This window comes from Caballeronia sp. LZ003 (genome assembly GCF_031451465.1).
In the GTDB taxonomy this organism is placed as follows: domain Bacteria; phylum Pseudomonadota; class Gammaproteobacteria; order Burkholderiales; family Burkholderiaceae; genus Caballeronia.
The window spans coordinates 971,994-1,087,336 of record NZ_JARUXJ010000003.1 but is presented as its reverse complement, the minus strand read 5'-3'; the positions used below and the strand labels follow the sequence as shown (position 1 = coordinate 1,087,336).

Genomic DNA, 115,343 nt, shown 5'->3' with positions numbered 1-115,343 from the left:
CGTCAGTATTCGCCGATCTACATTCCGTTCAAGGGACAACTCGACGCCTTCGGTGCCGGGACGATCGCATCGGGTCTCAACAACCTGTCGAAGATCACGCCTTATACGGACAACGGCATCACGTATCTATCGCCGGACATTCACGGCTTCACGACGACCATCATGTTCGCCTTGCGCGATGCCGGCGCGGGCAATGGCTTGTCGGGCAATTACGAAACCTTCGCGTATCGCAACGGGCCGTTCCGTATTGCTTACGCGCATCAGGACACGCAGGGCAGCACGGGGCTACGTTCGAATCTGGGTGGCGTGTCGTATCGCTTCGGTAAGACGACGGCGTTTCTCAACTTCTTCAATGGCGATGGCGGATCGCCGCGTTATCACGACGACGGCATGTCCGTCTCGATGCGCTACGCGTTCTCGCCGGCTCTGCGCGCATCGCTTGGTTATGCTTATGCGCGCGATCGATCGGGCGGCGACAATAACGCGGACCAGTTCAGCATTGCGTGCGAATACGATCTTTCGAAGACATTGATGTTCTACGCGACAGGCGCGATGCTGCGTAATCGCGGCGATGCCACCTTCACCTTGCGCGGTGTAAATGTGACGGGGCTTCCGGCCGCGTATCCGGGTGCGCCGATTCGCGGCGTGCAGATCGGCGCAATCGAGCGATTTTGAGCGGCTCCAGGCGGCTTTAAGCGACGCTAAGCGGCTTTATCGAAGTGTGCCGATCAAACCGCGCAACGCGACGCGCAACAGATCGTCCGATGTCGGCTTGCCGACGAACCTCATCGCGGGCGCAGATCAAGTCAGGCATCGAAATTCAGCAAAATTTGATCTATCCGAAATAAGAAGTCGAACAGAATCCATGTACAAAAAAGGCGCGGCACTCGAATTGCAGTTTGCTCCGGCTCGTTTGAATAGCGGCGCTGGCGATCCCTACTGGATCGATCTGACCGTGGGAGAAGCGCGACGTCTTCATGCCGAACTCGACGCTTACCTCGCCGCCGATCGCGAGCGGGGCGCAGACCCGCTGGTGGTCACGCTCGACCGTGGCGCAGAGGACGAGACGCTCAAGGACGAGCAGCCGCCAGCGGCACGCTCCCGCGTCGAATCCGAATTCAAGCAATGGGTCTGCGTGATCTGCGGATGGATCTACGACGAAGCCACGGGTGATCCTGAACACGGCGTTGCAGCCGGCACGCGCTGGAGCGACATTCCGGACGACTGGCGCTGCCCGCTGTGCGATGTCGGCAAGGAAGACTTCGCGCTGGTCGAGTTCTGAAAGACCTTCGTTCGTTTCATCGAGTTGCCGAGTTGCCGAGTTGCCGAGTCGGGGGCAACCTTGCATCGGCGCTTGTCCGTGGTCTGTCGCGGCGGAAGGTATCTGCGATAATCGGCGCATTGCATCGAGACCCCACCGCCATGCATCCATTGCTCGACGCCGCAGCACTCGCAGAACTCGCGCAAGCCGCCGAAGATCGCGCGCGGGGTGTCGCATGCGACTGCACGAAGACGGCCCTCGATGGCTGGCAATCGCAGCCTTTATCGCTAGACGAAGCGGCGCTCGTTCAGGTCGGCACGCTCATGCCGCCGGATGATCCCGAGCCGACTTACGCGGAGTATCCGCCGGGGAATTCGCAATACTGGTCGGCGGAGGCACCTATCGCGCCGCGCTACTTTCCGTATAACCGCTGCGACGTGTGGGAATGCTCGAAGTGCGGCAGGCTCTATTTGCGTTATACGGAAGGCGGCGGTTATTTTGTCGATCGTCGCATTCGCGCGCTCAAGGCGCGTCTCGTGGAAGACGCCGCGCTTGAATAAAGCGCGCGGCGCGACTCATCCATTGCCGCGCGCGGGAGCGCTTTCCCCCTCGGGCGCAGGCGTTCCCTTCGATGTCCCTCGCGCCGCGCTGACGAGATCGCGCAGCGTCCGCACGACACGGTAGCCGATCAATCCCCAAGTCGTATTGGCAATCTGCATCGTCCATGCATGGCTGCCGTTGTTGCGGCTCCAGTAGGTCTTGAAGCGCTCGGAACCCACCCCGAAGTCGATGTCATAGCGCTGCTCGAAGGCCCACTTCACGCTGTGTTCCCATGCAATGGAGCCCGGCCCGAACCGGCCGTATTCCGCATTGAATCCCGCGATAACGGCGTTCGCCATCGGATTGCCGTGACTCATGATGACCGCGGCCATTGGCTGGTCGTCGAGTGTCACCATCATGAGTCGCGCGGGCGGTTCCTTGTCGGACGTCTCGCCGCGATAGGTGAGCGTGGAGATGAGAAAGCGTTCATAGTACGGCGAAAACAGCCATTTTCCGCGCTTGCCGACACGGTCGCTCCAGCCACGCTTGGATTCGAGCATCCAGCGCACGTAGCGCGCGATTGCTTCGGTATCCGATGTATTGACCATACGAATACTCAGTGCGCCTTCCTTGGCCAAGCGGCGTTCGAGCTGACCGGGCTTCTTGCCGAACATCGTGCCGAGCGAACCGGAGAACGTCTTCCAGTCGCTTTCGTCGCGCAATTTCGCTATCCACGATTCATGCCGCGACCGGCCGAGAATATGCCGCTCCGCCGACGCAATGCGATGCAAGTCCGACCCTTCGTTCATGTAGGGCAGGTGGATGAAATCCGTCTTGAAGCGTTCACACGCAATACGCCATGCGCGCTCGATCAGCGCCCGTGCGTCCTGACGGTCCTCGACGAGCACGCTGGTGTAATCGCCGGCATCGGGGCTAAGGGGCAGCAAATACGTCCACAGTGCGCGTCGATAAGTAACGAGCGGCCACACCAGCCGAAGCTCGCCGTTCTCGCGCAAGACGATGCAGCGCAACTTGCGGCGTCGCGGTTTGGCAACGTGCAGCCACGCAAGCAGACACACATCGAAACGCTGGAAGTAGCGGCCCTGTGCTTTCAGCCAAAGCGTCTCCCATTCGTCCTTGAGCGCACGCAAGCCAGGCTCGTCGCAGACGAGTTCGATTCGTATCTCGGAGTCGCGCATCGGGTCGCTCTTGACTGACTGTCCATCCTTGAATATCCCACGACTTCAGAGCGACTTAGGTTCGGGATCGCTCATAGGTTTTCATGATTTGCGCGCCGTCGCGCAGACCGTAAGGTTAGAGTAATTTAGGTGTCAGATTGTCGATGCTTTGCCGAAGCAATGGCGCATGTATCGCACGACATGCGAGCGCTCGACGATGAATCGCATGTAAGCGTTTGCGCACCGCAACGTGCATGTGCAAGGCGGAAGCCTGACGCGCGAGGCGTATATGATGGCAGCGTCTTACTTCCGGGAGCGACCATGCAGCCGACTACCTTGCTTGTCCCCACTTTCACGCAAATGCTGAAAGGACTTGCCGCCTGGCTCGACAAGGCCGACGCGCATGAGAAAGCGCGTGGCATGACCGCCGATGCATTGCTGCCGTTGCGTCTCGCGCCCGACATGTTTCCGCTCGCGGCACAGGTGCGCTTCGCCTGCTTTCAGGCGCAGGAGCCGGTGCATCGTCTGCTTGGCGCGGCGCTGCCCGATGCGCTGATAGCGCTGCGCGCGGAAGGCGCTCATTCGAACGAGCAACCCGGCACTTTCACGGATGCAAAAGCCTGCATAGCGGATGCCATCGGCTTTCTGTCGAACGTCGCCCCGAACGCATTCGATGAAGTAGGCAGCCGGCCCGTCGCGCTCGATCTTCCCAACGGCGTCGTCTTCGATATGACTGGCGAGCAATACGCGCGCGACTGGGCGCTGCCGCAGTTTTATTTCCATATCATGACGGCCTACGCGATCCTTCGTCATCATGGCGTGCCGCTTGGCAAACCCGATTACGTGGCGCACATGCACGCGTACATCAGGCCAGGAACGCTACCGGGCGCGAATTCATGACGCAGGGTTGCCATATGCCGTCGAACGAATTGCTGCGCCGAGCGTGCGCAGCGTTTCGCGCGCTTGCCGGTCGGTGAGACTGGAGTACATGACGACATCGCGTGCGGGCAGCGGCGGCAACTCGAAGCGCGATCCGACATCGATCGTTCCCTTCGGCGTGACGCGTCGTCCGAGCGCGGCAGCTGCCAGTCCCGCCGATACCGCCGCGCCTATCGTGCCCAATCCGCCGCCCACGAACACTTCCGTCCACGCGATGCCGGCTGTATCGAGTGCATCGATTGCCATGCTGCGCACGCTGCACGGCGGAGGCTGAGTCGCAAGCCGCAGCGGCTCGCCATCGCAATGCTGAAAGTCGGGCGCGGCCATCCAGCCGAACGCTTCCTCATGAATGGTCTCGCCGTCCAGACGCCGGCTGTCGTGGCGCAGAACGACGGCGGCATCAAGCAGGCCTGCGTCGAAATCCTCGAGCAAGTCGCGCGATGACGCGATTCGCATCTGCAGCACGACGCCCGGTTCCGCCTCGCTCACGCGCCGCAGCAAGAGCGGCAGTTCCGTACCGACGATATGGTGGCCGATGCCGATCGCCATGCGGCGAGTACCGGCGCCGAATGAACCGAGCGCGCCCTGATGCGCGGCAAGCAGCGCACGCGCCGGTTCGAGAAACGCGCTGCCTTCCGCCGACAGACGCACGAGCCGTGGCGTGCGTTCCAGCAGCCGGCGCGCGAGGCTGTCTTCCAGACGCTTGATCTTCAGGCTGATAGCGGATTGCGTGGAATCCATCGCCTCGGCCGCGCGGGTAAAGCTTTTGAGGTCCGCGGTGAGCACGAATGCCTGCACGGCCTCGATATCGAGAGTCTTCATGGTCATTCTATTTTCGAATCATTGAAATATCGATTCATATCGTTTTCAAATGATAGAGCGATGGGTATTCTGAATGCAAGCTTCTTCCACGCTCGTTCACTCTCGAAAGGATCGATCATGCTGCTCGCTCAATATGCTCATCGTCTCCCGGCCGATTACGACACCGGCATCATTCGCGCGCGCGCTAAAGAACGCGGACCCTTGTGGGACGACTTGCCCGATCTGCACTTCAAGGCGTTCCTGCTGCGCGAGAGCGGCCGTCATGGCGTGCTCGAAAACACTTATTCGTCGCTTTATCTGTGGCGTCGTGACGAGGCCTTCGGATCCTTTCTCGTCGATGGCCGCTTCAAGACGGTGACGGACAGTTTCGGACGGCCGCGAATCGAAACGCGCTTCGCGCTCGATGCCGCGAGAGGCCCGGCACGCATCGCGCGCTTCGTGTACAAGGAAGAATTGGCTGTCTCACCGGACATGGATTTGCAAACGGTGTTCAAGGCGGAGATCGAGCGCAACCGGCAGACGGCCGCCGAGTCGCATGTGGTCAGCGCGGCGGTCGGTGTGGACGCACAGCAGTGGAAGTTGACGCGCGTAGTGGTGAGCGAACGCGAGCCCGATGCAACGGGCAAGGCGATCGCCTACGAAGTGCTGCATTTCGCGACGCCGTTGCTGCATGAGCTGGAATCGGCGAGCCGTTGAAGATGCGCGAACCGGCGTATGGGCCCTGGCTCATCTTCGCGGTCCATATGCCGGTTTGTATCGATGGAAGCCGGACTATGAGTAGAACGATGGCGTCGGCATGCGTCCGTTGAGCGCCCACTCGCCAAGCTCGCGCACCTTGTAGTCGATCGGATCGTGCAGCGTATGCACGCGCACGTTGCGCCAGAAGCGGTCGAGTCGTAACGCGGCGGCGGTCGATCGCGCGCCGGTCACGTCGAACATGCGATGCGCTACATCGAGACCCGCACGCGCCGCCGCCACACGTGATGCCGCCACCGCGACGGCCACTTCACCGCGTTCGTCTTCGGTGAGCGCAAGGCCGCGTTGCCATGCGGTATCGAACTTATGCATGGCGTGTTCGACAAGGAGCCGCGCGCTTTCGAGCGCGAGCCAGAAGTCGCCGTAATGCGCGAGCACGTATGAGTCTTCGCTCGGGCGCGCCGCCGGCGATGCGATCCACGGACGCGTCTGCGCAAGCGTCGACTCGCGCGCCGCCTGCAGCGCGCCTTCGCCGATGCCGAGATAAATGTGGCTCAGGATCGATTGCGCGAGCAGCGGCCTTAAGCACGCGAACGGGCTCGAGAGCGGGCCGGGATCGTCGAGCAGTTCGTTGGCTGCGACTTTCACCTGATCGAAGCGCACCGTGCCGCTATCGGTCTGGCGCTGTCCCATGTTGTCCCAATCGTCGAAGATGGTGATGCCTGCGCGCTTAGTAGGCACCACGCCGATCAGAAGACGTCCATCGGACTTGAATGCGGAAGCGAGAAGCCGGTCGGAGTCGGCGGCGCCGGAGCAAAAGCTCTTGCGGCCGTCGAAGATATAGCCGTTCGAGCCGTCCGCTTCGGCCCGCGTGCCCTGATCCAGCGGGTTGAGCGCGTTGCCCCAGAACCATCCTTCCTCGACGGTTTGGCCGAGCCACTGGCGAATCTGCGCGTCGCGGCCGAAGAGGCGGATAGTCGCGAGTTGCAGATGATGGAACGCGAAGAGATGCGCGAGCGAGCTATCGACTTGCGCCATGCGTCGGACGACATCGAGCGTCGTGGACCAGTTCGCGCCACCGCCGCCGTATTGTTCGGGCACGCTCAAGCGCAGCAGGCCGCTTTCACGCAGGAGACGGCGCTCGTGCAGAGCGGTGCCGCCGGCTTTGTCGCGTGCAGCGGCGGTTTGCGCCCATTCGCGCAGCAAGGCTTCGAGGGTTGCGCTCAAGGCATCGTCGATGTGGGTCATGCCGGTGTCTCCCGATAGCGTTTCGCCATATGCGGGGACACGAGCGTATCCCGGCGCCTCGCAAGGTAACGCACGATAGCGCGCCGGGCAAGTTATCGCTTGATAAGAGCCTGTCTTGCGGATGACTTCTCGCGCGAGCCAGGTGCCGCACTACGCAGCCAATGCCTCCACCACCTCATCGACTTCGGCCAAGGCAGCCGCATGCTCGCGAATCAGCCGATAAACCGTATCACCCGGCACCGTCTCATCCTCCAGCAACTGCGCGGCAATCGCGCGCAGCACGGGCTCGTTCGCGCGCAGCAGCGCGTAGCAGGCATCGTTCAGATCGTGCAGAAGCCGATTCGCGTGTTCGATCGCGTTCTTGAGCTGCAAGCCCGCATACTGCTGCGGCAGCGACGCAAGACTGAAGAGATCGCCGTCCGCGTTGAAGCCTTGCTTCGACACCATGTCGAGACCGATGCGCGATGCTTCCTGAAGATCGTGCGCCGCGCCGCTCGATGCTTCGCGGAACATCAGCAGTTCCGCATTGCGCCCGCCGAGCAGCACCTGAATCTCGTTGCGCAGTTCGGTTTCGCGGTACAGGTGCTTGTCCTGCATCTTCGTGATCAGCGCCACGCCCAGCGCGCCGCCGCGTGGCAGGATGGTGACTTCTTCCAGCACGCCCGTGCCGAGCAGCGCGGCGACGAGACCGTGTCCGGCTTCGTGAACCGCGATACGCTTGCGCTCGCTCTCCGACAACGCACGTTCCGCACCGTTGATGTCGCCGATGCGCGCAATCTTCACCGCTTCCACGAAATGCTTCGCGCCGACTTCCCGTTCGCCCGCCTTGCGCGCGACGAGACCCGCCTGATTGACGATCATCGACAGCGTGGCCGGCGACACGCCGGTAGTCAGACGCGCGAGCTGATCGAAGTCGATATCGTCTGGCTTCGTCTTCAGCTTGGCCGCATAGAAACGCAGGATCTCGGCGCGATCCGCAAGATCGGGCAGCCGCACCTGAATGGTCCGGTCGAAGCGGCCCGGGCGTCGCAACGCTTCGTCGAGACTGTCCGGATGATTGGTCGCCGCGACCACGATCACGCCTTCGTTCGAAGCGAAGCCGTCCATTTCCGCGAGCAACTGATTGATGATGCGGTTGCTTTCGGCTTCCACCGGACCGCCGCCGCTATCCGTGCGCTTGCCGAGCCCGTCCGCCTCGTCGATGAAGATGACCGTCGGCGCGTTCTTGCGCGCCAGTTCGAACAGATGCTTGACCTTCTGAATGCCCACTCCGTAATACTTCGCGCTGAAGTAGCTGCCCGTGATCGCGATGAAGTTGGCGCCGCATTCGCCAGCGAGCGCTTGCGCGAGACGCGTCTTGCCGACGCCGGGGCCGCCCGTCATGAGGACGCCGCACGGCGCGCGCACGCCCATGCCGGTGAATTGCGCGGGTTCGGTGAGCCACGCCTGCACATCGGCGAGCGCCGCCTTGGCTTCACCCGCGCCGATGACGTCGGCGAAACGCAGTGTCGGCGATTTGGCGAGCAGACGCGCGCCGCCTCGCATTTCGCGGCGCATGAACCAGATCAGACCGCCCATCATCAGCATCGGCAAGAGCAAGCTCAAGGCGTCGCGCACGAGGTCGAACCGGTCGGTCCAGCGCGCCATGCCCGTGCGCACGTTGACATCGGGGAGCCAGACCAATTGGTAGGGCGACGCGTTGCCTGATTTCAGGTCGCCGAGCAGCAGGGCGTTGGAGAAGGCGCCGTTATGATCGGCAACGAAGTATTTGTCGGCATGAAGCGTCGAGACGAGGATGGCGTCGCGGCTGACGCCGATCGCGGCGACGTCGTGTTCGCGGATATCGCGCATCATCTCCGAGACGTCTTTTTCCCGATGCGTCCACGGCGACGCATCGCGGCGCATCTGACTCGCGACGCCTGCCACCGTCGGCGTGGTCTGCGTAGCGGCCGGTTCGTCGCGCGAAAGCAGCACGCTCACGGCTGCCACGAGCATGGCTGCGGTCATGCCACACGCGATGAAGCGGCCGATGCGCGACCGTAGCAGTTTTCTAGCCTATCCATTAAACATGTCCTGAGGGGCGCGGCGAGGCGGCCGTTGTAGCTGTCGTGATTCGATCTGACGAGGCGCTTGCAATGGAGCGCGTTACGCACTGTGCGAGCGCTCGAGTGACGCGTGTCGTACTCAAATTTAATGACGGCAGAGGGCGCGCCAATCTTTAGTGGCGGCTTGAGGCGGGACGCTGAAGCGCGAGGGCGGCTTCGGTAAAAATGGGGAGTTGCGGGCTGCCGGGCAGCTTGCGTCGTGACGTCACGGCGTTAAGTCGCTGACCACTCAGAACGGCTCGGTCTGCCACCGCAACACAGGATGCGTCGCTCCCGCAGGCATCGCCCAGACGCCGTTCGTGCCGAAGTTATATGTCGGACCAAAACTCGCCGTCTGGCTCATCTGGGCCGTGGTGCGTCCTTGCGAGGCGGGAACGGTATTGCCCACGGTGACGCCCGCTGGCGCGCCCGTCGTCTGCTTGTTCCAGTACACGTCCTTGCCGATCACACCATCGTTCTCGAAGGCGATTCCGCCGGGCGGTGGCCCTTCGGTTACCGTCAGATCGTCGACTAGCATGCCTGTTGCGAACGACTGCGTAATCTTGCCTGTTTCGGTGTTGATCCGCACAAGCGCACCCGGCGCCGTTGCGCAGAGCGTGCCTCCACCGAAGCCGCAATAGTTCGGGCTGAATGAGGCGCTGCCCGTGGCGTACGACTGCGTAATCGTTCCAGCGTTTCCGTCGACCAGTCCACCGGAGCCATCCGTATGTGCGTAACCTTCCACGTCGCCCGTCGCATAGGATTGACTGATTACACCGGTGATATCGTTGACCGCAACGAGCCCGCCTGCATTCCCATCCGAACGAGCGCTCGCGCTGCTCGACGAACGTATGATAAGTCCGGCATTCTCTCCCACGAGACCGCCCGAACTGATCAGCGTGCCGCTTGCGTAGCCGCTAGAATGCGCGTTCACTATCGTGCCCTGATTAAGGCCCGCGAGCACGCCGACCGCGCCGTTGAAACCACCGCCACTGCTCGCAGCGCTGCCATCCACGTTGACGTTGCGCACGACGCCCGTTGGGCCTATCACGCGGAACATTCCGCTTGCGGCGTAGCCTTCCGGTCCGCAGCATTCGCCCCGCTCGACGCTGTTCAGATTCGTGACGGTCCGACCCATGCCGTCGAATTGTCCGGTGAAGGGCGTGGCGACGCTGCCGATCTGCGTGCTGTAGCCGAAGGCCGAACGGTTCGCCGCAATGTCCTTCCCGAGCGCATAGTTACCGGCCAGATCGAGCACGACGTTATCCAGATCGGCAGGCGTATTGACGAGCTTGTATGCCGTCACCTGACCGACGAGCCCACTGTAGACGGGCGCCTTCCACGCCCCGTTCGCGCGGATGGTTCCTCGCGTGAAGCTGCCGGTCATGTCGTAGAACGCGCTGACGGTCCCGGTGCTTTTCGACCAGTCGATGGTGCCGCCGTTCTTCACGCTGCCGCCGTTATCGATAGCCGATGCATCCGCGCGCAGCACGACGCTGCCCGAGCCCGCGTTGCGCAGTGTCGTATGAGGCGCAATCGAGACGTTGCGATACCCCGCGAGCGTGAGATCGGCGGCGCCTTTCCACCGCATATCCGCCGATACGGCCAGGTCACCGTTCGTCCCCTGTCCGCCCGTCGTGGTCAGCGCAACCGAGGTTCCCGCGCCGAGGCTATCTTGCAGCGCGTGCGCCGTGGCTGACCGTACCGTGATCGATGGCGTCGCGATGTTCCACTGCGCGGCGTGCACTTCGGCGTTGTCGCCGAACGCGAGTTGCGCCGCTTGCGTATCGACCGTGCCGCCGCTGCCATCCGCGTTCTTCGCCGTGATGACCCCACGTTGCGTGACCTTGCCGTCGCCTGCGACCAGCCAGACGTGGCCATCGCGCGTGGCCGTGCCCGTCGCACGCACGCGCGTGCCTTCGCCCGCGAGCGCGTAGACGTTGCCATCGGCGGCTTGCAGGTCGATCTGCGCGGCGTCGATGCGCCCCTTGTTCACGATCACGCCGTCGCTGCCCGTCTGCACGAACACCTGCTTGCTGCTCTTCGAGTCCCGCAGCAAGACCTTTTCGCCGACAGCCAATTCCGCCGTGCCTTTGGGCGCCTTCACGCTGCCGGCATTGATCACTGCGCGTTGCGCGATCAGGAACACGTCACCGCCGCTCGAACTAATGCTTCCGAGATTGATGACGAAGTCATCGGTCTTGCCCGCGAGCGTGAGCGCGCCGCTGTTTTTCATGAAAGCGTCGTTGGCGACGTCCAGCGTCGAGGCGACGAAGCGCCCGCCCGTAGTGACGACACCCGAAGGCCCCACGACGATGCCCTGCGGATTGATTACGTAAAGGCCGCCCGTGGCGCTCAGGCGTCCGAGGATCTCCGAAGGCGAGCCGCCGGTCACGCGGTTGAGTGTCGCGCCCGTGCCGTTGTTGAACACGACCGCATTGCTTGTGCCGATGGAAAAGCTCTTCCAGTCGATGACGCCGCGCGTCGAGCCTGGCTGCGTGATGACGAGTTGACCGTTCTGCCCCGCGATGTTTCCCGCGCCCGCCGCATAGTGGCCTCCCTGCGGCAGAACACCGGCCGCTATCGCCGTTTGACCGACGATCGTCGCAGCGACCGATACACCGAGCACAGGCGGCACGAGTCTCGAAGAAGCACGGAGGCATTGCAGCAAAGGCGTAATCATGGACGTTCCTTTCCACATGTGGCGCATCTTCACGACGAACGACGCTTCGCCGTTGTTACTTCGACAACCGGTTCCCTGTGAAAGACGACGGGCGCGGTTCGTTCGCCGCGTCAGCGGGCGGGGCGGTCGCCGGCATGAATCGTGACCGTGCCGTGACGATTAACTGCACCAGGGAAGTGGGTCGAAAGCAGGCATCGGGAATACATCGGAATGCTAGGTATTCCAGGTCTGATCGGAATGCCCGAACGTTCGTCGAGCGTGGCAGATGTTGCCTTTGAATATAGTTTGGATCACGAGATTATTCAACTTGGCGGATACCCGCCATGAGGCTCGATGTTCGATGAATGTCGTGTCGTGTTGGCCTTGAACGCAGCATTGCCGACACGCCGCTGTCGCTCCGAGCCGCCTTCGCTCTAACCACGCATCGTGATGCCGACATCGTCGATTTCGAACGCAAGCCGCGTTTGCGCTTGAGGGGCGGACTCACCGCGCGCAGGGCCTACGAGCGCTCGGCCTCTTGCGAACCGATGAGCCGACTTGCGGCCATCGCGTCGAATGAAGTCCATTCCTCATACCAAGTCGATGCCCGATTTGCCCGTTCTGTGGTTTTTATTGACAAATAGTTTGCTTTATTTTGGCTTCGTACACTTGAACCGGGCAGATCACACACATCTCGCATGCGGAGCGGACAGATGACAATGGAATCCGGATCACGTCGTAAAGCGTTGAAGTTCGGTGCGGCGGCAGCCGTCGGCGCGCTGGTCGGGCCTTACGTGACCCGTAGCGCACAGGCGGCCGAACCGATCAAGCTCGGCAGCCTGCTCGACGGAACCGGTGCGCTCGGCCTCGAAGGCCGTCGCATGATTCAGGCAACCGAATTCGCCGTCAATCAGATCAACGACAAGGGCGGCCTGCTTGGGCGTCCCATCAAGCTGATTGCCTACGACACACAGAGCAGCATCCAGCTTTACACGCAGTACGCGCAGCAACTCGTCTTGCAAGACAAGGTGGACGTGATTCAGGGCGGGATTACCTCGGCGTCGCGCGAAGCCATCCGGCCGATCTTCGATCGCAGCAAGACGCTTTATTTCTACAACACGCAGTACGAAGGCGGCGTGTGCGACCGCAACGTGTTCTGTACCGGCACGACGCCCGCGCAGACGGTGAATCATATCGTCGACTACGCGATGAAGAACTGGGGCAAGAAGGTCTATATCATCGCCGCCGACTACAACTACGGTCATATCACCGCAAGCTGGATGACCAAGTTCGTGAAGGCCGCAGGCGGCTCGGTGGTCGCTACGGACTTCTTTCCGCTCGATGTCACCAATTTTTCATCGACGATCAGCCGCATTCAGGAAGCCAAGCCGGACATGGTGCTCTCGGCGCTCGTCGGCGCGAACCACGTCGGCTTCTATAGGCAATGGGCGGCGGCCGGCATGAAGTCGAAGATTCCGATCGGCGCGACCGTGTTCGGTCTCGGCGACGAACTCACCACCATGGATGCCGCGACGACCGACGGCATCATCACCTGCTTCGGGTTCTACAACAACCTCGGCACGCCCGCCGCCGATGCCTTCGTCAAAGGCATGCAGGCGAAATACGGCCCGAGTCTGACCGACCTCGGCGAACTCGATACCGCGACGTACGAGGGCATCATGCTTTGGGCGGAAGCGGTGAAGAAGGCCGGTTCCGTGGAGCAGGCGAAGGTCGTGGCGGCGCTCGAAACGGGCATCACCATCGACGGGCCTTCGGGCAAGGTCAAGATGGACCCGGCCACGCATCACACCATTCGCAACGCTTATCTCGCGCGTCCGAAGAACCAGAAGTGGGAGATCCTGCAGACTTTCAACGACCAGTTCCCGTCCGATACCGGCGGTGCGTGCGATCTCATCAAGTCGCCGCGCACCAACAAGCAGTTCACGCCGCAAGTCTGAGCGGAGTCGAAGCGATGGCAACGGATCTCGTGGGATTGCTCGCCTTCAACGTGCTGACGGGCATCGCCACGCTCGCGTTGATCACGATCGGGCTGGGCGTCATCTACGGCATGATGCGCATCATCAATCTCGCGCACGGCGAGTTCATGATGCTCGGCGCATACACGGCGGTGACGGCCAGCACGGCCGGGATCAACATCTGGATCTCGATGCTGATCCTGCCGCCCATCGTGGTCGGACTGTTCGGGCTGCTGTTCGAGCGCGTCATCATCCGCTTTCTCTATGGCCGGATGATGGACACCATGCTCGCGACCTGGGGTATCAGTCTCGGGCTGATCGGGCTCATTACGTCGATCTTCGGCAACGTCATCAAGTCGGTGCCCATGCCCGTGGGCAGTTTCTCGATCGGGCAGTATCACGTGAGCGCCTATAGCCTCGTGCTGATAGGCGTCTGCGTGGTCGTGATGGTCGCGATGCTGCTGCTCCTGCGCAAGACGCGCTTCGGCCTGATCCTGCGCGCCACCATGCAGAATCCGGCGATGGCCGCGTCGCTCGGCGTGCGGCCGTCGGCGGTATACATGGCGACGTTCTCGCTGGGCGCGGCGCTCGCGGGACTCGCGGGCGGCGTGCTCTCGCCGATCTCGGGTGTATCGCCGGGCATGGGTGCCGCGTATATCGCGAAGGCATTCATCACCGTGCTGGGCGGCGGTCCGGCGATCATCGCGGGCACCGGGCTCGCGGCGGGTCTCTTCGGCTTCATCAACGAGATCGTGTCGTTTCTGTCGACGCCGGTCATCGGCGACATCGCGCTGCTTGCTTCCGCGGTGCTCCTGATCCGCATCCTGCCGCAAGGCATCACTGGTCGATTCCTGAGGCGCAGTTCATGAAATCGCTTCGTCTGGGCGGCGCGGGCGCCGTCATCATCGTCGCGCTCGTCGTCATGTTCGCGTTGCCGAAAACCATCAGTGCGTTCGGCGTGATGCAGGCTACGCTCTTCGCGGCCATGGCGGTCTACGGCCTGAGCCAGGGCTTCGTGTGGGGCTACGCCGGCATCCTCTCGTTCGGGCAGGCGGCGTTCCTCGGCATCGGCGGCTATACCTATGCCATTGCCGCCATCAATCTCGGCGACACCACCGTTTCCGCCGCGCTCGCGATCGTCGCGCCCATGCTGTTCGCGGCCTTGCTCGGCTACTTCATGTTCTTCGGGCGTATCAGCGATGCGTATATCGGCGTGATCACGCTCACCGTGTCCGTGATCCTGTTCGAGTTGATGAACTCGACTTCGGGCAGCCAGTATCACATCGGCGAAGCGGTGCTCGGCGGCTTTAACGGTATTCCCGCCATACCCGTGCTCGCGCCGCCCGGCGCGCCCGACGAGCCGCTCGATCAGATCGGCGTGTGGTATGTCGCAATGGGCACGCTCATCGTGGCGTATGCGCTCCTCAAGTGGATACTCGCGTCGCGCTTCGGCCGCGTCGTCGTGGCGATCCGCGAGAACGAAACGCGCGCCATGCTGATCGGCTACGACCCGCGCGTCTTCAAGCTGCTCGCGTTCGTGACGGGTGCGGGCATCGCGGGGGCTGCGGGCTGTCTCTTCGCCAACTGGGGCGGCTTCATCAGCCCGACCGTGTTCGCGCTCACGATGTCCGCGCAGGTCATTATCTCCGTGCTGATCGGCGGGCTCGGCACGCTCATCGGGCCGATTCTCGGCGCGGTCGCGATCCAGTATCTGATCAACGTGGCGGGCACGCAGCATGTAATCGACCCGAGCCTCGGGCTCGGCATCGTGCTCGTGGCCTTCGTGCTGCTCGTGCCGCAGGGCGTGGTGCCGGTCGTGCGCTCGGCGATGTTGCGCGTGTTCAGCTCATCGAAAGAAGTCAAGGCCGTGGCGCCCAACGCGGCGGCCAACCCGGAATCACGCCCATGAACGCGCTTCCTCCGCTTCTTCAGGCCAAGGGCGTCACCATGCGTTTCGGTGGCGTGACCGCCGTGCGCGAGGTGGACTTCTCCTTGCGCGAAGTCGAACTGCGCTGCCTGATCGGACCGAACGGCGCCGGCAAGAGCACCTTCTTCAAGATGCTCACCGGGCAGCTCAAGCCGACCGAAGGCAGCATCCACTTTCGTAACAACGACGTGACCGGCAGCAATCCGCATCAGATCGCGCGGCTGGGCGTGGGCATCAAGACGCAGGTGCCTAATGTCTTCAACGGGCTTTCGGTGCGCGAGAACGTGTTCATCGGCGCGGGACGCAGGAAGTCGATAGCGCAGGCGCGGCGCATCGTCGATGAAACCCTCACGCGGCTCAAGCTCGACAGCATTGCGGACCGTATCGTGGGCCAGCTCGCGCACGGTCAGCGTCAGTGGGTGGAGATTGCAACGGTTCTCGCGCAGCAACCCGAACTCATCCTGCTCGACGAACCCGCCGCCGGCATGAACCACGACGAAGTGCATCGCACGGCGGAGCTGATCCAGGAAATCAACCGCACGCAGGCGCTCGTGGTGGTGGAGCACGACATGCAGTTCATCCGCATGATCGCGCGCACGGTCACGGTGTTCTCGCAGGGCGCGGTGTTGGTGGAGGGTTCCGTGGATACGGTGCTCGCCGATCAGCGCGTCAAGGACGTTTATCTCGGGAGGCGCGCGGCATGAGCGACACGATTCTCTTCGAAGTCTCGCAACTCTGTTCGGGCTACGGGCGCATTCCCATTCTGAATCAGGTCAATTTCACGGTGAGGGAAGGCGAGCGCGTCGGCATTCTCGGGCATAACGGCATGGGCAAGACCACGCTTTTGCGCACGCTCACCGGCCATTTGCCGACCACGGCCGGACACGTGCGCTTCAACGGCGCGGACATCACGCATCTGTCGGCGACGGCGCGGGCGAAAGCAGGCATCGGCTATGTGCCGCAAGGGCGCGAGATCTTCCCGCAGCTTTCGGTGATGGAGAACCTGCGTGTCGGATGCTTGTTGTCGAAGCGCGCGGAAGGCGAAACCATCGAGGACATTCTCGGGCTCTTTCCGCGGCTCAAGGCTTATCTCGACCGGCCGGGCGGCGCGCTGTCGGGCGGCGAACAGCAATTGCTCGCGCTCGCGCGATGCCTGTGCGGCGGCCCGAAGATCATCTTGCTCGACGAGCCGACCGAAGGCATCCAGCCATCGATCATCGATGAAATCATCGACACGTTGAAGAGCGTGGCCGAAGCACGCAGCCTGACCGTGCTGCTGGTCGAACAGAACCTCAACTTCATCGCGTCGCTGTCCGAGCGCATTCTGATCCTGCAGAAAGGCACGGTCACGCGCGAGATTCCGCCCGAGATCGTCACCGATCCCGCCATGCTCGACGAGTTCGCGGGCATTGCCTGACGCGCCTTCCTTCCGCCAATCCATAAGCAAGCGATCAAACATCATGACGAAAACTATCGATGTAACCGAGCTGACGGTCGAACAAGTCCAGGCCGGCTTTGCGAGCGGCGCGTTCACGTCGGAGACGCTGACGGCCGCGTTCCTCGATCGCATCGCGACCTACAACCCGCGCTACGTGGCGCTCAACTTCCTGAACCCCGCCGCGCTCGACGATGCCCGCGAGATCGACCGCCGCCGCGCCGCTGGCGAGGCTCTCGGGCCGCTCGCTGGCGTGCCGGTCGTGGTCAAGGACACGATGGACATGGCAGGCTTTCCGACGACCGGCGGCTGGACGCTGCTCTACAGCAAGACGGGCGGCGTGGACCTGATGCCATCGACGGATTCGCCGGTCGTCGCCCGCATGCGCGCGGCGGGCTGCGTGATCCTCGGCAAGACCAACGTGCCGGTGCTGAGTGCCACCGGCTCGCACGCCAACGATAGCTGGGCGGGTCCGACGCTCAATGCCGTCGATACCGCGTTCATGCCGGGCGGCAGCAGCGCCGGCACGGCCACCGCCGTGGCGGGCAGCATGGCGGTGCTCGGTCTCGCGGAAGAAACGGGCGGTTCGATCCAGAATCCGGCGTCGGCGCAGGCGCTCGTCGGCATCAAGCCGACCTTCGCGCTCGTGCCGAATGCCGGCGTGATGCCGCTTGCGGGCAGCACGCGCGATGTCGTCGGTCCGATCGCCCGATGCGTACGCGATGCCGCGCTCACGCTCGATGTGCTGGCCGGATTCTCGGCGGAAGATTTGAAGACGGTGGCGGGCGTCGGCATGAAGCCCGCTGGCGGCTATGCCGCGGGACTGCGTGAAGATGCGCTCAAGGGCAAGCGTCTAGGCTTGTACGGACCGGGATGGCGGGATCGCGCGTTGTCGGAAGAGACGCATCACTTGTACGAGCGCGCGCAGGCGGAACTCGAAGCGCGCGGTGCGGTGCTCGTCGACGATCCCTTCGCCGGCAGCGGCTTCGCGGCACTCGGCATGCCCGCGCCGGGCTCCGATTACTTCGACGCGCGCGGCATGGAAAGCCTGCCCTACGACATGCAGAAGTACCTCGAACGCCTGGGAACCGGCAACGCCATCACGACATGGACGCAATTCGTCGAAGCGACGCGCGCCGAAGATCCGTTCGGCGCAACGGGCGTGCTGACCTATATGTCGAGCCTGCCCGACATGGCCGCCAATCTGCGCGATGCAGCCGCGCCGCCTGTCATCGATGCCTTCTATGCGTTGCGCGAAACCTATCTCGCCATCTTCGAAGACGTGATGACGAAGCACGCGCTCGACGGCCTCGTATTCCCGCAATTGCGCGACGCCTTGCCGCCGCGCGAGGGAACCGAGACGCTGCACGAGACCACGGTCTGCGAAATCAACATCGCCGGATTGCCCGGCGTGACCATTCCCGCCGGCTATTACGAATCGGGTTCGCCGTTCAACCTGATCTTCGTGGGACGGCGCTTCAGCGAGCCGGCGCTGCTCGCCATGGCTTACGATTACGAGGTCGCCGGACGTCATCGGCGCGTCCCCGAACTGACCGCTTGAGGAGCGCGCGAGAGACGAGGCAGTTTCCAGTAACGAGACCATGTCCGAGCACCGCTACCAAGAAATTCTCACCCGCCTTCGCGACGAGGGCCGCGTTTCGGTTACGCCGCTCGCGAAGATACTGGACGTCGCCGAGGAAACCATCCGGCGCGATCTGAAGGAACTGGAGCAAAGCGGCTTGCTGCGCCGCATCTACGGCGGCGCCGTGTTGCCACGGCTCGATGTCGAGCGGCCCGTGACCGAACGCGGCAAGGTCAATGTAAAGGGGAAGGCGCGCGTGGCGGAACTTGCGGAACCGCTCATCGAAGACGGCATGTCGGTGTTCATCGACTCGGGCACGACGACCATTGCGTTCGCGCGGCGGCTGATCGGCCGTAACGTGACGGTGACGACCAACTCCATCAACATCGCGCTCTTGCTCGGCACGAGCGTGAGCCGCGTCAACCTCACGCCGGGCATGTTGCGCGGCAAGGACAACGCACTCGTGGGTTACGAGACGCTCGCCTATGCAAGACGCTTTTTCTACGATGCCGCGTTCATGGGCATCGCGGCGTGCGACCTGAAGCACGGCTGGATGGACTACGAGGAACACGAGTCCAATTTGCGCGGCGTGCTCAAGTCGCAGACACGTCATTCGGTGATTCTCGCGGATATCGACAAGTTCGGGCGCGAAGCTTATCTCAACACCTTTCCCATTTCCCAACCTGTCACGGTGGTGTGCGACCGCGCGCCGCCCAAGCCTTTCATGGATAAATTCGCCGAGCATGACATCACAATCATTCATGCCTGAGGCGCTCGGCGCGGGTGAACCGGGTACGCTTGCGGCCTTGCTGACGCGCTTTGCCACGTTCGGCGGCTTGAAGACGGGCGGCGTCACGCGCCTCTGTGCGAGCGCGGCAGACGGCGCGGCGCGCGATGCCTTCGCCACGCTGCTTCGCGATGCCGGCGCGCATGTCGTCACCGATGCGGTGGGCAACCAGTTCGGCGTTTTCACCCTGACCGACGCGGCCGATGCGCCGCTCGTCATGATGGGTTCGCATCTCGACAGCCAGCCGCGCGGCGGACGCTTCGACGGTGTGCTGGGCGTGCTTGCCGCGTTCGAGGCGGGCCGCCGGCTGATGCTGGCCAAGCGCGCGGGCGCATCCTTCAACGCCAACTTCTGCGCGGTGAACTGGACGAACGAGGAGGGCGCGCGCTTTCGTCCGAGCCTGCTTGGCAGCGGCACGTTCACCGGCAAGATCGCCGTGGCCGATGCCCTCGCCAGTATCGACGACGACGGCGTGACGCTCGGCGCAGCGCTTGCCGCCATCGGTCATGACGGCGTGGATGCGCCGCCGCCCGTGCCCGCGTGCTATGTCGAAATGCATGTGGAGCAAGGCGGTTTGCTCGAAGCCGAATCGGTGCCTGTCGGTGTGGTGACGCGCAACTGGGGCGCCGCGAAAATGGACGTGCGCTTCACGGGCGAGCAGGCGCACACGGGGCCCGCCAAGATGCACGCGCGGCGCGACGCGCTCTTCGCCGCGTCACAGTTGATCTGCGACGTGCGCGCCATCGCGGACGAATGGCCGGAGCGCATCCATACGTCTGTCGGCAGGCTCGTCGTGCAGCCGAACTCGCCGAACGTGGTGCCGGCGCAAACCGACTTGTCCGTGGAACTGCGCGCCGTGGATAACGCCATTCTTCGCGAAGCCGAAGCGCGCATTCTCGCGTGCATCGACGCAGCCGCGAAGCGTGCGAACGTGGGCGTGCAAATCCTGAGCCGCACGAGCCGGCCGATCCGAGAACTGCCGCCCGCAGTGGGCAATCTCGTGCGGACTTGCGCGCGGGCGGCGGGCGTGCAGAGCCGCGACATCGACACCATTTCGGGCCACGACGCGTTGAGCCTGCTCGATGTCTGCCCGACCGGGCTCATGTTCGTGCCGAGCGTGGGCGGCATCGCGCATAACGAGAACGAAGAGACGCATGGCGAGGACCTCGACACGGGCATGACCGTGCTCATGGGCGCGGCGTATCGCTTGTGTGTATCGCGCGGCGACCCGGTCGCGGCGGCCGCCTGGGAGCCTCGGCGATGAACACGACCGCGCGCGAGCGCAACCCCGCCGAAGTGGCGGCCAGAGCGGCCGCAGCGGCAATCGCCTCGATCGATGCATGGCGCGGTGTCGACGTACGCCACGAACCCGCGTTTGCGCCGGTCATGTCGCCGATGCATCGCGGCGTGTCGCATAGCGCCTGGCGCGTGCGCGTGGACGACAGCGCGACGTTCTTCATGAAAGTGGCGCACGGCGATCTGACGGAATCCATCGATACCGGCGCGTCGTTTCTTGCAACGCGAGCGGCGGCATCGCTGGGTATCGCGCCGGCGGCGCACTACGTGAGCGAAGCGCACGGCGCGACCGTCTTCGACTTTCTCGATGACGGCTGGCGCACCGCGCATCTCGACGATCTCGCACGACCCGCCACGCTCGACGCGCTCCTGCAAGCGAAGCGCGCCATCCATTCGCTGCCCGCGTTTGCGCGCACGACGAACGTTTTCGAGCGTATCGAACATCTTGCCGAAGGCATGCCGTTGACGCCGGATCAGGTGTCATGGGTCGATCTCGCGGGCGACTTGCGCGCGGCAATCGACGCGGCCGGTGCCGACGTTCGCCCTTGCCACGCGGATGGCGTGACATCGAACGTCATGCTGCACGACGATGGCGCGCTCATGCTGGTGGACTTCGACGAAGCCGCGAACACCGATCCCGCGTTCGACCTGGCCGTCACGTTGAATGAAGTGCTTGGCTTCGGACACGACTGGATGCAGGCCATCGAAATGTCGATGGGCGCCGCCTCGGAACGCATGCTCGCGCGCTGCCGCGCCTACGCGTTCGGCGACGACTTGCGCTGGGGCTTGTGGGGCATGCGCATGGACCGCGACTCGCCGCGCCGCAACGTCGAATTCCTCAAGTATGCGCAATGGCGGTTGCTGCGTTGCTCCATGGCGCTGCCGCGCTGGAACCTCGACGCCGCGCCGGCATCGATTTGAGAGGTCATGCTCATGCAGATCAAGACGATTGGCGCCGCCGCGTGCGACGCCGAGCGCGAGGTGGAAGCGGTGCTTGCAAGGATCGAACCGTGGTCGGGCCGCGCGTTGCGCTATGCGCCCGTGTTGGGCGGCATCAGCAACACGAACTGGCGCGTGTGGGTCGACGGCGAAGCGCAAAGCTATTTCGTCAAGGTGCCGGGCCGGGGCACGGAGCAGTTCATCGACCGCAAGGCTGCGTTTGCCGCAAGCCGGCTCGCGGAGCAGATCGGCATTGGTCCGCGTCTTTACGACTATGCTTTCGAGCAGGGCGTGGAGATCAACGATTTCGTCGAAGGCCGCGCGACCTGCTCGAACCGCGACTTTCTGGAGCGCAACGTGCGCGCTTCGGTCATGCACGCGTATCGCACGCTGCACGGCGCGCCGCCATTGCCGCTCACGAAGACCATTTTCGATCTGATCGATGAACACGTCGCGCAAGTGCATGAAGTAGGCGGCACGCTGCCCGCCGACTTCGCGCTGATTCACGCGCGCTATCGCGAGGCGCGCGCGGCGCTGGAGGCATCGGGACTGGATATCGTGCCGTGCTTCAACGATCCCATGCCGGGCAATTTTCTGCGCGACGACGCGGGTACAATCTTGCTTATCGACTACGAATACGCATCGAATAACGACCGCTGTTATGACATCGGCGCGCTCTCCGGCGAGATGTTCTTCACGGCCGACGTGGAAGCGGAACTGGTCGAGACATACTTCGGCCGCGTGAGCAACGACGTCATGGCACGCGTCACCGTGCACAAGGCGCTCGCCGATATCAAGTGGGCCACTTGGTCCATGTTGCAGAACGAAATCTCCACGCTCGATTTCGACTACGCCAAATACGGCGCGTGGAAGTTCATGCGCGCGCGCTCGGTGATCGAGGCGCCGCATTGGCAAGACTGGTTGCGCAGCCTTTGAAGAAAGTCATCGAGCGTTACGACCGTCCAAAAGAAAGGGCGTGCTCTCGCACGCCCTTCAAGTCGCCACGCAGCGAATCAGACTTTTGACAACCCCCTGGGACTGCAGCGCTTTATGTGATTGACGATCGCCTGAATCAGCGGCAGTCTCTTGCACAATCAATCCGTGACCAGATTAACGACCGAAAGGTCGCGGACTTGAGAAAACTTGCGAACGCCGGTTCGAAATTCAACGCTCAAGTTTCACGCATGGCGTGACGATAGCGCCACGCCCTTGAGCAACATGTCCAGATCGTCCGCGTTGAACGGCTTCGACAGCACGGCGACACCGAGCCGTCGCGCCTGTTCGAGATGCTCCGCATAACCCGTCATCAGCGTCACGGCCTGCTTGGGGCGTTGCCGCTTGATCCATTCGACGAGGCCGATGCCATCGCAAGTTCCGGGCATCTGGATGTCGGACAGAACGAGGTCGAATTCGAGGCCTTCTTCCAGCACCTTGAGCGCGGCATCGCCGGAAGGCTCGTGGCGCGCGCTCCAGCCGAGCACATCGAGAACGGCGACGAGCCCCGCCGCCACTTCCTCGTTGTCTTCGACGAGCAGGATGGTGGACTTCGCGCCGCCCGGTTCGATGGCACCCTCGCGCTCCGCCGGCGATGCTTCCGTGACGCCCGCCGTCCAGTGCGGAAGGTAGAAGAAGATTGTGGTGCCGCGCCCGACATCGGTTTCCACGCGTGCCTTGCCGCCCGCCTGTTCGGCCATGGCGAGCACTTGTGCAAGGCCGAGCCCGGTTCCCGCGCCAGCCTGCTTGGTCGTGAACAACGGCTCGAACGCGTGCTGCGCGACTTCTCGCGTCATGCCGGTGCCGCTGTCCTGGCAGGAGAATTCGACATACTCGCCGGCTTCGAGCTCGTAGCGCCCTTGGGATAACGCCACGTTCCTGCAGCGAACGATAAACGTGCCGCCTTGCGGCATCGCGTCCTTTGCATTGACCGCGATGTTGATGATCGCCGAAGTGATCTCCGACGGATCGACCTTGATCGGCCACGACGCCTCCGCCACTTCGATCTGCACGGCGACCTTGCTGCTTACAGCCGAGCGGATCAGCGCCTCGGTTTCGAGCAGCCACGCGCCGGGTAGCAGCGTCTGCATCTGCAACGGCTGTCGGCGCGCCACGCTCATGAGACGGCGCGCGAGCGCCCGCGCGCTCGTGGAGGCGCGCTCCACTGCATCGATCTCGTTCTTGACGCCGTTGTAGTTCTTGCGCCGGACGATCTCCATGTTGGCCGTCACGACCATCAGCAGATTGTTGAAGTCATGGGCGACGCTCGCGACGAGATTGCCGAGCGCGCCCATGCGCTGCATCTTGCGCGTGGCTGCTTCCGCCGAGCGGCGCCGCGACAGCTCGCGCCGCCAGTTCTGCCAGGAGGTTTCCTCCGCGCGAAGACGCCACAGCGAAAACACGATCAGCACGCACAGACACATGCAAGGAATCAGCGCGACGGCCACGAGGGACATGTCGTCGCGCAACCAGTTGCTGACCACATCGTCGATTGCGTAGCCGGCGGAAACGTAGACGGGGTACTGCCCGGCGCGCCGGTACGCGAGCATCTTGCGGGTGCCGTCCAGCGGCGAATCGATTTTGATGATGCCCTGTTCCGCCCCTCGCGCGAACGCGGCCGCGAGAGGCTCGTGCTTCGGTGGCGGGTTCGCCAGACGTGGCGCGGGCAGGCGAAGCAGAATGCCGCCATCGGCGCGATAGAGGCCGACCGTCAACGCGGGCGTTTCGGCGATGAGCCGCTGATAGAACTGCAGCAAGTAGGAGCGATGCAGGGAAACGACGATGGCGCCGAGAAAGCGCCCGTCGGGAGCGGTCCGGGCGGCGAGCGTGTTCACGATATCGGTGCCCTGAACGCGGCCGCGCTCGGGCAGCGAGACATAGAGCTGCGAGGAGGCCGCGCGCGTCGCCATGAAGTCGCCGCGGTCGCCGATAGAGACGTCGGGCGTCGGGGAGAAGCGGCTGCTGACGATCAACTGGCCGTTTTTATCGACGATGGAGAGCGCGACGACCTGCGGATGATTGGCGACGAGCGCTTCGAGTTTCCTGTGCAGGCTTGCCTGTTCGCGCAGAATCTGCCGCTCGTCAGCCGTTCCGACCACGTCCTGGACGCGCGAGATGAGGTCGCGATTCGAGTCGAGCAGATTGGTGAGTTTCCCTTCCGCGACCCACGCCAGCCGATTGAGTATCTCCGACTGCTCCGCGACCGCACGTTCGTAGGTGTAGTAGGCGTAAAGCGCCGACAGACTCAGCGGCACGACCACCGAGGCGGTCAGCGCGAGGACGAGCCGCCGGCGGGCAGCCCTGAAATTGAGCGGAGGAAACGAAACCCGGTCCGACGGGTCCGAATGTTGAGTCGCGAACTCAGTCATTAAACACCCCGGTCACGCTAAGGGGAGTCATCCGACGCCGGCACATGTTTGCGCGAAACATCGATTCAAATTCCTTGGCGGTGGCGCGCCCGCGACCTCCTCCCCGTATCACGCCTGGTTCCTAGCTGCGGATGTTCGCTCCGCTAAGCTTGCTCGCATCGTGCCGAAGGGGGCTTTGTCAGGCGAACGGGGAAGGTCTGGACGTCGTAAGACGTACCTACTATTTCATAATACTCATACGGTTGATGGTAGCACGGCTTGTTGCCGACTTAATTGCCTGTGGTTTTTTGATTGCTAGGCGGCAGCGGAATGGCCGTGGCGCTTGGCTCGGGCTCCGGTAAACTCCGCGTTCATCGTTTGGCCGGCACGGGCTCAAAAGTTGCGCAATCTGGCCGTAAACCTTGATGCGAGCCGCGCGGACAGCGAGCAGAAGTCCGCTAAACCGGCTCTTTAGCAACGAATAAGAAAGCGAGTCGTCGAGCGTCGCGTGGCGGGGTTCGGCAGGAGAGAATCGTTGGGACCGTGGTTCAAGAGGAGCGTCCGAGCAGAAAGCCCGGCATCGTGGGTCGACAGACACTCGGTGCTGGTTGCGCTCGGCGCGACACTGGCGAGCGTCATCGTGCTGATCGCCACCGTCGCGGTGCTGATCTCGAGCCGCGAGGAAGCCATCGCGAAGGCGCGCCGCACGTCGGCGAACGTCGCGGTGGCGCTCGCGCGCGACATGTCGAGAAACCTCGAAATCTACGATCTCTCGCTGCAGGCCGTCGTCGACGGCATGGCGGACCCAACCATATTGAAGCTGCCGCCTGAACTGCGCCGGCAGATTCTCTTCGACCGTTCAACCACCGCCGCTTATATCAGCGGCATCTATGCGCTCGACGAACACGGCCGGATCGTGCAGGGCCGGGCGCGGCTTCTTCCGACCGTCGATCTCTCCGACCGGGATTACTTCACGGTGCATCGCGCCAATCCGAATGTCGGGCTCTTCATCTCTAAGCCGTACGCGTCGCGTCTGCGAAACGGCGCGCCATCGATTGCCCTCAGCCGGCGGATCTCCAAAGCCGATGGCAGCTTCGGCGGTGTCGCGCTCATCTCCATCAACCTCGATTACTTCCAGCAACTGGTGGATGACATCAGGCTCGGCCACGAAAGCGCGGCGACGATCGTACAGAGCGATGGCGACATCGTCGCGCGCAATCCGAAGCTGCGTCCAGGCAGCGTCAGCAGCATTCGCGGCTGGCCGATCTTCTCGAAGATGTTCGGCGTCGAGAGCGGCTCGTTCGACGCGCGCTCGCCCGTCGACAACGTCGACCGCATCATGACGTTTGCGCGCGTGCGCGGCAGCAATCTCGTGATGATGGTGGCGCTCGGAAAGGACGACGTGACCTCGGAGTGGCAGCAGCACTCGCTCATCATCGGCACGCTGGTGGTGGCCGTGGCGGGCGCGTTCACCATCGTGGTCTGGCTGCTGGTCTTCGCGGTGCGCCAGCGCGACGCGGCGCAGGCGAAGCTCGTCGAGATCGCGGACACGGACGGTCTGACCGGCGTCGCCAACCGCCGCAAGCTCGATGCGGCGCTCGACGAACTCTGGACCTCGGCGGCGCGCGAAGGTTATCCGGTCGCGCTGCTTTTCGTCGATGCCGATCGCTTCAAGGCTTACAACGACACACACGGCCACGAAGCCGGCGACCGGGCGTTGCAGTTCATCGCCGAATGTCTCGTGAAGCATGCGAGAGGACCGCACGATCTAGTCGCGCGCTACGGCGGCGAGGAGTTTGTCGTGGCGCTCGCCGACTGCACCCGCAGCCGCGCGGAGGCGGTGGCGGAGGCCATGCGTATCGATGTGGCCAATTCGAACGGCGCGCGACTTCGCCAGCAATTTCCTCCGACGACCGTGAGCATCGGCGTGGTGGTGGCTCGACCCGATAGCGGCTCGACTATCGACGACGCCATGCGCCGCGCCGACGAAGCCTTGTATGTGTCGAAGAGCGGCGGACGCAATCGCGTGACGCTCGCGGCTGTATCCGAGAAACGGCGCGGCGAACCGGTCGGCACCGCGCCTTGATGCCTGACGCCTGATGCTTCAAATCGATTCGCGCGAGGCCGCATGCTCGACTCGCGCGAGATGAAACGCGCGCCGCAACTCGAAGCCAAGACGTTCATACAGACCGATAGCCGCGAGATTGTCGCTGAACACGTGCAGGAACGGTGTCTCCGCGCGCGCCTCGATCTCTCGTTGCAGGATCTGCATGAGCCGCCCGGCAAGGCCTCTGCCGCGATGCGTTTCATCGACACATACGGCGCTGATCTCGACGTAACCATCTAGATGCAGGCGTTCACCGGCCATTGCAATGAGCCGCCCGTTGTCTCGCACGCCGATGTAATTGCCCGTCTCGCGGGTCCGCACGGAGAACGGCCCGGGCCGCGTTCTTCCGGCAAGATCCAGCATGTCGTCGTTATCTGCCTGCGTGAGTCGGATCACATCCAGCTTTTCGACGCTTGCGGCTTTGGGCGCTTTGCGAGTGTTCGCGACCATCTGATGAAGGATGCCGACACGCGTTATCTGCAAGGCATCGTATGACGGCAAGGGCTCCGTGGAGAGCAAGGCCACTTGCTGTCCGGGCTGCAGAAGGCGGTGAAGGGCGGCATACGCATCCGGCGTTGCGGTTGCCAGCGCGGCGAACGGCGCGACGTCGGGATGATATCGACGAACGAGCGTGTCGCCGAGCGCGAGGTGTGCGTGTCGGGTCGTCAGCGCCTCCCAGATAGGGCGGTCGAGGTCGGTAGGTTTCGGATGGCTCATGGGCGCTCCAATGGCGTGTGATTGCCGTGCAGTCTAGACGGCCCGGGCGCACGGGGCTATAGTCGCAAATGACATTATTAGCACTATTTGCGACATGAGACTGGCAATCCTCGCGCTCGATGGCCTGTTCGACACCGGACTGACCGTGTTTCTCGATACCTTTTCGATGGCCAATGAAGTGGCCGCCGCGCAAGGGTTCGAGGCCGCACCGTTCGAGGTGAGGCTCATCGGCATGCGCAGACGTGTTCGCACCGCGCATGGCTTGTCGACTTCGGTCGAATTGGCGAGCAGCGCGCCGTCGCCGGACTGGATCGTCGTGCCCGCGCTGAACGTGAGGCAGCCGGAGCGGCTTGCCGAGGCGCTCGAGCGTCGCGACACGCGCGAGGCGATCGCTTATCTGCAAGCGCGGCACGCTGCGGGCGCGGGCGTAGCGGCGGCGTGCATCGGCACGTTCATATTGGCCGAAGCCGGTTTGCTCGATCATCGCAAGGCCACGACCACATGGTCGCTTGCACCGTTTTTCCGACAGCGCTATCCGGCCGTCATGCTCGACGATTCGCGCATGGTCGTCGCATCGCAAGGCGTCGTCACGGCGGGCTCCGCAATGGGTCATCTCGATCTCGCGTTATGGTTGCTGCGTCAGGCGAGTCCCGAACTGGCGACGCGTGTCGCTCGCATGATGCTCATCGACAAGCGTGCGTCGCAGGCGGAATACATCATCCCCGATCATCTCGCGCATGCCGACCCTTTGGTCGCGCGTTTCGAGCGATGGGCGCGCGACAATCTCGCGGCGGGCTTTTCGCTTCAGGCGGCGGCGAGTGCCTTGTCGGTCGGGCCGCGCACGTTGCAGCGCCGTACCGAGTCGGTGCTCGGCAAGTCGCCGCTGGCATTCTTTCAGGATTTGCGCATAGAACGCGCGCAGCACCTCGTCGCTATCGGCTACGACATCGAGAAGATTGCAAGCGAAGTCGGCTATGCCGATACGGCGACCTTGCGCACCTTGCTGCGCCGCAGGCTCGGCCGTGGCGTGCGCGAGTTGCGCGCCGGGCGATAACGCCAGGCATCGGGCGACCACGAACATAAAACCGGGAGACGGCATTGACACAGGGACACTCGAACTGGTTCGTGCGCGCGCGGCTCAAGACGCGCCAGCTCTTGTTGCTCGCCGCGATGGAGGAAGAGGGCAACGTGCGCCGTGCCGCCGATGTCCTCGGCATGACGCAGCCAGCGGCATCGCGGCTTCTGAAGGAACTCGAAGATGTGCTGGACGTGCGTCTCTTCGATCGCACGCCGCACGGCATGCAGGCGACGCTCTACGGCGAAGTGATGATCCGTCATGCGCGCATGGTGCTGTCGAATCTCAACAAGGCGCAAGACGAGATTGCCGCCTTGCGCGCCGGTCTGGTGGGCGAAGTGCGCGTCGGCGTGATCGCGGCGGCGGCGGCCAGAATGGTTCCGCTCGCCATCGGACGCGTGAAGGCGCAGTATCCGCAACTGCAAATCTGGCTGCAGGTGGAGACTTCCGATGTCATGCTGCCGCTTCTCACGCAGGGGCAACTCGACGTGATGATCGGCCGCGTGCTCCAGCAGCACGTGCAACTGAAGCCCGCCGTGCAATACGCGCCCATCGCCGATGAACCGCTGTGCGTGGTGGTGCGCCCCGGGCATCCGCTCGAACAGACTGCGGGGCTCACCATGAGCGGTATCGCCGACGCCGAATGGGTGCTGCATCCGCCGGGGAGTGTCTTGCGGCATCGTATCGACATGGCGTTCGCGGAGCTTGGGCTGAACCCGCCGCGGAATGTGGTCAACACCAACAACTTTCTGGCGATATCGAGCCTTCTGTTGCAGAGCGACATGCTCGCCGTCATGCCCGATGAAGTGGCGCGGCAATACGAGCGCTTCGGCACGCTCAAGCGTCTTGCAATCGACCTGCCTTGCCGCATGGATGCATTCGGCATCATTACGCGGCAAGCGCATGCGCTTTCGCCCGCGGCGACCGTGGTGCTGCATGCGCTTCACGACGCCGCCGCCGAAGTATACGGCGTATCCGCCGATGCCCTGAGCGCCTGACCGGGTAAGCCCGAATCGCGTTTTCCACTATATCAACATTGGTATCGGGATCGCTGAATAAGTGATTGGACCATCATGGGAGTGAGGGCTAACCTTGCCCGGGGCTCAGCCTGAGCCTTCGACCCCGGACTTCGAGCCGCGGCGCACATGATCCAATCAGGAGACAGCCATGAAACAGACCCGACGCGCGGTGCTCGGCGCAATGCTTGGTTCGGTGCTGGTACTCGCCGCGAGTGTGAATGCACACGCCGACGACAAGAAGATCACGCTCGGCTTCGCACAGGTCGGCGCGGAAAGCGCCTGGCGCACGGCCAATACGGTCTCGGTCAAGTCCGCCGCGAAAGACGCGGGCATCAACCTCAAATTCTCCGACGCCCAGCAGAAGCAGGAAAATCAGATCAAGGCCATACGCTCCTACATTGCGCAGAAGGTCGATGTGATCGCGTTCTCGCCGGTCGTCGAGTCGGGCTGGGAGCCGATTCTCATCGAAGCGAAAAACGCCAAGATTCCCGTGATCCTGACCGACCGCAACATCGACGTGAAAGACAAGTCGCTCTATGTGACGATGATCGGCTCGGACTTCCTCGAAGAAGGCCGGCGCGGCGGCAAGTGGCTGGAAGAACGCTACAAGAACGAGAAGGGGCCGATCAACATCGTCGAGTTGCAGGGCACGGTGGGATCGGCGCCGGCGAACGACCGGCGTGCGGGTCTGCTCGAAGTCATCAAGAACGATCCCAAGTTCAAGGTGATCGCCTCGCAAAGCGGCGACTTCACGCTCGCTGGCGGCAAGCAGGTCATGGAAGCCTTCGCGAAGACCTACGGCAAGCAGATCAACGTGGTCTACGCGCATAACGACGACATGGCGCTCGGCGCCATTCAGGCAATGGAGGAGGCGGGCATGAAGCCGGGCAAGGACATCACGGTCGTCTCGTTCGATGCAACCAAGGGCGGTTTCGACGCCATGGTCGCGGGCAAGATCAACGTGGATGTGGAATGCAGTCCGCTGCTCGGCCCGCAGTTGATGACCGCGGTGAAGGATGTGGTCGCGGGCAAGGAACTGCCCAAGCGTATCGTGACCGAAGAGACCATTTTCCCGATGAGCGTCGCCGCGGCCACGCTGCCGCAGCGCAAATACTGAAGCTCGGGCGCCATCGCACGTCCATCGCGCCATCATGTGAGCGCGATGGACGACTCATTCCCTTTCCGGCGATATCCATGACCGACACACCCGTGCTCGAAACCATCGGTTTGTCCAAGTCGTTCCCCGGCGTGCGCGCACTGCACGACGTCGATTTTCGTTTGTTTCCGGGCGAGATTCATACGTTGATGGGGCAGAACGGCGCCGGCAAATCGACGCTCATCAATGTGCTGACGGGCGTCCACGAGCACGATGCAGGCGAGATCCGGCTCGGTGGCAGTCCCGTGAATTTCGCCGCGCCCATGGAAGCGGAAGCCGCCGGAATTCGCACGCTCTATCAGGAAGTGAACCTGTGTCCGAATCTCTCGGTGGCGGAGAACGTCTTCGCCGGCAGGCAGTTGAAGCGGCATGGCGCGATCGACTGGAAGAGCATCCACGTGCGGGCGCAAAAGGCGCTCGCGGACCTCAACGTTTCGGTGGACGTCACGAAATCGCTCGATACGTATCCCATCGCCGTGCAGCAGATGGTGGCGATTGCGCGTGCCTTGTCGGTCGATGCGCGCGTCCTGATCCTCGATGAACCGACCTCCAGTCTCGACGACGGCGAAGTCACGCGACTCTTCGACGTGTTGCGCAAGCTCCGCCATTCAGGTCTCGCGATTCTCTTCGTGACGCACTTTCTGGAACAGACCTACGCGGTATCGGATCGCATCACGGTCATGCGCAATGGCGAGCGCGAAGGCGAATATCTCGCGAAAGATCTTCCGGTCGAACTGCTCGTGTCGAAGATGGTGGGCCACGAACGCATGACCGAGCGCCTGAAGCGCGCGGCTTCCGAGCCGCCCGCGCAACGAGGCGCGGCGGCGCCGTTTCTCGAAATGCGCGGCGTGGGCCGTCGCGGCTTGATGAATCCCGTGGATCTCGACGTGCAGCCGGGTCAGATACTCGGGCTCGCGGGCTTGCTCGGTTCGGGGCGCACGGAAACCGCGCGGCTTCTCTTCGGCGCGGAGCGTTCCGATGCAGGCGCGACGAAGGTGTCCGGCAAGCCGGTCAAGCTGCATTCGCCGCGCGATGCGGTGCGTCAGGGCATCGGCTATTGCCCGGAGGATCGTAAGAAGGAAGGCATTGTCGCGGACCTGTCGATTCGCGAGAACATCATCCTGGCGCTTCAGGCGCGGCTCGGGCTTTGGCGCTGCATTCGGAAGGCGAAGCAACGCGAGATCGCCGAAGACTATATCGAGCAGCTAGGCATCAAGGCGCGCGATGCCGAGCAGCCTATCGGTCTGCTCTCTGGCGGCAATCAGCAAAAGGTGCTGCTCGCGCGCTGGCTTGCAACGGAGCCGCGCATGCTGATTCTCGATGAACCGACGCGCGGCATAGACGTGGCCGCGAAGTTCGAGATCATGGACCGCGTGCTCGCGCTCTGCGCGAAAGGGCTCGGCATTCTCTTCATCTCGTCCGAAGTGAGCGAGGTCGTGCGCGTGAGTCACCGGATTGCGGTGTTGCGCGACCGGCGCAAGGTCGCCGAGGTCGCGGGACATACGACCTCGGAAGACGAGGTGTATCGGCTGATCGCGGGAGGATCGCAATGAACCGTATCAAAGGTGTCTTGCAGCATCCGCTCGTGTGGCCATGCGTGACGCTCGTCGCGCTGTGTCTGCTCGATCTGGCGCATAACCCGCGGTTCCTGTCGATTGCCATGCTCGATGGCCACCTGTTCGGCGCGCCCGTCGATATCCTGAATCGCGCGGCGCCGCTCGTGCTCGTCGCGCTCGGCATGACGCTCGTGATAGCGACGCGCGGCATCGATATCTCGGTGGGCGCGATCGTCGCGATTGCCGGCGCGACGGCCGCCACGATCCTCGCCGACGATCCTTCCCGCGTGACGCTTGCCATCGCGGCGGCGCTCGCGGTCGGCGTTCTCGCGGGCATGTGGAACGGCTTGCTGGTGGCGTTCATCGGCATGCAGCCGATCATCGCGACGCTCATCCTGATGGTTGCGGGACGCGGCGTCGCGCAGTTGCTGACGGGCGGCCAGATCATCCCGATCGGCGCGCAGGCTTATTTGATGGTCGGCGGCGGCTATCTGGCGGGCGTCCCGTGTTCCGTGTGGATCGCGGCGGGCGCGCTCATCCTCACGGCGCTTCTCGTCGATCGCACCGCGCTCGGGCTTTTCATTCGGGCTATCGGCGTGAATCCGGTTGCAACCCGGCTCGTCGGCTTGCGCTCGAACGTGATCGTGTTCGGCGTGTATGCATTCTCCGGATTGACGGCGTCCATGGCGGGCATTCTCGCCAGTTCGAACGTGCGCAGCGCCGACGGCAACAACGCCGGTCTCCTGCTCGAACTCGACGCGATTCTCGCCGTCACGCTCGGCGGCACTTCGCTGCTCGGCGGGCGCTTCAGTCTTGCAGGCACGGTGCTCGGCGCGCTCATCATCCAGACGCTCACCTACACGACTTATTCCATCGGCGTGCCGCCCGAAGCGACGCTCGTGGTGAAGGCAGCGGTGGTGCTCGTCGTCAGCGTGATTCAGTCGTCCACCGCGCGCGCCGTGCTGATGCGGCAGTTGCGACGCGTCTTTCCGTCCGCTTCGAAACAGCCGCTCGCGGAGGCATCCCGATGAAAAGTTTCTTCGACCGTCTGACGGACCCGCGCATCTTGCCTATCGTCGTCACCGTCGTTCTGTTCGCGGCTCTGTTCGGCTTCGGCTCGGTGATGTACACCGGCTTCTTCTCGCTGCAAGTGCTGCTCGGCTTGCTGATCGACAACGCGTTCTTGCTAATCGTCGCCATTGGCATGACGTTCGTGATCGTGTCGGGCGGCATCGACTTGTCGGTCGGCTCGGTCGTCGCTTTGACGACGATCCTGTGCGCCGTGTTCGCCGAACGTCTGCACTGGCCGGTGTGGATCATCGTGCCGCTCGTGCTGGCCTTCGGCGCCTGCTATGGCGCGGCGATGGGCGCGCTCATCCACTTCTTCAGGCTGCAACCGTTCATCGTCACGCTGGCCGGGATGTTCCTCGCGCGCGGCGCCTGCTTTCTCATCACGACGCAATCCATCACCATCACCGATTCCACGTTCCGCGCGCTGTCCGCCTTTCATGTGGATGTCGGCGGCGCGTCGCTCACGACGGGCGCGCTGATCGCCCTCGTCACGCTGATCGTGGCGATCTTCGTCGCCCACTTCACGCGCTTCGGACGCAACGTGTATGCGGTCGGCGGCAATGAACGCTCGGCGCTGCTGATGGGCTTGCCCGTCGCGCGCACCAAGGTCGGCGTCTATGCGCTCTCGGGTTTCTGCTCGGCGCTCGGCGGCGTGGTGTTCACGCTATACGTGCTCTCGGGCTACGGACTGCAAGGGCAGGGCATGGAACTCGACGCCATCGCCGCGACGGTGATCGGCGGAACCTTGCTCACGGGCGGCGTGGGCTATGTGATCGGTTCGGTGTTCGGCGTCGGCATTCTCGGCACCATCCAGACCTTGATTACCTTCGACGGCACGCTCAGTTCATGGTGGACGCGCATCGTGATCGGCGCGCTTCTGTGCGCGTTCTGTCTGCTGCAGCGAGTCATCGAACGTCATGCCGCGCGCCGTAAATCGAATGGGACGAAGCTCGGCGAAGGCATCGGATCGAAAGAGCCGCGCACGCCTTTGCCGCCCGATGCCGCGAGCAAAGCCGAACCGCTCGCGATGGTCCCCAGAACCTGAAGCACGCACATAAGCAGCACATAAGCACGCACACCCTGCCACCCTCGTCGAGAATCCGTCATGCCCAATGAAAAACGCCTGCTCCGTTCCGCTCAATGGTTCGGAACCCAGGACAAGAACGGCTTCATGTATCGAAGCTGGATGAAGAATCAGGGCATTCCGGACCACGAGTTTCAGGGCAAGCCGATTATCGGCATCTGCAATACGTGGTCGGAACTCACGCCTTGCAACGCGCATTTCAGGAAGATCGCGGAGCACGTGAAGCGCGGCGTCTTCGAGGCGGGCGGCTTTCCGGTGGAGTTTCCGGTGTTTTCCAACGGCGAATCGAATCTGCGGCCTACAGCCATGTTGACGCGCAATCTCGCCAGCATGGACGTGGAGGAATCCATTCGCGGCAATCCCGTCGATGCCGTCGTGCTGCTGGTCGGCTGCGACAAGACCACGCCCGCCTTGCTGATGGGCGCGGCGAGTTGCGATGTGCCCGCGATCGCGGTCAGCGGCGGCCCGATGCTCAACGGCAAGCATCAGGGTCGCGATATCGGTTCGGGCACCGTCGTGTGGCAGCTGAGCGAGCAGGTGAAGGCGGGCAAGATCACGCTGCATGAATTCATGTCGGCGGAAGCAGGCATGTCGCGTTCGGCTGGAACCTGCAACACCATGGGGACGGCATCGACCATGGCGTGCATGGCCGAAGCGCTCGGCGTGACCTTGCCGCACAACGCGGCGATTCCCGCGGTGGATGCCAGGCGCTACGTGCTCGCGCACATGTCGGGCATGCGGATCGTGGAGATGGCGCTCGACGACTTGCGGCTCTCGAAACTCCTCACGCGGCAGGCGTTCGAAAACGCGATTCGCGTCAACGCGGCGATTGGCGGATCGACGAATGCGACCATCCATCTGAAGGCGATTGCCGGCCGTATCGGCGTGGACCTGGAACTCGACGACTGGACGCGCATCGGCCGCGGCACGCCGACGCTCGTCGACTTGCAACCGTCCGGACGCTTTCTGATGGAAGAGTTTTACTACGCGGGCGGTTTGCCCGGCGTGATCCGGCGTCTGGGCGAAGCGGGCTTGCTGCCGTATCCCGACGCGCTGACGGCCAACGGCCGCTCACTCTGGGACAACACGAAAGACGCGCCCATCCACGACGCCGAGGTGATTCGTCCACTCGACCGCCCGCTCGTGGAAGACGGCGCGCTGTGCATTTTGCGAGGCAATCTCGCGCCGAACGGCGCGGTGCTCAAGCCGTCCGCCGCGACGCCGGCGTTGCTCAAGCATCGCGGCCGGGCGGTCGTGTTCGAGAACTTCGACGATTACAAGGCGAGGATCGGCGATCCCGAATTGAACGTCACCGCCGATTCGATCCTGGTCATGAAGAACTGCGGCCCGAAGGGTTATCCGGGCATGGCCGAAGTCGGCAACATGGGCTTGCCGCCGAAGCTGTTGGCGCAGGGCGTGACCGACATGGTGCGCATCTCCGACGCCCGCATGAGCGGCACGGCTTACGGCACGGTGGTGCTGCATGTAGCGCCCGAAGCGCGCGCCGGTGGTCCGCTCGCGGTGGTGGAAGAAGGCGACTGGATCGATATGGACTGCTTCGCGGGGCGCCTGCATTTGGACATCAGCGACGAAGAGCTGAGGACGCGTCTCGCCCGCTGGGCGGAAGAACCGCGCAAAGCGGGCGAGAACACGAGCGGCTACGGCAAGCTGTATATCGATCACGTTTTGCAAGCCGATCAGGGCTGCGACTTCGACTTTCTCGTGGGATGCCGTGGCGCCGATGTTCCGCGCCATTCCCATTGACGCCCGCGCGTTCTGCCTGTCAGCCGCGCGCTCCGAAGGCGCGCTGGATTTTCTTCTCGGTGTTGTACTGGCTGAGCGCATAGACCGACCAGATCGCGGCGGGAATCCAGCCAATCAACGTGATCTGAAGAAGCAGGCAAATGATGCCGGCAATCGGTCGACCGATCGTGAAGAACTGCAGCCACGGAAGGATGAGTGCGAGCAAGAGACGCATATGCGGTCCTCGGATGTGATGGTCTGGTGACTTTACCATCCGCGTTGCACCTGCTTGCGCGATCCCATAACATGAGGCCGGAACCTACTTTGCCGAACTCGCCAAACGCCCGGCCGACATTCGATGACCGAAGCCACCGACCTCGCGCACCTTGTTGACGCGTTGCGCCAGCATCGCCTGCTCGATGCCGACGAAGAACCGCGCTTCACGCGCCTGACGGGTGGCGTGTCTTCGGATATCTGGCGCGTCGATGCGCGCCGCGCTACGTTCTGCATCAAGCGCGCGCTCGGCAAGCTCAAGGTCGCGGCGGACTGGCATGCGCCCGTCAGCCGCAATGCCGCCGAAGCCGCGTGGCTGCGCTGTGTCGCGACCTGGCTGCCGCACGCGGTGCCTGCGCTTCTGTTCGAAGACGCGCCGCTCGGCTGCTTCGCGATGGCGTATCTTCCTGCGGAACATAACCCCGTCTGGAAGGCGAAGCTGCTGAAAGGCGAGATCGACGACATCTTCGCCGCGCAAGTCGGTTTCCTTCTTGCGCAGATTCATGAGAGAAGCGCGGGTTCGGCTGCGCTCGCGGTGCAGTTCGCGAATCACGATACCTTCGAGTCCATCCGCATCGAGCCTTATCTGCGGGCGACAGCCGCGCGTCATCCCGACCTGGCGAACACACTCGGCGATCTGGCGGATTCGGTTTCGGCTGCGCGCATCGCGCTGGTTCATGGCGACGTGAGCCCGAAGAACATCCTGTGCGGTGCCGACGGCCCCGTCTTTCTCGATGCCGAATGCGCAACCTTCGGCGATCCGGCCTTCGACCTCGCGTTCTGCCTGAATCACCTCGTCCTGAAGAGCTTTCTCAATCCGCATTGGCGTGAACGCTATGCCGGAAGCTTCGACGCACTGAGCGGTCGATATCTGGCGGCCGTCGATTGGGAACCAGCGGAACGGATGGATCTGCGTTGCGCGCGGCTCTTGCCGGCGTTGTTGCTCGCGCGGGTCGATGGCAAATCGCCCGTCGAGTATCTGCAAGATCCAGCCGCCATACAGGCGGTGCGCGAACTTGCGCGCGGCCTTCTCATCGAACCGGTCGATTCCCTTGCGCAATGGCGAAAGCGCTGGAACGAGGCGGCATCCATCGATAAACCCGCGGGAGTCTGAACATGAGCAGCGCGATTACATCCGTCCACGGCCGCCGCATTTGGGATTCGCGCGGACGTCCGACCGTGGAAGTGGAAGTGACGCTGGCAAGCGGCGCCAAAGGACGCGGCATGGCCCCGGCGGGCGCTTCTCGCGGGCGTTTCGAGGCGGTGGATCGGCGCGACGGGGCGGCCGCGCTGGGCGGCTTCGGCGTGAGCGATGCGTTACGCGGTATCGACGATGAAATCGCGGCGGCGCTGATCGGCATGGATGCGCTCGGGCAGACGCAAATCGATGCGCGTCTGATCGAACTCGATGGCACCGAGGACAAATCGCGGCTTGGCGGCAATGCGTTGATCGCGACGTCGCTTGCGGTTCTGCATGCCGCGGCGGCAGACCGTCGGCAGCCGCTGTGGGCTTATGTCGCCAACGGCCGAACCGTCAGCATTCCGATCCCGGAAATCCAGATCTTCGGCGGCGGCGCGCACGCTGGCCGGCGTATCGATATTCAGGACCTGATGGTCATGGCGCCATCCGCGAAAAGTTTCGACGAAGCGCTGGAGATGACAGCCGAGGTCTATCTGGCTGCGGGCAGGATCATGGCGAAGCGTGGTCATCTTGCCGGTGTCGCCGACGAAGGCGGGCACTGGCCCGTGTTCGAGAGCAACGAAGCGGCGCTGGATACGCTCGTCGCGGCTATCGAAGAAGCGGGGTTCGTTCCGGGCGAGCAAGTCGCCATTTCGCTCGATATCGCCGCATCCGAATTCGGCTCGGGCGGGCGTTACAAGCTCGGCCTGGAGCGCCGCGAGCTCGACAGCGACGCCATGTGCGAACTGATGCTCCGATGGTGCGACCGTTACCCGATCGTGTCGATGGAAGACCCGTTGAGCGAGGACGATGCGGCCGGCTTGCGCCGATTCACGGCAGCGGTGGGAGAACGCGTGCAGGTGATCGGCGACGATTACCTCGTGACGAACGCGGCGCGCATCGCAAAGGCCGCCGAGCAACGCGATGTCAACGCTGTCCTCATCAAGTTGAATCAGGCGGGTACGGTGACGGAGACGTATGCGGCGCTCGAAGCGGGAAAGAACGCGGGGTTTGGCACGATCGTATCGGCGCGCTCGGGTGAGACGGAGGATACGACCATTGTGCATCTTGCCGTTGGCTGGAATGCGGGCCAGCTCAAAGTCGGCTCGTTCTCGCGCTCGGAACGCATGGCCAAGTGGAACGAGGCGATTCGCGTGGAAGAAGCGCTTGGCGACGCGGCACAGTTTGCGGGTATGTCGATGCTCGGTCGCAGGCGATAGGAGCGCGTCCGTTAAGAGGCCGAAGCGACCGTCCCGGTGCTTTTTTACAATATCCAGACGAATAATCAGCTTATATTCCACGAAAAATACATAACGTGTGGAATTTAACCAGTGGCTGCTTCGTTCATTCCTCAAGCGATCGCGAGCGTTGGCGTGTGCGCGAGTATGTTGCGCTCGATGGTCTGGCAAATTGCTTGCTCATGTTGTCGGCCTTAAGGCGTGACTCACGCCTTTGTTCAACATGGTCTGGAACTTGCCGCGATGAAAGCATGATCCATCGGTGTGCGTAATTGCGCATCGACGCGCAAAGATAAAGGCACCGATGAACGAAGCGCCAGCGGCAAAGCAACAATGCGTGGCATTTTGGACTATGCTGGCCTGAGCACTATCGAACGATGGGCAGGTGTGGACAACAAGGCATGGCAAGCGTGCACACCATTTGATTCGTCCCCCTTACTAGCGTACCCGCATCATGAAAAATGATGCGGAAGCGGAGAGGCGCATGAAAATCGCGTTTGTTGTCGACAGCTATCCTGTTGCATCGGAAACCTTCGTGGTCCGTCAGATCGCGGGATTCGCGGAACGAGGACATCACGTGGTCGTCCTTGCGGCGCGCTATGACGAAGGCGCCGACGATCCGCTCAAAGGCCAGATCGAATTACGCATATTTCGTCGCAAACAGGGCACGGCGGCACGCATTGCGCATCTGGCGCGCTTCGGACTGAGCTCACTGTCAACGCCGGAAGGACGCAAACGCATTGGCGTGGCCTGGCGCGCGGCGACATCCGGTTGCCGCTCGACGCTGTTCGACCTCTCGGGCGGCGGAGCGATGTCGCACGAAAGTTTCGATGCGGTAATCGCACATTTCGGTCCCCTCGGCGTGCGCGCCATGTATCTGCGCGATGCGGGCTATTTCGAAGGCCCTATCTCCACCGTCTTTCATGGCTTCGACATGAGCGATGAAGCGCTCGTCAAGCGTTATCTGCCGCACTACAAGCAACTCTTCGGACGGGGGTCGCTGTCGCTCCCGGTCAGCGAATTCTGGCGGATGCGCCTGATCGACTGGGGCGCGCCTGCATCACGGACGCTCGTGCATCACGTGGGAGTGGATGTCGAGCAACTGCCGCTTGCCACCGACAAGCAGAAGCCCGGACGCCCGCTCAAAGTGCTGAGCGTGGGAAGATTCGTCGAGAAAAAAGGCCTTGAATATGCGATTGCCGGCGTTCGCGATTGCAGCCTGCCCGTGGAATACAACGTGATCGGCTACGGCCCGCTCGAAGCCGACTTGCGCGCGATGGCCGCGAATAACCGCAATCCGGTCAACTTTCTCGGCGCGCGCGCACAGGACGAAGTGTTCGCGGAACTAAAGCGCACCGACGTGTTTCTGCTGCCGTCCGTGACGGCCGCCAACGGCGACATGGAAGGCATTCCGGTGTCGATCATGGAAGCAATGGCTACCGGCGCGATCGTCGTCGCGACGCGTCATAGCGGCATTCCCGAGCTCGTGGTGGATGGCGAGACCGGCGTGCTCGTCGACGAGCGTTCGGGGCCGAGCATTTCCGCCGCGCTCGAAAAAATCGCCAAAGGACAGATCGACACCGACAAGATGCGCGCGACCGCGCGGCACACTATCGAAACGAACTTCAACAACCGCACGTTGCACGCGGAACTGGAGGCCATTCTGGTCGAGGCGTGTGCGGGCGAAGCGCGCGAGATCGCAACGTGATGCGGTTTGCGCGGCATCAGGAATCCGCATGCGAGCGGACGAAATTCACGAAGCTCAGATACGTCGGCAAGATCGGCACGCTGTTGTGCATGATGCCGAAGGTGTGGTCGCCGCTGTCGAGCACGTAATACATGGTGGATTGAATGTTGTGCGTCTTGCGGGCGTCGTAGAACGATTGCAATCGGGACTGCACGAACGCGCTCCGGTAGTCGTCGCTTTGTTCGGGATTGGCATTCCACTCGGTAATCATGAAGGGAACGCCGTAACGCGCCTTGCAGTATTGCGGCAGGTCGAAGTGCGGGCCCGCGCCATCCGAACCGATATCGAACAAATCGCCATAGACCTCGTAGTTATGCCATGTCGTCATGTCCCAGCGGACTACGGGATGACCGCTCGTGCCGTCCGGCTGATTGCCTTCCCATAACGCGTCCGATGCACCGATATCCGCCACGCAGAAGTTGATGCCGCACATGGCGTCGGGCTGCGCGGCCTTCACGCCGTCGATCAATCCGCGCATGACGCCGCGCATGACCGGCCAGTTATCGTTGTTGAAGTCGGCGACATCCGTTCCGGCGCGATTCGAGTCGATTACAGTCTGAGCTCGGCGCGTGAGTTCGTTGCCGCATTCGTACATCGTCACGCCGTACGGCTTCAGCGTGCTCGCGACCGTCACGCCTGTGCTGTAGGCCTTGGCGTATGCCGCGGCCTCGCTCCCGAACAGGTTACCCCAGTCATCCGTCAAACCTTGTTGAATCAGACAGAACAGTTCGATGCCCGTTCCGTTCATGGCCCTCGCCATCCTTGCGACAGGTCTGAGTTCAGCCGACGTCTCATTGCACCCGAGCCGATAGATACTGCAACCCATGCCATTCAAAATAGCGATGGTTTGCGCGGGTGTGTAGAGATAATCGTAATGACCGTTCATGCCGAAGAACATGCCGGATTGCGCTGCGAGCGGTGTGCGCGGGTCCCGGCAAAGTAGCCAGTCATTCGACCACACATAGAATTGCCCGCTTGTGTTTCTCTGATAGATCTTTCCGCCCGACCAGAGAAGCATCGAAACGTTGGCAATGGATATTGCCGTGTCGTTCTGGAATACGACGCCGTTATTCACCGTCCAGACGGAGCCGCGTTTGTCCACGATCGCGGTTGCGTCAGGAATGGTCGTGCCATCCGGCGATGGGCCTTGCGACTCCGCTCTTGTCGTGGGATTCAGTTGTCTGGACCGCCCGGAAGCGCTCGATGTCGAGTTCGGTACGTCGCTTTCGCTTCCGCCTCCGCAGGCGGCCAATGTATAGGTTCCGGACAACGCGCCCAGGCTAGCTAAAAATCTACGTCGATCAATCATCGAATATGCTAATCCGCCTTCTCGCGGAAAACTCCAATTACTCTGCGATAAAATCGCCATTCTTTAAACATAGTAGGAATGCGAACTAATAAATCGAAGGCGAAAGGATGCCTGCGCTGCCTTGACCAGAGGCGCGGTCGAGAGCCCTCGAGACCTGCGTTAAGCGATGACTGCGTTGACGCCAGGGACTACGCGGAACACTTCGAGTCTGAACGAATTCGGCGGGGATTTGCAGGTCGCTTCTCGAACTACAGAGTTGCGCAAACGCTTTTCCTTAACGGCGCTTTGTGAGGCGGCAATATGAAAAAACGTGAATGCGTCGTAAAGACAATGCAGAGAGCGTTATCGAAATCTTGAACCATCGATAACGCACGAACGCTTCGGGTTAGCGAAGGCTTGCGAAATGCAACGCAACCGCGGACGCGGCGTTGTTCAAGAGGAAGAGCTTTAGGGAAACGATGTGACGTGACGCGAACCGATGGCTCAGTGTGTTCACGTCACGCCTGAGTGACCAATGCGGGCGGTGTCAGCGTTTCGACAACCGTACACACGCCGATTCACCCGATCGTCCGCGTCGACATTTTCGGCGTAGATAAGAGAGGCGCTGCCTGCAACATTTGCCCCCACTGATAATCCACGCTGTCCGGGAAGAGGGGATATAGTCCACCGCCCGGCGTGAAGGTCATTTCGCCGAAGAAGATCTTGCAGTCGGGTGCATAAAGATCCACGCGCACATAGTCGAAGGATGCCGACAACGCTTTCGCCTTGGCGAGGATCGCGTCGAGGTTGGCCGGGCGCTCGCAAGGCGTCGCACTACGCGGATAGTGTCCGATCCTGATGTCGAGATGGTTCCACGATTCATCGAAGAAATCTCCGCGCGGATGGCCCGTATAGCGATCGGAGATCAGCAGGACAAACAGCTTGGAAGGTCCTTCTTCGGGATTGAAGCAGTGGATCTTGAAGTCGGCGGGAATGTTGCCTTGTTCATCGAGAAGCAGGGCTTCGAAAAGCAGCCGTGGTTGAATCGCGCGGTAATGCCGCTCGCGCCCGGTTCTGGAAAAGTCGGTTGCAAGCCACCGGTCGGCAAGCGTCCTCAGTTCCTGATAACTCGTTTCCGCTTTGTCGCGGACGATCTTGATGAAGCCGCTGCCGTGATTGGCCTTCATGACGAAGGAGTCGGGCAACGCCTCGAAATCCTCTTCGGTGAAGAGCTCGGACGCCTTGAGCAGCGGAATCAGATGTTCTTCGCCGATCACGCGCCTGACGAAGTCACGCACGATGAGCTTGTCGGCCAGATCGGTAAAGCGCGCGTCCGGGTTCAGACTGCGCCGGAGCATTTTCTCGTTGAAGGTTTCGGGATTTGCAAGACTCGGGAATCGCCCGATCTTCCTGCGATGCTGCAGACGGAGGAAGAGTTCGTCGGGCATCCAATTTTTGAAGGCGTTCGCGATCATCGTGAATTAGATATTCATTCCGTTTTGGCGAAGCAGGGCACGCACAATGTGCCATATTCAAAATAATGCAGCTACTGAATAAGTCGCGGTGAAAATCGCAGCCTTTCAGACGTGAAGAAGGTCACGTGGGTCAAGTATGGCCAGCGACGTGGCTGGTTTTGTGCGCTAACGCACGTTGCGATGGAACGTAAGGGACGTCAAGTTCACGTCTTACTAAATGCGCGGAGTTTATTTCCAAAGCAAGCGCGTGAGGCCCGATATCTCAAGCTCTTTCGAATCTGTATGTAATCAGGTTGATAGATTGCGTTCAGAAGCGATATGCGACCGAGGCCATTCCGTTCACATCCAACCTGCGTTCTGTAATCGGGCTGCCGGCAGCGAAGCGTTCGAGCCGGCCAACGACTGCGACCAGGTTGGCCGACCAATGCGAAGAGATCGTGTAATTAGCGGCCAGATTGAAGTGGACGTCGCGCAGGCCCGAGCCGGTGGAGTATTGCGGCAATCCGGACGCCACGCTTTCTGGCTGTGAAACGCCGAAGAACGTGCGCGTATAAGCGCCATTGGCCCAAGTCAGCCCCGGCCCCGCCGACAGCAGCAATTTGCCGATGGGCGCGGAAACATAGAGATCCGCCATCGCGGTGAGTCCTTGCCCGGTGCCGCCGATGTCCTGATAAACGGCTGTCGATCCAGTGAAGGCCCAGTACGTGTAATCGGCGAATAGTCGCAGCTTCGGTCCGTAGTGCACGTTGGGCAGGCCGTCGAGTCGCGCGTCATCGGACGATGATCGCGACTGAAAGTCGAAACTCACCGACATGCCTGCGTGGTAGTTCTCCCCGCGCAGCACGTTGACGCCGAGCACGTCCGGACCTTGCGAAAAGATACGGTCGCGCCAGGAAATATCCTGCACGGGCAAGGGAAATACCTTGATCCGCGACGATCCCGGAAACTCGGGGAACACGTACAGTCCGGGCCCGATCGAAATTTTCCAGTCACCATTCGTTTGCGTGTCCGCGTCGGCGGCGTGTGCCGGTCCAAATGCGAGCAAAGCCGCAAGCGCCACGCAGGTGCGCGCGATGAATGTTTGCGCGCGCTTCATGCTCTCTTCGCGCCTGCAGCCGTTTGCCGGAGCCGACGCGCCAGGGCACGCGACATCACGGGACCTGTGCCATCGGTGGAGTCGCAGGCAGATGCGCTCTCGCGCAGGAACATCGTGCATTCGCGAGCCACCACTTCGCGCTCGTTGTCGGACGTGATCATGTGATAGGAGTCGTCGAGCCAGATGGTCCGCAAGAAAGAGGCGCCTACGTTTGCCGCGACGAATCGCGCGTTGTGCGGGCTCGAGGTCTCGTCGTCGATAGCGTGAATGACGAGGCAGTCGCTCGTGACGCGCTTCAGCTTGCCACGCACCGATGCCGCGAGACGGCTGGCCTCGTGCAGCGCGGGCATCGAAATGGATGCCGGGCCGACTTCGCTGATCTCGCCTTTTTGCATCGCGCGGGCGATCTTCGTGCGCAGCGCTTCATTGCGCAGACCATAAGGCTCGTGCTCGCGGTAGCGATAACGCGTACGCAACGGCGTGTAGTACGCCCAGTCGAGCAGGAACCGGTACCACGGGATGGCCCAGCCGTCATAGTCGAGCGTGACCGAGAGCAACAGCAGGGCGCGCGCGGAAGGGCGTTCATGGGCGACCGCGGCGGCGAGCGCCGCGCCCATCGACAGGCCGCACACCGAAACGTGCCGATGCCGCGCCGCCAGCGCGTCGAATTCCGCCACGGCCGCGCGCAGCCACTCTTCCATCGAAGCGTGTCCGGCGCCTGCGCTGTAGCCGGGCAACTCCGGCGTGTTCGTTGCGAAGCCCTCTTCACCGAGATAGCGGGCGAGAAAGCGCAATTCGAGCGGCGAACTGGACAGGCCGTGCAGCAACAGGACCGCGTGATCCCGGTTCTGGGCGGGGGGAAAGTAAGGCATGTTCATGGTCAGGCAGCCGAACGGAGGACGAGATAATCGCCGGATGGCGTGGCGAAGCGCTCGCAAACACATTCGACGGGCCGCCAGTCCTGCTCGTCCGACTGGAACCGGATACGGTGAAGCCCCGGCAGAAGGGCATCGCTGACGCGGGCAATATCTTCGCCGTGGGCATCGGCATGCTTGGCGCCATATGCGATGCCGGCGCGCGGCGCGTCATCGTCGATAACTGGGGAATTCGCCGCCGCGACGAAATTGGCGGGCGAGACGCGCGTCGTCGGATCGAGCGCCTTGATGAGAATCAGCGAACGGTTGTATTGCGTGACGTGCTGGAGCATCCGGTGCATTTCCTCGGTCGCCCGGCGCGTGATGAGGCGTTCGTTGTCGTGACGCAAGAGCATTTCATAGCGCGACTGCGCCACCGAAGCGAGCAACTCGGCGCGATACTGCGCGCGCTTGAGCCGCTCGACGAGCGTCATCATGACGATGGTGATCAACGGATACGACACGAGCAGCTTGATATCCGCGCGGTCGAAGTCCTCGATGCGTGCATAGGGCGGCACGAAGAGAAAGTCGGCAATACATAGTCCGGCAAGCATCACGCAAACCGCCGGCGCAAGACCGCAGTAATACTCGACGAGAACGGCGGCAATGAGAAACGCCGTTCCGGGCATGACGGGTCCAAGCAGCGGGTGCAGCAGCGTGCGGATGAGTGCGGCGGTGAAAAGCGCGCTTGCCGCGATGATCCATCGTTTGCCGCCGCGCGGCGCCCATCGGCGAGAATTACTGATATGCATGCTATTGCACGAGGCGTGTGACTGTCCTCGTGGTATCGGCGTTCCGGCGCGCGACTTTAATGCCATGTGAGGCATAACGGGCTTTCGCGGCGCGCGGGCGCTGGAATGATTATGCTTTCAACGTCTGAAAAAGCTTGATGATGTCGAACGAGAGAATTCGCATGCCCCTGCTGTCCCACGGTCTACGCTTTGCCATCGCCGCTTATCTGCTTGCGGCGCTGACGCTCTTTATGGTGCAGGACCGGATGCTTCTGCCTTCCACTCCGAGCGCGCCGGATCTTCGCACAGTCCCGCACGCCGGTGCAAGCATCGACCTGTTGCAAGTGCGCGACCAATTCGCGGGCTATGTCGTCACTCCGGCCGGGCGCGAACCGCGCGGGACGTTCATGGTTTATCACGGTAACGAGGAGTCGGCCGACACCAAATTGCCGCTCGCCGACGTGTTCGTGCGTGACGGGTATAGGGTGGTGATCGTCGAGTATCCGGGGCACGGCAGACGCCCGGGAGAGCGCACGATGAAGGCGGCGCTAGCCGCATCGCGGGAAGCGTTGGCGGCCACCATCGCGCAGTGGCGCGGGCCGCTTTATCTCGTTGGGGAGTCGCTCGGTGCGGGCATGGCCGCGCAGGTCGTGAAGGGCAATGAAGCAGCGCTCGCGGGCGTCGTTTTGATCACGCCGTGGGACTCGCTCGCCGACGTCGCCGCCGAAAAATATCCGATTTTTCCGATCCGCTGGATGCTGCACGACGGCTTCGATTCCGTCGCCGCCGTGTCGCATTACGACGGCCCGCTCGTGATCGTGGGCGCGCAATTGGACACGCTGATCCCGGTGATGCATGCGCGCCGCTTCGCAAACGAACACGAACGCGCGCGTTTCATGCTCCTGCCGACCGCCGATCATGACCACTGGTTCGGCGTCATGACGCAGGCGGACTGGCGGCAGGTCTTGCAGTGGATGCACGCCGGCTGACGAAGCCCGGCGCCGGCGTTTTCTCGTCGGTCAGTCGCGCGGGCTCAATGCGAGGTCGGCTTGACAGGCGCAACCGGGCTCACGCCGTCGATCGCACGCACCGGGTCGACGCTCTTGGCTTCGACGTGTTCGACTTCGACATCCGTGCCGCGCAGTGTCTCGTTGATCGTCTCGGTGCGCTCGGTTGCCTGCCGGCCCACGACGACTTCCTCGACGACATGCGCGGTCTTCGCGACGACGGCGTGTTCTGCCGTCTCGCGAATTTCCACGAAGCCTTCCTTCAGGTCGGCGGCCGTGGCGGGCCGGTCGACCGGACGGCGCTCGATCGTCGCATGCTCGTCACGCAGATTGACGGTCTCGCTGACAGGCGTTGCAGTGGCGCGCGAATAGACGCGCACGCCGCCGGTTTCGACTTCGCGCTTGCCGACTTCGAGCGACTCACGCGTCACCGCAAATGACTGGCGATCGGCCAGCACTTCATCCGAAGTCAACGGCTTTGCGGATGCATCGAAGCCCGCATAACCGCCGCTTTTCCAATGCGCCACGCGTTCGTCGATATCCACGACGCCCGCCTCGTGCATCGTCGAACGCACGAGCGGCACCTGTGATTCTTCCTTCACGTTGACCGTGAGTAACGCGCCACCGCGACGAACCGCTTCCTGATAGTTGCCGATGTCTTCCGACCGGTCGTCGCCAGCAAACATGTTGCCGAAGAAATTCTCGATCTTGCCGACGATGCCGACTTCTTCCGTGGCGGCGGAAGCTGGTCGATCTGCAACCACGGGACGTTCCGCGCCGCTCGTCTCGTCACTGGCGTGCACTTCCATGTCGGCGCGGTCCAGACCGCCTTCCACGAGACGCGCGACCGCGCTTTCGGCTTGCTGAAACGAATCGAATACACCAACGATTGCTTGAGTCATGTTTTGCTCCGGGTAATTTTGAGTGATTTGAATGGCGGCCAGACGTTGCTTCGAAGAACGGCTCAGGAAGATGTCTTGCCCGAGCCCGAGGACGGTATCGCGGGGTCCGCAATCCAGTCTCCAACCGTTCCAGCGCGCCTTTCCACGACGACTTCCTGACGTTGCAACTCGGCTCTGTGCACGTCATTTTTTTCGGTCACTACAGTGGTGATGCGGATTTCTTCCTTGAGCATCAGCCTCAGTTCGGTCACGGGCACGTACTCGAACACGGGCACGACCAACGTGTCGCCTTCATGGCGCGGCGCAAACTCCGCGTCCACGAAACGATTAAGGGCAACGCGTTCTATTCGTGCCGTGCGGTTGTGCAGAACGACGGGCACCTCGCGCGACTCGGTGTGCGTCACGACACGAATGCGCACCATGCCGGTTTCGAGCGTTTCCGTCGATACGTGCAGACGTTCTTCAGTGGCGGTCAACGTCGACGTTTCCACGACACCTGTCGCCGTTCGATTCTGCGTGCTCATGCGCGGCTCCAGGTTTCGTGGATCAGTCGGATAGGGCGTTTAGCGTGTGACACGGTTGTCCGGCGCAAGGCGCCCTGCGGCATCGGCGCGCAACGCGACGTCATCGCGAGCGCTGCCGCTCGCATCTTCGAACGGCGGTTGGTGACGGAATCCCGCACTACCCGACACGATCGCGATGATCGCGCCGACGAGAAGTGCAGCGAACGAGAACCACGAAGCGCGGGCGACGCCGCGTGCGGCGGTATCGGCGGCCTGACGTGCATCGGCTTCAGCTTGCGGGCCGGATGCAGCGGCCGTTGCGGAAGCAACCGCGCCTTGAACCTGCGCCTTGAGCGAACCCAGCATCGTGCCGCTTGCGGCCGAAGGGTTGGCCGCGGCGGTAGCCGTCGCACCGGTCGATGCGATGCTGCCTGCCGCACTCACTGCGCTGCCGACAAGCGACGTTGCGCCGTATGCCATTGCGATGATCATCACGGCCCATGCAAGCAAGCCGTGCAGCCAGCCAAGAACCGGCGCGCAACGCCCTGCAAAATAGGAACCGATGAACACGGCGATGACCGTCATCACGATCATGTAGGCGCCGGAGCCGAACGCGAAGCCGCGCGATGGATCGGGCTGAGTCAGTGGCGACAGCACCGATGCCCCGATAGCGGTTCCGAGCACCGTCAACATGAGGTACGCGATCAACGAGAGGATGACTCCCGCGATGACGGCGCCCCATGAGACGCGGGGTAGACCATATTGTGTAGTAAGCAGGCGCATAGCGGTATCCAAAAGAATTTAGGAAGCCAAAACAGGCACGTCTAGTGAGCAACGCGTGCTGGCCAACTTGTAGGTGCAATCACCATTCCCACGAAGTACCGGAGGCGGCTTGAACCGGCATGGACGAAGGTTCGCGCATACGGTCGGGAGCAAATAGGTGGGATCTGCTTGAGGGTGTCGCGCGGCGGGCGAAGAACACTTATCGCCGCGTTGACCTATCGATGTCCTTCAATGCAGACTCAGGGCGAGTTTGCTTCCACGCGATCGTGTTCATGCTCGAGGCTCTGCGCCTCGATCAGACGATGGATGAACCTCAGCTTTTTCACGGCGCCAGGTGCGAGCGTGAACGGATACGGGTCCGGCATGCCGAGGCTTCGGTTAAGGCTGTTCATGGCGTACGTCAGCATCGTCCATTGCTTCATCAGCAATTCGAAACTCGGCGAGTGAGGCAGCACTTGCGCGGCGAAGTTAGGACCTTTGCGGCTCACCGGCGCGATGTTGATGCCGCATGCGCGCGCGGTGCCGGTGGTATCCACGATATGAAGATAATGCGCCCAGGTTTCCGCCCAGTCTTCCCAGGGATGCATGGTCGCGTAGGCGCTGACGTGATTCGTCGCCCAGTCGGCAGGCGCGCCGTTGCGATAGTGGCGGGAAAGCGCTTCGCTGTAACTCGCCCGGTCATCGCCGAAGAGCGTGCGGAACGACGCCGTTCGCCGCGCGCCCACCACGAGGCGATCGAAGTAGTAATGGCCGATCTCGTGTCTGAAGTGACCGAGCAAGGTCCGGTAGGGCTCGCGCATGGCGATGCGTACGCGTTCGCGGCGCACGTCGTCGGCCTCGGCGATGTTCATCGTGATGAGGCCGCTATGATGGCCCGTCAACACCTTTTTGCCGCGGCGGCTTTCGAGAAACTCGAATTCGAGCCCGGTTTCCGGATGCTCCTTGCGCGTGTCGACGCGCAATCCCAGCACGGCGAGCGTGTACAGCAAACGACGCTTCGCGGCTTCAAGTCTGGCCCAGTAATAACGACGGCGCGGCGCTTTCAGATTCGGGATCACGGCCGTCAGACGGCAAGAATGACAGAACGGGTCCGGCGAGTCTTCCGGCACCATCCAGTTGCAAACCTTTTCGACCGAATAGTTGTGGCACGGCTTGTAGCGAACGTCGCCGTCCGCCGGCTTCGCTTCCCACCGAGGTCCCTTCAGCTTGACGAATGCGCTCATCTCGCCCGTTTCCGGAATGAAGCCGAGCATCGACCCGCAGCGTTCGCATTGAACGTTTTCGAAGAAGATGAGATGTCCGCAGTCGGTGCAGTGAAACGCTTTCATAACGGACGATTCGTGGGCGTTCTAAAGGTGGACGCGAAGATCATTCGCACGGCTCGCAAATCACCTTGAAGTCGACCAGGGCCGCGCTCCCGAAGGTCATGCTGATAGGCACGTCGGTCGCATCGCGGCCGCGCGCCATGAGTACACGGCCAGTGCGCGGTGCGTTGTTGCGCGGATCGAAAGTCTGCCAGGTTCCGCCGAGATAGGCTTCGAACCATGCACAGAAATCTTGGTCCGCATAAGGCGGCGGCAGGTTCACGTCGCTGATGTAGCCGGTGCAATACCGCGCCGGAATGTTCAGGGCGCGGCAGAGCGCCACCGCCAGTTGCGCGTAATCGCGGCACACGCCGATGCCTTCCTGATGCGCTTCGGAAGCCGTGCGCGTGGGCCGTGCCGTCTTGTAGTCGAACTTGATGTGTGCGTGCACGTAATCACAGATGGCGAGCACCTGGGTTCGCCCTTGCGGCAGTCCGCCGAACCGTTGCCACGCGAAGTTGGAAAGCAAGTCGGTTTCGCAATAGCGGCTGCCCAGCAGAAACTGTAGACACTCGTCGGGAAGTTGTTCGACCGGGAGCTGACCATCTTCTAGGGGATAGCTTTCCGGCGTATCGGGCACTTCGAGCACGCCTTCGGTCGCCACGACGAGCGGACCCACAGACGGCGTCACGATACGCGTGCACAGATTGCCGAAGCCGTCGTAATAGTGCGTGAACGCGAGCGGCGGATCGAACGTAATGCGATCGGCAACGACGACCTTGTCCGACATGGAAGGATGCGTGTTGAGCATGAGCACCGCAGGCGTGGCCTGAGTGCAGTTATAGGTCAATTGAAAACCGACGCGGAGCTTCATGGAGGTGGGTCCAAAGGATTAACGGGCGTACTAGGGCGATCAACCGAACGCCTCGACCTTCGACACGACCCAGAGATTTTGCCGGCTTCGCCAAGCGCCGCCATTCACCTGATGTATGCATCGAATGAGGACGTTCTTGTTGCATGCCAGCATGAGATAGCATCTACCAGCAACATCGGGGCCTGGAACCATCGATGCTTGTGAATACAAGATAACACCATTGCTTTGTCCCAACGCTTTGGAAAGAAAAGCAGCATCCACTCCGAAGCGCGCCAAAACCGGTTCATTCGACTTGACGCACCTTGCTCGAATCGCTTCAACGGTGTCGCCAATGGAAAACATCAGGAAACCGAAAGATCACGAAAACTTCGCTTGACGCATGCGACCACTCCCGTATGATGGACTCATTGTTGCAATGCAGCAAAAACGGGCGCCGTACCCACGGATCGGCTCGCACATACCTCTTTATGGAGCGGACAATGTTTCCTATTCTTCAATCATCGGCGCCGGCGGCAACGGCACAACTCGAAGCGTTTTTCGGCATCACGAAGCGCTATGCGATGGGACTTCAACAGCTTGCCGATCTTAATGTGCAGACGGTCAAGGCTGTGTTCGAGGAAAGCGCCTCGGTCCTCGCGTCGGGTTCGGACGTGAAACCGGGCGACTTCATGGGTTTTCAGTGGACGCTGTTCGCGGAAGTGCCGGAGAAGTCGGCCGCTTATGCGCGCCACTTCTTCCAGATCGTTCGTGAGACGGAAGCCGACATCCTCAAGGAAGCGCGCAGCCAGTACGAGCAATACGGTTCCGGCATGAAGGGCGCGTTCGAATCGGCCATGCAGCAAGGCTCGTCGCAAGTGCAAAAGTCGATTGCTTCGATATCGGATGTGGCGTCGTCCGCGCATGCGGCAAGCGCTGCGCCCAAGCTCATTCTCGATGCAAGCGAGAGCACGGTGGATAGCGTGACTGGTGCGACCAACGCCAGCATCGAGCTAGTGAACACCAGCCCCAAACATTCGGCGTGAAGTTCCGGGAATGTGACATCCGTCGCCAACGCCCGCTTAAGCGGGCTTTTTATTGCGGCCACGCCTGGAGCACTCCGGTGATTTTGCTGGCTTAGAGAGGTCCCGCCATGACAGACAAGATTGCGACCGCCGACGAAGCGATCGGACTGATCCGCGACGGCGACGCCGTTTGCTGCTCGGGATTCGTCGGCATCGGTACACCCGATGAATTGCTGATCGCGCTGGAACGACGTTTCCGAAGCTCCGCCACGCCACGCGATCTAACGGTCGTTTTCGCCGCCGCACCGGGCGACGGCGGCGAGCGCGGACTCAACCGCATCGCGCTGCCGGGGCTCATCAGGCGCGCTATCGGCGGACATTGGTCGCTCGTGCCGAAGCTCGCACGCATGGCGACCGACGACCTGATCGAAGCCTACAACCTTCCGCTCGGCACGATGTCGCATCTGTTTCGCGATATCGCGGCGCATCGCGCCGGCACGATCACACAAGTCGGAATCGGTACGTTCGTCGACCCGCGGCTTGGCGGCGGAAAGATCAACGCGAGCACGACGGAAGAGCTCGTCAGCGTCATCGAGATCGATGACAAACCGTGGCTGCTCTATAAAGCCTTTCCGCTCGACGTGGCGCTGATTCGCGGCACCACGGCCGACACCGACGGCAACATCACGATGGAGCGCGAAGCGCTCGTGCTCGACGCGCAAGCTATCGCCATGGCCGCGCATAACGGCAAAGGTCTGGTGATTGCCCAAGTGGAGCGGATCGTTCCAAGCGGCACGCTCGATCCGCGCGCGGTGGTGGTGCCGGGCATTCTCGTCGATCGCATCGTGCTCGCGTCCGCCGGCGCGCAGCCGCAGACATACGGCACGGCCTATGACCCAGCGTTCTCCGCCGAAACGAAAGCCGTGGTCGGCGAGATGAAAAGCCCCGTGCTCGACGAGCGCAAGGTGATCGCACGCCGTTGCGCGTTCGAGTTGCCGCCGGGCGGCGTCGTGAATCTCGGGATCGGCGTGCCTGAAGTGGTGGCGGCTGTCGCGGGCGAGGAGCACTTGCTGAGTCATCTGACCTTGACCGCCGAGCCAGGCGTGATCGGCGGCATGCCGCTCGGCGGCCTCGATTTCGGCGCCGCGATCAATGTCGATGCGCTCCTGCATCAGAATCAGCAATTCGATTTCTACGATGGCGGCGGTCTCGATCTCGCCTGCCTGGGCATGGCCGAAGTGGACCGCGGCGGCAACGTCAACGTGAGCCGCTTCGGCGCGCGGCTCATCGGCGCGGGCGGCTTCATCAACATCAGCCAGAACGCGCGCTCCGTGGTGTTCGCGGGCACCTTCACGGCGGGCGGACTCACGGTGCAGATCGAAGGCGGGCGGCTCGCGATCATCGTGGAAGGCGCGAAGAAAAAGTTCGTGGAGCGCGTCGAACAGATCACTTTCAATGGCGAATTCGCGGCCGCGCGCGGTCAGCCCGTGCTGTATGTGACCGAACGCTGCGTGTTTCGTCGCGTGCCCGAGGGACTCGAACTCACGGAGATCGCACCGGGTATCGATCTCGAACGCGATATCCTCGCGCATATGGACTTTGCGCCCATCGTGCGTCAGGTCCGGCTAATGGACCCGCGCATCTTCCTTCCGCAGATCATGGACCTGTCGACCATTCTCACCGAGCGCGGCGCAATGACCCGCGAACTCGCGTTGCAAGGAGACTGCCAATGAAAGCATCCGACCTGTTTGTCAGGGCGCTCGAAAACGAAGGCGTCGATCGTATCTTCGCCGTGCCGGGCGAGGAAAACCTCGATGTCGTGGAATCGCTGCGCAAATCGAGCATTCAGCTCATCGTGACGCGCCATGAGCAGTCGGCGGCCTTCATGGCGGCCACGCACGGTCGTCTGACCGGTCAGCCGGGCGTGTGCATGGCGACGCTCGGTCCCGGCGCGCTGAACCTCGTCACCGGGGCGGCTTACGCGCAACTCGGCGCCATGCCGATGATCCTCATCACCGGCCAGAAGGCCATCATGACCTCGCGGCAGGCGCGCTTCCAGATCGTCGATATCGTGGCGACGATGAAGCCGCTCACCAAGGCATCGCGGCAGATCGTGAGCGGCGCGAGTATTCCGACGGTCATACGCGATGCGTTCCGGCTCGCCGCCGAAGAGCGTCCCGGCCCCGTGCATCTCGAACTCCCGGAAGACGTGGCGGCCACCGAAGTGAGCGACGACGTGGGCATCGTTCCCAGGCATCCGGTCGAACTGCCCGTCGCGCACGACGCCGCGATCGAACGCGCCGCGAACTTGCTGATGCACGCCGAACGGCCGCTCGTCATGTTCGGCGCGGCGAGCAACCGGCCGCGGCTCGCGGGCCAGTTGACCGACTTCATTCGCCGCACCGGCATTCCGTTCTTCAACACGCAGATGGGCAAGGGCACGGTCGCGGCTATCGGCAACGACGAAGCCACCGAGCTGTGGATGGGCACGGCCGCGCTCAGCGAGCGCGACTATCTGCACGAAGCGATCGACCGCGCCGACCTGATCCTCGCAATCGGTCACGACACGGTCGAAAAGCCGCCGTTCTTCATGGGACCGAAGGGGCCGCAGGTGATCCATGTGGGCTACACGCCCGCCAATGTCGAGCAGGTGTTCTTTCCGCATGCGGAAGTCGTCGGCGATCTGGGCTTGAGCCTGTCGCGCCTCGCCGCGCGCGTCGAAGGCAGGTTGCCGTGCGCGGGTGCGCTGGCGCCGCTGCGCGAAGGCATTCTGAAGCGCACGCTCGACCGCGCCGACGAATCGCGCTTTCCGCTGACGCCGCAGCGGATCGTTCACGACGTGCGCGAAGTCATGCCCGCCGATGGCATCGTCGCGCTCGACAACGGCATGTACAAGATCTGGTTCGCGCGCTGTTACCGCACACGCGCGCCAACACGCTGCTCCTCGACAACGCCCTGGCGACGATGGGCGCAGGCCTTCCATCCGCGATGATGGCGGCGCTTCTCCACCCCGAGCGGCGCGTGATGGCGGTGTGCGGCGACGGCGGATTCATGATGAATTCGCAGGAGCTGGAAACCGCGGTGCGGCTGAAGCTGAACCTCGTGGTGCTCATCATTCAGGACGACGCGTACGGCATGATTCGCTGGAAGCAGGCCGTCGACAAGTTCATCGACTGGGGCCTCACCTTCGGCAATCCGGACTTCCTCAAGTATGCCGATGCCTACGGCGCGAAAGGGCGGCGCGTAGAATCGGCCGAAGGACTGGTTCCGGCGCTGGAGGGCGCGTTCGAGGACGGCGGCGTGCAGCTCGTGATCGTGCCGGTAGACTATTCGGAAAACATTCGCGTGCTTGTCGAGGAACTCGGCAACCGCGGTATCGAGGGGACGAAATGAAGATCAAGGCAGCAGTTCTGAACGCGATGGGTACGGCCACGCCTTACGCGGAATCGAAGCCGCTTCGCATCGAAGAGGTCGAGCTTGCGCCGCCCGGCCCGGGCGAAGTGCTGATCAAGGTCGCGGCGGCGGGGTTGTGTCACTCGGATCTGTCGGTCATCAATGGCGACCGGCCTCGTCCCATGCCGATGGCGCTCGGGCACGAAGCGTCCGGCATCGTCGAGGAACTCGGCGCGGGCGTGACCGATTTGAAAGTGGGCGATCACGTGGTCGTCGTGTTCGTGCCGAGTTGCGGGCACTGCGCCCCGTGCGCCGAAGGGCGGCCGGCGTTGTGCGAGCCGGGCGCGGCCGCGAACGGCGCCGGCACGCTGCTGTCCGGCGAGCGGCGGCTTTCGCATGGCGGCGAGCCGCTCAACCATCATCTCGGCTGCTCGGTGTTCGCCGAGTACGCGACCGTGTCGCGCCGCTCGGTCGTGAAGATCGATCCCGCCGTGCCGCTCGGCGATGCCGCGCTCTTCGGCTGCGCGGTGCTCACGGGCGTCGGCGCTGTCGTCAATACGGCGCAGGTGCGTGTCGGTGCGTCGGTGGCGGTGATCGGGCTGGGCGGTGTCGGTCTCGCCGCGCTCATCGGTGCACACGCGGCGGGCGCGCGGCAGATCATCGCCATCGACCTGGCCGACGACAAGCTCGAGCAGGCACGCGCGCTCGGGGCCACGCATACGGTCAACGCGGGTCAGGACAATGCGCTCGAACAGATTCGCTCGCTGAGTTCGGGCGGCGTCGAATTCGCATTCGAATTCGCGGGCTCGATTCGCGCGCTGGATCTCGCGTATCGCATCACGCGTCGCGGCGGAATGACGGTGACCGCCGGGCTGCCGCCATCGACCGCCAACTGGCCGCTGCCGGCGGTGAGTCTCGTTGCGGAGGAACGCACGTTGAAGGGCAGTTATATCGGCACGTGCGTGCCGTCACGCGATATTCCCCATTACGTCGATCTCTATTCGCAAGGCCGCTTGCCCGTGAACAAGTTGCTCACGGGACGCCTGAAGCTCGACGAGATCAACCATGGCTTCGACCTGCTGCATGAGGGAAAAGCGATTCGGCAGGTGGTCGTGTTCGATTGATTCGGCTTGACCACGCGTAGCCGCATGAAGTCGTTCGCGAAGGAAGGCAATCGCGCCTTGCCTTCGCGAACGATGTCTTTCGGTTCGCGAAGCTGCCTTGTGACCGCCGCAGTCCATCGAGAAACGCGCTTCGACGACCGCTTGACGAGAGCATCGCGCTTGTCTTCGCTGCGGCTCGTGCCGTGGAACGTGCGCCTTCAACGCCCTTTCCACGGCACGAGCCGCCGTTCCAGCGCGCGCATGCCGAAGTCGAAGATCCACGCAATCGCACCGATGAGCACGATGCCCATCACCACCACGTCGGTGCGCAGAAAGCTCGACGCGTTCAGCACCATCTGTCCGAGACCGGCGGTGGCTGCGACCATTTCCGCCGCGACGAGCGTGGTCCAGCCAAAGCCGACCGCTATGCGCAAGCCCGTCAGAATCTCGGGCAACGCGGCGGGCAGCACGACATGCCGCACCACTTGCCGAAAGCTCGCGCCGAGCGACCACGCCGCGTTCACTTGCTCGGTGGTCGCGCTGCGCACGCCCGCGCGCGCGGCCATGGCGATCGGCGCGAAACACGCGAGCCAGATGACGACGATCTTCGCGGTTTCATCGATACCGAACCAGATCACGACGAGCGGCAGATAAGCGAGCGGCGGCAGCGGCCGGTAAAACTCCAGAGGCGGATCGAGCACGCCGCGCGCAATCCGGCTCACGCCCATCAAAATGCCGACCGGCACCGCCGTCACGACCGCGAGCGCGAACGCGCCGAACACGCGAATCGCGCTCCACAGCAGATGCTCCGATAGCGGCAGACCGCCCTGAATGCGCCCGTGCACGGCATCGATGAAAGCACGCCACACGGCCTCGGGCGACGGCAGAAAAAGCGGTGGCAACCAGTGAAAATGCGTGGTCGCCCACCACAGCACGGCGATCGCCACGACGCATAACGTGCTCGGCATCGCGGTGGGTCCCGCGCCCGGCATGCCGCGATAGCGCTTGCCACGCTTCGCGCGCCGGGCGCGAGGCACTGCCGCGCTTTCTGAGGGTGGAGCGAAGCGGGCCTCCTGAACGGGCTGCGTCACACGGCCTCCGTGACAGGACGATGCAATCGCCGCGTCAGACGCTCGCGCCACTCGATGAACGCGGGCGATGCCTTCACCGCGCGGGCATCGCGATTCGCGACGTACTCGCGCGAGAACGGCAGTTCGTGCACTTCCTCGATACGGCCCGGACCCGGCGTCATCAACACGAGACGGGTGGCGAGAAAGAGCGCTTCCTCCACGCTATGCGTGATGAAAAACACCGTCTTTTGCGTGCGCGCCCAGACATCGAGCACGAGTTCCCGCACGGTTTCGCGCGTGAGCGCATCGAGTGCGCCCATCGGTTCGTCCATCAGCAGCACTTCGGGATCGCTGGCGAGCGCCCGCGCGATGCCCACGCGCTGCTGCATGCCGCCCGACAGCGCATAGACCTTCGCGTGCTCGTATTGCGCGAGGCCGACGAGGGCAAGCGTGCGGCGCGCGATCTCGCGACGCTTGTCGCGCTTGACGCCGCGAAAGCGTAAGCCGAGCGCGACGTTGTCGAGCACGTCGAGCCAGGGCATGAGCGCGTACTTCTGGAACACGACGCCGCGTTCCGCGCCCGGCCCGAGAATCGGCTCGCCGTTGAGCGACGCTTCGCCTTCGGTTGGATCGAGAAAGCCTGCAAGGCAATTGAGCAGCGTGGTCTTGCCGCATCCGGAAGCGCCGAGCGCGACGACGAACTCGCCGCTGCCGATTTGCAGATCGACGCCCTTGAGCGCGGGCGCGCTCGCGCCTTCATACGTGACGCCGAGATTGCGGATGGACAGCGAAGTCATTTCGCGGCCTGCTGCGCGAAGCGCGGATCGACGCCCGTCGAATAGTCAGCAAGGACGTTCTGGATCGTGCCTTGTTGCTTAAGGAACTGTGCGGTGGCCGTGAGCGACTTTGCAGCGCCGGATTGCTGACCGCCGCCGAGCCAGGTTGGCGACGCCTGTTCTCTCGCGCTTGGAAAGGCGTAGAGCGAGAGACTCGCGGGCACGTCGGCGGCGGTTGCACCGGACTCTCGCGCCACGGCCTCGACCTGTTTCGAACCGGCGGTCCAGTCGGCTTTGTGATCGCGGTATTGCGCGTCGGTATCGGCGAGCACCTTGGTGAGACCCGCCATGAACGCGGCGTTGTCCTGCGCGAACTTGCGCGAGGCGACGAAGCCATCGAAGGTCGCCTTGCCGCTTTCCTTCGCAACTTCGCCCGATGTCACGAGCACCTTGCCGTTCTGCTTGACCTTGGCGAGCACCGGGTCCCAGATGTAGGTCGCGTCGATATTGCCGCGTTCCCACGCCGCCGCCACTTCAGGCGGCCGCAGGTTGACGATCTTCACCGACGAAGGATCGACGCCCGCCTGCTGCAACGCCACGAGCGCATGAAAATGCGAGGTCGATACGAACGGCAGGCCCAGCGTCTTGCCCTTCAGATCAGCGAGCTTCGTCACGCCGGAGCCGTTGCGCACGACGAGCGCTTCAGCGTCGTTGATGTTGTCGAGAATCCAGAAGAGCGAGAGATCGACGCCTTGCGACAGTCCGGCCGCGATCGGGCTCGACCCTGCTTCGCCCACTTGTATCGAGCCGGACGCCAGCGCGCGGATCACGTCCGCGCCGCTGCCTAGCTTGCGGTACGTGACCTTGTAGCCGGTCGCCTTTTCGACCGCGCCGCTTGCCTGCGCATAGCGCCACGGCACGACCATGTCCTGATAGCCGATGACGACCTCGCGTGTCTCCGCTTGCGCGTGCATCGGTGCGAGAACGACGGTTCCAAGTGCGAAAGAGGCGAGGCTGGCGAGGAGTTGACGACGGGTCGTGTGTTTCATGGAGCAGGCGCTAAGGTCGTTGTAAAGCCTTCGACTATAGGCACTTCACGTGCCGCGGCTACCAATGTTTTATGCGTAGCAAATCACATCGCGACTGCTTTGGTCTTCATTGAAACCGCACCCTGATGCGCGGCGTAAAAAGCGGCGCGACACTTGGCGCCGACACTCGAAGATGCGCTCCGCATCCACGAGCCGATCGCACAGTTCGACAAGTCGGACCGTTTAGGCAAGCGCATCGGGTCGACATTCCGTAAGCTTGTCTGAACCCGTGGCGCGCGTGCATTGCTCGATCTCGCGAGCACTGTTTCATCGAAGGGTTCGAGTCCGGGTCGCCGCTTCTTCGAAACGCACTATAGTGGAGGATGTTTTCAACGAAGAGAGAGGGCTCGCATGATCTCACGCACTCGTTCCACCCTGGCCGCTACGATGCTCGCCGCGACGCTCGCGTATGTCCCCGCCGCGCATGCGCAGCTCGGCAATCTGCTCAATCAGGGGGGCAATAGCGGAGCCGGTGGCGGACTGAGCAGCCTCGGCAGTCTGGGCAGCGGGATGTCGTTGCAATCGCTGACATCGAACAGCACGGGCAACGTAGCCGGCGTGCTCCAGTATTGCATCAAGAACAACTACCTCGGCGGTGGCGCGTCATCGGTCAAGGACGGCTTGATGAGCAAACTGCCGGGCGGTGCATCGACGAGCGATAGCGGATACACCGACGGCTCCAAGGGCATTCTCAATAGCGGCAGCGGCAAGGTCGATCTGAGCGGCGGGGGGCTCAAGGAGCAGATTACCAAGCAGGTCTGCGACAAGATACTGTCGCAAGGCAAGTCGTTGCTGGGTGGTTGACGGTTTGACGTCGGCAATGGAACGCTTCCGCGAGAGCGTCCTCGACGTTTGCGTCGAAGACGCTCCACGGCTTCTTAAGCGATCCAGAAGCGATGCGCAGCGCTCTCATGCCGAGGCGCCGCGCCGCGCGTTCAAGCGTTAAACATACCGCGCCTCGTCCAGATCGGCGATCAACGTCGGCCCGGTCGGATGCCAGTCGAGCCGCGCCTGCGTCAACGCGCTCGATGCGGGCATATCCAGAGCGACGAACATGGCCATCCATCCGAAATGCGCGGCGGCTTCCTCCGGCGCGATGGAAACGGCCGGCAGCTTCAGGCCTCGTCCCAGCGACTCGGCGATCTCACGGCTGCTGACGCCTTCTTCACCCACCGCGTGATATCGCGCGCCCCGTTCGCCCTTTTCCACGACCAGCCGATAAAGCCGCGCGACATCCGACAGATGACCCGCCGGCCAGCGGTTCTGGCCATCGCCGACATAAGCGGATACGCCTTTCTCCCGCGCGACCTCGACGAGCGGCGTAATGAGTCCCTGCTTAAACGGATTGTGGACTTGGGGCAGCCGCACGACCGAGACGTTGATGCCCGCGTCCAGCAACGCATGACCCGCGAGTTCCGACGCGATGCGCGGGTTCGGATGACTCGCGTTGAACACATCCTCGCTCGCCGCCTCGCCATGCGCGCCACCGCCCATCCCGGTTCCCGACGTGATGACGAGCGGCCGGTCCGAGCCTTCGAGCGCCGAGCCGAGCGCGGCAATGACGCGCTTGTCCTTCTCGCAGTTCTCGATGAACCTCGAGAAGTCGTGATCGAAAGCCGTGTGGATGACGGCGTCTGCTTGCGCCGCGCCAGCGACGAGACTGTCCGGCTCTTCCAGCGTGCCGCGATAAACGTCGGCACCCGCTTTCTCGAGCGTTTGCGCACCCGCATCGGAGCGCGTCATGCCGAGCACCTGATGCCCGGCGCGAATGAGTTCGGTAACAAGGGCCGAGCCGATAAAACCGGTCGCGCCTGTCAGAAAAATACGCATGGTCAAAGCTCCCTGGTCGTGACCCGCTTACTATCCGATCGTTTCTTATCCCGTTAAAGTAGTGACTTCATCATGGTAAAGCGACTAACAGGGTCTTCATGTCAGTCAACACCGCACGATCGCTGGGCGATTTCCTAAGGAGCCGTCGCTCGCGGCTCGACCCGGCGAGCTTCGGATATTCCGGGCGCAGACGAACGCCCGGCCTGCGCCGGGAAGAGGTCGCGCAGCGCGCGCATATCAGCCCGACCTGGTACACGTGGCTCGAACAAGGGCGGGGCGGCGCGCCATCGGCGGAAGTGCTCGACCGCATCTCCGGCGCATTGATGCTGACGGATACCGAACGGGAGCATCTCTTCATGTTGGGCCTCGGGCGGCCGCCCGAAGTGCGCTACAAATCGGTCGAAGGCGTTCACCCCCGCTTGCAACGCCTGCTCGATTCGCTCGAAGCGAGTCCGGCAATCATCAAGACCGCCATCTGGGATGTGGTCGCGTGGAACCGCGCCGCCGCTGTCGTGCTGACCGACTACGGCACGCTGCCGCCCGGTGAGCGCAATATCCTGCAGTTCCTGTTCCGCAATCCCACCGTCAGGGCCAAGCAGCACGATTGGGAAAGCGTCGCGCGCTTCGTCGTGGGCGCGTTCAGAGCGGATGTGGCGCGTGCCGGACTCGCTTCCGAGGTGAGCGAACTCGTAGACGAACTCTGCGGCGCAAGCCCGGAATTCGAGGCGTTATGGCGCGACAACGATGTGCTGAACCACGGCGACAGCAATGGCATCAAGCGCCTGCTTCATCCCGTGCTCGGTCAGATCGAGTTGGAGTATTCCGCATTCTCCGTCGATGGCCGGCCCGATCTCGGCATGATCGTCTACACGCCAATGGACCCGGCGATAGCCGCGCGCGTCAAGGTCCTCGCTGCCGCGAAGGCGTAACGATCCTATCCAAGTGAGCGCGTTGTTAATTTGCTAAGACCAAAGGCTTCGTTGGTGCGGCATGGCGCGCATACTAGGATAAAAACATCGCGGACGCTACGGTCCGCACGCGCATAAACGGAGACCTCCATGCGATACAAGGGATACGACGTGGCACCGTCTGCCCATGCCATGCCGAGCGGCCTGTTCGCGGCAAACCTGACTATCGAGAACAAGGTGTCGCCGCACGGCTCGTCGTTCACGTTCGATGCACTCGATTACTTCTTCGAGGCGGATCACGCGGTCGCGTATGCGTTGCGCTGGGCGCGGATGTGGATCGACCAGCGCAACAAGCGGTTTGCGGCGCTCAGGCGCTAGCAGCAATCTTCACCGCGGCGCCGCGCCGCGCCATCCGCACCATCTTCTATGCAAATGAATTTTGCTTGGTTCCACTTTCCCGCCATGTCTCGCATAGTCGGGATTGATGGCTATAGACGGTTGCCTTTTTGTCGGGCGACTGTCGGGTGACCAAGACGTCGAGCTTCAAACATAGAGGACTGCAACCGTGGCCGTATTCGATATCGATGACATCGTCCAGTCGCTTCAGACGGTGCGCCAGCAATGGCGGGAAGTGCAGCGGCGATCGCTCGAACCGGGCGGGCGCGAACTTCCGGCGCGCGAGGCGCTGACCGATATCGTCGGCGCGATGAAGGGCGCGCTCTTTCCAATGCGGCTCGGACCGCCCGATCTGCGTCAGGAAAGCGAGAACTTTTACGTGGGCCATGCGCTCGACTTCGCGCTGCAAGGGCTTCTCGTGCAAGCAAAGCTGGAACTGCAATACAAGGCGCGTCACGCACCGCGCGACGATGCGGCCATCGACGCACGCGCGAGCACCGCGGTGAAGGCCTTCGCGAAGACGTTGCCGCGCATTCGGAGCCTTCTGGACAGCGATATTCTCGCGGCCTATCAGGGCGATCCGGCGGCAGGCAGCGTCGATGAAGTGCTGCTCTGCTATCCCGGCATTCTCGTGATGATTCATCACCGGATCGCGCATGAGTTGTACCGGCTGGAGTTGCCGTTGCTCGCGCGCATCGTCGCGGAACTCGCGCATAGCGAAACGGGCATCGATATTCATCCGGGCGCGAAGATCGGCGCGGGATTCTTCATCGATCATGGCACGGGCGTGGTGATCGGCGAGACGACGGTGATCGGCGACCGCGTGCGCATCTATCAGGCGGTGACGCTCGGCGCCAAACGCTTTCCACGCGATGCCGCAGGCAATCTGGAGAAAGGACTCGCACGGCATCCCGTGGTGGAAGACGATGTCGTCATCTACGCGGGCGCGACCATTCTGGGCCGCGTTACGCTCGGTCAAGGCGCGGTGATCGGCGGCAACGTATGGCTCACGCACGATGTCGCGCCGGGAAGCTACGTGACGCAGGCGCTTTCGCAGAGCGCGGCGGTGTCGCATGCGCAGACGCCGACCCAAACGGTCGTGCAAACGCCCAAGCGCGCGCCGCAAGCCGAACAGGTCACGCCATGAGCACGGTGGTGCGTCACTTCGGCGCGACCGTGCGCGAGTTGCGCGAGTCGTTCGGCTGGACGCAGGAACAACTCGCCGAACAAGCCGGGCTCAATCGCTCCTATGTCGGCGAGATAGAACGTGGGACGTGCATCGCTTCCATCGTGACGCTCGACAAGATCGCGCAAGCGTTCAATGTGCCGGCGGGGCGTCTTTTCGGCGCGTCGCGTGGAGATCTGGCGTCGCTGATATCGGAGTCCACGCCATCGGCGAAGTAACGCGGGCGCGTCGGGTTCATCGGCCGTATTGCGTGCGATGCATGCACAGACGCTTCTTGTAGAAGTGTCTTCGTAAGCCTGCGGCAGCATCGCGCTTGGCCGTCCCGGCGGGCCGCTCCTCAAGACGATCTCAATTCGGAACAAAGGCCGCGCGTCGATGAATCCGCCGATGCCGTCGCCGCATGCGTGGCCATCGGGGTAGGGTGGCCGGCTCGCCAACCCACCCGAATCGGGTGGGTGGTCGTAAGAGGCCTTCGGAATGCATCGACCGGGTCCTACAATCGGGACGAATCACGGCCCCGCTTGCAGAGTCCAGCATGTCCGATCTTGGCGAAACCGCAGTCGAATCCCCCGTGTCTGTCGTGCGTGTGGCGCACAAGTTCGTACCGCCACGCGGCGCACGTCAGTTGATGCCACGAAGCGCCTTGCTGGCCCGCCTGCTCGACGCACGGCGCCAGCGCTGCATCGTCATTCACGGGCCGGCCGGAAGCGCGAAGACCAGCACGCTCATGGCGTGGCGGCACTCCCTTCTGACGCTCGACTTCGACGTGGCATGGCTGTCGCTCGCGCCTGCGGACGACGAGGTGCGCACATTCTTCGCCGGTCTGCTGTCGAGTCTCGCCTTGGTGGACCAGACGATCGTCGACATGGCGGAACGCCTCACCGCACGCGATGGCGACGAACTTGCCGTGGAACATTGGGTTATCGCTCTCGTGCGGGGTGTCGCCCGCCACAAACGCGAACTCGTGCTTATGCTCGACGACGTCCACCATCTCAGGGACGCGCGCATATTCGAGGCGTTGCGATGGCTGATCGACTACGCGCCGCCGCAACTGCATGTGGTACTGACTTCGCGGCGGCCGTTGCCGCTGTCGCTCGCGCGATTGCGCGCGCAAGGTCTGACCACGGAGTTCGATCAGCAGGACTTGCGTTTCTCCGCCGAGGAATCGGAGCGTTTTCTTCGCGAGCAGTCCGGCCGGATCGGCAAGCGCGACGCACAGGTCGTGCACGAACTCACCGACGGCTGGGCGACCGGCCTCCAGTTATTCGCGAACGACCTCAAAGCCAGACGCGGGGCTCCGCTTGCGCCAGCGAGCGTGTGCGAAGGCGCGGCGTTCGTGGGCTACTTCGAACGCGAGGTGCTGGCCCGCTTGCCCCGCGACGATGTGCTCCTGCTCACCCACGCGGCCCTCTGCGGCCGCTTCTGCGCGCCACTCTGCGCTGATCTGCTGGACCAAGCCGGCGTCGTTGGTCTCGCCATCGACGATATCGCCGCGCAACTCATTCGCCTGGAGGCAGACAATCTGTTCGTCACGTCTGTCGCCCCCGAACAGGAGCGCGATGCGTGGTACCGCCTGCATCCGTTGTTGCGCAGCGTCCTGCTGAACCGCGTGGCAAGTCTGCCAGACGAGGCGCAACGTGGGCTTCATGCAGCGGCATGGCACTGGTTCGATGCGCACGGTCACATGGACGAGGCAGTTCAACATGCCGTGCTTGCGGGAAACAGCGAGGCAGCCGCCAATATGGTCGAGGGATTCGCTCACACGCTGCTCGCGCGCGGCGAATTGCGGCAGCTCGCGAGCCTCATGCGCCGCCTTCCGCCGGGACAGGTGGCGGCACGCTTCGATCTCCTCGTGATGCAGGCGTATCTGCAAATGTATGCCGGCGAAACCGATGCGCTGCAGCAGGCCATTCGGCAGATTGCACGGCGCAGCGAGCGGTCCGGCCCGCGCGAGCGGTATGCGCTTGCCGTGTTGCGGGGTGGACTGGCACTGCAGCGCGACGATACCGACTCCGTGGCCGCCTTGCTGCCGGAATTGCAGCGCGTGCCGTCCGACGCCGACGCCTTCACACGTGCCGGGCGCAGCAACATTCTCTCGTGGATGTTCATCCATCGCGGCGAGTACGCGGAGGCGCGCAAGGAGCTGGAAGAAGGTGCGTCGCGTGAAGGCGCGCCGCGCGGCAACCTGCTCGGCCGATGCATGGGCGGCATGACGCACGCCGCCGAAGGACAGGTGCTGCTCGCGGAGCGCGTTCTGCGCGAGGTGCTGAGCGAGGCAGACAAGCAAGGCGCGGCGTATATCGGTATTGCGTGCATGTCGGCGGCGCTGCTGGGCGAGGCGCTTTACGAACTGAACGATGTCGAGGCCGCGCTCGCGCTGCTGGAGAACCGCATCGACCTGCTCGAACGAGTGTCCATTCCCGACACAGTACTGCGCGCGCTGACCGTGCTGGCCGGCGCTCACTGGCTGGCGGGCAGACGCGGCAAAGCGCTCGATTATCTGACGCGTCTCGAAGATTACGCGGCGCGCCGCCAGGTCGACCGGCTGCTCGCCTGCGCGCTGCACTGGCGTTCGCGCTGGCTGCTGGACGACGGCCAGGTCGACGAAGCGGATGCCGCGCTGTCACGGCTGGAGGCGCTCGCCGTGCGTTACTCGGGCGCGGTGCGCAGCACGGCGTGGGAAATCAGCGTATGCGCCGGTCTTGCGCGTATCGCCATGTGTCTGCATCAGAATGATTTCGACGGCGCCGTCGCGCGTCTGAAGCCGCTCGCCGCGTTGTCCGAGGCGGGCGGCCGGTGGAGCCGCGTGGCGAGCCTGCGCCTGCAGCTGGCCATCGCGGAGCAAGGCCGTTGCAACGACAAACGCGCCCGCGAGCATCTGACCGAGGCGTTGCGCGTGGGCCATCGCCTCGGACTCATGCGCAGCGTGCTCGATGGCGCGGGCGACTCGCAGGCGATGCTCGACGTCGTCGTGTCGGATCCGCACTTCGATCCCGTGCTGGCGTTCTACGCGGAGCGTCTCGTGAATGCGGGGAAAGCACGCGCACGCGTCCCGGCCGGGGCGAGCGGTCCGCAGGCCTCGGGCGATCTGTTGAGCGAACGCGAGAGCGAGGTGCTGAGTTTGCTCGCGCTCGCGCTGCCGAACAAGAAAATAGCGCGCGTCATGGATGTATCGCTCGACACCGTGAAGTGGCATCTGAAAAATATCTATCGAAAGCTCGACGTATCCGGCCGCGATGGCGCTGTCGCCAGAATGCGCGATCTGAACGCCGGCTGACCATGCGCTCGCTGCCCGCTTTCCCGTGCTTTCCACCCTACGCGGGTGGGCTCGTTCCCCCCGTTCCCGACGCAGAATGACCTTGTCGAAGCGGCACGCTCCCGCATGCGTGGGCCGCGACAATCCGTCATGAGGAGTGTTCGGTGGAAGTCAAGCGTAATGTCTATCGCGAGGACCATGAAATGCTGCGCGAAACCGCGCGGCGTTTTTTCGAGCGGGAATGCCTGCCCCGTCAGGCCAAGTGGGACGAGGCCGGTTGCGTGGATCGTGAGACCTGGCTGAAAGCGGGCCGCGAAGGACTGCTGTGCGTGACCGTGCCGGAAGAATACGGCGGTGGCGGCGGCGACTTCGGGCACTCGGCCATCGTGGCGGAAGAACTGCATCGCGCTGGCGTGTCGGGCTTCAGTTATTCCGTGCATTCGGACATCACCGCGCCGTACATCGTGCGTCTCGGCACCGAGGCGCAGAAACGCAACTGGTTGCCGCCCATTTGTCGCGGCGAGAAGATTCTCGCCATTGCCATGACCGAGCCGGGCACGGGCTCCGACCTGAAGTCCATCCGCACCACGGCGGTCCGCGACGGCGACGAGTACATCATCAACGGCAGCAAGACCTTCATATCCAACGGCCTGAATTGCGACATGGTGGTGGCGGTCTGCAAGACCGACCCGTCCGCGGGCGCAAAAGGCGTAAGCCTCATCATGGTCGAGACCGACCGCGCGGGCTTTCGGCGCGGTCGCAAGCTGGAGAAGGTCGGTCAGGCCGCCGCCGACACGGCCGAACTCTTTTTCGACGACGTTCGCGTGCCCGTCACCAATCTGATCGGTCAGGAAAACGGTGGATTCATCCACCTGATGGAAGAACTGCCGCAGGAGCGCCTGATCATCGCGATCTACAGTGCGGCGAAACTCGAACGCCAACTGGAGCTCACGCTGCAATACGTCAAGGATCGCCGCGCGTTCAATCAGACGGTGTGGGACTTCCAGAACACGAAATTCAAGCTGGCCGATGTCAAGGCGCAAGCGGTGGCCGTACGCACGCTGGTGGACTATTACCTCCGCGAGCATATGGAGCGCAGGCTCACCTTGCAGGAAGCCGCCATCGCCAAGCTGTTCGCGACCGAAACCATGTGGAAGTGCATCGACGAGATGGTGCAGTTGCACGGCGGCTACGGCTACATGCTCGAGTATCCGATCGTGCGCGCGTTCGCCGACATGCGGGTGACGCGCATCTTCGGCGGCACCAGCGAAGTGCTGCGCGACCTGATCTCCAGAAAACTGTAAGCATCCCTACTATTGGCGGGAAACATCATGAGCGAAAAAGTGCTGGTGGCAGGCGTCGGAATGATTCAATTCGCCAAGCCGGGCGCGAGCCAGAGTTACATCGAAATGGGAGCGGAGGCGACGCGCCGCGCACTCGCCGACGCCGGCATTCCCTACGACCTCGTGCAACAGGCCTTTACCGGTTACGTCTATGGCGATTCCACCTGCGGCCAGACCGCACTGTACGAAGTCGGCATGACGGGCATCCCGATCGTCAACGTCAACAACAACTGTTCGACGGGCTCGACGGCGCTTTATCTCGCGCGTCAGGCCATTGCCACGGGCGACGCCGAGTGCGTGCTGGCGCTCGGCTTCGAACAGATGCAGGCGGGCGCGCTGAAGTCGCACTGGGACGACCGCCCGGTCACGCGCGCACGGTTCGTGCCGATCATGCATGGCCTGACGGCGGATCTCGCGCATCTTCCACAGGCGTTGCGAACCTTCGGCGGCGCGGGACGTGAACACATGAAGCGTCACGGCACGACGATGGAAACGTTCGCCGCCGTGCGCGCCAAGGCGAGCCGTCACGCCGCCAATAATCCGCTGGCGCTGTTTCGCAAGCAGGTCAGCACCGAAGACGTCATGAACGATACGGTGCTGATCCCCGGTGTGATGACGCGCCTGATGGCATGCCCGCCAACGTGCGGCGGCGCTGCCGCCATCCTCGTGTCGGAGCGTTTCGCGAAGAAGCACGGGCTGCGCAACGACGTGCGGATCGTCGCGCAGGCGCTTACCACCGATCCGCCCGCTTCGTTCGATCCGCCGTCGATGCTCAATTACGTCGGCACGCATATGACGCGGTCGGCGGCCAACAAGGTCTACGAACACGCGGGTGTCGGACCGGAGGATATCGACGTATGCGAACTGCACGACTGTTTCGCGCACAACGAAGTCATCTGCTACGAGGCGCTGGGCTTCTGTCCGGAAGGCGGCGCGGAAAAATTCGTCAAGGACGGCGACAACACCTATGGCGGCAAGGTCGTGGTCAATCCGTCGGGCGGGCTGCTATCGAAGGGACATCCGTTGGGCGCGACGGGGCTTGCGCAGTGTTACGAGCTCACGCATCAGTTGCGCGGCAGCGCGGACCGGCGTCAGGTCGAGGGCGCGCGGCATGCGTTGCAGCACAACCTCGGGTTGGGCGGTGCGTGTGTGGTCACGCTTTACGGCACGAGCTGACGCGGCTTCGAGCGTGACCATGCATTCGACTTCGCACTTCGAACACGGGCGCCGTTCATCGGACGTCTGTCATGCAAACACGGGGAGCGAGACGTGAGTAATCTGCTGGATGCCTTTCATCTAACGGCGTTGCCCGTCGAGGCCGAAGCCTTCCGCGCGGAAGTGAAGGAGTTCATCGCGGAACATCTGCCGCACGCCGCGGCCGACGTCCGCGCCCGTTCATGGATGGGCTTCGATGCCGCATTCAGCCGTCGGCTCGCCGCGCGCGGCTGGGTCGGGCTCACGCTGCCCACGCGTTACGGTGGCGCGGGAATGGATGCGTTTCGACGGTTCGTGCTGGTGGAAGAATTACTTGCCGTTGGCGCACCGGTGGCCGCGCACTGGATCGCGGACCGGCAAAGCGGTCCATTGATCCTGCGCTACGGAACGCAGGCGCAGAAGGACTTCTACCTGCCGCGCATTTGCGCCGCGTCGGCGTTTTTCTGCATCGGCATGAGCGAACCCAACGCGGGCTCGGATCTCGCCAGCGTGCGAACCCGCGCGGTACGCAGTGAAGGCGGCTGGCGGCTGAACGGCCGCAAGATCTGGACGACCAATGCACAGCACTGTCAGTACATGATCGCGCTCGTGCGTTCGTCGGGAGCGCCGGAGGATCGCCAGAAGGGTTTGTCGCAGTTCATCGTGGATCTCGCGTTGCCGGGCGTGATTGTGCGGCCTATCGTGGACCTCACGGGCGACGCGCACTTCTCCGAAGTGACCTTCGACGATGTCTTCCTCAACGACGAAGCGCTGATCGGCGAGGAAGGCGCAGGCTGGGAACAGGTGACCGCGGAACTCGCGTTCGAACGTAGCGGCCCGGAGCGGCTTTATTCGAGCGTCGTGCTGCTCGATAGCTGGGTCGCCCATTTGCGAAGAGAGAGCGCGAAACCCGCTGACCTTGCTTTGCTTGGCAGCCTCGTCGCGCAACTGGCGACATTGCGTTGCATGTCCATCGCGGTGACGGCGCGGCTCGTGCGCGGCGAGAGCCCCGTGGTCGAGGCCGCCCTGGTGAAGGACATCGGCACCGAGTTCGAGCAGACCATACCCGCGCTGCTGGAAGCCGCGATCACGGCCGATCCGGCACGGTCCATCGCACCCGAGCTGTATCGGACGCTGGCCTATCTCAGTCAGGTTTCCCCTGCATTCTCGTTGCGCGGCGGCACGCGCGAAGTGCTGCGCGGCATGATCGCGCGCGGCCTGGGCTTGCGCTAATTCTCATGCATCAGGAAAGACTCCCATGTTCACGGAAGCAATCGAGGCCATTCTGCGTGATTACGCGACTCCGGACGCCATCAGGGCCATCGAAAACGGTGGCTCGCCCTCGGCCATCTGGGCTGCGCTGGAAGAAGCCGGCTTTCTGGAACTGCTGACGCCGGAAAGCGCAGGCGGTGCCGGGCTTGCGCTGTCCGCGCTCGCGTCTGTCTTCGTCACGCTGGGGCGGTTCGCCACGCCCGCGCCGGTGGCGCAGAGCATCGCGGCGCGGGCGTTGTTGCGCGAGAGCGGCATTGCGGCTCCAGCCGGCATGATCACGCTGGCGGGCCGCTGCCGACGCCTTGACGATGAGCACCAATCGTTGGAGGCGCCCGCCACGCCGTTCGGGACCATCTGTGAATATGTGCTCGCGAATCTCGATGGCGCTCTGCTTCTGCTCGACGCGAACCATGCCGCACGCGAGCCGGGCGGCGTGCGGGGCAGCCTGTGCGCAACCTTGACATGGCGCGGCGACCGCGTTTCCGCGCCGCTCGGTCGAAGCGGCGGGGAAGTGCCTCTGTTCAGCGCGGCCATTCACGCGGCAGCCATCTCCGGTGCGATGGATCGCGTATTCGGCATGACGCTTCGGTACTGCAACGACCGGTCTCAATTCGGCAAGTCCATCGGCAAGTTTCAGGCGGTGCAACATCAGTTGAGTGTGATGGCCCAGCACACGAGCGCGGCGGCAATTGCAGCCGAACTGGCGTTTTCCGGCGCCGGCCCTGTGCCGGCGCGGCTCGCGACGGCGATCGCCAAGGCGCGCACCAGCATGGCGGTGCCGCTGGTGGCATCCATCGCTCACGCGCTGCACGGGGCTATCGGAGTTACCGCGGAGTACGACCTGCAGCTCTATACGCGCAGACTGCACGAATGGCGCATGGCCGACGGTTCCGAGGCGTATTGGAATTGCGTGGTCGGCGAGGCGGCGCTTGCGCGGATGACCCCCACCATCGCCGACTTCGCACGAACCGCGCCGCTCGAAACAGCCTGAGTGACGGGCCTGAGACGACGGCCTGAGACAAAACGGCCTGAGACAAAACGGCCTGAGACAAAACGGCCTGAGACAAAACGGCCTGAGACAAAACGGCCTGAGACAAAACGGCCTGAGACGACGGCTTCTAATAACGACCGGACATTCCATGAACGACTTTCTGAAGTACGAGCAGGACGGTCATATCGTCACGCTGACGATGAACGAGCCCGAGCGCCGCAATCCGCTGACCGGCAACACGGCGGTGGACGAATTCCTCGACGCGATCAGGCGGATCGAGACGGACCGCTCGGTGCGGGCCGTGATCCTGACCGGTGCCGGAACGGCCTTCTCTTCGGGCGGCAACGTCCATGACATGAAGCGGCATGCATCGGGGTCCATGTCAGGCGTGGAGATCCGTCAGGAGTACCGGCGAGGCATTCAACAGTTGCCGCTCGCGCTCTTCAATTTGGAAGTGCCTGTCATCGCGGCGGTGAATGGCGCGGCAATCGGCGCCGGACTGGATCTCACCTGCATGTGTGATATACGCATTGCGTCGGAACACGCAAAGTTCGCCGAAAGTTTTGTCCGGCTCGGCATCATTCCCGGCGATGGTGGCGCGTGGCTCCTGCCACGCATCATCGGACTGTCGCGGGCGGCGGAACTGACCTTCACCGGCAGGGTGATCGGCGCCCAGCAGGCGCTCGAATGGAATCTCGTATCGCGCGTCGTTGCGCATGACACGCTGCTTGCGACCGCGCGCGCCCTCGCCGAGGACATCGCGGCCAATCCGCCGCATGCGGTGCGCCTTGCCAAACGGCTGCTGCGCGAAGGCATGCATTGCCGGCTCGACACGCTGCTGGAAATGTCGGCGGCTTATCAGGCGTTGGCTCATCAAACGGACGATCACCGCGAAGCCGTTTCCGCTTTCATCGACAAACGGCACCCGTCGTTCAACGGATAACGCGCCGGCAGAGGGAAGACAGCATGCAGTTGACTCAGGGCCTTCATCGCTCGCTTCGGCAGAACCCGGACCGGACGGCGGTATCGTTCAAAGGGCGCAGGCGGACCTTTCGTGAATTCGGCGATCGCGTCGCGCGGCTTGCGTCGGCTCTGGTCGAACTCGGCCTGACGGAGGGCGAGCGGGTCGGCATGCTGGCGCTGAATTCCGACCGCTACCTCGAGTATGCGATGGGCGTTTGGTGGGGCGGCGGCGTGCTCAATCCCGTCAATATTCGCTGGAGCGCCGCGGAGATCGCCTATTCGTTGAACGATTGCGACACGCGCATCCTGATCGTGGATGACCAGCACCTCGAGACGGCGCGCGACATATGCCGCCTCGTGCGAACCGTTCCAATACTGATTCACGCAGGCGATGGCGCGGCGCCGGACGGCATGCTGTCGTTCGACGCCCTGATCGCGGCAGCCGCGCCGATGGAGGACATCGGTCGCAGCGGCGCCGACCTCGCTTGCATCATGTACACCGGCGGCACCACCGGTGTTCCGAAAGGGGTGATGCAGACGCATCTGAACATGTGGTCGTCGTGCATCATGCGGATCGCGGAATCGGCGCCGCTCGCCGGGACCGCGGTGCTGCACGGCGCGCCGTTTTTTCATGTCGCGGCTCTGGGGCGTGCGCTCGTGCAGTTCGTTGCGGGCGAGGCGCATGTGATCATTCCCGCCTTCGACGCGCGCGAAGTCTTGAAGGCAATCGATCAAGAGCACGTCAGCGAAACCCTGCTCGTGCCGACGATGATCCAGGGCGTCTTGAATCACCCAGACTTTGCCCAGGCCGATTTGTCGCGCTTGCGGCGTCTCACCTATGGCGCGTCGCCTATTCCCGAGCCGTTGCTGAATCGCGTGATCGAATGCCTGCCGGGTGTCGAACTGGCGCATTCGTACGGCATGACCGAGGCCTGTCCCAGCATCTCCGTCAATCCGCCCGCCAATCACGATGACGCGGCGAGAAGGAGCGGCCTTTATCGCTCCATCGGCCGTGGGCTGCCCGGACTGCTGGTGAAAGTGGTCGATGTGCACGGCCAGGAAGTGCCGCGCGGCACGGTAGGGGAGCTCGTCGTGCGCGGACCGAACGTAATGGCGGGCTACTGGAACAAGCCGGAGGAAACCGCGCAGGCCCTACGTCGCGGCTGGCTGCATACTGGCGACGGCGCGTATATGGACGACCGAGGCTATCTGTACATCGTCGACCGGCTCAAGGACATGATCGTCAGCGGCGGCGAAAACGTGTATTCCGCCGAGGTCGAAAACGTGATCGCACTTCACGGCGCGGTCGCCGCGTGTGCGGTGGTAGGCGTGCCGCATGACATGTGGGGCGAAGCGGTCCACGCCGTGATCGTGTGCAAGCCCGGCGAAACGACCAGCGAAGAAGAGATACGCAGGCATTGCCGCGCGTTCATCGCCGGCTATAAATGTCCCAGAACGATCGAGTTTCGGGAGCGGCTGCCCTTGTCGGGCGCGGGCAAGATCCTCAAGCGCGAACTCCGCGCGGCATACTGGGCGGACAGGGCGCGCGCCGTCAACTGACGAAGTCAGGCAGCGAAGCCTTCCACCCGGCCAGGGGGGGGCCGCTTCTCCTGCATTCTGGCTTACTTCCACTGAATCGAGGCCGTCATCCGGAAGACGGAAAGCCGATCTACCGCGGTGCGCCGAACGCACCGTCATGCAAAATCGAAAAGGGAGGAACGATGGGTGTTTTGAGCGGTGTACGCGTGCTGGAATTCGAGGCGATCGGTCCGGGGCCGTTCGGCGCCATGTTGCTGGCCGACATGGGCGCGGATGTCTTGCGAGTCGACCGGCCCCGTCCGCACGCCGATCTGGGTCCGAAGACCAACGGCAACCGTGCGGATGTCACGGGGCGCGGTCGTCGTTCGGTCACGCTGGATCTGAAGCAACCCGAAGCGGCCGAAGCCGCGCTGGATCTGATTTCCCGCGCCGATGTCCTGATCGAAGGCTTTCGGCCCGGCACCATGGAACGGCTTGGGCTCGGCCCGCAGGCCGCACTGTCGCGCAACTCGCGACTCGTGTATGGACGCATGACCGGTTGGGGGCAAACGGGTCCGCTCGCCGCGCGCGCGGGGCACGATCTGAACTACATCGCGCTGTCCGGCGTGCTGTCCGGCATCGGCCGCGCCGACGGAGCGCCGGTGCCGCCGCTGAATCTTGTCGGCGACTACGGCGGTGGCGGCATGCTTCTCGCGCTGGGCGTGGTGGCGGCGCTCTTCAACGTTCAGCGCGGCGGCGAAGGTCAGGTAGTCGATGCCGCGATGATCGAAGGCGCGGCGCAACTGGGTTCGATCTTTTGGGGCATGCTCGCTTCGGGCAACTGGCGCGAGGAGCGCGAGAGCAATCTGCTGGATGGCGGCACGCCCTGGTACGACAGCTACCGCACTCGCGATGGTCAATACATGACGGTCGGCGCGGTCGAGTCGCGTTTCTATGCCGAACTCCTCACGAAGCTCGGCCTCGCGGACGCGGGATTGCCGGAGCAGCACGATCGCAGCGGCTGGCCGGTCCTGCGCGAACGCTTCGCGGCGGCCTTTCTCGAACGCACGCGCGATGAATGGTGCGCCGTGTTCGAAGGTAGCGACGCGTGTGTCGCGCCAGTTTTGAGCTTTTCGGAAGCGCCGGCTCATCCGCAGCATCAGGCGCGCGGCAGTTTCGTCGAGGTGGCTGGCGTGGTTCAGCCTGCACCCGCACCGCGTTTTTCTCGCACGCCTTCGAAAGTCACGCGCGCCGCGCCGCAACGCGGTGAAGGGGGGCTGCGTGCGTTGCACGATTGGGGGTTCGACGACGCCGCCATCGATCGCATGCGCCTTCACGGGGTTGGCTTTCAGGCAGAGGGCTGAGCCCGTCCGAGTCATACGCGGTAGCAAAAAAAACGGTCCGGCTTCGAGCCGGACCGTTGTGCTTTCATGCCACTGCCCGCATCACTGCAGATTGCCGGCTACCGCCACCGTCTGCCCCGTGATGTAGTTCGACTCGGGCGAGCAAAACAGATAGACGCCGCCAGCCGCTTCTTCCGGCGTGCCCCCGCGTCCCAGCGGATTGCTCATCGCGTGCGCTTTTAGCCGCTCCGCATTCACGCCCACGCGAATATCGCGCCCTTCGATCCTGACCGTCGCGCCGGAATCCGCATCCGCCTTCGTCATGCGCGTGTGAATCAGCCCGAACGCCACGCAGTTCACATTGACGTTGAAGCGCCCCCACTCGCGGCTCAGCGCACGCGTCATGCCGATCACGCCCGCTTTCGCCGACGAATAGTTCATTTGCCCGGCATTGCCGGTGAGCGCCGATACCGACGAAATATTCACGACCTTGCGATATACGTCGCGCCCGGCTTCCTTGTCGGCGGCATGCAACGCCTTCACATGCGGATAGGCGGCGCGCAGAATGCGAAACGGCGCGGTCATGTGACAGTCGATGATCGCGTACCACTGTTCGTCGGTCATCTTCTGGACCACGTCGTCCCACGTATAGCCGGCATTGTTGACGATGATGTCGATGCCCTTGAACGTGTTCATCGCCGTGCCGATGAAGCGGTCGGCGAAGTCGGGCGCGCTTACGTTGCCGACGACCGCGACGGCCAGCGTGCCCATCTTCTTCAAAACCTCGACCGTTTCGTGCGCCGGCTCGGCGTCGAGGTCGTTGATCACGAGACGCGCGCCTTCGCTTGCCAGTTTCTCCGCGATGGCGCGGCCAATACCACGTCCGGAACCGGTGACGAGTGCCACTTTGCCGTCAAGCTTGCCCATATCTTTCTCCTCGATGAACGAAACTACAGTGCGATCGACGCGTCGCCCAGGACGCGCGGCTCGCCGTATTGATTGGTGGTCTGGATCTCGACCTTCACGAGACGTTCGCCATTCGCCTCGGATTTGTCGACGACCCGTCCGCTGCACGTGATCCGGTGTCCCAGTTGCGTGATGCCGACGAAGCGCACGCCGAAGTGCCGCAGATTGCGCTGGTCGGTCCACAGCGTCAGCAGGCGGCCGAGCCAGGCCATCGACAACATGCCGTGCGCAAAGACGTCGGGCATGCCGGCACGCCGTGCAAAATCGAGGTCGATGTGAACCGCGTTGTGATCGCCGGATGCGCCTGCGAAAAGCGCCAGCGTCGTGCGGTCGACGGGCGCCAGCGTGAGCGGCGGCAGTGTGTCGCCCACCTCGATGTCATCGAAACTCAATGGTGTCATTCGGGTTTCTCCTCAGCCGTTGCGATGCACGAGCACGCTGCGCAGATCCGCGACATGCTCGCCATGCTGGTTGGTCACGCGCGTTTCGCGCACCACGAAATCGAGCGCGCCGCCTTTCTTGTCGTAGATGTCGGCGATGCGGCACTCGAAGCGCAGCACGTCGCCCGCATAGGCCAGACGGTGATAGGTGAACGACTGCTCGCCGTGCAGGATGCGCGTGACCTGAATGCCGATCTCGTCGCGCCAGCTTTTATCGGGCTGCTCGAGTTCCAGTGAAAACAGGAAGGTGGGCGGCAGTGGCAGGCCGGGGTGGCCGGCATCGCGCGCCGCCGATTCATCGAAATAGATCGGGTTGGTCTCGCCGATCGCCTTCGCGAAAAAGCGCAGTCGTCCCGCTTCGGCCACGGTACGAAAGGCCGGAATCACCAGGCCGATGTGCTTCTTGTCGATCATGTCGGATACTCCATCGGAAGTCGCGGCATCAGGCGGCCTTGTACACGGTCGTGACGCACGCGCCGCCGAGCCCGAGGTTATGCGCCAGCGCGACCTTCGCGCCTTCCACCTGACGTTCGTCGGCCGTGCCGCGCATCTGATGGGTCAGCTCGTAGCACTGGGCAAGGCCGGTCGCGCCGAGCGGATGACCCTTGGACAAGAGCCCGCCCGAGGGATTGACCACCCACTTGCCGCCGTATGTGTTGTCGCCGTCGTTGACGAGTTTTTCCGCATCGCCTTCGGCACACAGACCAAGGCCCTCGTAGGTCAACAACTCGTTCTGCGCGAAGCAGTCGTGCAATTCGATCACGTCGATGTCTTCGGGGCCGACGCCTGCCTGCTCGTACGCGAGCTTCGCGCCGGAGCGCGTCATGTCGAAGCCGACCACGCGGATCATGTCGCGGCTGTCATAAGTGCTCGGCTCGTCGGTGGTGAGAGACTGGCCGGCGATCAGCACGTCGGTGCGCAAGCCGTGCCGCCGCGCGAACGCCTCCGACACGACGATCGCCGCAGCCGCCCCGCAAGTCGGCGGACAGGCCATCAGGCGCGTCAGCACGCCTTCCCAGATCATCGGCGAGGCCAGCACGTCTTCCGGCGTCACGACATTGCGGAACACGGCGAGCGGATTGCGCGCCGCATGCTGGCTCGCCTTCGCGCGAATCCTGGCAAAGGTTTCGAGGCGAGTGCCGTACTTCTCCATGTGCGCCCGGCCCGCGCCGCTGAATTGGCGGATGGCAGACGGCAGATCGGTTCGGTCGACCAGTTCGTTGACCAGATCCAGCGCGCGTTCGAGCGCCGGTGCGCGGTCGCTCCACTTCGATGACAGCGCGCCCGGCTGCATGAATTCGAAGCCGACCGCAAGCGCGCAGTCCACCGCGCCGCTCTGGACGGCCTGACGGGCGAGGAACAACGCCGACGAACCGGTTGCACAGTTGTTGTTGACGTTGATGACCGGAATGCCGGTCATGCCCACGCGGTAGAGCGCTTTCTGACCGCAGGTCGAATCGCCGTAGACGTAACCGGCGTAGGCCTGCTGGACGTCGGCGTAGTCGAGCCCGGCATCGGCCAGTGCCTGGCGAACCGCGCCGGCGCCCATCACGTCGTAGGTGTCGCTGGTGCCGGGTTTCTTGAACGGGATCATGCCGACGCCGGCGACGAAGACGTTACGAGTCATATCACTGCTCCGTGGAAAAGAAGGTTCGACTTACAGCTTGCGGGAGATGAGGTCGCGCATGACCTCGCTCGTGCCGCCATAAATGCGGTTCACGCGCGCATCGGCGAAGGCGCGTGCGACGGGGTACTCGAGCATGTAGCCGTAGCCGCCGTGAAGCTGCACCATCTCGTCGAGCGCCTTGCCAAGTGTCTCGGTGGCGTAGAGCTTGGCGATGGCGGCTTCTTCGAGCGTCAGGCGACGGCGCACGTGCTCGGCCAGATAGTGATCGACCATCAGGCGCACGGCCGTGGCCTGGGCCTTGATGTCGGCAAGCTTGAACTTGGTGTTCTGGAAGTCCCATACGGTCTGATTGAAGGCGCGGCGGTCCTTCACATAGTTCAGCGTATGTTCGAGACAGGCTTCGAGCTTCGCCGCCGCGCCGATGGCGATGGACAAGCGCTCCTGCGGCAGTTCACCCATCAGGTAGGCAAAGCCCTGACCTTCCTCGCCGAGACGGTTGGCGACCGGAACGCGCACGTCGTCGAAGAACAACTCGGCGGTGTCCTGCCCGTGCATGCCGACCTTGTCGAGCTTGCGGCCACGGCGAAATCCCGCACGAGTTGCCTCGACCACGATCAGGCTCACGCCCTTCGAACCCGCGCTCGGGTCTGTTTTGCAGATCACGATGATCAGGTCGGCATTCAGACCATTGCTAATGAAGGTCTTGCTGCCGTTGATGACGTACTCGTCGCCATCGCGCACGGCGCTCGTCCGCACGGACTTGAGGTCGCTGCCGGTACCCGGTTCGGTCATTGCGATGGCGAGAATCGACTCGCCCGAGCAGACTTTGGGGAGCCACTTCTGCTTTTGATCTTCGCTGCCGAGGCGCGCGATATAAGGCGCGATGACGTCCGAGTGAACGCCGAAGCCCAGCCCGCTCAGGCCCGCGCGATTCACTTCCTCGTTGAGCACGGCCGCATGACCGAAATCGCCGCCGCCTCCGCCGTATTCGGCTGGCAGCGTCAGGCACAGCAGTCCTTCACGGCCCGCCTTCAGCCAGGTTTCGCGATCGACGCGGCCGGTCTTGTCCCATTCGGCCTGTTTCGGAACGCATTCCCGTTCCAGAAAGCGGCGCACGCTGGTGCGCAGCATTTCGTGATCGTCGCGGAAGACGGTTCGAGTAATGTGCATGACTAAGTTCCTGAGAAAAGATCCGCCTGATCCGGGTGTGAGGCTTACCGTGCGCAGGCGATATGCGCGGCCGGCTCGGCGTGAAAGAGAGGCTCGATCAGATGAGCGCGCCGCGCGCGGGTGACGGCCTGATTGACGTAGCCTTTTTCGGCGATCTCGTTGGCGTCGATGGAAGGCGGTTCCGCCATCAGCATCACGCGTTCGATGGTGCGGCTGGCGCCACCGCCTCGCTGAGTGACGAGGCGTTCGCGCAGCGCGGCCACCACGAGCGGATGCCGGGCGAGCGCTTCCGCGTCCAGTTCGGCAAGCTCGGGGGCGAGCCGTTTGCAGGCGGCCACGTTCGGCCATGCAAGCGCGGTGAGATAGTCGTGATCGTGACCGCAGATCACCGCGTCCGAAATGAGCGGGGCGCACAGTTCGAGCAGACCGAGACGGACGGCGCCCGTGCGTACCCAGGTGCCGTTGGTGAGCTTGAAGTCTTCGACCACGCGGCCGGCGAAGAGCAGGCCTTCGCCCGCGTCTTCCGGATTGGCCAGACGGACGGCGTCGCCGAGGCGGAAGAATCCTTCTGAATCGAACGCGGCCGCGCTCAGTTCCGGATTGTCGAGATAGCCGCCGAAGACATTCGCGCCGCGCATGCGGATCTCGTAGCGTCCGTCGCCGCCGTCGAGCGGCACCAGCTTCACTTCGGAGCCGGGAACCGGGCCGCCGATGTTACCGAGGTCTTTCGACGGCCAGCCACAATAGGTGCCCATGCCGCTCGTTTCCGTGCAGGCGAGACCGGTCGAAAAGACGATGCGCCGGCCGATGGTATCGACGGCGACGCGCTGGATGCGATTCCACACGTCGGCGGGAAGGCTGGCCCCGCCATAGCCGAAATACTGGACGTCGGCGAACAGGCTCCGCGCGAGCACGGGGTCACGTTCGAGTTCGCCCGCCAGTACGGCCCACGCCGAGGGAACACTCGTGAACACGGTGGGCGAGACGTCGCGCAGATTGCGAACCGTGCGCTCGATCAGGCCCGGAAGCGGCCGGCCGTCGTCGATATAGTGGGTCGCGCCGAACTGGATCGAACGGCCGAGATTGAGCACGCCGCCCAGACCGTGATGCCAGGGCAGCCAGTCGAGAAAGACCGGTGGCGATTCCAGCAGCCAGCCGAGGTTGTCGGCGTAGTAGGACGCGACTGCCCTGAAGTTGCCGTAGGTGAGCGGCACGCCCTTCGGAACACCAGTCGAGCCCGAGGTGAACAGCACGCGAACGGTGTGGGCGCCGTCGATCGATGCATGCGCTGCCGCGACGGCGGCGCTGCGCGCGTGCGTCAATCCGCTGGCGAGCAAATCGGCCCAGGTGCGGTGGCCGGGCGCGGCGTTGCACACGGTGATGATCGATGTGCCCGCGACGCCCGAAGCGGCGAGAGCGGCAAGCGCGCGCGCGAACTGCGCCGCATCCTGCACGAACACCGTGGCGGGCGGAACCATTCGCAGCACGCCTTTGAGACGCGCGAAGTCCCGGCTGACGAGCGAATAAGCAGGCGACACCGGCGCACTCGGAATGCCGACGTATTCGGCCGCGAGCAGCAATACCGCCTGCTCGATCGAATTGCCTGATAGCAGGATCACGGGACGCTGCTGACCCAGTCCCATTTCGAGCAGCGCAGCGGCAACCGTCTGGACTTGTACCCACAGTTCGCGCCAGCTAATGGTGCGCCATGCGCCCGTTGCATCGCGCTCGGCGAATGCCGTGTCGTCGCCGCGACGCTCGGCCCACGCGGGAATGAACGCGGCAAAGCTGCGCTCGGCAATGACCGGCGGCGCGCTCGCCGAACTGAGGATAAGCGTGCCGTCGGGACGGTGCTCGATGTGCGGCCGGCGCTCCGGGAAACGCACGGGACGATAAGGCGCTACTGCAGATACGTCATCCATCAGCGTACTCATTTACGCCTGTCTCCTTGGCTTCAGTGCGCACCGCGGCGCGCACCGGCGTTATTTCGTGGAGTTTTGTGTGCGCAATGATTACGCACTACCCCTTGAATCGAAGGATAGTGCGTTGCGGCTGCGACGGAACCACCCAAGGCGGGTGGCGTGGCTGCGCAAGAACGAGTCAGGGCTCGTCAGCCTGCTCCACTGGCGGCGCTGCCCAGCGTCGCGTTGCTCAGTTCGAGATCGCGCACGCGGGCGACTGCTTCGTCGCGGCTTGCCACGCCGAGCTTCCCGTAGATGTTCTTCAGATGCCACTTGACGGTTTCGGGCGAAATGCCGAGCGTGCGCGCGATTTTCTTATTCGGCAGCGCGTGCGCCAGCAATCCGACCACGCGCGTTTCGCGTTCGCTCAACGTGTCGATGCTCCCGCCCGCGTTGTTGAGCCGCGCGGCCGGCTTGGCACCGCTGCGCGGCGCGCCTTGTTGCGCGGCATGCAATCGGTCCACGTAAAAGGAAAGCACGGGATCGTGCGGTTCACTCTGCTCGACATGAGTGATGAGATCGAGGGCGCCGGGGTCTGTATCGAGCAAACTGCGTATGAGACCGAGCCGGTGTCCGCGCCGCAATGCGGCCAGCACGGCCACGCGCGCCGCGTCCGGTCGGCCGCGCCGCTCATCGACCAATGCCGACTGCATTTGCAGACAGGCAACGTGCCGCTGCCAGCCGTGCGCTTCGTAAAACGGAATGAGCGATTGCAGACGCAGTGCCGCGCTTTCCCAGTCTTCGTGCGCCATGCACCAGTCGATCTGCCCGCGTGCCGCCATCGCCCGAATCTCCGCGACGGTCGTGGAAGGGGCGGCGTCGCTTTGCGCGGCCATCGTGTCGAGGCGGGTCAGTCCCGCTTGCGCCGCGTCGAACTGTCCGCATGACAGATGACGCCGCGTCTGTTCTGCCACGGCATGAGCGACGAGCCGCACGAGGCCGTGTTGCGTCGCGTATCGTTCAAGCCGTTCGAGGTATGCGAACGCGTTCAGCCGATGCCCGGTCGTCCAGTGCACCGCCGAAAGCACGGTGAACACGCGCAGCACGGAGTCGGGGATGGAGACACGCTCCAGCACGTCGATACGCTCTTCAAGCAGCTTGCGCGCGGCGCCGGGTTCGCCGAACTCGTAGAGCGCTTCGGCCAGCAACGCGGCGGCGAAACATGCGGCTTCGGCGGCCGCACTGCCGAGTCTGTCGGCCTTGCAGAGTACGTCGCGGGCAATGCGCTCGACCTGCACGAACCTGCCTTCCAGCGCATGGCTGAATCCGATCATGCAGCGGCCGTTCAATGCGCCCGCTGGCGTGCCGGAAAGCGGTGCGCCTTCGAAGAGCAGTTGCGCCGACTGCGTCTGCACGCGCCGCGCCTCTTCGTACGCGCCGTGGCGCATGTGGATCCACGAGAGCAGGTTGGTGCGCGCGCCCGTCGCGAGACTGTCCGCGTCGGCGGGAATGTCCAGCAGTTGCGGCAACATCGAGGCGGCGGCGTCGGGGTCGTCGCGTTGCACGGCAAGCGCCGTGCGCAAAAGAGCCAGGCGGTAGCGCGATTGAGTGTCGGCGAAAGGAATGTCGTCGTGCAGTCGCGCGATGGCCGCCGCGCAGGCGCCGAATTCGCGCGCATACAGATGCAGATGCGCCATCAGGAGCCGCAGACCGATGCGAGCTTGAACCTCGACGCATGGGAGCAGCCGCATGAGCCCGACGAGCTTGCGCAGTTTCCCGGCGACCTGCATGGTGCGGGCAACGCACTGGACGAGATCGGCCGCGGCGGCCGCTTCGCCTGCGAGCAATGCGTGGCGCACCGCCTCGTCGGGATGATCGTGATCGCGAAACCAGGTCCATGCCGCCCGATGCACGGCACGTCGATGCACTTCGCTGCGCGCCTGAAAGCGTTCCAGCAGGGTCTCGCGAAAGAGCGGGTTGAGCCGATACCACGTTTCGCTGCCCGCGCTTTCGATCGGCGCAATGAAGAGGTTGTCGCTTTCAAGTCTCGCCAGCCGCACGCGCACTTCGCCCGCTGTCTGTTCGTCTCCAAGCAACGCAATACACAGCGGCGCGCAAAACAGCGTGCAGGCGGAAATTCGTATCAACAACTCGACCTCGGGGAGCGCAAGGCGCGACAACACTTCCCGCTCGAAGTACTCGGTAAGGCCGCGCGCGTCCTGAAGCCTACCGTGCGTCGAGAGATCGGCCCCGGCGATATCCGCCGCGCCTGGTTTTCTCTTTTTCAAGCGCATCGCGCACAGTTGCAGGCCGGCGACCCAGCCATCCGTCTGCTCATGCGTGTAGCGGGCATCTCGCGGATTGATTTCACCGAGCTGCTCTCTCAGGAATTGTTCGGATTCCGCAGCGGTGAAGCGAAGATCGCGCATGTCCAGTTCGAGCACGAGTCCCTCGTCGCGCGTCCGGCCAAGCGAGAGTGGCACGCTGCCACGCGAAACGAGCACGAGGTGAAGGTTGGGCGGCGCGTAATCGAGGAGCCATTGCAACGCTTCGTGACTGCGTGCGTTGGCGAGATGATGCAGGTCGTCGAGCACCAGCACGACGTCTCCGGGATGACCGGCGATGCCGCGCACGAGCGCGATGACGGTGCGTTCGACGGCTTCGTCATCCAGTCCACGACCGCCCAGCAGCCCGGCTTCGCGGGAGATGGCGGGGTCGACGTGCGCGAGGCTGGCGACGAGGCAATCGAAAAAGTGGGCGAGGTCGTTGTCTTCCGGTGCGAGGGTGAGCCACGCGATGTCGAAACTGAGCGACAGCAAGGCCTCGCGCCACGCAATCACGACACTCGTTTTGCCGCGACCGGCGGGACCTTGAAGAATCACGCAACGACTGCGGCGCGCGTCGAGCAACCGGGCGAGCAAGCGCTCGCGCGCAACGATGCGTGCGGCGCCGCGCGGTGCGACCAGACGGGATTCGGTGTTGGGTTCGATCCTGCCGTTTTGCAGGCGGCGCGAGAGCGGACGGTCCTCGAAAGGAGAATTCTGCGGCATGCTGACCTGCGCCTTGCGCGTTCCGGTTAGGCGCCTGAGCGGCGCCCGCCAGAAGACAAAATGATGACCGGCTTATTGTAGCGCAGCGCTAGTGGCGGATTTTCACGCCGGGGCGGGGCGGTCGAGATCGTGCTACTACGATGTTTTACCGGCGCGTGAAGGAGCAATCCGAGAAGCTTCGCGCTCGCGCTTGCGCCGGGAGACGAAACGCACGACCTCGCCGTCCGCGCGCCACGCATGGCAGGTATCGAGCATTGGCATGTCGGCTTGGTCGGACTGCTCTTGACGGACCTTTCCGCTGGCGCGCAAGCCTATGAGCGTCTGGATAGCGGTCGTCGCAATTGGCCCGAGCAGTTCGCTCAGATGCGTGCAACCGCTTGTCCCGGCAAGGCGGCGTCTTACTTCCTTCATGAATCCCGCGCCGATTGCCACGCCCGCGAGGCACGCGTAGGCCGCGTTGATCTCCGCGCAATAGCGGCTTGGCGCGGCCTCGGTGCGAGCCTCTATGCGATGGATCACGAGCCTGCTGTCGACGGTCACGACGATACGCATGTCGTGAATTGGCGAGCCGGCCGGCACGACCTTGAAGATCAGATTGGCGTCGTCGGCCTTGGTGTCGATCATGTGGCCTTCAATATCGAACAGGCCGTCGCTTCTTTCATAACCCGCACACTCGATGCGTCGGGTATGCACAGGCCGCCGCGTGACGGGCATGGATCGGATCGCGGACATTGCCACCTCGCTCAAGGATAAGTGCAGCAGATCAACGCATGGGTCATGCAAGAACCAATGCCCGGGAGCATCGGCACGCTAATGACCGGTTCTGTCGAGCGTAACGGCGCGGCGCGCTTTTGCCGCCCCCTCTTTCGGGTAGGCGTCGAGTGCCGCTCGCCCTTGCCTCGCTCGGGGTATTCCCGTCCCCCCTCGGTTCGGGTAGTGGTTCCGTCTGGCGGTCCCCGCAATATTGACTCGCGACAACAGAGACGTCGATCTTGGGCCCGCGCGCCGACGTGGCGATCCGCGGCATCGGCTCGATGCGTGTTGGCTGGCCACGGTCGACACACCTTGGCATTGCTCATGTTCACCGGATTCAGAACGACAAAGGGAGACATGCATGCGTTTCAGGATCAGACCTGTATTCGGGGCTGTTTTGATGCTCGCCGCCGGGGCGGCTTCCGCGCAGTCGAGCGTGACCCTGTACGGCGTCGCGGACGTGTTCGTACAGTATCTGGATAACGGTGGACGGCATTCATATGCCGAGCGAAGCGGCGGGTCGACAGGTTCGCTGGTCGGCCTGAAGGGTTCGGAAGACCTCGGCAACGGGCTGAAGGCGGTGTTCGATGTCGAGAGCGGGTACAACACGAATAACGGCACTTACTTCGCCGACAGCACCGCCATGTTCTACCGGCAGTCCTGGGTAGGATTGAAGCACGACACCTACGGCCAGTTGAGCTTCGGGCGTCAATATCAGCCCAGCTTCTGGGCGGTGTATTTCACGGACCCGTTCCGCGGCAACGAAGCGTTGTCGCCGCTGGCCGCAGCCGATCTCGCCGGCGCCACCGATCGCGCCACTCTCGCGACCCAGTACGTGTCCGGGCGAACCAGCAGTTCGATCGTTTATCTCTCGCCGGACCTGAGCGGCGTTCACCTCTATGCGATGTACGCGCTGGCGTCTGCCACGACCCAGCCAGTGACCGTCACTTCAGGCAACATGCTCGACCTGGCCGCGAGCTATTCCGGTTACGGCTTTTACGCGGGCGTCGGCTATCAGTATCAGCACGGCTCGAACGAGACCGCGCCGCTGGTGCCTGCCGCGCCTTCCCTCTTGACATCGTTCCCGTTGATGGCGACCGAACATTTCACCGGGGCGCTGGCGTATCGGCTGGGCATCGTGAACTTCCAGTTCAACTATTCCTACAACCGCCCCAAGGATGTGCCAGATGGCGCGCTGGTAACAGTGACGCCCGCAGTGAGTCTGCCGCTCGGGACTCTGGTGCATTCGTACAGCATCATGGAGCTGGGCGCGACGATTCAGGCCACGCCTTTCGATACCGTCGAACTTGCGGGCATTCAACGCGTCGTGCGCGGCGTTCACGACAATAGCCTCGGTGTCGAGGTCGGCGTCGACCACAACATTTCGAAGCGCACCAGTTTTTATATGCGCGCCGGGTACGTGAAGAACAACGGCAGCGCAAACATGAGCTGGCCCGGCGTGGCGGGAGTCGTCAGCGGCTCGAAACAGGTTCTGGGACTCGTTGGCATGACACATCGTTTCTGACGATGGGGTTCGTTCACGACAACCAAAGAGAGAAAGGAAATCCTGATGCAATCGATTAAAGCGATGCGGCTCGTCGGCGCTGCTTTCATGCTGGCGGCTTCCATAGGCGGGTCTTCCGGTGCGCACGCTCAGAGTAGTTATGCCGCGTCCTCCGTGCCGGCATCGGATGCGAAGGCAAGCAAAGCAGCCAGCAAGGCGGCCGACCGGGCGTTGCAAAAGAGCGTGCTCCGCGCACTCAGCAAAACTCGGGGGCTGCGGGTTGCCAGCATCACGGTTCGCGCGTCGGAAGGGGCGGTGATACTGGAAGGTACCGTACCGGAAGAGGCGCAGATCGGACTGGCCACTCAAGTGGCCGAAGGCGTGGAGGGCGTGAAGTCAGTGAAGAACGCGCTGACCCTGTCCACGATCTGAGGGCGCTTTGGCGGCGCCATGAGAAGGGCCTCGTGCTGCAGGCCTTTCTTTTCACCGATTCACGTGTTCCGTCAGGCAGTGACCGACTTGCATTCCAGAAACTCGGCCAGCCCTTCCGCTCCGCATTCGCGCCCGTTGCCGGAAGTTTTATAGCCGCCGAAGGGCACGGTGATGTCCATCATGGCGCCATTGATCCGCACCGATCCCACGCGCAGCCGCGTTGCGATGCGCCGGGCCCGTTGTGCATCGCCGGTGGCGATATAACCCGCAAGCCCGAAGTCCGTGTCGTTGGCGATAGCGATGGCTTCTTCCTCATCGTCGTAGGCGATCACCACCAGCACAGGGCCGAAAATCTCTTCACGCGCGATCTTCATGCCGTTGTGAACATCGGCAAAGACGGTGGGGCGCGCATAGAAACCTCGCGAGATGCCTTCCGGCCGGCCCACGCCGCCCGCCGCGAGCCGCGCGCCTTCTTCGAGCCCGGTGCGAATCATTCGCTGCACTTTGTCATACTGGGCGCGGTTGGAGATCGGTCCCATCTTCGTGGCCGGATCGGCCGGGTCGCCAACCGTCACTGCGTTGGCAACGGCGGCGGCAATCGTCACGGCCTCTTCGTAACGGTCGCGCGGCACCAGCATGCGGGTGGGCGCGACACACGTCTGCCCCGAGTTGGCCATGCATTGTGCGACGCCGCTCGTCACTGCGGCCTTGAGGTCGGCGTCGTCGAGGATCAGGAGCGGCGACTTGCCGCCAAGCTCCTGAGCGACTCGCTTGACTGTCGGCGCGGCGCTCATGGCGACTTCGATGCCGGCGCGCGTCGAACCGGTGATCGACACCATGTCCACGTCGCGATGCGCGGACAAATGCTCGCCCACGACCCGTCCTTCGCCGAAGATCATGTTGAAGACGCCTGCCGGCGCGCCCGCTTCATGCATGATTTCCGCGAAAATGACGGCGTCGAACGGGGCGATCTCGGAAGGCTTCAACACGATGGTGCAGCCCGCCGCGAGCGCAGGCGCGACCTTGGCGGTGATCTGGTTCAGAGGCCAGTTCCACGGGGTGATGAGTGCGGCAACGCCGATCGCTTCGCGGCGTACATCGCTCTTGCCGTGATTCGTCTCGAACTCGAAATGACGCAGGGTTTCCAGCGCCGCCTGAAGCTGCGCGAGGCCGATCGGCGCCTGCAAGTGCTTGCACAGTGCGATGGGCGCGCCGATCTCGCGGCGCACGGCGTCGGCAAGATCGTCGAGACGGGCGCGATACCTTTCGATCACCCGTTCGAGCAAGGCGATGCGTTCCTCGCGGCTCGTCGCTGACCACGCCGGGAACGCAGCGCGTGCCGCGGCCACGGCGCGGTCGGCATCGGCTGCCGTGCCCATCGCGAGCTTGCCGGTTAATTCCTCGGTGACGGGATCGACGATATCCATCAGCGTGCTGCCGGCGCACGGTTCGACCCACGCGCCGCCGATGTAGAACGTGTTCAATATTGTCATGCCGTCTCCTCAGGCTATGCCGACCGGACGGTCGCCGATTACCGTGGCGCGCATCATATGGCGCGGCGCGGGGAAGTAGTCCTGCACAGCGTAGTGCTGACAGGCGCGGTTGTCCCAGAAGGCGATCGTGTTGGGCCTCCACTTCAGACGAACCTGGTATTCGGGCGCCTGAGCTTGACGGAACAGGTATTGCAGCAGATCCATCTCGGCGAGCTTGTAGTCGAAGCCGACGCGATAAGCCTGAGCCGTCACGTGCCCGTAGTTCGATAGATGCGTGGTAAAGGCCTCATTGACGTAGAGAACCTTCTCGCCGGTTTCCGGGTGCACGCGCACCACCGGATGCGTGACCGGCGGAAACTTCTGGCGCATGACGGGATGCTGGTCCTTCGGCAACGCCGTGCCGAACAGCGGCAGAATGTCGTGGACGGCTTCGAGATGAGCGATGCGTGCCTTGATCTCCTCGGGAAGGTTCGCATAGGCCGCGACCATGTTGATCCAGATCGTGTCGCCGCCCACATCCGGGCATTGCACGCAGCGCAGCATCGAACCCATGGACGGAATGTCACGCCACGATACATCCGAGTGGTAGATGTTTTCGCGTCCACGGCGCGTTTCGTTGCGCCCGAGGATCACCAATTCGGGATGCTCCGGGTGATGCGGAAACGCCGGGTGGATCTCCAGTTCGCCGAAGCGCCGCGCCAGCGCCACATGTTGGGCCGGCGTGATGTCCTGATCGCGGAAAAACAGGACCTTGTATTCGAGCAGCGCGCGGCGCAAGGCGAGACAGGTGTCGTCGTCGAGCGGATCGCGCAGGTCGACGCCTTCGATCGTCGCGCCGATCGTCGGCGTGTGACGCTCCACCGCGAAGGGCCATCTCTCGGGTACGGCGTGCTTCGTGTTGAACGCGGGTGCGGTTTCGATTGCTTGCATGTGATGCTCCATTTGAAGCTGTCCGAATCTATCTGTTTGCGGCGCGGATCAAGTCCGCCGCCTTTTCGCCGATCATGATGGCCGGCGCGTTCGTGTTGCCGCCGATGAGCGTCGGCATGATCGACGCGTCCGCCACGCGCAGACCGTCGATGCCGCGCACCCGCAGGCTTGGATCGACGACCGCCTGCGTGTCGATGCCCATCTTGCAGGTGCCGACCGGGTGATAGACGCTGTCGGCCTGACTGCGCACGAACGCACGGATCGCGTCTTCGTTCGAGCCGTCGGGTCCGAAGTCGTCGGTGAGCATTTCTTTGCCGCCTGCATCGGCCAGAGCGGGTTGCGCATAGATGCGGCGCACGATTTTGACGCCCGCAACGAGCGCGTCCATGTCCGCTTCGGCGGAGAGAAAGCGCGGGTCGATCGACGGAGCATCGCGCATGTCGGCCGTGCGCAGACGAACATGACCGCGGCTCTCGGGCCGCAGGACGTATGCATGACAGGAATAGCCGTGTCCGAGCTTCGAGCGCTTGTTTTTGTTGCGATCGCCGAGCAGCGCCAGCACGAAGGCCAGTTGCACGTCGGGCACGGCAAGGTCGTGACGCGTCTTGACGAACGCACCCGCTTCGGCGAAGTTGGAGCTGACCATGCCCGTGCGGTTGCGCCGGTATCGCACGATCTCGGACATGAGACGCAGGAAGCCGCCGGCTGAATAGCCATAGAGGTCCGTCGACCTCACCTGCTTGTTGACGATGACGTCGAGATGGTCCTGCAGGTTTTCGCCGACGCCGGGCAGGTCGTGAATCACGTCGATGCCTACGCTGCGTAGATGTTGGGCCGGACCAATGCCGGAGGCCATCAGCAGTTGTGGCGAATTGAACGCGCCGCAAGCGAGCACGATCTCGCGGCGGGCCCGCAAGGTTTGCTCGACGCCCGCGCGCACGACGTGAATGCCACTTGCACGCTTGCCCTTGAAGACGAGACGAAGCGCATGGGCGTCGGTGAGCACGGCAAGATTCGGCCGACCTCCGCTGAAGCTCGGGTCGCGCTTGTCGCCACGATGCAGATACGCGCGCGCGGCATTCCACCGTTCGCCATTCCATTGCGTGACCTGGTAGAGCCCTGCGCCTTCCTGCTCCGCGCCGTTGAAATCGTCGTTTGGGCGATAGCCGGCTTGCAGCGCGGCCGCGACGAAACGCCGGGAGAACGGATTGGGCGTGCGCAGGTCGCTGACGTGCAGAGGGCCGGTGCCGCCGTGCCAGGGATCGCCGCTGTCGTCGAGGAAGCGCTGGTTGCATTCGCTGCGACGGAAATAGGGCAGTACGTCGTCGTAGCTCCAGCCGGTGCAGCCGAGCTTTGCCCACGCGTCGTAGTCGCAGCGGTGCCCGCGGATGTACACCATGCCGTTGATCGACGAACTGCCGCCGAGTCCCCGGCCACGCGGCTGGAAGGAGGGGCGACCGCCGAGACCGGGCTGCTTCTCGGAGTAGTAGGCGTAGTTGCGCGGACCGTGCTTGCGCACCGTGACCGCAAGGCCGATAGGCGCCCATACGCTCAGGTGGTGGTCATGGGGACCGGCTTCGAGAAGCGCGACGCTCACCGACGGATCTTCGGCCAGTCTGGCCGCCACCGCACAACCGGCCGATCCCGCGCCCACGACGATGTAGTCATACTCCGCAGCGCTCGTATCGGGCTGCTGGTTTCTCTCAGGTCTATTCATGGCTCGGTTTGCGGTTCAGATGAGCACGGTGTTTCGCTGCTTGTTCGCCGGAAGGCAGTGGGGAGGCCTCGGGGCAAGGTCCATCAGGCGGGGGCGCGGGCGGCCACGTGCTGCAACGTCTTCACGGACTGCTCGGGACGAAGCCAGCGCAGCGCGGCGAGCGCGGCGGCAAGCAGCAAAACGGCACTCACGACGAAGCCGAGTTCATACGCATGGCTAGTGCCGCCGCCGTGGGTCTGCACGATCCGCCCCATCACCGCCGGTGCAATGGCGGCGCCGAGACTTGCGAGCGCGGTGTGGATCGCGACCAGCGCACCGCGTTGACTGTCCGGCACTATCTCCGCGAGCAGGGCGGGCGCGAGCGTGAAGCTCAGTGTCGGCAGCGCGCAGGCGATGGCTAGCAGCGCGACTTTCTGAATGGGCGGCGCATTCAGCAGGATCAGCAAGACGAACACCAGCGCGCCGGCCATGGCGCTCAGGCAGATTGGATGCACCCGCGCCCGGCGGCTCGATGCGCCGCCTGCCAGCATGCGCTGCGAGATCCAGCTGAGGCCAAGGTTCACGGGCGCCGCCGTGGCGACCACTGCCGCGAAGCAGCGGCCTGCCTCGACGCCGGAGAAACCAAGCCCTTTCTCGAGATAAGTGGGCAGCCAGGTCAGGCTGAGTCCGAGTGTCCAGTAGGCCGTGAAGCCGAGCGCGAACACCGAGAGGACCGAACGGTCCGTCAGGATGCGGCGATACGAAAGCCGTTGCGACGAGGCAAGCGCGGATTGACTAGCGGTACGCTGGTTGCCGCGTGCTGATCGTCGCTCGTCGATCGGTCCTTCGCGGCCGAAGCATAGCCAGAGCACGCACCAGATCATGCCTATTGCGCCGAGCAGCACGAAGTTCATGCGCCAGCCCCATTGCTTCGTCACGAGCGGAATCAGCATGCCGGCCAGCAACATGCCAGCGGCGGCTCCCTGATTGATTACAGCCACCGGCAGATTGCGTCTGCGATCGGGAAACCATTTGTACAGCGCGTGCACGGAGACCGGAAACGACGGTCCTTCCGCCGCGCCCAAAATCACCCGGCAAGCCAGCAGCCCGAGTGCGCTCGTGGTCAGCGCCTGCGGCACTTGCAGCACCGCCCAGGCCAGCCCCATGGCGAGCAAAATCCAGCGCGTCGCAATGCGGTTGGAGAGAAAGCCGACGACGACGGTCGAAGCCGAAAACAGCCAGAAGAAGCTGCCGGCGACGAGGCCGTACTGCTGCGGCGACAGATGAAGTTCCGCCGTCAGCGGCACGGCCACCAGACCCAGCACGATCTTGTCGAGAAAATTGATGAGGGAGAGGGCCGTCAGCATGACGGTCATGGTCCATGCCGGGCGCGACTGGAATTCGGGCGGAGACATCATGCTCAGTCCCGCCGGAAGACGCTGTCGCCGGCGCCTGAAGCGGCCGCGAGGAACCTGGGTTGCATTGTTGTCTCCTTGGTATTTTTCTGGCCTCGCCGCATGCGGCGGCAGGCCAATGACGGTCTCGTAACGTCACGGTAATACCTAGGAGTGGGAGGCAACCCACCCGGAACAGGTAGGGGAGGGAAAACCTTGTTGATGGCCGGGGATGAGCAGGGGGCAGAAGGCCGCGCGTGGGTTTGCGGCTTCTGCAAAAGGACGTGACCTTGCACCGGTGTCCTCCGCGAATCTTCAAAGAGCGGCCAATGGCTGGCGTGTATGCAAGAAAGTATCAGTCTGCGGTCTCGTCGTTCGGATACGCGGCTGAGTTCCTTGCTCGACCCTCACGCTCTGAACGTCTTTCCGAGTTCGTGATCGGCGAGTCTGAAGTAGTGGCGGAAGTTATAGACCAGCGGTGACCATTTTTTGGCGTCGATATGGTGCATGTTCTTGACGAAGGCTTCGTCTGCATGCACGCGCACGATCTCGACTTCTGCGGCGACGCCACCGCCAAGCGCTTGAAGTTTCTCGCCGCCCATTCGGTGAATGTGACGCACGCGAGCCTCCAGATGCATGGGACACTCGGCAACGCGATAAGGCTTCACGCAATCACTGGCGAGCTGAGTGAACCCCGCTTCCTCGAACTTGCACTTCTCGAAGCGAAATTGCTTTTTCTTCAACTCGGGGACGGGGTTCTTTCCAGTCAGAGGCGCGAGTTTTCGACCTGCTTCCACATTTCCGGCGACGGAAGATTGATCACACATTCCGCATGCCGTTCGAGATTTTCAGCCGTCTTTGTCTCGTCCAGCAAGCCGAGCATGAGCGTCCAGCCGAGCGCCCAGAACGACGACATCGGCGCGAGATTGGTCGTGCCGTCCTCGTTGAGCGAGCTGATCAGAGCGACCGGTGTGCCGAAGTAAAGAATCTTCGGTTCGATCGTCTGGAAGATGCGTTGAGCCATCGTGTCCTCCTTCGGGTCAAGGGACAAGCAGATGATGCTCAAGTCATTTTGCGACAGTCGACTGCGGCATGTTTCAGCGTCATGTGAAATGTCGACCGTCAACTCGGCACAGGCGTTCGCGTCATCAAGACGATCCCTGTCGCCGCCACGACGGTTCCGGCAAGCATCGACCAGGAAAGTGGTTCACCGAACATGGCCCATGCCCATACGAGCGTGACCGATGGGCTCAAGAAAAGGACGCTCGATACTCTCGCCGCTGACGAACGCTTCAGACATAACCAGTACAGACCATATCCGCCAAGCGTGGAGAGAAGCGCCGTCCAGAGCACGCTGGCGGTGAATCCCTTGGTGGCAACCGGCGCGATGCTTCCTTGAAAAGTCTGCAGACCGAGAAAAACCACGCACGTCACGCTGCAATGGAGCCAAAGGGTGGCCAATAGACTTAGCGAGCCAAGACGACCGGACGCGCGTTGCTGCCACACCGTAGCCACGGCCAGGGACGCCATGCCTGCCACCGGCAAACCGTACGCCCACACAGGAGCAGAACCAAGTGTAAAAGCGTCGCGACTGACGAATAGCACGCCTGCCACGCCCAGCGCCATGCCAAGCCACGTCCGGCGTGAACCACGCTCGCTGAAAAACACGGACGAAATCACCACCGTACCGACAGGCAGAAGGTTTGCGATCAGCGCAGAAAGTCCCGCCGATACCCCGAGTTCAATGCCCTTTCCGATGCCAGCGATATAGCCCGCCATCGCGAATAAGCCGATCACGCCGTGCCGCAGTAACACGGCGGGCGGCGTGCGCATGATTTCGCGCGCCACGAACGGAAGCAGGCAAAGCGAGACCACCGCGCAACGCCATAACACCACGAGGAAAACTGGTGCGTAGTCGGCGGAAAAGCGCATGCCGACGAAGCCGGAGCTCCACGCGACGATCATCAACGCTTCCAATGCCGGTAAAGGCAAGCGCAGCGGCCGCGTTGCGAGCGGGCGGGATGTCGGGCAAGGTGTCGAGAGCTTGGTCATGCACCTAGCGTAGACAGTGCACGACGATTCGAAAATCAAAATATACTGACCATCTCGTTCAATTCGGTTAAACCACCATGGAAGCGGTCCTCGACATCGAACTGTTGCGCACGTTTCACGCGGTAGCGCGACTCGGCAAATTTCGCTCGGCAGCGGAGTTCGTGCACAAGAGCCCGGCCGCGATCAGCATTCACATTCAGCGCCTCGAAGCGATTGCTGGCGGCCGCTTGCTCGATCGGGACAATCAGGCGGTGACGCTCACCGTGCTCGGCAAGCGGTTACTTTCCAGTACGAGTGAGCTACTAAACGCGCACGACCGTGTTTTGCAGGATTTTCATGGGAAAGCGCTGGCGGGGAGGGTCGTGCTGGGTGTGCCGGATGAATATGCATCGCATGTGATTCGCGACATTCTCCCCGGCTTTTCGACAACGTGGCCCAACGTCGTGCTCGAAGTGAGGACCGCACCGAGTCTCAAACTGCGTGACCAGGTGGGCCGGGGCAAGCTCGATGTGGCGCTATTGGTTCAGCCTATCAAGGCAAGCAGGCCCGCTGAGGTGCTGACAGTGACTACGCCGGTATGGGTCGGAAGCGCGGCATTCACGCTGGACGAGAGCCGTCCGCTTCCGTTGGCTCTTTATGCCGAGCCTTGCCCGTATCGTGCAGCGATGACCGATGCGCTGGAACGCGCCGGGCGAACTTGGCGGGTAATACTCGATAGCGCTTCGAGCCAGGCCATCAAGGCATGCGTCGAATCCGGGCTTGCGGTCACGCTGTTGGACCGCGCGCGCGTGAGCGAAGAGATGAGAGTGTTGGACAAGCTGCCGCGCGTCGTGGACCACGAAGTGGTTTTGATGCGGGATGCCGGCGGCCGTGGTAGCGAAGCGATCGACTTGCTCATTGCCACCCTCCGGGAGAATTTCCGGCTCTAGGAATGGGATGGCTTCGAGGCTTGGGCGTTGTCGGTTTCGCCTCAAGTACTTGGACATGCGCTCGACTTCTCAAAGCAGAGGCTTGAGCGGCGAACGGGCACGCGCCAACAGGAGCATGCCCGCCTGATTCTCGATGCGCGATTGAATCCGCGACTAAATTGCCTTACTGCGGCGCGGCGTTCGTCGTCGTACTGCTGCTCTTCTTGGCCTTCGAGTGCTTCTTGGGAAACGTCGAGTGCTTGCCGGTCGGGCCCGAAGGCGAGCCGGTTTCGCCGTCGCCGTTGGGCGTACCGACGCCGACGCCACCCCGACCCGCGCCGTTGCTGCCCGGCTCGCCCGCGCCATTCCCTTGCGCGAATGCGCCGCACGACAAGCCAAGCGTCAGTGCCGAGACAAGAATGCCTTTAGTTACGATCTTCATATTGTCCTCTTGATGTTGATAGTCGGCCGCGAGCAGATCCCGCGGCATGGAAGCGTCTAAGGCAATCCGCGTGCCGAGAAATCCGGCGTCGAATTGAGACGAACGCTTGTGCGTCAACGAGTACGGGACTTGATGCTTTCAAGCCACCGTCGGGGAGATTAACACTCTTGTTCGAACCATTGACGTTTGCGTGACGTCGGCAGGGCGAGGTCATCCGCGTGCCGCGAATAATCGAACAAACAACATGTCGTGGCGCGAGAACAACTCAACGCTTTCTTCGTTTTCAGGGTGAACACTTGGACCGCATCGCCGCTCGGCCCTTTGCTGGCGGCCTATCTAACCGCGTGCCGCTGGCACGTTGCGAACACTCCTGGTGCGCTAACGAACCCAGCGACATCGTTTTCAGCGGAAGCAACAAAACAACCCGGTTATTGTTCTTACGATTGCTGAAGGAGGCGGCGCCGTAATTCTTTAGACCGCGCCTCGATCCATCCAGACCTTAGAAAACGAATCCATGCAAACAACGAGAATGCCCGCCGAGACGGGCCTTGCTGGCGAACGGCGCGCGGAATCCGCCGTCCGCACGGCGTTCCGCTACGACATCAATGGCCTGCGCGCGTGGGCAGTGCTTCCCGTCGTCCTCTTTCACTTCGGCATTCCGGGTTTTTCCGGCGGCTTCGCCGGTGTCGACGTGTTCTTCGTCATTTCTGGCTTTCTGATGACTGGAATCGTCGTCGCGGCGCTTGAGCGCGGCCGCTTCTCGCTGGTCGATTACTATCTGTCGCGCGCGGTGCGTATCGTGCCGCCGCTTATCGCGTTGTGCGTAGTCTTGCTCGGAGTCGGTTGGTTCTGGCTCGTGCATGTCGATTATCGGGAGCTCTCGCTCAACGCGGCCTCCGCGCTCACGTTCGTTTCCAATGTCCTTTTCTGGAGACGCTCCGGCTATTTCGATTCGGCGTCGCATGAGAAGTGGCTCCTGCACACGTGGTCGTTGTCCGTGGAATGGCAGTTCTATCTGTTGCTGCCGCTCGCAGCCGCATTCGCATGGCGCTGGCGGCGCAGAGCCGGGGTCATTGCGCTGTTGTCCGCTGCAGGCGTGGCGTCGCTGAGTTGGTCGATTTATGCCACGTCGCGCTGGCCCGACGCCGCGTTCTATCTCCTGCCAAGCCGCGCGTGGGAAATGCTCGCCGGAGGCATGGTCTGGCTTTACGCCGGACAGCGCAAGTTGCCCGCCGCGCTCACGCGTGTGCTCGAAGGCGTCGGACTTGCGTTGATCGCGCTGGCGGTCGTGCGCTTCGATTCCAGCCTCAGTTGGCCCGGCGGCTTTGCAATCGTGCCCGTGCTCGGCGCGGCGTTGGTCATCGCGGCATCGAGACAGCGCTCCATGTTCACGGGCAACGGCATCGTGCAATGGCTCGGCACGCGTTCGTATTCGCTCTACCTTTGGCACTGGCCGCTCGCGGTGTTGCTGGTCTACTCCGATCGTCTGCACGATCCCATGAGTATCGCGGGCGGTATCGTTGCGGCCGTGCTGCTTGGCGAGGCGTCTTATCAACTCATCGAACGGCCGACGCGCGCATATCTCGCTCGCGCGACGAAGCCCGCACGCTTGCTGTATCTGGGCACGGCGATGGTAGGCGTGACCCTCGTCGCCATTGGCGCGCGATATCAGCATGTCCCCAACCGCGTGCCGGAGTTGTGGGACATGGCCGCGAACGAGCAACTCGATTTCAGCCCGATGCGCGACAAATGCCTCGCGTCGTCCGGAGGCAAATCGCCGGCTTGTAGGTTCGGCAGTGGTCCACTTCGGGCGGTCGTGCTCGGCGACAGCCACGCCGATGCAATGGTGAGCGCCGTCCAGAAAGCACTGCCCAACGGTTCGATCATGGAGCTGAGTTACTCGGGCTGTCCGACGATCTACGGTGAGCATGCGGTCCCGGGTTCGCGCGATGCCGACGAGCAATGCGCCAACTTCAACGCTTGGGCCTTGCGCAAGCTGGCATCGATCGACTCGGCCATCCCCGTGTTGATCGTCAATCGCACGTCGGACTATGCGTTGGGTCCGATCGATGGCAGCGCACTCAGTCACCATCCGCTGGTCTATTTCTCGCGCCCGTACGATTCGCCGACGCCCGCGTTCCTCGCGGAGTATGCGCAGCATCTTGTGGCATCGGCTTGTCTGATCGCGAAGTCGCACCCGGTCTATCTCGTGCAGCCGGTGCCGGAGATGCCATTCGAGGTGCCGCAAGCCGTGTCGCGTCAGTTGATGTTCAAGCGGGGCACCAACGACCTGTCCATTCCGCTCGACGACTACGACAGACGTAACCATGTCGTGCGGATCGCGCAGGAAGCGGCGGCGGCGCAATGCGGCATCAAACTTCTCGATCCCAAGCCGCGCCTTTGCGATCACGGGCGATGCTGGGCGAGTCAGCAACTGAGACCGCTGTACTACGACGCGGATCACCTGAGCGAATTCGGCAACAAGCGCCTGGTTCCGATGTTCCGTGAAGCCTTTGCGCAATCCATTGCTACGCGTTAGAAGAGACGAGCTAAGCCTCGACTGCGGATAATTACAAATAGATTCGGTAAATTAGAAAATCGTAAGATTATGTTCTGCACGAGTATCGGGACACCGTACTCCACCGCACTTTTCAAAATTTTCACGATTGGCAAATTCGCGCAAACCTAACAAAAAAGGCAGCGGGGGATTAATGGCAGAGACCAACAATAGATATGAGGCGCTGGACGGCCTCAGGGGCGTGGCCGCGCTCGCGGTCATGATTTCCCACCTCAGTCAGGAAATGCTTTTCAGGAACGCTTATGAAGCGGTCGATTTATTTTTCGTGCTGAGCGGTTTTGTCATCGCGCATTCTTACGGCGCGCGGTTGCAGAACGGCATGACCAACGCGGAATATATAAAGAGGCGCATTATCCGGCTCTATCCGATGCTCATATTTTCGCTGCTGATCGGGCTACCCGTTTTCATCGAGGCGGGGCGCGAGGGGCTCACGAATTTTTCGTCGGGGAACATCATTTCTTCGACGCTCTATAACTCGTTTCTCGCGCCGTATATCGGCGAGCTGGGCGGTCCCATTTTCCCCAGTAATCCGCCCGCGTGGTCGCTCTTCTTCGAAATGGTGGCCAGCCTTTCGTTCGTGTTGATCGTCAGGCTGCAAATGCGCTCGATATTCAAGATGATTCTTTTGAGCGCGGCGGCGTTCCTGACAACGAGCGCGCTGACGACCATCGACCTGCATGGCCACGGTCTGTTCGATTTCGAGCAGGGCTGGTCCGGCAGCCGGTTCGACGGCGGATTTTTCCGCGTGGCCTTCGGTTTCCTGGTGGGTGTATTTCTCTACAACAAGAAAGATTCGATCACGAGAATCGCGACCGCGATCGTACCTCGCGCGTTCGCCAATATTTACTTTCTATTCACGCTCGTACTCGTTCTGTTTTTCTTTCCCATGTCGCTGCACGGGATTTACCCGATGTTCATTATCTTCGGCGTCGCGCCGTGGCTGGTGGCGTTCGGATCGACTGTACGTTGCACATCGGCGGTGGATATCAATATCGCGCGTTTTCTTGGCTGGATTTCCTACCCGATTTATCTGATCCACTATCCGATCGGGCAGGCGGTCTTTATGTACTTCGGAAAAGCGAACCAGTATGCGGTAGCGCCCATGCTGGCAACTTGCGCGATTACCATCGTGTGCGCGGTGCTCCTGACGAAGTTCGTGGAAGAGCCGATTCGCGCGTTTCTCGCCAAACGGTTTATTCGCTCTTCCAAAACTCAGGAGAGCGTAACCGAGCTCGGCATGCGAACGGATCAGCATCCGGTTTGAGGCCGCGCGCGAACGCATACCGTTCGCGCGTCGGGAAACTACGTAGAAAAGAGATGCTTCGCGGAAAGCATTCAGAAGGGCGCGGTTTCTTATACTCCTCGACATCACGACGCCTGCGACGACAGGCGCCCAGATAACAAGGAGACTTCGATGCCGCGTCGTGCAGGACCGCTTGGCCGCGCACTCATTTTCCTGATCGCGTCATGCGTGGCTCAGGTGAGCCTCGCGCAGCCGATCCGGCTCATGACCGGCGGCGCGGCCAAGCTCATCTATCTGCCTGTCGTGCTCGCGGATCGGCTTGGCTACTTCCGCAGGGAAGGGCTCGACGTGCGCGTGCTGTCCGTGCCGGCCGGCATCGATACTTCCACCGAACTGGTCGCGGGCGCAATCGAAGGCGCGGTGGGCTTCTACGATCACACCATCGGTCTGCAAAGCCGCGGCATGGACGTGCAGTCGGTCATCGTTCTCGGGCAGTCGGCCGGACTCATCGAGCTTGGCACGAACGGCATGCGCAACATGGCCGATGCCAAAGGCCGGCGCCTCGGCGTCACGGGCTTCGGTTCATCGACTTACTTTCTCACGCGCTACCTCGCCACGCGCGCCGGCCTCGCGCCCGACGCCTACACCATCGTTCCGCTGGCCAATGAAGCCGCCTTCGACAAAGCGCTTTCGAGCGGCGATGTCGATGCCGTCATGACCGAGGAGCCCACCGCCACGCGCCTCTTGTCGCGCGGCGCGGCAAAGCCGCTCGTCGACTTACGCAGTGTCGCCGATACGCAAAGGCAACTGGGCGGCCCATACGTCGGTGCCTGTCTTTACATGCGGCGCGACTGGATCGACGCGCATCCGGTTGAAACCGGCCGGCTCGCGCACGCGTTGCTCGACGCGCTGCGCTTCATCGGCACACACAGCGAGGCCGATATCGAGGCCGCCATGCCGGCATCGCTCAAGGGCAACGACCCGGCAATCTACCGCCAAGCCTTGTCCGTGATGAAGCCGGCGTTCTCCTCGACAGGCCGGATGCCCGCCGGTGCGCCATCGACCGTGCTCGCGACCCTTGCGGACATCGATACCGAGGTATCGGCGCGTCACGTCGATCTCACGCGAACCTGGACCGACCGTTTCGTCGCCGACGCGCACTGACGCGCCGCGACCTTCATTTCAACGGAGACATGCCGATGCGAGCCATTCAAATTCACGAGTACGGCGGACCCGAAGTGCTGCGGCGCGTCGACATCGAGATTCCGAAGCCGCGTGCGGGAGAAGTGCTGGTGCGCGTCGTCGCGGCCGGCATCAACTTCATGGACGTTCACACGCGACAAGGCAAGTATCGCGATTCGCGGACCTATCCCGTGAGCATTCCATGCACGCTCGGCATGGAAGGCGCGGGCGAAGTGGTTGCCGTGGGCGCGGGCGTGACCTCGTGCGGCAAGGGCGACCGAGTCGCGTGGTGCATCTCGTGGGGCGCCTACGCCGACTATGCGATCGTGCCCGCTGCGCGGCTTGCACGCATTCCGGACGCGATTGCTTATGACGTCGCGGCTGCGTCGATCTTCCAGGGTTCGACCGCGCACTATCTGCTCGACGACGTGGCAAGGCTCGAAGCGGGAATGACTTGCCTCGTGCATGCGGCGTCGGGCGGCATCGGCCAGTTGCTCGTGCAGTTGGCAAAACGGCGCGGCGTGGAAGTATTCGCGACGACGAGCACCCCGGACAAGGCGGCCATCGCAAAGGCGCGCGGCGCCGATCACGTGCTGCTCTACGAGAACGGCGGCTTTGCGGATCGCATCCGCGAGTTGACCAACGGCCGTGGCGTCGACGTCGTGTTCGACGCGGTCGGCAAGACTACCCTGCGCGACAGCTTCCGGGCAGCGCGTGTGCGCGGACTCATCGTGAACTACGGCTCCGTCACCGGTCCCATGCGTGACCTCGATCCGTACGAACTCGGCGAGGCCGGTTCGCTCTTTCTCACGCGCCCGCGCCTGGCCGACCATCTCGCCGATGCGACCACCGTGCAGCGACGCGCCGACGACATCTTCGCCGCCATCGTCGAAGGCGCGTTGCGCGTGGAGATCAACGGGCGCTACACGATGGATAACGTCGAGGCGGCGCATGCCGCGCTCGAAGAACGTCGTCAGTCCGGTAAGGCGGTCATGGAAATCGGTTGACCGCTTCACTCACAGGCATCGCATGACTTTTTTCTTCCGGCGCTCGCCGTGCCGCGCCGGTGACGCAACTCGTCCTTTTGCAGAAGGGGACCTCATGGCATCCGTTATTCAAGACCGTACCGAATCGCCGTTTCGATCAGTGTTCCGCGTGGTCAGCGGCAACTTTCTCGAGATGTTCGATTTCACCGTCTACGCTTATTACGCGAGCGCGATTGCGCACACGTTCTTTCCCTCGGATAACGAGTTCGTATCGCTGCTTCTCTCGCTCTCGGTGTTCGGCGCGGGCTTCGTCATGCGTCCGGTCGGCGCGCTCGTGCTCGGCGCGTATGTTGATCGCCACGGGCGTCGTCGCGGCCTGATCCTCTCGCTATGGCTCATGGCCGTGGGCACCGCGTGCGTGGCGTTCGTTCCCGGCTATGCGTCGATTGGCGTGGCGGCACCCATCGTCGTGCTGATCGGGCGGTTGCTGCAGGGCTTTTCGGCCGGTGTCGAACTGGGCGGCGTGTCGGTTTATCTCGCCGAGATCGCGACGCCGGGCAAGCGCGGCTTCTTCTGCTCGTGGCAATCCGGCAGCCAGCAAGTGGCGGTGATCTTCGCGGCTTCGCTCGGCGTGCTGCTGAATCAGTTGATGCCGGTCGCCGACGTCAACGCATGGGGCTGGCGTATCCCGTTTCTGATCGGCTGCCTGATCGTGCCGTTCCTGTTCATGATTCGCCGCACGCTGCGCGAGACCGACGAGTTCGCCGCGCGCAAGCATCATCCGAGCATGGGCGAGATCATGATGTCGATGGTCGAGAACGCCGGGCTGATTGTGGCGGGCATGGGGCTCGTCATCATGACGACCGCGTCGTTCTATCTGATCACGACCTACACGCCCACTTTCGGCCGATCGGTGCTGCATCTTTCGTCGCTCGATTCGCTTATCGTCACCGTCTGCGTGGGCGTGTCGAACCTCGTGTGGCTGCCCATTTCCGGCGCCGTGTCCGACCGCGTCGGCAGGCGGCCCATCCTGCTCATCTTTACCGCGCTGACCATCCTGACCTCGTATCCGGCGATGCAATGGCTCGTCGCGGCGCCGTCGTTCGAGCGCCTGCTCGCGGTGGAACTGTGGCTCTCGGTGCTCTATGCGTGGTACAACGGGGCGATGGTGGTCGCGCTCACCGAGCTGATGCCGGCGAACGTGCGCACGACCGGTTTTTCGATGGCGTACAGCCTCGCCACGATGGTGGGAGGCTTCACGCCGGCCATATCGACGTCGCTGATCCACTTCACCGGCGACAAGGCGGCGCCCGGCGCATGGATGGCCGTGGCCGCGCTGTGCGGCGCAATCGCGACGCTCGTCCTTTACCGGTCGCGCGAAGCCCGCAATGGATACCGGTGGCAAAGCGTTCCGGAGCAATGAAACTTCTGCTGATCGAAGACAACCGCCAGCTGGCGCACTGGCTGAGCAAGACGCTGACCGACGAGGGCTTCCTCGTCGAGCATGTGCCCGATGGCGAAACCGCCGGCGCGGCGCTCGCCGGCACGCGCTATGACGTCGTGCTGCTCGACCTCAACCTGCCCGGCATGTCGGGCAAGGCGGTCCTGCGGCGCATGCGCGACCAGGCCAACGACACGCCCGTGCTGGTTCTGACGGCCACGGGCGACATCGGCGAAAAGGTGATTTGCCTGGCCGATGGCGCCGACGATTACGTCGTCAAGCCGTTCGACGAACGCGAACTGATCGCGCGTATCAAGGCGCTTGCGCGGCGGCACGCGCCGGTGCGCTCGAACCGCTTGCGCTGCGGCACCTTGCTCTACGACATGGACCGGCGGCAATTCTTCGTCGGCGATGACGCGCTGTCGCTCACGCCGCGCGAACACGCGGTACTCGAAGCGCTCATTCTGCAAACCGGGCGGACGGTCTCGAAGGCCGTGCTCGCCGAAGCCTTGAACGACCGCGACGCGCCACCGAGCGGCGACGCCATCGAGATCTACGTCTCGCGGGTCAGGAAGAAAATCGAAAAGAGCACGGCTGCGATCATTACGTTGCGCGGGCTCGGCTATCTGCTGGAACATGAAGAGCCGCAAGCATAGCCTGCGCGCGCGGCTCCTGATCTGGCTGATCGTTCCGACGACGATCTTCGGGATCGTCGCGGGATGGGCCACGCACTTGAACGCACGGCGCACGGCCGACCTGCTGCAGGACGCGGCGTTGCTTGCCGCAGCACGCGTGATGGCCGCCGACGTGCGCTGGAACGACAACGATCTGGTGGCTTCGGTATCGCCGAGCACGATTCAGATCGTCGGCACGCCCGAAGGCGATCAAGTGTTCTATCGCATCGAGATCGCGGGCGGCGCGGTGATCGCGGGAACATCCGACTTTCCGCGGATGCGTCTGAGCGCCTCTCCGCAGTGGTACGACGCGCAGGTGGCAGGCTCGCCCATTCGCGCCGTATCGCTTAAGCGCGCCATGTTCGACAATGGCAAGACCATCGAACTGGTCGTCTCCATAGGCCGCACGCTCGTTGCCCGCGACGCGCTGGTTGCATCGCTCTGGACGCCGCAGATTGCTTATATTCTCGGCAGCATCGCGGTTGCCATGATCCTGATCTGCACCGGGCTCGCACTCGAGTTGAGACCACTCGAGAAGCTCGCGAGCGGCTTGGCCGTTCATCCGCTCAAGAGCAAGGAGCGAATCGACGCGACAGGTCTTCCGGTGGAACTGCATCCACTCGTCACGGCGTTCAATGCATCGCTCGATGTCATCGAACGGCAAACGGCGACGCAGCGCCGGTTCATCGCCGATGCCGCGCATCAGATACGCACGCCGCTTACGTTGCTCGGGTCGCAGCTTCAGTACGCGCGCCGCCAGCACGGTTTAGACGAAGTGAGGGAAACGCTCACTGCCATGCATCAAAGCAACCGCGCAATGGTGACGCTGATTAATCAGCTTCTCATGCTCGCCCAGGCCGAAGCCGCCGACTACACCGCTTACGAAGGCGAGGCGGTGGACTTACGCGCGGTCATCACGCTGGCCGTCGAGAAGCTCGCGCTCGTGGCGCGGCGGCGCGATATCGAACTGGCTGTAGCGTTCGAAGGTGCGCTCGTCGTGACGGGAAGCGAGCCGCTCTTGTCGGCCGTGTTTTCCAATCTCATCGATAACGCCATACGCTACTCGCCGCGCGGCACGCGCGTCACGGTCGATGCCAAGGAAACGCACGTGAACGTGACCGTCAGCGTCGTGGATGAAGGGCCGGGCATTCCGGCGACGTTGCGCGAGCGCGTTTTCGAGCCGTTCTTCCGGGCATCGGCAGAAGAAGGCAGCGGACTTGGACTCGCGATTGCCAAGGAGATCGTGCGGGCGCACGGCGGCGTGGTTGCGATCCACGACGCGCCGGGAGGCGTGGGAGCAATGGTGGAGGTGGTTCTGGCGCGCGAACAGGAGCCGAGGCGGCCGTTCGCGCGCACCCCCGTATAATTCGGCATGAATCGCACAATCTGCCCTGTGGCTACGCCGCTCTTTTCCATGGCGTCGGTCCGCCAGTCTTCCGCTCGCGGAACGTTACGCATCTCGAACGCTCGCGCCACGAGCCCCATCCGAGGCTCGCATGAAAACGCCTAAACGCCTCATACCGCTTCTCGAAGAAGGACTCATCGACGAGGTCATCAGCCAGCTCATGAGCGGCAAGGAAGCTACCGTCTACGTCGTGCGCTGCCAAGACGCGACGCGTTGCGCCAAGGTCTACAAGGACGCGAAGCAGCGCAGCTTCCGGCAGGCATCGTCGTATCGGGATGGCCGCAGGGTCAAGAACAGCCGGCAAGCGCGCGCGATGGAAAAAGGCACGCGTTACGGCCGCGAAATGCAGGAAGCGTTGTGGCAGAACGCCGAGGTCGATGCGCTCTTTCGCCTGGCCAATGCGGGCGTGCGCGTGCCTCAACCCTTCATCTGCACCGACGGCGTGTTGCTGATGGAACTCGTCGTCGATGAATCGGGAAACGTGGCGCCGCGCCTCAACGACGTTCACCTGACCGAAGCACGCGCGCTGGAACTGCACGCAATGCTGCTAAAGCAAGTCGTGCGCATGCTGTGCGCGGGCGTGATTCACGGCGACTTGTCGGAATACAACATTTTGCTGGCGGCCGAAGGTCCGGTGATCATCGACTTGCCTCAGGCCGTCGATGCGGCGGGCAACAACGAAGCCGCGCCCATGCTCAAGCGCGACGTCGACAACCTCGCGAGTTACTTCGGTCAGTTCGCGCCAAAACTTCTGCGCACCGACTACGGAACGGAGATATGGTCGCTGTTCGAAGCGGGCGGCCTGCATGTCGATGTCGCATTGACCGGTCACGTCGAAGCGCCCACTGGCCCTGTCGATCTCGATAGCGTGTTGCAAGAGATCGAAGACACGCGCCTGGAAGAAGACGCGCGCGTGCGGCGAGAGCTGGACTGAGCGCAGATCGGCTTCGGCTATCGCTCAACGCTTACCGCTTACCGCTTGACGCTGAGGTAAGCGCGGCTCACCAACGGCCGGCTATGCACCCACATACGCGAACGAAGCCACGATGCCGGGCGATCTCTCACCTCGAGACGTCGGATCGATCCACGCGCTTCGTTCGATGCCTCTTGTCCGCGCGAATTGGTCCCGGGATGACAGGTATAAAAGTGGCTAAAGCCCGCGTTCAGTGCGACTTCGCGATAGTCCTCGTCGTAATAGCCTTGCGGCCAGCATAGATGGTCCGATACCTGGCCCAGCCGCGCGTTCAAGGTCGCGCGCGAAGTCTTCAAATCTTCACTGAGGCGCTGCCGCTTCTCATCGGCCGATGCGGTCTTCTGGTCCCAACGAACATGCGTATGCGTATGGCTATGAAATTCGAACGTGCCGGCATGGCGCATCGCATCGATTTCTGACCAGCGCAGGATCGTGTCGTCGGCGCGTCCTTCTTCGATAGCGCGTTCGCCTGCGTGATGGTCGAGCAGTGCGGGCAATGCATGGGCTGGCGCGTTGGCTGCATTGGGCCGCACGTTGCCATCGCCCGGCCAGCTGCTGACGAGAAAGCACAGTGCGGTAAATCCGTGACGCTGCAGCACCGGATGTGCATGGACCCAGTTATCCAGATAGCCATCGTCGAAGGTAATGACGAACGAGCGCTCCGGCATTTCTTCGCCGCGTAGAAACGCCGCAAGTTGCACGGCGCCGATCGTGCGATACCCCGCGCTCGCGAGATACGCCATTTGCTCCGCAAAATGCTCGGGCTTGACGGTGATCATGCCCGGCGACGGACTGACGTGGTGATACATCAACACGGGAATGGCGCGCGCTTGTTGTTTCATCGGCGAGATTCCCTCTCTTTCAATGCGCGCCGGTAGAAGAGCGCGGTTTCGTATGCCATGTTTGCAATGGTGAAGCCGCGCTCGGTGATACGCATGCCATTGGTGCGCAGACGTTCACGCAAGCCGGGTTCGTCGATCATGCGAGCGATAGCCGCGCGCAATGCCGGCGGATTGCGCGGCGGTACCAGCAGACCATTTACATCGTCTTCGATCAATTCGGGCACGCCATCCACACTCGTGCCGATGACGGGCAGGCCCGCGGCCATCGCTTCGATGAACGCTTGGCCGAGCGCTTCCTGATGCGTCGGCAGCACGAAGAAATCACTGCCTCGCAAAATGTTGGGGACGTCGGTACGAAAACCGAGCAGATGGATGCGACTCGCAAGACCCAGACGCGTCACGATGCCTTCTATGCGTTCGAAAGCGGGACCATCCCCGGCCATCACGATATGCAGGTGTGGATGCGTGTTGAATAAAGGCCGTACAGCGTCGATCAGATCTTCGTGTCCCTTCTCGTCGCGCATGATCGCCACCATGCATGCGATGGTTGCATCCGGCCCGAGTTTGAGTTCGTCTCGCAGCGACGAATGCGTGGCGCGCTCGGTCGCGATGCCGTCGTGGATAGTCTCCACGCGCTTCTCGGAGACCCCCGCCGAGATCAGATAGCGGCGCACGAAATGACTGACCGCGATGACGCGATGAGGAATCCACGTATAAGTTGCGAGCGAACTGATAGGCAATGCGAGATGCCGCGTACGCACGACGAGAGGCGTTCCCGCCAATCGGGCGGCCGTGTCGGCAACCAGACTGTCGTGACCGCTGTGCGTGTTGAGCACATCGTAGGCACGGCGTTGCAGCAGCGCCTTGATTCTCATCATGGAGCGCACGTCGCCGCCGCTACGCATGCGCGCGTGGTGCACGGCAAAGCCAAGCTCGGTTGAACGAATGCCGAGACGTGCATCGCTCGGACACAGCAGTTCCACGCTATGGCCGCACTCACGCAGCGCGACCATCTCCTTGAGCGTACGGATTTCCTGACCGCCCCATCCCTTCGAGGACTCGCTATGTAGGATCTTCAACGCACTAATCTCCAAGGCCTTTGCGTCATTAAAAAAACGCTTAGGAAATTTTTGGTAATAATTCGATTGGCTTTCTGCCTTCATGTCTTTAGTAAAGAAAATGAAGGGAAGAAAAGAAAAAACTCTTAGAGGATTTTTCTAGCCGAGGGATAAGACAGGCCGCTTCAAACGAAGCAGGTCTGGATCCTCTGCAGAGAATTCGGCTCGATGTCCATCACGGCAAGCGAAGAGGTCGCTACCATGCGGATGCCTGGCATCGATAGCTAACGGGGATGTCTTACTTGCGGTTGACCAACAGCATGCAAATTTTTTTAGCGGAAATAGCTTAACGTGCTTCTAAAGAGGTTGTTAGTTCTTTTAGGTGACTATAGGTCGAGATTCGCCGTTGAGACGGTGGCAAACGTATGCGAGCAGGTTTTGGCTAAGAAAGTCGTGGTGCCGAAGCTCAAGGGCTTAGTTCCTTGCAATCTTTCGCTACCTAAGCGTGAGAGTCTCATTCGCTTGCAATGGACAATGCCGCAAAGAGCGATGCGTCGTTAAGCAAAAGCTAAAAAGATGCGTCTATCAGTTAATGACAAACGACTTCAATTGGTTTCGGCTTTGACAGCGGCGCAATCGTTTGCTCATCGACAGGGCGCTTATCGCTTATGCGCTCAGAACACGTCGATGCCGATCAGTCGGACGGGCCGTCCTCTGCCCGTCGCGTCATTGAAGGCGGTCAGTGCGGAATATTCTCGACTCCGCTTGCGCTAAGATCGCTCGGGAAGCAGTGAGGCTGTTCGAATCCCATCGGCGAGGCTCCGGTCGAGTATTTGATATTGTCCGTGTTGTTCGGTCCTTCGCCAGCAGGCACGGAGCCAAGTCCTGCAAGCTTGCGCATGCGATAGGCAATCGCATGGTCGGCGCACGAACTGTCACCGCTCACGCCAAGGCCGCCAATTACTTTTCCACCGGCGTAGAGCGCCACGCCGCCGCCGAAAGTGATCACGCCGCCTACGGTATGGTTGATCCCGCTGCCTTGTTCCAGGAAGCGCGCGTCGAAGGGATTGGAATTGTTCAACCCATAAAGCGATCCGCCCGGCTGCGTGGCGGCATAGAGATTTGCGGTGGAAAGCGCAAGCGCATCGTTGCTAAAACCGTTTGCGGTGTACGCCTTGGCTATTGCTATGGCGCGACTGCCAGGCCATGCATCGCCGGTCTTGGTGACCGAACATAGATGACCCTCGCGGTCGACGATGGCGGCCCACATCCGGTTGGGCTTGAAAATTCCGCCGTTCGAGTCGGATAGATTGACGACGGTGTAAAGCTGTCGTTCGACGAGAGAAATCGTTCCTTGTGGAAGCGTGCACCGGCCGGTAGGGACATCGTCGTAATCGTGTGCGTAAATAAATGAGGAAGCCGAAATAAGCACACCCACGGCCAAGCACTTCGCGACTTTTTCAAGCATGGCGATTCTCCCGACAAGAGACGTTTAAGGAAGGAACAAGAAGGGGTTATGAATTTTTATTTTGGTAAACCGTAGTAGGCCGAATGGAATAGAACGAGCGTTTAATCGCTAAGGAATATGGGCTTTCGAACATTCAAGAATGCGCCATTAATTTACGTGTAATGGATTCGTATGTGTGAGCTTGGGCCGTGTCGGGAAGGGTATATAGGTGATAGAAGTGTCGGCTGAAGAATGAATCGCTTGGCACGAGCCGCGCGGCTGGTATCAATACGCTCTGGAAGTGCCTCGTTAAATTGCCTATGCTTTTTCTCGGATTCCGCGCGTTTCGCGACGCGCATCTCGAATCCAGCCCACAGGCGCAGAAGAAAACGAATAAGGAGACCGTCATGGCAGGCTATCCCCGTGCTTTGCTTGGTTCAGTCGCGGCTCTTGTCGGCGCTTTCGGAATCATTACAGCGCCTGCGGCTTACTCTGCCGACGAAATCCAGAACGCCAACACTACGGCCACAGCGCCGGTTCCCACGTCATTGCGGCCGATATCGCAGGCGCAACTCGATGCCGCCGCGAACGACAGCGCCTCATGGCTGCATTCGAACGGATCGTATGCCGAGACGCGTTATGCGCCGGCAGCGCAGATCAATCGTTCAAACGTAGCCAAGCTGAAGCCGGCATTCATCTTCCAGACGGCAGTGATGGAGTCGATGGAAACCGCGCCGATCGTATCCAACGGCGTCATGTTTCTCACGACCTCCTACAACCACGTCTATGCAATCGACGCGGTCACCGGCAAGGAGTTCTGGCATTACAAGCACAAGATGGGACCGGTTACGACCTTTTGCTGCGGACCGAATAATCGCGGCGTCGCCATATCCGGTGACCGCCTGTATATGGGCACGCTCGACGCCAAGCTCGTCGCGCTCGATGCAAAGACCGGCAGCGTCGTGTGGACCTCGCAGATCGCGGACCCGGAGGACGGCTATTCGGAAACGATGGCGCCGGTCGTCGTCGATGGCAAGGTGTTGATCGGCACGAACGGCGGCGAGTACGGCATACGTGGTTTCGTCAAGGCATTCGACGCGAACTCAGGTCAATTGCTCTGGACCTTCTACACCATTCCCGACTCCGGCAGCGAAGGCGTGTGGGCCGAGAACGACGCCGTGGGCCGCAACATGAAGCGCGATATCGAGGCGGAGAAAAAGACGCTCGCGGAAAAAGGCCACGACTTCGAGAAGACGCTTGGCGGCGGTGTGTGGATGGCGCCTGCGGTCGATCGCGCGACACGTACGGTGTATTTCGTAGTGGGCAATCCCTCGCCGGACCTTCATGGCGCCATTCGTCCTGGCGACAATCTCTACACCGATTCGCTCGTCGCCATCGATCTCGATACCGGCAAGTACAAATGGCATTACCAATACATCGCGCACGATGTGTGGGATCTGGATGCAGTGAGCCCACCAATCCTCATCGACGTAAAGGACAAGAGCGGACAGATGGTTCCGGCCATCATTCATGGCGGCAAGACCGGATTCGTCTATGTGCATGATCGCCGCGACGGTCACATCATCCGCATTTCCGAGGCGATGATTCCTCAAGAAGGCGTCTGGACCTTGCCGACAGCGACCGGCGCGCGCATGCTGCCGGGCGCGAACGGTGGCGTCGAATGGTCGCCCATGGCATTCAATCCGAAGACGCGCATGGCGTATGCGGCAAACTTGCATCAACCCATGACGTATCAGGTTGAAGACGCCGCTTATCCCGGCGGAAAACTATGGCTCGGCGGCGCCTTCAAGACCATTCCAGCCGAGCAACAGTGGGGCAAGCTGGTTGCGGTGAATGTCGATACCGGCAAGATCGCATGGGGTTACAAGACGGATCAGCCCTTGATTGGCGGCGTGCTCGCGACTGCGGGAGGACTTGTCTTCAACGGTGAGGGTAATGGCCTCTTTCGCGCGTTCGATGCGAGTACCGGCCGCAAATTGTGGGAGTTTCAATGCGGTGCGGGCGTGAACGCACCGGCCGTGTCGTACATGGTGAACGGCAAGCAATACGTCGCGGTCGCGGCGGGCGGCAACACGCAGCTGGACTTCAAGCGTGGCAATAGCCTTCTCGTGTTTGCGCTGCCTTGAGGTGACGATGCGTCCATCGAAACGCAAGAGAGACGAACGCATTCGTGTAGCGGGAATGGTCGCTTGCCTGTTGTTTTTAATGCCAGCGTTCGCGCGCGCCGATGCGCAGGCCGGCGCCGCGAAAGCCGTCGTATGCGTTGCATGCCACGGGCAGAACGGCAATTCGACGAGCGGCGATTATCCATCGCTCGCGGGTCAGACATCGCGCTATCTGTTCCTTGAGTTACGCGATTTCAAGGCAGGCCGTCGAAGCGATCCACGCATGTCGCCGATGGCCGCCAATCTGTCGTCGGAAGACATGCACGATCTCGCCGATTACTTCGCGGCGCAGACACTCGTGTCGACCGATTTCAAGGCCGACCCGGTCAAGGTGGAGGCGGGCAAAAAGAAGTCCGATGAAGTGCTCTGCACGATGTGCCATCTCGGCGGCATGAAAGGGCAGAACGAAATACCGCGGGTCGCGGGTCAGCAGTATCCGTACATCGTGAAGCAACTGCAGGACTTCCGCGCGAAGAAGCGCACGAACGATGCGGGCAACATGACGAGCGTGACGAAGAACCTGACCGACGCGGACATCGAGAATCTTGCGAACTACGTCGCTAATCTGCAATGACCTTTTCCATACCCATTAGCAAAGCACTCGTGTTCGCATGCATGACGCTTGCGTTGCTAGACTTCGTGCATGCCGACGACGATGCCTATGCGCTCAACGAACGCTTGCTTAACGCGACTCGCAATGGTGACACGCATGCTGTGGTCGAGCTACTCGATCAAGGCGCGAAGATCGATTCGCGTAACCGTATAGGCGACACGCCGCTCATCAGCGCATGCAAGCGCGGCATGACGCCGATGGCGCACTTGTTGATCGAGCGCGGCGCTAATGTGAGCCAGGCTGACGTGCAGGGCATCACACCGTTGATGGCTGCCGCGTTCGACGGCAACGATGAAATCGTGGCGTTGCTTATTGCGCGACACGCGGATGCAGCGGCGACGGATCGCGTAGGCAAGACAGCGATGGAATATGCGGCTGGACTCGGGCAAACCGCGATCGTGCAGCGTCTATTAGACTCGGGTGTCGACGTGAACGCCGCGTATCACAATCATCTGACGGCGCTCATGTGGGCGGCGGGATACGATCGAGCGCAGACTGCGTCGATACTGCTTGCTCGTGGCGCGAATCGGGATTTGAAGGATGACCGCGGCAAGACTGCGCGGGAAATTGCCGATGAGACGCGCTCGGCTCATGTGGCGAGCTTGCTTAGCGCGCCATGATTGCTTTCGCTCGTGAGCGTGCAGTGCGATTCAATCGTTAGGCGATTGCCGCAGTGCGTCGTTGCGCGGATGCATGTCCAATTTCGTTGCGTCCAAGTCGCCGTGTGAATCGTCTCTTTTGCTCTCAAGCTTGATATGCACCGCTTTGCGAGAAGGCGTCGAGTGCTCTTCCAACACGCGCGGGTCTTGTCTCGAGAGTGGCATTCGCAAGATATTGCTCAATGTGGACCGTATGAATTCTCGGTTATTCGGACGGTTATGCTGGACGGTGTCTGTTCGATCAGTGAAGGAACTGGACCATAGCGTTGTTTGTTTAGTCGGTTGACCATGGCGTCCAGATCAGTTCACCTGCGTTCCTGCCTGCCGAGCGTCCGTTCTCTTGTTCTCGGCACCTTCGTTTCCATAGCAAAAGCCTTTACTACTTCCGGCAAAAAAAAGCCGCCCGCAAAGCGGGGCGGTCAGAATGAACATGTCTTTAACCCGAGGACCATGTTCTTTGAGAGAAACTCAGTTAACGGATGCCCGTCTTGGTTCTTAAGCGTCAATTTAACGATACTTGCCTTTTTTTGGAACATGATTGGGCATTTGTTGGACAACAACCTTGCTTTTGTGTTGGGCGGCGAAACGGTGTTTCATCTTGACGCTAGAAGGGAGCGCAGGAGTGGTCCACCAGCAGCGTAGCGCGACAGACAAGTGCGTGACCGGTGTCCGCCGATATAGCGCTCGCGGATGAGCGCTTCTGCCAGGCAAACCCTCGCACTCGAGTTGACAACCAAGACAGTCGTCTTTCGGTAATCGCCACTCGAAACGAAGCGAAACCGACGTTTCGGCCACGCTAGGAAAGAGTCAAGGAATTTACGTTTGTTCGGCCGGCTAAAGGACGCAACGGCTGTCGCAAGTAACGGACGCCTTTTTTTTTCGCCGTATAGAGCGAATAGCTTCAGTTCGAAGAGACAGTGTAGGACTGTTCGGAGAGTCATCAGCTTCCAACTCAATACCGTGCGACAGCCAACGAAAAAAAGCCCGCTAAAGAGCGGGCCAAAAAAAGCAGTTCACCCAGAGGGCCGCAAGGAGATACGGTCCTCTCGTTGAGGCTCGGACGTTATCGGCAAGAATCAACGAGAGAAGAAGGCACGTGGTCCTTCCCTCT

General features: G+C 62.7%; 98 protein-coding genes and 2 pseudogenes (1 of these 100 only partly in view). 58 read left to right on the top strand and 42 right to left on the bottom strand.

Translation table 11 applies throughout. From position 1 onward, the window contains the following. The 3 genes from QCE79_RS22325 to QCE79_RS22315 all read left to right on the top strand — a co-directional run. Nucleotides 1-675, top strand: the 3' portion of a protein-coding gene (locus QCE79_RS22325) for a porin (RefSeq protein WP_250511115.1). 357 nt of this gene lie to the left of the window's left edge; only the last 675 of its 1,032 coding nucleotides appear in the window; its start codon lies beyond the left edge, outside the window; the stop codon is at nt 673-675. A gap of 190 nt (nt 676-865) precedes the next feature. Continuing rightward, nucleotides 866-1,282 carry a rubredoxin gene (locus tag QCE79_RS22320; protein ID WP_309848032.1) on the top strand — a complete coding sequence of 139 codons (417 nt, stop codon included), beginning with the start codon at nt 866-868 and terminating at the stop codon, nt 1,280-1,282. A 140-nt stretch (nt 1,283-1,422) separates the two neighbouring features. Continuing rightward, the gene (locus tag QCE79_RS22315) at nt 1,423-1,821 is read left to right on the top strand and encodes a hypothetical protein (protein ID WP_309848030.1); all 399 of its coding nucleotides are present in this window, start codon (nt 1,423-1,425) and stop codon (nt 1,819-1,821) included. A 15-nt stretch (nt 1,822-1,836) separates the two neighbouring features. Here QCE79_RS22315 and QCE79_RS22310 read toward each other — a convergent pair whose 3' ends face one another. Next, nucleotides 1,837-3,000 carry a GNAT family N-acetyltransferase gene (locus QCE79_RS22310; protein ID WP_309848028.1) on the bottom strand — a complete coding sequence of 388 codons (1,164 nt, stop codon included), beginning with the start codon at nt 2,998-3,000 and terminating at the stop codon, nt 1,837-1,839. Between the two features lie 300 nt (nt 3,001-3,300). Here QCE79_RS22310 and QCE79_RS22305 point away from each other — a divergent pair, with 300 nt between their 5' ends. Then, nucleotides 3,301-3,879, top strand: a complete 579-nt coding sequence (locus tag QCE79_RS22305) for a DUF1993 family protein (RefSeq protein WP_250511118.1) — start codon at nt 3,301-3,303, stop codon at nt 3,877-3,879. On the opposite strand, the gene QCE79_RS22300 is transcribed toward QCE79_RS22305, so the two are convergent. Continuing rightward, nucleotides 3,874-4,740: a LysR family transcriptional regulator gene (locus tag QCE79_RS22300; RefSeq protein WP_250494336.1), complete on the bottom strand. Its 867-nt coding sequence runs from the start codon at nt 4,738-4,740 to the stop codon at nt 3,874-3,876. The two genes, QCE79_RS22305 and QCE79_RS22300, sit on opposite strands and share 6 nt — an antisense overlap. A 117-nt stretch (nt 4,741-4,857) precedes the next feature. Between QCE79_RS22300 and QCE79_RS22295 the strand changes: the two genes are divergently transcribed. Then, entirely contained in the window at nt 4,858-5,436 is a 579-nt protein-coding gene (locus QCE79_RS22295) for a DUF4865 family protein (RefSeq protein ID WP_309848026.1), read from the top strand. Between the two features lie 75 nt (nt 5,437-5,511). On the opposite strand, the gene QCE79_RS22290 is transcribed toward QCE79_RS22295, so the two are convergent. The 3 genes from QCE79_RS22290 to QCE79_RS22280 all read right to left on the bottom strand — a co-directional run bounded on the left by QCE79_RS22290 (nt 5,512) and on the right by QCE79_RS22280 (nt 11,451). Beyond that, entirely contained in the window at nt 5,512-6,684 is a 1,173-nt protein-coding gene (locus QCE79_RS22290) for an acyl-CoA dehydrogenase family protein (RefSeq protein ID WP_309848024.1), read from the bottom strand. A 150-nt stretch (nt 6,685-6,834) separates the two neighbouring features. Next, nucleotides 6,835-8,691, bottom strand: coding sequence for an AAA family ATPase (locus QCE79_RS22285; protein WP_309848023.1), 1,857 nt, complete (start codon nt 8,689-8,691; stop codon nt 6,835-6,837). A gap of 327 nt (nt 8,692-9,018) precedes the next feature. Then, nucleotides 9,019-11,451 carry a filamentous hemagglutinin N-terminal domain-containing protein gene (locus tag QCE79_RS22280; RefSeq protein ID WP_309848022.1) on the bottom strand — a complete coding sequence of 811 codons (2,433 nt, stop codon included), beginning with the start codon at nt 11,449-11,451 and terminating at the stop codon, nt 9,019-9,021. 692 nt (nt 11,452-12,143) lie between these two features. Here QCE79_RS22280 and QCE79_RS22275 point away from each other — a divergent pair. Genes QCE79_RS22275 through QCE79_RS22230 form a run of 10 tightly spaced genes read left to right on the top strand, consistent with a single transcriptional unit; the run spans nt 12,144 to nt 22,308 of the window. After that, nucleotides 12,144-13,388 carry an ABC transporter substrate-binding protein gene (locus QCE79_RS22275; RefSeq protein WP_244830228.1) on the top strand — a complete coding sequence of 415 codons (1,245 nt, stop codon included), beginning with the start codon at nt 12,144-12,146 and terminating at the stop codon, nt 13,386-13,388. 14 nt (nt 13,389-13,402) lie between these two features. Further along, complete coding sequence (locus QCE79_RS22270; RefSeq protein WP_250468144.1) at nt 13,403-14,275, top strand: branched-chain amino acid ABC transporter permease; 873 nt, start codon at nt 13,403-13,405, stop codon at nt 14,273-14,275. Continuing rightward, nucleotides 14,272-15,315: a branched-chain amino acid ABC transporter permease gene (locus QCE79_RS22265; protein WP_244830230.1), complete on the top strand. Its 1,044-nt coding sequence runs from the start codon at nt 14,272-14,274 to the stop codon at nt 15,313-15,315. Before QCE79_RS22270 ends, QCE79_RS22265 begins: the two co-directional genes overlap by 4 nt. Further along, a complete protein-coding gene (locus tag QCE79_RS22260) occupies nt 15,312-16,037 on the top strand; it encodes an ATP-binding cassette domain-containing protein (protein WP_244830231.1) in 726 nt (241 codons plus the stop codon). Before QCE79_RS22265 ends, QCE79_RS22260 begins: the two co-directional genes overlap by 4 nt. Beyond that, nucleotides 16,034-16,750: an ABC transporter ATP-binding protein gene (locus tag QCE79_RS22255; protein WP_244830232.1), complete on the top strand. Its 717-nt coding sequence runs from the start codon at nt 16,034-16,036 to the stop codon at nt 16,748-16,750. Before QCE79_RS22260 ends, QCE79_RS22255 begins: the two co-directional genes overlap by 4 nt. A gap of 43 nt (nt 16,751-16,793) precedes the next feature. Then, on the top strand, nt 16,794-18,329 hold the full coding sequence (locus QCE79_RS22250; RefSeq protein WP_309848018.1) for an amidase: 1,536 nt from the start codon (nt 16,794-16,796) through the stop codon (nt 18,327-18,329). 40 nt (nt 18,330-18,369) lie between these two features. Next, entirely contained in the window at nt 18,370-19,119 is a 750-nt protein-coding gene (locus tag QCE79_RS22245) for a DeoR/GlpR family DNA-binding transcription regulator (protein ID WP_244830234.1), read from the top strand. Beyond that, nucleotides 19,094-20,401 carry a Zn-dependent hydrolase gene (locus QCE79_RS22240; protein WP_309848016.1) on the top strand — a complete coding sequence of 436 codons (1,308 nt, stop codon included), beginning with the start codon at nt 19,094-19,096 and terminating at the stop codon, nt 20,399-20,401. Before QCE79_RS22245 ends, QCE79_RS22240 begins: the two co-directional genes overlap by 26 nt. Next, entirely contained in the window at nt 20,398-21,354 is a 957-nt protein-coding gene (locus tag QCE79_RS22235) for a phosphotransferase (RefSeq protein ID WP_309848014.1), read from the top strand. The genes QCE79_RS22240 and QCE79_RS22235 overlap by 4 nt, the downstream gene beginning before the upstream one ends. Before the next feature lie 6 nt (nt 21,355-21,360). Continuing rightward, complete coding sequence (locus tag QCE79_RS22230) at nt 21,361-22,308, top strand: phosphotransferase (protein ID WP_309848012.1); 948 nt, start codon at nt 21,361-21,363, stop codon at nt 22,306-22,308. A 242-nt stretch (nt 22,309-22,550) separates the two neighbouring features. Here the strand turns inward: QCE79_RS22230 and QCE79_RS22225 are convergent, their stop codons facing one another. After that, nucleotides 22,551-24,734, bottom strand: a complete 2,184-nt coding sequence (locus tag QCE79_RS22225) for an ATP-binding protein (protein WP_309848010.1) — start codon at nt 24,732-24,734, stop codon at nt 22,551-22,553. Between the two features lie 514 nt (nt 24,735-25,248). Here QCE79_RS22225 and QCE79_RS22220 point away from each other — a divergent pair. Further along, entirely contained in the window at nt 25,249-26,799 is a 1,551-nt protein-coding gene (locus QCE79_RS22220) for a sensor domain-containing diguanylate cyclase (RefSeq protein WP_309848008.1), read from the top strand. An 18-nt stretch (nt 26,800-26,817) separates the two neighbouring features. On the opposite strand, the gene QCE79_RS22215 is transcribed toward QCE79_RS22220, so the two are convergent. After that, nucleotides 26,818-27,537: a GNAT family N-acetyltransferase gene (locus tag QCE79_RS22215; protein WP_309848006.1), complete on the bottom strand. Its 720-nt coding sequence runs from the start codon at nt 27,535-27,537 to the stop codon at nt 26,818-26,820. Between the two features lie 94 nt (nt 27,538-27,631). Here QCE79_RS22215 and QCE79_RS22210 point away from each other — a divergent pair, with 94 nt between their 5' ends. From QCE79_RS22210 to QCE79_RS22180, 7 genes are all read left to right on the top strand, one after another. Beyond that, complete coding sequence (locus QCE79_RS22210; protein ID WP_309848004.1) at nt 27,632-28,591, top strand: helix-turn-helix domain-containing protein; 960 nt, start codon at nt 27,632-27,634, stop codon at nt 28,589-28,591. 44 nt (nt 28,592-28,635) lie between these two features. Further along, nucleotides 28,636-29,610, top strand: coding sequence for a LysR family transcriptional regulator (locus QCE79_RS22205; RefSeq protein WP_250494288.1), 975 nt, complete (start codon nt 28,636-28,638; stop codon nt 29,608-29,610). A 202-nt stretch (nt 29,611-29,812) separates the two neighbouring features. Further along, complete coding sequence (locus QCE79_RS22200) at nt 29,813-30,748, top strand: ABC transporter substrate-binding protein (protein WP_370652268.1); 936 nt, start codon at nt 29,813-29,815, stop codon at nt 30,746-30,748. A gap of 77 nt (nt 30,749-30,825) precedes the next feature. Continuing rightward, entirely contained in the window at nt 30,826-32,340 is a 1,515-nt protein-coding gene (locus tag QCE79_RS22195; protein WP_309848002.1) for a sugar ABC transporter ATP-binding protein, read from the top strand. Continuing rightward, nucleotides 32,337-33,374 carry an ABC transporter permease gene (locus tag QCE79_RS22190; protein ID WP_250494290.1) on the top strand — a complete coding sequence of 346 codons (1,038 nt, stop codon included), beginning with the start codon at nt 32,337-32,339 and terminating at the stop codon, nt 33,372-33,374. Before QCE79_RS22195 ends, QCE79_RS22190 begins: the two co-directional genes overlap by 4 nt. After that, entirely contained in the window at nt 33,371-34,459 is a 1,089-nt protein-coding gene (gene yjfF / locus QCE79_RS22185) for a galactofuranose ABC transporter, permease protein YjfF (RefSeq protein ID WP_309847998.1), read from the top strand. The genes QCE79_RS22190 and yjfF overlap by 4 nt, the downstream gene beginning before the upstream one ends. A gap of 60 nt (nt 34,460-34,519) precedes the next feature. Next, nucleotides 34,520-36,262, top strand: a complete 1,743-nt coding sequence (locus QCE79_RS22180; RefSeq protein ID WP_309847995.1) for an IlvD/Edd family dehydratase — start codon at nt 34,520-34,522, stop codon at nt 36,260-36,262. Between the two features lie 19 nt (nt 36,263-36,281). On the opposite strand, the gene QCE79_RS22175 is transcribed toward QCE79_RS22180, so the two are convergent. Continuing rightward, on the bottom strand, nt 36,282-36,476 hold the full coding sequence (locus tag QCE79_RS22175; protein WP_244830248.1) for a YqaE/Pmp3 family membrane protein: 195 nt from the start codon (nt 36,474-36,476) through the stop codon (nt 36,282-36,284). 123 nt (nt 36,477-36,599) lie between these two features. Here QCE79_RS22175 and QCE79_RS22170 point away from each other — a divergent pair, with 123 nt between their 5' ends. The 3 genes from QCE79_RS22170 (at nt 36,600) to QCE79_RS22160 (ending at nt 40,640) form a co-directional block, all read left to right on the top strand. Further along, nucleotides 36,600-37,628, top strand: a complete 1,029-nt coding sequence (locus tag QCE79_RS22170) for an aminoglycoside phosphotransferase family protein (RefSeq protein ID WP_309847992.1) — start codon at nt 36,600-36,602, stop codon at nt 37,626-37,628. Nucleotides 37,629-37,630: 2 nt separating this feature from the next. Beyond that, nucleotides 37,631-38,914, top strand: a complete 1,284-nt coding sequence (eno, locus tag QCE79_RS22165) for a phosphopyruvate hydratase (protein WP_309847990.1) — start codon at nt 37,631-37,633, stop codon at nt 38,912-38,914. Nucleotides 38,915-39,416: 502 nt separating this feature from the next. After that, on the top strand, nt 39,417-40,640 hold the full coding sequence (locus QCE79_RS22160) for a glycosyltransferase (protein ID WP_250511134.1): 1,224 nt from the start codon (nt 39,417-39,419) through the stop codon (nt 40,638-40,640). Between the two features lie 16 nt (nt 40,641-40,656). On the opposite strand, the gene QCE79_RS22155 is transcribed toward QCE79_RS22160, so the two are convergent. From QCE79_RS22155 to QCE79_RS22135, 5 genes are all read right to left on the bottom strand, one after another. Then, nucleotides 40,657-41,988, bottom strand: coding sequence for a hypothetical protein (locus QCE79_RS22155; protein ID WP_309847987.1), 1,332 nt, complete (start codon nt 41,986-41,988; stop codon nt 40,657-40,659). Between the two features lie 557 nt (nt 41,989-42,545). Next, nucleotides 42,546-43,415, bottom strand: a complete 870-nt coding sequence (locus QCE79_RS22150) for an ATP-grasp fold amidoligase family protein (RefSeq protein ID WP_309847984.1) — start codon at nt 43,413-43,415, stop codon at nt 42,546-42,548. 334 nt (nt 43,416-43,749) lie between these two features. Continuing rightward, on the bottom strand, nt 43,750-44,538 hold the full coding sequence (locus QCE79_RS22145) for a MipA/OmpV family protein (RefSeq protein ID WP_309847981.1): 789 nt from the start codon (nt 44,536-44,538) through the stop codon (nt 43,750-43,752). Further along, nucleotides 44,535-45,410: an alpha/beta fold hydrolase gene (locus tag QCE79_RS22140; protein WP_309847978.1), complete on the bottom strand. Its 876-nt coding sequence runs from the start codon at nt 45,408-45,410 to the stop codon at nt 44,535-44,537. The genes QCE79_RS22145 and QCE79_RS22140 overlap by 4 nt, the downstream gene beginning before the upstream one ends. 8 nt (nt 45,411-45,418) lie before the next feature. Continuing rightward, nucleotides 45,419-46,204, bottom strand: a complete 786-nt coding sequence (locus tag QCE79_RS22135) for a DUF4118 domain-containing protein (RefSeq protein WP_250527533.1) — start codon at nt 46,202-46,204, stop codon at nt 45,419-45,421. A gap of 161 nt (nt 46,205-46,365) precedes the next feature. On the opposite strand from QCE79_RS22135, the gene QCE79_RS22130 reads away from it, so the two are divergent. Further along, nucleotides 46,366-47,172: an alpha/beta hydrolase gene (locus QCE79_RS22130; RefSeq protein ID WP_250468164.1), complete on the top strand. Its 807-nt coding sequence runs from the start codon at nt 46,366-46,368 to the stop codon at nt 47,170-47,172. Between the two features lie 44 nt (nt 47,173-47,216). Here the strand turns inward: QCE79_RS22130 and QCE79_RS22125 are convergent, their stop codons facing one another. The 5 genes from QCE79_RS22125 to QCE79_RS22105 form a co-directional block, all read right to left on the bottom strand. Further along, complete coding sequence (locus QCE79_RS22125; protein ID WP_250468165.1) at nt 47,217-48,092, bottom strand: YsnF/AvaK domain-containing protein; 876 nt, start codon at nt 48,090-48,092, stop codon at nt 47,217-47,219. Between the two features lie 62 nt (nt 48,093-48,154). After that, the gene (locus QCE79_RS22120) at nt 48,155-48,616 is read right to left on the bottom strand and encodes a YsnF/AvaK domain-containing protein (protein WP_309847972.1); all 462 of its coding nucleotides are present in this window, start codon (nt 48,614-48,616) and stop codon (nt 48,155-48,157) included. 39 nt (nt 48,617-48,655) lie between these two features. Beyond that, the gene (locus QCE79_RS22115; RefSeq protein WP_309847969.1) at nt 48,656-49,378 is read right to left on the bottom strand and encodes a hypothetical protein; all 723 of its coding nucleotides are present in this window, start codon (nt 49,376-49,378) and stop codon (nt 48,656-48,658) included. 239 nt (nt 49,379-49,617) lie between these two features. Beyond that, a complete protein-coding gene (locus QCE79_RS22110; RefSeq protein WP_250468168.1) occupies nt 49,618-50,706 on the bottom strand; it encodes a putative zinc-binding metallopeptidase in 1,089 nt (362 codons plus the stop codon). Nucleotides 50,707-50,746: 40 nt separating this feature from the next. After that, nucleotides 50,747-51,556, bottom strand: a complete 810-nt coding sequence (locus tag QCE79_RS22105) for a transglutaminase family protein (protein ID WP_244830261.1) — start codon at nt 51,554-51,556, stop codon at nt 50,747-50,749. A 479-nt stretch (nt 51,557-52,035) separates the two neighbouring features. Between QCE79_RS22105 and phaP the strand changes: the two genes are divergently transcribed. The 4 genes and pseudogenes from phaP (at nt 52,036) to QCE79_RS22085 (ending at nt 57,074) form a co-directional block, all read left to right on the top strand. Beyond that, nucleotides 52,036-52,578 carry a TIGR01841 family phasin gene (gene phaP, locus QCE79_RS22100; protein WP_309847964.1) on the top strand — a complete coding sequence of 181 codons (543 nt, stop codon included), beginning with the start codon at nt 52,036-52,038 and terminating at the stop codon, nt 52,576-52,578. Nucleotides 52,579-52,685: 107 nt separating this feature from the next. After that, entirely contained in the window at nt 52,686-54,290 is a 1,605-nt protein-coding gene (locus QCE79_RS22095; RefSeq protein ID WP_309847962.1) for a CoA-transferase, read from the top strand. Next, nucleotides 54,287-55,950: pseudogene (locus tag QCE79_RS22090) on the top strand (acetolactate synthase large subunit). The gene QCE79_RS22095 and the pseudogene QCE79_RS22090 overlap by 4 nt, the downstream one beginning before the upstream one ends. Continuing rightward, on the top strand, nt 55,947-57,074 hold the full coding sequence (locus QCE79_RS22085) for a zinc-dependent alcohol dehydrogenase family protein (RefSeq protein WP_244830264.1): 1,128 nt from the start codon (nt 55,947-55,949) through the stop codon (nt 57,072-57,074). Before QCE79_RS22090 ends, QCE79_RS22085 begins: the two are co-directional and overlap by 4 nt. Before the next feature lie 197 nt (nt 57,075-57,271). Here the strand turns inward: QCE79_RS22085 and QCE79_RS22080 are convergent, their stop codons facing one another. The 3 genes from QCE79_RS22080 to tauA are packed head-to-tail and all read right to left on the bottom strand — an operon-like array spanning nt 57,272 to nt 59,948. Further along, a complete protein-coding gene (locus tag QCE79_RS22080) occupies nt 57,272-58,090 on the bottom strand; it encodes an ABC transporter permease subunit (RefSeq protein WP_244830265.1) in 819 nt (272 codons plus the stop codon). Nucleotides 58,091-58,140: 50 nt separating this feature from the next. Beyond that, nucleotides 58,141-58,920 carry an ATP-binding cassette domain-containing protein gene (locus QCE79_RS22075; protein ID WP_309847958.1) on the bottom strand — a complete coding sequence of 260 codons (780 nt, stop codon included), beginning with the start codon at nt 58,918-58,920 and terminating at the stop codon, nt 58,141-58,143. Then, nucleotides 58,917-59,948: a taurine ABC transporter substrate-binding protein gene (gene tauA, locus QCE79_RS22070; protein WP_244830267.1), complete on the bottom strand. Its 1,032-nt coding sequence runs from the start codon at nt 59,946-59,948 to the stop codon at nt 58,917-58,919. Before tauA ends, QCE79_RS22075 begins: the two co-directional genes overlap by 4 nt. A gap of 390 nt (nt 59,949-60,338) precedes the next feature. On the opposite strand from tauA, the gene QCE79_RS22065 reads away from it, so the two are divergent. Beyond that, complete coding sequence (locus QCE79_RS22065) at nt 60,339-60,791, top strand: DUF2501 domain-containing protein (RefSeq protein WP_255784742.1); 453 nt, start codon at nt 60,339-60,341, stop codon at nt 60,789-60,791. Nucleotides 60,792-60,929: 138 nt separating this feature from the next. Here the strand turns inward: QCE79_RS22065 and QCE79_RS22060 are convergent, their stop codons facing one another. After that, nucleotides 60,930-61,817: an SDR family oxidoreductase gene (locus tag QCE79_RS22060; RefSeq protein WP_250468176.1), complete on the bottom strand. Its 888-nt coding sequence runs from the start codon at nt 61,815-61,817 to the stop codon at nt 60,930-60,932. A 98-nt stretch (nt 61,818-61,915) separates the two neighbouring features. Here QCE79_RS22060 and QCE79_RS22055 point away from each other — a divergent pair, with 98 nt between their 5' ends. From QCE79_RS22055 to QCE79_RS22015, 9 genes are all read left to right on the top strand, one after another. Beyond that, nucleotides 61,916-62,746: a helix-turn-helix transcriptional regulator gene (locus QCE79_RS22055; RefSeq protein WP_250468177.1), complete on the top strand. Its 831-nt coding sequence runs from the start codon at nt 61,916-61,918 to the stop codon at nt 62,744-62,746. Between the two features lie 129 nt (nt 62,747-62,875). Then, nucleotides 62,876-63,103 carry a hypothetical protein gene (locus tag QCE79_RS22050; protein ID WP_244830270.1) on the top strand — a complete coding sequence of 76 codons (228 nt, stop codon included), beginning with the start codon at nt 62,876-62,878 and terminating at the stop codon, nt 63,101-63,103. Between the two features lie 187 nt (nt 63,104-63,290). Next, nucleotides 63,291-64,268 (top strand): serine O-acetyltransferase EpsC, encoded by a 978-nt coding sequence (epsC, locus tag QCE79_RS22045; protein ID WP_244830271.1) that lies wholly within the window; start codon nt 63,291-63,293, stop codon nt 64,266-64,268. Continuing rightward, nucleotides 64,265-64,525, top strand: coding sequence for a helix-turn-helix domain-containing protein (locus tag QCE79_RS22040; RefSeq protein WP_250468178.1), 261 nt, complete (start codon nt 64,265-64,267; stop codon nt 64,523-64,525). Before epsC ends, QCE79_RS22040 begins: the two co-directional genes overlap by 4 nt. A 317-nt stretch (nt 64,526-64,842) precedes the next feature. Further along, nucleotides 64,843-67,584, top strand: a complete 2,742-nt coding sequence (locus tag QCE79_RS22035) for a LuxR C-terminal-related transcriptional regulator (protein ID WP_309847952.1) — start codon at nt 64,843-64,845, stop codon at nt 67,582-67,584. 143 nt (nt 67,585-67,727) lie between these two features. Next, nucleotides 67,728-68,867 (top strand): acyl-CoA dehydrogenase family protein, encoded by a 1,140-nt coding sequence (locus QCE79_RS22030; RefSeq protein ID WP_309847949.1) that lies wholly within the window; start codon nt 67,728-67,730, stop codon nt 68,865-68,867. Between the two features lie 27 nt (nt 68,868-68,894). After that, complete coding sequence (locus QCE79_RS22025) at nt 68,895-70,082, top strand: lipid-transfer protein (RefSeq protein ID WP_309847946.1); 1,188 nt, start codon at nt 68,895-68,897, stop codon at nt 70,080-70,082. Between the two features lie 93 nt (nt 70,083-70,175). After that, nucleotides 70,176-71,333 carry an acyl-CoA dehydrogenase family protein gene (locus tag QCE79_RS22020; protein WP_309847944.1) on the top strand — a complete coding sequence of 386 codons (1,158 nt, stop codon included), beginning with the start codon at nt 70,176-70,178 and terminating at the stop codon, nt 71,331-71,333. A gap of 25 nt (nt 71,334-71,358) precedes the next feature. Beyond that, a complete protein-coding gene (locus QCE79_RS22015) occupies nt 71,359-72,363 on the top strand; it encodes an acyl-CoA dehydrogenase family protein (protein WP_309847940.1) in 1,005 nt (334 codons plus the stop codon). A gap of 25 nt (nt 72,364-72,388) precedes the next feature. Here QCE79_RS22015 and QCE79_RS39370 read toward each other — a convergent pair. Then, nucleotides 72,389-72,469 (bottom strand): annotated as a pseudogene (locus QCE79_RS39370) (pentapeptide repeat-containing protein); the annotation flags it as partial. Between the two features lie 42 nt (nt 72,470-72,511). On the opposite strand from QCE79_RS39370, the gene QCE79_RS22010 reads away from it, so the two are divergent. The 3 genes from QCE79_RS22010 (at nt 72,512) to QCE79_RS22000 (ending at nt 76,208) form a co-directional block, all read left to right on the top strand. Then, nucleotides 72,512-73,306, top strand: a complete 795-nt coding sequence (locus QCE79_RS22010) for a crotonase/enoyl-CoA hydratase family protein (RefSeq protein WP_309847937.1) — start codon at nt 72,512-72,514, stop codon at nt 73,304-73,306. Between the two features lie 23 nt (nt 73,307-73,329). Beyond that, nucleotides 73,330-74,886, top strand: a complete 1,557-nt coding sequence (locus tag QCE79_RS22005; RefSeq protein ID WP_309847934.1) for a long-chain-fatty-acid--CoA ligase — start codon at nt 73,330-73,332, stop codon at nt 74,884-74,886. Between the two features lie 161 nt (nt 74,887-75,047). After that, the gene (locus tag QCE79_RS22000) at nt 75,048-76,208 is read left to right on the top strand and encodes a CaiB/BaiF CoA-transferase family protein (protein WP_250527544.1); all 1,161 of its coding nucleotides are present in this window, start codon (nt 75,048-75,050) and stop codon (nt 76,206-76,208) included. An 81-nt stretch (nt 76,209-76,289) separates the two neighbouring features. Here the strand turns inward: QCE79_RS22000 and QCE79_RS21995 are convergent, their stop codons facing one another. The 8 genes from QCE79_RS21995 to QCE79_RS21960 all read right to left on the bottom strand — a co-directional run bounded on the left by QCE79_RS21995 (nt 76,290) and on the right by QCE79_RS21960 (nt 86,073). Beyond that, nucleotides 76,290-77,114 carry an SDR family NAD(P)-dependent oxidoreductase gene (locus QCE79_RS21995; protein WP_309847931.1) on the bottom strand — a complete coding sequence of 275 codons (825 nt, stop codon included), beginning with the start codon at nt 77,112-77,114 and terminating at the stop codon, nt 76,290-76,292. 23 nt (nt 77,115-77,137) lie between these two features. Beyond that, nucleotides 77,138-77,554, bottom strand: coding sequence for a MaoC family dehydratase (locus QCE79_RS21990; protein WP_244830293.1), 417 nt, complete (start codon nt 77,552-77,554; stop codon nt 77,138-77,140). A gap of 12 nt (nt 77,555-77,566) precedes the next feature. Next, nucleotides 77,567-78,007 (bottom strand): MaoC family dehydratase N-terminal domain-containing protein, encoded by a 441-nt coding sequence (locus QCE79_RS21985; RefSeq protein ID WP_309847927.1) that lies wholly within the window; start codon nt 78,005-78,007, stop codon nt 77,567-77,569. Nucleotides 78,008-78,035: 28 nt separating this feature from the next. Continuing rightward, on the bottom strand, nt 78,036-79,220 hold the full coding sequence (locus QCE79_RS21980; RefSeq protein WP_309847925.1) for a lipid-transfer protein: 1,185 nt from the start codon (nt 79,218-79,220) through the stop codon (nt 78,036-78,038). Nucleotides 79,221-79,250: 30 nt separating this feature from the next. Continuing rightward, nucleotides 79,251-80,390: an acyl-CoA dehydrogenase family protein gene (locus QCE79_RS21975; RefSeq protein ID WP_309847923.1), complete on the bottom strand. Its 1,140-nt coding sequence runs from the start codon at nt 80,388-80,390 to the stop codon at nt 79,251-79,253. A gap of 44 nt (nt 80,391-80,434) precedes the next feature. Continuing rightward, nucleotides 80,435-82,324 (bottom strand): feruloyl-CoA synthase, encoded by a 1,890-nt coding sequence (locus QCE79_RS21970; RefSeq protein WP_250468191.1) that lies wholly within the window; start codon nt 82,322-82,324, stop codon nt 80,435-80,437. Between the two features lie 176 nt (nt 82,325-82,500). Then, a complete protein-coding gene (locus QCE79_RS21965; protein WP_309847920.1) occupies nt 82,501-85,341 on the bottom strand; it encodes a LuxR C-terminal-related transcriptional regulator in 2,841 nt (946 codons plus the stop codon). Nucleotides 85,342-85,476: 135 nt separating this feature from the next. Beyond that, the gene (locus QCE79_RS21960; protein ID WP_309847918.1) at nt 85,477-86,073 is read right to left on the bottom strand and encodes a DUF2889 domain-containing protein; all 597 of its coding nucleotides are present in this window, start codon (nt 86,071-86,073) and stop codon (nt 85,477-85,479) included. 382 nt (nt 86,074-86,455) lie between these two features. Between QCE79_RS21960 and QCE79_RS21955 the strand changes: the two genes are divergently transcribed. After that, on the top strand, nt 86,456-87,619 hold the full coding sequence (locus QCE79_RS21955) for a porin (protein WP_309847916.1): 1,164 nt from the start codon (nt 86,456-86,458) through the stop codon (nt 87,617-87,619). 45 nt (nt 87,620-87,664) lie between these two features. Further along, the gene (locus QCE79_RS21950; protein ID WP_309847914.1) at nt 87,665-88,030 is read left to right on the top strand and encodes a BON domain-containing protein; all 366 of its coding nucleotides are present in this window, start codon (nt 87,665-87,667) and stop codon (nt 88,028-88,030) included. Nucleotides 88,031-88,101: 71 nt separating this feature from the next. On the opposite strand, the gene QCE79_RS21945 is transcribed toward QCE79_RS21950, so the two are convergent. The 7 genes from QCE79_RS21945 to QCE79_RS21915 form a co-directional block, all read right to left on the bottom strand. Beyond that, nucleotides 88,102-89,523 carry an aldehyde dehydrogenase family protein gene (locus tag QCE79_RS21945; RefSeq protein ID WP_309847912.1) on the bottom strand — a complete coding sequence of 474 codons (1,422 nt, stop codon included), beginning with the start codon at nt 89,521-89,523 and terminating at the stop codon, nt 88,102-88,104. A gap of 9 nt (nt 89,524-89,532) precedes the next feature. After that, complete coding sequence (locus tag QCE79_RS21940) at nt 89,533-90,453, bottom strand: TauD/TfdA family dioxygenase (protein ID WP_309847910.1); 921 nt, start codon at nt 90,451-90,453, stop codon at nt 89,533-89,535. Between the two features lie 28 nt (nt 90,454-90,481). Beyond that, the gene (locus QCE79_RS21935; protein WP_250468198.1) at nt 90,482-92,170 is read right to left on the bottom strand and encodes a GMC family oxidoreductase; all 1,689 of its coding nucleotides are present in this window, start codon (nt 92,168-92,170) and stop codon (nt 90,482-90,484) included. An 83-nt stretch (nt 92,171-92,253) separates the two neighbouring features. Then, nucleotides 92,254-93,567, bottom strand: coding sequence for an MFS transporter (locus tag QCE79_RS21930; RefSeq protein ID WP_309847907.1), 1,314 nt, complete (start codon nt 93,565-93,567; stop codon nt 92,254-92,256). Between the two features lie 383 nt (nt 93,568-93,950). Next, complete coding sequence (locus tag QCE79_RS21925) at nt 93,951-94,181, bottom strand: hypothetical protein (protein WP_250511166.1); 231 nt, start codon at nt 94,179-94,181, stop codon at nt 93,951-93,953. A gap of 128 nt (nt 94,182-94,309) precedes the next feature. Next, nucleotides 94,310-94,567, bottom strand: a complete 258-nt coding sequence (locus QCE79_RS21920) for a flavin reductase family protein (protein WP_250511167.1) — start codon at nt 94,565-94,567, stop codon at nt 94,310-94,312. A 98-nt stretch (nt 94,568-94,665) separates the two neighbouring features. Then, complete coding sequence (locus QCE79_RS21915) at nt 94,666-95,595, bottom strand: DMT family transporter (protein ID WP_309847903.1); 930 nt, start codon at nt 95,593-95,595, stop codon at nt 94,666-94,668. 77 nt (nt 95,596-95,672) lie between these two features. Between QCE79_RS21915 and QCE79_RS21910 the strand changes: the two genes are divergently transcribed. Continuing rightward, complete coding sequence (locus tag QCE79_RS21910; protein WP_250527555.1) at nt 95,673-96,524, top strand: LysR substrate-binding domain-containing protein; 852 nt, start codon at nt 95,673-95,675, stop codon at nt 96,522-96,524. A gap of 163 nt (nt 96,525-96,687) precedes the next feature. On the opposite strand, the gene QCE79_RS21905 is transcribed toward QCE79_RS21910, so the two are convergent. After that, on the bottom strand, nt 96,688-96,945 hold the full coding sequence (locus QCE79_RS21905) for a hypothetical protein (protein WP_244830318.1): 258 nt from the start codon (nt 96,943-96,945) through the stop codon (nt 96,688-96,690). Nucleotides 96,946-97,459: 514 nt separating this feature from the next. Here QCE79_RS21905 and QCE79_RS21900 point away from each other — a divergent pair. The 8 genes from QCE79_RS21900 (at nt 97,460) to QCE79_RS21865 (ending at nt 107,388) form a co-directional block, all read left to right on the top strand. Continuing rightward, a complete protein-coding gene (locus QCE79_RS21900; RefSeq protein ID WP_309847900.1) occupies nt 97,460-99,484 on the top strand; it encodes an acyltransferase family protein in 2,025 nt (674 codons plus the stop codon). 172 nt (nt 99,485-99,656) lie between these two features. After that, nucleotides 99,657-100,787: an acyltransferase gene (locus QCE79_RS21895; protein ID WP_250527557.1), complete on the top strand. Its 1,131-nt coding sequence runs from the start codon at nt 99,657-99,659 to the stop codon at nt 100,785-100,787. Between the two features lie 150 nt (nt 100,788-100,937). Then, entirely contained in the window at nt 100,938-101,930 is a 993-nt protein-coding gene (locus QCE79_RS21890; RefSeq protein ID WP_309847897.1) for an ABC transporter substrate-binding protein, read from the top strand. Nucleotides 101,931-101,965: 35 nt separating this feature from the next. Then, a complete protein-coding gene (locus tag QCE79_RS21885) occupies nt 101,966-102,955 on the top strand; it encodes a quinone oxidoreductase (RefSeq protein ID WP_250494333.1) in 990 nt (329 codons plus the stop codon). Between the two features lie 94 nt (nt 102,956-103,049). Continuing rightward, nucleotides 103,050-104,357, top strand: a complete 1,308-nt coding sequence (locus QCE79_RS21880) for an MFS transporter (protein WP_309847894.1) — start codon at nt 103,050-103,052, stop codon at nt 104,355-104,357. Further along, a complete protein-coding gene (locus QCE79_RS21875; protein ID WP_244830328.1) occupies nt 104,354-105,031 on the top strand; it encodes a response regulator transcription factor in 678 nt (225 codons plus the stop codon). Before QCE79_RS21880 ends, QCE79_RS21875 begins: the two co-directional genes overlap by 4 nt. Beyond that, on the top strand, nt 105,012-106,415 hold the full coding sequence (locus QCE79_RS21870) for a sensor histidine kinase (RefSeq protein ID WP_250468207.1): 1,404 nt from the start codon (nt 105,012-105,014) through the stop codon (nt 106,413-106,415). The genes QCE79_RS21875 and QCE79_RS21870 overlap by 20 nt, the downstream gene beginning before the upstream one ends. Before the next feature lie 130 nt (nt 106,416-106,545). Continuing rightward, a complete protein-coding gene (locus QCE79_RS21865) occupies nt 106,546-107,388 on the top strand; it encodes a PA4780 family RIO1-like protein kinase (RefSeq protein ID WP_309847890.1) in 843 nt (280 codons plus the stop codon). A 38-nt stretch (nt 107,389-107,426) separates the two neighbouring features. On the opposite strand, the gene QCE79_RS21860 is transcribed toward QCE79_RS21865, so the two are convergent. The 3 genes from QCE79_RS21860 to QCE79_RS21850 all read right to left on the bottom strand — a co-directional run bounded on the left by QCE79_RS21860 (nt 107,427) and on the right by QCE79_RS21850 (nt 110,795). Beyond that, complete coding sequence (locus QCE79_RS21860; protein ID WP_309847888.1) at nt 107,427-108,269, bottom strand: polysaccharide deacetylase family protein; 843 nt, start codon at nt 108,267-108,269, stop codon at nt 107,427-107,429. Continuing rightward, nucleotides 108,266-109,348, bottom strand: coding sequence for a glycosyltransferase family 4 protein (locus QCE79_RS21855; protein ID WP_309847885.1), 1,083 nt, complete (start codon nt 109,346-109,348; stop codon nt 108,266-108,268). The genes QCE79_RS21860 and QCE79_RS21855 overlap by 4 nt, the downstream gene beginning before the upstream one ends. Before the next feature lie 718 nt (nt 109,349-110,066). Further along, nucleotides 110,067-110,795, bottom strand: coding sequence for a heme-binding protein (locus tag QCE79_RS21850; protein WP_309847882.1), 729 nt, complete (start codon nt 110,793-110,795; stop codon nt 110,067-110,069). Nucleotides 110,796-111,181: 386 nt separating this feature from the next. On the opposite strand from QCE79_RS21850, the gene QCE79_RS21845 reads away from it, so the two are divergent. From QCE79_RS21845 to QCE79_RS21835, 3 genes are read left to right on the top strand one after another with little or no spacing between them, the layout of a single operon-like run. Beyond that, entirely contained in the window at nt 111,182-112,921 is a 1,740-nt protein-coding gene (locus QCE79_RS21845; protein ID WP_309847879.1) for a PQQ-binding-like beta-propeller repeat protein, read from the top strand. Between the two features lie 55 nt (nt 112,922-112,976). Next, a complete protein-coding gene (locus tag QCE79_RS21840; RefSeq protein ID WP_250511255.1) occupies nt 112,977-113,534 on the top strand; it encodes a cytochrome c in 558 nt (185 codons plus the stop codon). Nucleotides 113,535-113,575: 41 nt separating this feature from the next. Beyond that, nucleotides 113,576-114,193, top strand: a complete 618-nt coding sequence (locus QCE79_RS21835) for an ankyrin repeat domain-containing protein (protein WP_309848259.1) — start codon at nt 113,576-113,578, stop codon at nt 114,191-114,193. Nucleotides 114,194-115,343 lie beyond the last annotated feature (1,150 nt).

Excerpts from the sequence above, each read along its gene's own strand:
- QCE79_RS22320 (WP_309848032.1), top strand. The coding sequence starts at position 866 with ATGTACAAAAAAGGCGCGGCACTCGAATTGCAGTTTGCTCCGGCTCGT.
- QCE79_RS22315 (WP_309848030.1), top strand. The coding sequence starts at position 1,423 with ATGCATCCATTGCTCGACGCCGCAGCACTCGCAGAACTCGCGCAAGCC.
- QCE79_RS22310 (WP_309848028.1), bottom strand. The coding sequence starts at position 3,000 with ATGCGCGACTCCGAGATACGAATCGAACTCGTCTGCGACGAGCCTGGC.
- QCE79_RS22305 (WP_250511118.1), top strand. The coding sequence starts at position 3,301 with ATGCAGCCGACTACCTTGCTTGTCCCCACTTTCACGCAAATGCTGAAA.
- QCE79_RS22300 (WP_250494336.1), bottom strand. The coding sequence starts at position 4,740 with ATGAAGACTCTCGATATCGAGGCCGTGCAGGCATTCGTGCTCACCGCG.
- QCE79_RS22295 (WP_309848026.1), top strand. The coding sequence starts at position 4,858 with ATGCTGCTCGCTCAATATGCTCATCGTCTCCCGGCCGATTACGACACC.
- QCE79_RS22290 (WP_309848024.1), bottom strand. The coding sequence starts at position 6,684 with ATGACCCACATCGACGATGCCTTGAGCGCAACCCTCGAAGCCTTGCTG.
- QCE79_RS22285 (WP_309848023.1), bottom strand. The coding sequence starts at position 8,691 with ATGACCGCAGCCATGCTCGTGGCAGCCGTGAGCGTGCTGCTTTCGCGC.
- QCE79_RS22280 (WP_309848022.1), bottom strand. The coding sequence starts at position 11,451 with ATGATTACGCCTTTGCTGCAATGCCTCCGTGCTTCTTCGAGACTCGTG.
- QCE79_RS22275 (WP_244830228.1), top strand. The coding sequence starts at position 12,144 with ATGACAATGGAATCCGGATCACGTCGTAAAGCGTTGAAGTTCGGTGCG.
- QCE79_RS22270 (WP_250468144.1), top strand. The coding sequence starts at position 13,403 with ATGGCAACGGATCTCGTGGGATTGCTCGCCTTCAACGTGCTGACGGGC.
- QCE79_RS22265 (WP_244830230.1), top strand. The coding sequence starts at position 14,272 with ATGAAATCGCTTCGTCTGGGCGGCGCGGGCGCCGTCATCATCGTCGCG.
- QCE79_RS22260 (WP_244830231.1), top strand. The coding sequence starts at position 15,312 with ATGAACGCGCTTCCTCCGCTTCTTCAGGCCAAGGGCGTCACCATGCGT.
- QCE79_RS22255 (WP_244830232.1), top strand. The coding sequence starts at position 16,034 with ATGAGCGACACGATTCTCTTCGAAGTCTCGCAACTCTGTTCGGGCTAC.
- QCE79_RS22250 (WP_309848018.1), top strand. The coding sequence starts at position 16,794 with ATGACGAAAACTATCGATGTAACCGAGCTGACGGTCGAACAAGTCCAG.
- QCE79_RS22245 (WP_244830234.1), top strand. The coding sequence starts at position 18,370 with ATGTCCGAGCACCGCTACCAAGAAATTCTCACCCGCCTTCGCGACGAG.
- QCE79_RS22240 (WP_309848016.1), top strand. The coding sequence starts at position 19,094 with ATGACATCACAATCATTCATGCCTGAGGCGCTCGGCGCGGGTGAACCG.
- QCE79_RS22235 (WP_309848014.1), top strand. The coding sequence starts at position 20,398 with ATGAACACGACCGCGCGCGAGCGCAACCCCGCCGAAGTGGCGGCCAGA.
- QCE79_RS22230 (WP_309848012.1), top strand. The coding sequence starts at position 21,361 with ATGCTCATGCAGATCAAGACGATTGGCGCCGCCGCGTGCGACGCCGAG.
- QCE79_RS22225 (WP_309848010.1), bottom strand. The coding sequence starts at position 24,734 with ATGACTGAGTTCGCGACTCAACATTCGGACCCGTCGGACCGGGTTTCG.
- QCE79_RS22215 (WP_309848006.1), bottom strand. The coding sequence starts at position 27,537 with ATGAGCCATCCGAAACCTACCGACCTCGACCGCCCTATCTGGGAGGCG.
- QCE79_RS22210 (WP_309848004.1), top strand. The coding sequence starts at position 27,632 with ATGAGACTGGCAATCCTCGCGCTCGATGGCCTGTTCGACACCGGACTG.
- QCE79_RS22200 (WP_370652268.1), top strand. The coding sequence starts at position 29,813 with ATGCTTGGTTCGGTGCTGGTACTCGCCGCGAGTGTGAATGCACACGCC.
- QCE79_RS22195 (WP_309848002.1), top strand. The coding sequence starts at position 30,826 with ATGACCGACACACCCGTGCTCGAAACCATCGGTTTGTCCAAGTCGTTC.
- QCE79_RS22190 (WP_250494290.1), top strand. The coding sequence starts at position 32,337 with ATGAACCGTATCAAAGGTGTCTTGCAGCATCCGCTCGTGTGGCCATGC.
- yjfF (WP_309847998.1), top strand. The coding sequence starts at position 33,371 with ATGAAAAGTTTCTTCGACCGTCTGACGGACCCGCGCATCTTGCCTATC.
- QCE79_RS22180 (WP_309847995.1), top strand. The coding sequence starts at position 34,520 with ATGCCCAATGAAAAACGCCTGCTCCGTTCCGCTCAATGGTTCGGAACC.
- QCE79_RS22175 (WP_244830248.1), bottom strand. The coding sequence starts at position 36,476 with ATGCGTCTCTTGCTCGCACTCATCCTTCCGTGGCTGCAGTTCTTCACG.
- QCE79_RS22170 (WP_309847992.1), top strand. The coding sequence starts at position 36,600 with ATGACCGAAGCCACCGACCTCGCGCACCTTGTTGACGCGTTGCGCCAG.
- eno (WP_309847990.1), top strand. The coding sequence starts at position 37,631 with ATGAGCAGCGCGATTACATCCGTCCACGGCCGCCGCATTTGGGATTCG.
- QCE79_RS22160 (WP_250511134.1), top strand. The coding sequence starts at position 39,417 with ATGAAAATCGCGTTTGTTGTCGACAGCTATCCTGTTGCATCGGAAACC.
- QCE79_RS22155 (WP_309847987.1), bottom strand. The coding sequence starts at position 41,988 with ATGATTGATCGACGTAGATTTTTAGCTAGCCTGGGCGCGTTGTCCGGA.
- QCE79_RS22150 (WP_309847984.1), bottom strand. The coding sequence starts at position 43,415 with ATGCCCGACGAACTCTTCCTCCGTCTGCAGCATCGCAGGAAGATCGGG.
- QCE79_RS22145 (WP_309847981.1), bottom strand. The coding sequence starts at position 44,538 with ATGAAGCGCGCGCAAACATTCATCGCGCGCACCTGCGTGGCGCTTGCG.
- QCE79_RS22140 (WP_309847978.1), bottom strand. The coding sequence starts at position 45,410 with ATGCCTTACTTTCCCCCCGCCCAGAACCGGGATCACGCGGTCCTGTTG.
- QCE79_RS22135 (WP_250527533.1), bottom strand. The coding sequence starts at position 46,204 with ATGCATATCAGTAATTCTCGCCGATGGGCGCCGCGCGGCGGCAAACGA.
- QCE79_RS22130 (WP_250468164.1), top strand. The coding sequence starts at position 46,366 with ATGCCCCTGCTGTCCCACGGTCTACGCTTTGCCATCGCCGCTTATCTG.
- QCE79_RS22125 (WP_250468165.1), bottom strand. The coding sequence starts at position 48,092 with ATGACTCAAGCAATCGTTGGTGTATTCGATTCGTTTCAGCAAGCCGAA.
- QCE79_RS22120 (WP_309847972.1), bottom strand. The coding sequence starts at position 48,616 with ATGAGCACGCAGAATCGAACGGCGACAGGTGTCGTGGAAACGTCGACG.
- QCE79_RS22115 (WP_309847969.1), bottom strand. The coding sequence starts at position 49,378 with ATGCGCCTGCTTACTACACAATATGGTCTACCCCGCGTCTCATGGGGC.
- QCE79_RS22110 (WP_250468168.1), bottom strand. The coding sequence starts at position 50,706 with ATGAAAGCGTTTCACTGCACCGACTGCGGACATCTCATCTTCTTCGAA.
- QCE79_RS22105 (WP_244830261.1), bottom strand. The coding sequence starts at position 51,556 with ATGAAGCTCCGCGTCGGTTTTCAATTGACCTATAACTGCACTCAGGCC.
- phaP (WP_309847964.1), top strand. The coding sequence starts at position 52,036 with ATGTTTCCTATTCTTCAATCATCGGCGCCGGCGGCAACGGCACAACTC.
- QCE79_RS22095 (WP_309847962.1), top strand. The coding sequence starts at position 52,686 with ATGACAGACAAGATTGCGACCGCCGACGAAGCGATCGGACTGATCCGC.
- QCE79_RS22085 (WP_244830264.1), top strand. The coding sequence starts at position 55,947 with ATGAAGATCAAGGCAGCAGTTCTGAACGCGATGGGTACGGCCACGCCT.
- QCE79_RS22075 (WP_309847958.1), bottom strand. The coding sequence starts at position 58,920 with ATGACTTCGCTGTCCATCCGCAATCTCGGCGTCACGTATGAAGGCGCG.
- tauA (WP_244830267.1), bottom strand. The coding sequence starts at position 59,948 with ATGAAACACACGACCCGTCGTCAACTCCTCGCCAGCCTCGCCTCTTTC.
- QCE79_RS22065 (WP_255784742.1), top strand. The coding sequence starts at position 60,339 with ATGATCTCACGCACTCGTTCCACCCTGGCCGCTACGATGCTCGCCGCG.
- QCE79_RS22060 (WP_250468176.1), bottom strand. The coding sequence starts at position 61,817 with ATGCGTATTTTTCTGACAGGCGCGACCGGTTTTATCGGCTCGGCCCTT.
- QCE79_RS22055 (WP_250468177.1), top strand. The coding sequence starts at position 61,916 with ATGTCAGTCAACACCGCACGATCGCTGGGCGATTTCCTAAGGAGCCGT.
- QCE79_RS22050 (WP_244830270.1), top strand. The coding sequence starts at position 62,876 with ATGCGATACAAGGGATACGACGTGGCACCGTCTGCCCATGCCATGCCG.
- QCE79_RS22040 (WP_250468178.1), top strand. The coding sequence starts at position 64,265 with ATGAGCACGGTGGTGCGTCACTTCGGCGCGACCGTGCGCGAGTTGCGC.
- QCE79_RS22035 (WP_309847952.1), top strand. The coding sequence starts at position 64,843 with ATGTCCGATCTTGGCGAAACCGCAGTCGAATCCCCCGTGTCTGTCGTG.
- QCE79_RS22025 (WP_309847946.1), top strand. The coding sequence starts at position 68,895 with ATGAGCGAAAAAGTGCTGGTGGCAGGCGTCGGAATGATTCAATTCGCC.
- QCE79_RS22015 (WP_309847940.1), top strand. The coding sequence starts at position 71,359 with ATGTTCACGGAAGCAATCGAGGCCATTCTGCGTGATTACGCGACTCCG.
- QCE79_RS22010 (WP_309847937.1), top strand. The coding sequence starts at position 72,512 with ATGAACGACTTTCTGAAGTACGAGCAGGACGGTCATATCGTCACGCTG.
- QCE79_RS22005 (WP_309847934.1), top strand. The coding sequence starts at position 73,330 with ATGCAGTTGACTCAGGGCCTTCATCGCTCGCTTCGGCAGAACCCGGAC.
- QCE79_RS22000 (WP_250527544.1), top strand. The coding sequence starts at position 75,048 with ATGGGTGTTTTGAGCGGTGTACGCGTGCTGGAATTCGAGGCGATCGGT.
- QCE79_RS21995 (WP_309847931.1), bottom strand. The coding sequence starts at position 77,114 with ATGGGCAAGCTTGACGGCAAAGTGGCACTCGTCACCGGTTCCGGACGT.
- QCE79_RS21990 (WP_244830293.1), bottom strand. The coding sequence starts at position 77,554 with ATGACACCATTGAGTTTCGATGACATCGAGGTGGGCGACACACTGCCG.
- QCE79_RS21985 (WP_309847927.1), bottom strand. The coding sequence starts at position 78,007 with ATGATCGACAAGAAGCACATCGGCCTGGTGATTCCGGCCTTTCGTACC.
- QCE79_RS21980 (WP_309847925.1), bottom strand. The coding sequence starts at position 79,220 with ATGACTCGTAACGTCTTCGTCGCCGGCGTCGGCATGATCCCGTTCAAG.
- QCE79_RS21975 (WP_309847923.1), bottom strand. The coding sequence starts at position 80,390 with ATGCACATTACTCGAACCGTCTTCCGCGACGATCACGAAATGCTGCGC.
- QCE79_RS21970 (WP_250468191.1), bottom strand. The coding sequence starts at position 82,324 with ATGAGTACGCTGATGGATGACGTATCTGCAGTAGCGCCTTATCGTCCC.
- QCE79_RS21965 (WP_309847920.1), bottom strand. The coding sequence starts at position 85,341 with ATGCCGCAGAATTCTCCTTTCGAGGACCGTCCGCTCTCGCGCCGCCTG.
- QCE79_RS21960 (WP_309847918.1), bottom strand. The coding sequence starts at position 86,073 with ATGTCCGCGATCCGATCCATGCCCGTCACGCGGCGGCCTGTGCATACC.
- QCE79_RS21955 (WP_309847916.1), top strand. The coding sequence starts at position 86,456 with ATGCGTTTCAGGATCAGACCTGTATTCGGGGCTGTTTTGATGCTCGCC.
- QCE79_RS21950 (WP_309847914.1), top strand. The coding sequence starts at position 87,665 with ATGCAATCGATTAAAGCGATGCGGCTCGTCGGCGCTGCTTTCATGCTG.
- QCE79_RS21945 (WP_309847912.1), bottom strand. The coding sequence starts at position 89,523 with ATGACAATATTGAACACGTTCTACATCGGCGGCGCGTGGGTCGAACCG.
- QCE79_RS21940 (WP_309847910.1), bottom strand. The coding sequence starts at position 90,453 with ATGCAAGCAATCGAAACCGCACCCGCGTTCAACACGAAGCACGCCGTA.
- QCE79_RS21935 (WP_250468198.1), bottom strand. The coding sequence starts at position 92,170 with ATGAATAGACCTGAGAGAAACCAGCAGCCCGATACGAGCGCTGCGGAG.
- QCE79_RS21930 (WP_309847907.1), bottom strand. The coding sequence starts at position 93,567 with ATGATGTCTCCGCCCGAATTCCAGTCGCGCCCGGCATGGACCATGACC.
- QCE79_RS21925 (WP_250511166.1), bottom strand. The coding sequence starts at position 94,181 with ATGCATCTGGAGGCTCGCGTGCGTCACATTCACCGAATGGGCGGCGAG.
- QCE79_RS21920 (WP_250511167.1), bottom strand. The coding sequence starts at position 94,567 with ATGGCTCAACGCATCTTCCAGACGATCGAACCGAAGATTCTTTACTTC.
- QCE79_RS21915 (WP_309847903.1), bottom strand. The coding sequence starts at position 95,595 with ATGACCAAGCTCTCGACACCTTGCCCGACATCCCGCCCGCTCGCAACG.
- QCE79_RS21910 (WP_250527555.1), top strand. The coding sequence starts at position 95,673 with ATGGAAGCGGTCCTCGACATCGAACTGTTGCGCACGTTTCACGCGGTA.
- QCE79_RS21905 (WP_244830318.1), bottom strand. The coding sequence starts at position 96,945 with ATGAAGATCGTAACTAAAGGCATTCTTGTCTCGGCACTGACGCTTGGC.
- QCE79_RS21900 (WP_309847900.1), top strand. The coding sequence starts at position 97,460 with ATGCAAACAACGAGAATGCCCGCCGAGACGGGCCTTGCTGGCGAACGG.
- QCE79_RS21895 (WP_250527557.1), top strand. The coding sequence starts at position 99,657 with ATGGCAGAGACCAACAATAGATATGAGGCGCTGGACGGCCTCAGGGGC.
- QCE79_RS21890 (WP_309847897.1), top strand. The coding sequence starts at position 100,938 with ATGCCGCGTCGTGCAGGACCGCTTGGCCGCGCACTCATTTTCCTGATC.
- QCE79_RS21885 (WP_250494333.1), top strand. The coding sequence starts at position 101,966 with ATGCGAGCCATTCAAATTCACGAGTACGGCGGACCCGAAGTGCTGCGG.
- QCE79_RS21880 (WP_309847894.1), top strand. The coding sequence starts at position 103,050 with ATGGCATCCGTTATTCAAGACCGTACCGAATCGCCGTTTCGATCAGTG.
- QCE79_RS21875 (WP_244830328.1), top strand. The coding sequence starts at position 104,354 with ATGAAACTTCTGCTGATCGAAGACAACCGCCAGCTGGCGCACTGGCTG.
- QCE79_RS21870 (WP_250468207.1), top strand. The coding sequence starts at position 105,012 with ATGAAGAGCCGCAAGCATAGCCTGCGCGCGCGGCTCCTGATCTGGCTG.
- QCE79_RS21865 (WP_309847890.1), top strand. The coding sequence starts at position 106,546 with ATGAAAACGCCTAAACGCCTCATACCGCTTCTCGAAGAAGGACTCATC.
- QCE79_RS21860 (WP_309847888.1), bottom strand. The coding sequence starts at position 108,269 with ATGAAACAACAAGCGCGCGCCATTCCCGTGTTGATGTATCACCACGTC.
- QCE79_RS21850 (WP_309847882.1), bottom strand. The coding sequence starts at position 110,795 with ATGCTTGAAAAAGTCGCGAAGTGCTTGGCCGTGGGTGTGCTTATTTCG.
- QCE79_RS21845 (WP_309847879.1), top strand. The coding sequence starts at position 111,182 with ATGGCAGGCTATCCCCGTGCTTTGCTTGGTTCAGTCGCGGCTCTTGTC.
- QCE79_RS21840 (WP_250511255.1), top strand. The coding sequence starts at position 112,977 with ATGGTCGCTTGCCTGTTGTTTTTAATGCCAGCGTTCGCGCGCGCCGAT.
- QCE79_RS21835 (WP_309848259.1), top strand. The coding sequence starts at position 113,576 with ATGACGCTTGCGTTGCTAGACTTCGTGCATGCCGACGACGATGCCTAT.